Origin of the sequence: Marinobacter similis (assembly GCF_000830985.1) — a bacterium.
Taxonomy (GTDB): domain Bacteria; phylum Pseudomonadota; class Gammaproteobacteria; order Pseudomonadales; family Oleiphilaceae; genus Marinobacter; species Marinobacter similis.
On record NZ_CP007151.1, the window covers coordinates 3101080 to 3216422 of the forward strand.

88 protein-coding genes, 23 pseudogenes and 2 riboswitches (2 of these 113 only partly in view) are annotated in these 115343 nt (G+C 57.0%); of the genes and pseudogenes, 60 read left to right on the forward strand and 51 right to left on the reverse strand.

The window, feature by feature from the left end:
* Positions 1-529: the 3' portion of a glycerophosphodiester phosphodiesterase gene (locus tag AU14_RS14390; RefSeq protein WP_041341876.1), read on the forward strand. It extends 272 nt beyond the left edge of the window; 529 of the gene's 801 nt are visible here — the last part of the coding sequence; its start codon lies beyond the left edge, outside the window; the stop codon is at positions 527-529.
* A 7-nt stretch (positions 530-536) separates the two neighbouring features.
* Here the strand turns inward: AU14_RS14390 and sthA are convergent, their stop codons facing one another.
* From sthA to AU14_RS14440, 11 genes and pseudogenes are all read right to left on the reverse strand, one after another.
* Positions 537-1928 (reverse strand): Si-specific NAD(P)(+) transhydrogenase, encoded by a 1392-nt coding sequence (gene sthA, locus AU14_RS14395; RefSeq protein ID WP_041341878.1) that lies wholly within the window; start codon positions 1926-1928, stop codon positions 537-539.
* Positions 1929-1986: 58 nt separating this feature from the next.
* Complete coding sequence (gene nqrM, locus AU14_RS14400) at positions 1987-2235, reverse strand: (Na+)-NQR maturation NqrM (protein ID WP_041341881.1); 249 nt, start codon at positions 2233-2235, stop codon at positions 1987-1989.
* A gap of 41 nt (positions 2236-2276) precedes the next feature.
* Entirely contained in the window at positions 2277-3092 is an 816-nt protein-coding gene (locus AU14_RS14405) for an FAD:protein FMN transferase (protein ID WP_330217911.1), read from the reverse strand.
* The gene (locus AU14_RS23485) at positions 3053-3313 is read right to left on the reverse strand and encodes a hypothetical protein (protein WP_330217912.1); all 261 of its coding nucleotides are present in this window, start codon (positions 3311-3313) and stop codon (positions 3053-3055) included. Before AU14_RS23485 ends, AU14_RS14405 begins: the two co-directional genes overlap by 40 nt.
* Before the next feature lie 21 nt (positions 3314-3334).
* Positions 3335-4561: an NADH:ubiquinone reductase (Na(+)-transporting) subunit F gene (gene nqrF / locus AU14_RS14410; protein ID WP_041341883.1), complete on the reverse strand. Its 1227-nt coding sequence runs from the start codon at positions 4559-4561 to the stop codon at positions 3335-3337.
* A gap of 37 nt (positions 4562-4598) precedes the next feature.
* Positions 4599-5207: an NADH:ubiquinone reductase (Na(+)-transporting) subunit E gene (gene nqrE, locus AU14_RS14415; RefSeq protein WP_041341886.1), complete on the reverse strand. Its 609-nt coding sequence runs from the start codon at positions 5205-5207 to the stop codon at positions 4599-4601.
* Entirely contained in the window at positions 5207-5872 is a 666-nt protein-coding gene (locus AU14_RS14420) for an NADH:ubiquinone reductase (Na(+)-transporting) subunit D (RefSeq protein WP_041341889.1), read from the reverse strand. The genes nqrE and AU14_RS14420 overlap by 1 nt, the downstream gene beginning before the upstream one ends.
* Positions 5873-5874: 2 nt before the next feature.
* The gene (locus tag AU14_RS14425) at positions 5875-6678 is read right to left on the reverse strand and encodes a Na(+)-translocating NADH-quinone reductase subunit C (RefSeq protein WP_041341891.1); all 804 of its coding nucleotides are present in this window, start codon (positions 6676-6678) and stop codon (positions 5875-5877) included.
* Positions 6671-7876 carry an NADH:ubiquinone reductase (Na(+)-transporting) subunit B gene (locus AU14_RS14430; protein ID WP_041341894.1) on the reverse strand — a complete coding sequence of 402 codons (1206 nt, stop codon included), beginning with the start codon at positions 7874-7876 and terminating at the stop codon, positions 6671-6673. The genes AU14_RS14425 and AU14_RS14430 overlap by 8 nt, the downstream gene beginning before the upstream one ends.
* A 4-nt stretch (positions 7877-7880) precedes the next feature.
* Positions 7881-9227, reverse strand: coding sequence for a Na(+)-translocating NADH-quinone reductase subunit A (locus AU14_RS14435; protein WP_041341897.1), 1347 nt, complete (start codon positions 9225-9227; stop codon positions 7881-7883).
* Positions 9228-9575: 348 nt separating this feature from the next.
* A pseudogene (locus tag AU14_RS14440) lies at positions 9576-10978 on the reverse strand (glyceraldehyde-3-phosphate dehydrogenase).
* Between the two features lie 258 nt (positions 10979-11236).
* On the opposite strand from AU14_RS14440, the pseudogene mfd reads away from it, so the two are divergent.
* Positions 11237-14765, forward strand: a pseudogene (gene mfd / locus AU14_RS14445) (transcription-repair coupling factor).
* A 32-nt stretch (positions 14766-14797) separates the two neighbouring features.
* Positions 14798-15604 carry a CsiV family protein gene (locus AU14_RS14450; RefSeq protein WP_041341900.1) on the forward strand — a complete coding sequence of 269 codons (807 nt, stop codon included), beginning with the start codon at positions 14798-14800 and terminating at the stop codon, positions 15602-15604.
* Here the strand turns inward: AU14_RS14450 and AU14_RS14455 are convergent.
* The 5 genes and pseudogenes from AU14_RS14455 to AU14_RS14475 form a co-directional block, all read right to left on the reverse strand.
* Positions 15579-16367, reverse strand: a complete 789-nt coding sequence (locus AU14_RS14455) for an S-methyl-5'-thioinosine phosphorylase (protein ID WP_041341903.1) — start codon at positions 16365-16367, stop codon at positions 15579-15581. The two genes, AU14_RS14450 and AU14_RS14455, sit on opposite strands and share 26 nt — an antisense overlap.
* Positions 16364-17601 (reverse strand): annotated as a pseudogene (locus AU14_RS14460) (mechanosensitive ion channel family protein). The gene AU14_RS14455 and the pseudogene AU14_RS14460 overlap by 4 nt, the downstream one beginning before the upstream one ends.
* A gap of 23 nt (positions 17602-17624) precedes the next feature.
* A pseudogene (locus tag AU14_RS14465) lies at positions 17625-18124 on the reverse strand (L,D-transpeptidase family protein).
* Positions 18125-18182: 58 nt separating this feature from the next.
* Positions 18183-18860, reverse strand: a complete 678-nt coding sequence (locus AU14_RS14470; protein WP_041341905.1) for a TetR/AcrR family transcriptional regulator — start codon at positions 18858-18860, stop codon at positions 18183-18185.
* A 60-nt stretch (positions 18861-18920) separates the two neighbouring features.
* Positions 18921-19868 carry a hypothetical protein gene (locus tag AU14_RS14475; RefSeq protein WP_041341908.1) on the reverse strand — a complete coding sequence of 316 codons (948 nt, stop codon included), beginning with the start codon at positions 19866-19868 and terminating at the stop codon, positions 18921-18923.
* Between the two features lie 197 nt (positions 19869-20065).
* On the opposite strand from AU14_RS14475, the gene AU14_RS14480 reads away from it, so the two are divergent.
* On the forward strand, positions 20066-20686 hold the full coding sequence (locus AU14_RS14480) for a riboflavin synthase (RefSeq protein WP_041341911.1): 621 nt from the start codon (positions 20066-20068) through the stop codon (positions 20684-20686).
* Between the two features lie 35 nt (positions 20687-20721).
* Here the strand turns inward: AU14_RS14480 and AU14_RS14485 are convergent, their stop codons facing one another.
* The 4 genes and pseudogenes from AU14_RS14485 to AU14_RS14500 form a co-directional block, all read right to left on the reverse strand.
* Positions 20722-21864 (reverse strand): class I SAM-dependent methyltransferase, encoded by a 1143-nt coding sequence (locus tag AU14_RS14485; RefSeq protein WP_041341914.1) that lies wholly within the window; start codon positions 21862-21864, stop codon positions 20722-20724.
* Positions 21865-22049: 185 nt separating this feature from the next.
* On the reverse strand, positions 22050-23096 hold the full coding sequence (locus tag AU14_RS14490) for a methyltransferase (protein WP_041341917.1): 1047 nt from the start codon (positions 23094-23096) through the stop codon (positions 22050-22052).
* A gap of 110 nt (positions 23097-23206) precedes the next feature.
* Positions 23207-23887 carry a carbonate dehydratase gene (gene can / locus AU14_RS14495; RefSeq protein ID WP_041341919.1) on the reverse strand — a complete coding sequence of 227 codons (681 nt, stop codon included), beginning with the start codon at positions 23885-23887 and terminating at the stop codon, positions 23207-23209.
* 66 nt (positions 23888-23953) lie between these two features.
* A pseudogene (locus tag AU14_RS14500) lies at positions 23954-28898 on the reverse strand (NAD-glutamate dehydrogenase).
* A gap of 161 nt (positions 28899-29059) precedes the next feature.
* Between AU14_RS14500 and AU14_RS14505 the strand changes: the two are divergent.
* The 4 genes and pseudogenes from AU14_RS14505 to AU14_RS14515 form a co-directional block, all read left to right on the forward strand.
* Positions 29060-29812, forward strand: a pseudogene (locus AU14_RS14505) (AAA family ATPase); the annotation flags it as partial.
* Positions 29813-29844: 32 nt separating this feature from the next.
* The gene (locus tag AU14_RS19155; RefSeq protein WP_236744105.1) at positions 29845-30084 is read left to right on the forward strand and encodes a hypothetical protein; all 240 of its coding nucleotides are present in this window, start codon (positions 29845-29847) and stop codon (positions 30082-30084) included.
* 270 nt (positions 30085-30354) lie between these two features.
* A complete protein-coding gene (locus AU14_RS14510; RefSeq protein WP_148312758.1) occupies positions 30355-30990 on the forward strand; it encodes a substrate-binding periplasmic protein in 636 nt (211 codons plus the stop codon).
* Between the two features lie 104 nt (positions 30991-31094).
* Positions 31095-31685 (forward strand): DUF2959 domain-containing protein, encoded by a 591-nt coding sequence (locus AU14_RS14515; RefSeq protein WP_158498343.1) that lies wholly within the window; start codon positions 31095-31097, stop codon positions 31683-31685.
* A 59-nt stretch (positions 31686-31744) separates the two neighbouring features.
* Here AU14_RS14515 and thpD read toward each other — a convergent pair whose 3' ends face one another.
* Complete coding sequence (gene thpD, locus AU14_RS14520) at positions 31745-32680, reverse strand: ectoine hydroxylase (protein WP_041341925.1); 936 nt, start codon at positions 32678-32680, stop codon at positions 31745-31747.
* A gap of 156 nt (positions 32681-32836) precedes the next feature.
* Entirely contained in the window at positions 32837-34666 is a 1830-nt protein-coding gene (locus AU14_RS14525) for an acyl-CoA dehydrogenase C-terminal domain-containing protein (protein ID WP_041341928.1), read from the reverse strand.
* Between the two features lie 243 nt (positions 34667-34909).
* On the opposite strand from AU14_RS14525, the gene AU14_RS14530 reads away from it, so the two are divergent.
* From AU14_RS14530 to AU14_RS14540, 3 genes are all read left to right on the forward strand, one after another.
* Positions 34910-35398: a DUF3833 family protein gene (locus AU14_RS14530; RefSeq protein WP_236744106.1), complete on the forward strand. Its 489-nt coding sequence runs from the start codon at positions 34910-34912 to the stop codon at positions 35396-35398.
* Positions 35399-35507: 109 nt separating this feature from the next.
* Complete coding sequence (locus AU14_RS14535; protein WP_041341931.1) at positions 35508-36602, forward strand: efflux RND transporter periplasmic adaptor subunit; 1095 nt, start codon at positions 35508-35510, stop codon at positions 36600-36602.
* A 2-nt stretch (positions 36603-36604) separates the two neighbouring features.
* Positions 36605-39751: an efflux RND transporter permease subunit gene (locus AU14_RS14540; protein WP_041341933.1), complete on the forward strand. Its 3147-nt coding sequence runs from the start codon at positions 36605-36607 to the stop codon at positions 39749-39751.
* 39 nt (positions 39752-39790) lie between these two features.
* Here the strand turns inward: AU14_RS14540 and AU14_RS14545 are convergent, their stop codons facing one another.
* The gene (locus tag AU14_RS14545; RefSeq protein WP_236744635.1) at positions 39791-40657 is read right to left on the reverse strand and encodes a sensor domain-containing phosphodiesterase; all 867 of its coding nucleotides are present in this window, start codon (positions 40655-40657) and stop codon (positions 39791-39793) included.
* Between the two features lie 5 nt (positions 40658-40662).
* Positions 40663-41058 carry an EAL domain-containing protein gene (locus AU14_RS21980; RefSeq protein ID WP_236744107.1) on the reverse strand — a complete coding sequence of 132 codons (396 nt, stop codon included), beginning with the start codon at positions 41056-41058 and terminating at the stop codon, positions 40663-40665.
* Between the two features lie 226 nt (positions 41059-41284).
* Between AU14_RS21980 and AU14_RS21985 the strand changes: the two genes are divergently transcribed.
* The 18 genes and pseudogenes from AU14_RS21985 (at position 41285) to glmS (ending at position 58023) form a co-directional block, all read left to right on the forward strand.
* The gene (locus tag AU14_RS21985) at positions 41285-41641 is read left to right on the forward strand and encodes a hypothetical protein (protein ID WP_236744108.1); all 357 of its coding nucleotides are present in this window, start codon (positions 41285-41287) and stop codon (positions 41639-41641) included.
* Positions 41626-42195 (forward strand): MFS transporter, encoded by a 570-nt coding sequence (locus tag AU14_RS21990; protein WP_236744109.1) that lies wholly within the window; start codon positions 41626-41628, stop codon positions 42193-42195. Before AU14_RS21985 ends, AU14_RS21990 begins: the two co-directional genes overlap by 16 nt.
* Positions 42196-42200: 5 nt before the next feature.
* Positions 42201-42581 (forward strand): hypothetical protein, encoded by a 381-nt coding sequence (locus AU14_RS21995; RefSeq protein ID WP_236744110.1) that lies wholly within the window; start codon positions 42201-42203, stop codon positions 42579-42581.
* Between the two features lie 341 nt (positions 42582-42922).
* Positions 42923-44808 (forward strand): annotated as a pseudogene (mnmG, locus tag AU14_RS14555) (tRNA uridine-5-carboxymethylaminomethyl(34) synthesis enzyme MnmG).
* Between the two features lie 9 nt (positions 44809-44817).
* On the forward strand, positions 44818-45486 hold the full coding sequence (gene rsmG / locus AU14_RS14560; RefSeq protein ID WP_041341936.1) for a 16S rRNA (guanine(527)-N(7))-methyltransferase RsmG: 669 nt from the start codon (positions 44818-44820) through the stop codon (positions 45484-45486).
* 21 nt (positions 45487-45507) lie between these two features.
* Entirely contained in the window at positions 45508-46302 is a 795-nt protein-coding gene (locus AU14_RS14565) for a ParA family protein (RefSeq protein ID WP_041341939.1), read from the forward strand.
* A gap of 60 nt (positions 46303-46362) precedes the next feature.
* Positions 46363-47238, forward strand: a complete 876-nt coding sequence (locus AU14_RS14570) for a ParB/RepB/Spo0J family partition protein (protein ID WP_041344025.1) — start codon at positions 46363-46365, stop codon at positions 47236-47238.
* 270 nt (positions 47239-47508) lie between these two features.
* Positions 47509-47910 (forward strand): F0F1 ATP synthase subunit I, encoded by a 402-nt coding sequence (locus AU14_RS14575; RefSeq protein WP_041341942.1) that lies wholly within the window; start codon positions 47509-47511, stop codon positions 47908-47910.
* Between the two features lie 19 nt (positions 47911-47929).
* On the forward strand, positions 47930-48802 hold the full coding sequence (gene atpB / locus AU14_RS14580) for a F0F1 ATP synthase subunit A (protein WP_041341945.1): 873 nt from the start codon (positions 47930-47932) through the stop codon (positions 48800-48802).
* A gap of 75 nt (positions 48803-48877) precedes the next feature.
* A pseudogene (gene atpE / locus AU14_RS14585) lies at positions 48878-49134 on the forward strand (F0F1 ATP synthase subunit C).
* 67 nt (positions 49135-49201) lie between these two features.
* Positions 49202-49672 (forward strand): F0F1 ATP synthase subunit B, encoded by a 471-nt coding sequence (locus AU14_RS14590; RefSeq protein WP_041341948.1) that lies wholly within the window; start codon positions 49202-49204, stop codon positions 49670-49672.
* Positions 49673-49687: 15 nt separating this feature from the next.
* A pseudogene (locus AU14_RS14595) lies at positions 49688-50223 on the forward strand (F0F1 ATP synthase subunit delta).
* Between the two features lie 28 nt (positions 50224-50251).
* Positions 50252-51795 (forward strand): annotated as a pseudogene (atpA, locus tag AU14_RS14600) (F0F1 ATP synthase subunit alpha).
* Between the two features lie 75 nt (positions 51796-51870).
* Positions 51871-52729 (forward strand): annotated as a pseudogene (atpG, locus tag AU14_RS14605) (F0F1 ATP synthase subunit gamma).
* Positions 52730-52785: 56 nt separating this feature from the next.
* Positions 52786-54178 (forward strand): annotated as a pseudogene (atpD, locus tag AU14_RS14610) (F0F1 ATP synthase subunit beta).
* Between the two features lie 46 nt (positions 54179-54224).
* Entirely contained in the window at positions 54225-54647 is a 423-nt protein-coding gene (locus tag AU14_RS14615) for a F0F1 ATP synthase subunit epsilon (RefSeq protein WP_041341952.1), read from the forward strand.
* Positions 54648-54797: 150 nt separating this feature from the next.
* Positions 54798-56164 (forward strand): annotated as a pseudogene (glmU, locus tag AU14_RS14620) (bifunctional UDP-N-acetylglucosamine diphosphorylase/glucosamine-1-phosphate N-acetyltransferase GlmU).
* A gap of 27 nt (positions 56165-56191) precedes the next feature.
* Positions 56192-58023: pseudogene (gene glmS, locus AU14_RS14625) on the forward strand (glutamine--fructose-6-phosphate transaminase (isomerizing)).
* Between the two features lie 43 nt (positions 58024-58066).
* Here glmS and modC read toward each other — a convergent pair.
* The 4 genes and pseudogenes from modC to AU14_RS14645 form a co-directional block, all read right to left on the reverse strand.
* On the reverse strand, positions 58067-59140 hold the full coding sequence (gene modC / locus AU14_RS14630; protein WP_041341955.1) for a molybdenum ABC transporter ATP-binding protein: 1074 nt from the start codon (positions 59138-59140) through the stop codon (positions 58067-58069).
* A 7-nt stretch (positions 59141-59147) separates the two neighbouring features.
* Positions 59148-59834 (reverse strand): molybdate ABC transporter permease subunit, encoded by a 687-nt coding sequence (modB, locus tag AU14_RS14635; RefSeq protein WP_041341958.1) that lies wholly within the window; start codon positions 59832-59834, stop codon positions 59148-59150.
* Complete coding sequence (modA, locus tag AU14_RS14640) at positions 59792-60625, reverse strand: molybdate ABC transporter substrate-binding protein (RefSeq protein WP_052472068.1); 834 nt, start codon at positions 60623-60625, stop codon at positions 59792-59794. The genes modB and modA overlap by 43 nt, the downstream gene beginning before the upstream one ends.
* Before the next feature lie 69 nt (positions 60626-60694).
* Positions 60695-61995 (reverse strand): annotated as a pseudogene (locus AU14_RS14645) (MFS transporter).
* Positions 61996-62226: 231 nt separating this feature from the next.
* Between AU14_RS14645 and AU14_RS14650 the strand changes: the two are divergent.
* Together AU14_RS14650 and AU14_RS14655 are read left to right on the forward strand one after the other, a co-directional pair.
* The gene (locus AU14_RS14650; RefSeq protein ID WP_041344027.1) at positions 62227-62688 is read left to right on the forward strand and encodes a universal stress protein; all 462 of its coding nucleotides are present in this window, start codon (positions 62227-62229) and stop codon (positions 62686-62688) included.
* A gap of 46 nt (positions 62689-62734) precedes the next feature.
* A complete protein-coding gene (locus AU14_RS14655) occupies positions 62735-64231 on the forward strand; it encodes an MFS transporter (RefSeq protein ID WP_041341961.1) in 1497 nt (498 codons plus the stop codon).
* A gap of 171 nt (positions 64232-64402) precedes the next feature.
* Here the strand turns inward: AU14_RS14655 and AU14_RS14660 are convergent, their stop codons facing one another.
* Both AU14_RS14660 and AU14_RS14665 read right to left on the reverse strand, forming a co-directional pair.
* On the reverse strand, positions 64403-64819 hold the full coding sequence (locus AU14_RS14660; protein WP_041341964.1) for a globin: 417 nt from the start codon (positions 64817-64819) through the stop codon (positions 64403-64405).
* A 96-nt stretch (positions 64820-64915) separates the two neighbouring features.
* On the reverse strand, positions 64916-66553 hold the full coding sequence (locus AU14_RS14665; protein ID WP_052472069.1) for an MFS transporter: 1638 nt from the start codon (positions 66551-66553) through the stop codon (positions 64916-64918).
* A 355-nt stretch (positions 66554-66908) separates the two neighbouring features.
* Here AU14_RS14665 and AU14_RS14670 point away from each other — a divergent pair, with 355 nt between their 5' ends.
* Positions 66909-67472: a Yip1 family protein gene (locus tag AU14_RS14670; protein WP_041341967.1), complete on the forward strand. Its 564-nt coding sequence runs from the start codon at positions 66909-66911 to the stop codon at positions 67470-67472.
* A gap of 206 nt (positions 67473-67678) precedes the next feature.
* Positions 67679-69097 carry an oxygen-independent coproporphyrinogen III oxidase gene (gene hemN, locus AU14_RS14675; protein ID WP_041341970.1) on the forward strand — a complete coding sequence of 473 codons (1419 nt, stop codon included), beginning with the start codon at positions 67679-67681 and terminating at the stop codon, positions 69095-69097.
* A gap of 22 nt (positions 69098-69119) precedes the next feature.
* Here the strand turns inward: hemN and narL are convergent, their stop codons facing one another.
* Together narL and AU14_RS14685 are read right to left on the reverse strand one after the other, a co-directional pair.
* Positions 69120-69779, reverse strand: coding sequence for a two-component system response regulator NarL (gene narL / locus AU14_RS14680; RefSeq protein ID WP_041341972.1), 660 nt, complete (start codon positions 69777-69779; stop codon positions 69120-69122).
* 66 nt (positions 69780-69845) lie between these two features.
* Complete coding sequence (locus AU14_RS14685; protein WP_041341975.1) at positions 69846-71705, reverse strand: histidine kinase; 1860 nt, start codon at positions 71703-71705, stop codon at positions 69846-69848.
* Positions 71706-71870: 165 nt separating this feature from the next.
* Between AU14_RS14685 and AU14_RS14690 the strand changes: the two genes are divergently transcribed.
* The 6 genes and pseudogenes from AU14_RS14690 (at position 71871) to AU14_RS22010 (ending at position 80880) form a co-directional block, all read left to right on the forward strand.
* Entirely contained in the window at positions 71871-73010 is a 1140-nt protein-coding gene (locus AU14_RS14690; RefSeq protein ID WP_236744114.1) for an MFS transporter, read from the forward strand.
* Positions 73011-73279: 269 nt separating this feature from the next.
* A pseudogene (locus tag AU14_RS14695) lies at positions 73280-77019 on the forward strand (nitrate reductase subunit alpha).
* Complete coding sequence (gene narH / locus AU14_RS14700; RefSeq protein WP_041341978.1) at positions 77016-78590, forward strand: nitrate reductase subunit beta; 1575 nt, start codon at positions 77016-77018, stop codon at positions 78588-78590. Before AU14_RS14695 ends, narH begins: the two are co-directional and overlap by 4 nt.
* 10 nt (positions 78591-78600) lie before the next feature.
* A pseudogene (gene narJ, locus AU14_RS14705) lies at positions 78601-79340 on the forward strand (nitrate reductase molybdenum cofactor assembly chaperone).
* A gap of 23 nt (positions 79341-79363) precedes the next feature.
* Positions 79364-80041 (forward strand): respiratory nitrate reductase subunit gamma, encoded by a 678-nt coding sequence (narI, locus tag AU14_RS14710; protein WP_041344029.1) that lies wholly within the window; start codon positions 79364-79366, stop codon positions 80039-80041.
* A 372-nt stretch (positions 80042-80413) separates the two neighbouring features.
* Positions 80414-80880 (forward strand): annotated as a pseudogene (locus tag AU14_RS22010) (peptidylprolyl isomerase).
* Between the two features lie 130 nt (positions 80881-81010).
* Here the strand turns inward: AU14_RS22010 and AU14_RS14720 are convergent.
* The 4 genes and pseudogenes from AU14_RS14720 to AU14_RS22020 form a co-directional block, all read right to left on the reverse strand.
* The gene (locus tag AU14_RS14720; protein WP_201773483.1) at positions 81011-81493 is read right to left on the reverse strand and encodes a hemerythrin domain-containing protein; all 483 of its coding nucleotides are present in this window, start codon (positions 81491-81493) and stop codon (positions 81011-81013) included.
* 154 nt (positions 81494-81647) lie between these two features.
* Complete coding sequence (locus AU14_RS22975; protein ID WP_330217913.1) at positions 81648-82421, reverse strand: cbb3-type cytochrome c oxidase subunit I; 774 nt, start codon at positions 82419-82421, stop codon at positions 81648-81650.
* A 62-nt stretch (positions 82422-82483) separates the two neighbouring features.
* Positions 82484-83278 carry a cbb3-type cytochrome c oxidase subunit I gene (locus AU14_RS22980; RefSeq protein WP_269079060.1) on the reverse strand — a complete coding sequence of 265 codons (795 nt, stop codon included), beginning with the start codon at positions 83276-83278 and terminating at the stop codon, positions 82484-82486.
* Positions 83252-83841: pseudogene (locus tag AU14_RS22020) on the reverse strand (nitric-oxide reductase large subunit); the annotation flags it as partial. The pseudogene AU14_RS22020 and the gene AU14_RS22980, both read right to left, overlap by 27 nt.
* Positions 83842-84303: 462 nt before the next feature.
* On the opposite strand from AU14_RS22020, the gene AU14_RS14735 reads away from it, so the two are divergent.
* The 8 genes from AU14_RS14735 (at position 84304) to AU14_RS14770 (ending at position 89061) form a co-directional block, all read left to right on the forward strand.
* Positions 84304-84657, forward strand: a complete 354-nt coding sequence (locus tag AU14_RS14735) for a YbaN family protein (RefSeq protein WP_236744118.1) — start codon at positions 84304-84306, stop codon at positions 84655-84657.
* Positions 84658-84680: 23 nt separating this feature from the next.
* Positions 84681-85118, forward strand: a complete 438-nt coding sequence (locus AU14_RS14740) for an RrF2 family transcriptional regulator (protein WP_041341987.1) — start codon at positions 84681-84683, stop codon at positions 85116-85118.
* A gap of 78 nt (positions 85119-85196) precedes the next feature.
* Positions 85197-85469, forward strand: coding sequence for a SirB2 family protein (locus AU14_RS14745; RefSeq protein ID WP_330217914.1), 273 nt, complete (start codon positions 85197-85199; stop codon positions 85467-85469).
* Positions 85470-85685: 216 nt separating this feature from the next.
* On the forward strand, positions 85686-86249 hold the full coding sequence (gene moaB, locus AU14_RS14750; RefSeq protein ID WP_041341990.1) for a molybdenum cofactor biosynthesis protein B: 564 nt from the start codon (positions 85686-85688) through the stop codon (positions 86247-86249).
* On the forward strand, positions 86249-87511 hold the full coding sequence (locus AU14_RS14755) for a molybdopterin molybdotransferase MoeA (RefSeq protein ID WP_052472070.1): 1263 nt from the start codon (positions 86249-86251) through the stop codon (positions 87509-87511). Before moaB ends, AU14_RS14755 begins: the two co-directional genes overlap by 1 nt.
* Positions 87492-88226: a Crp/Fnr family transcriptional regulator gene (locus AU14_RS14760; RefSeq protein ID WP_236744119.1), complete on the forward strand. Its 735-nt coding sequence runs from the start codon at positions 87492-87494 to the stop codon at positions 88224-88226. Before AU14_RS14755 ends, AU14_RS14760 begins: the two co-directional genes overlap by 20 nt.
* A gap of 12 nt (positions 88227-88238) precedes the next feature.
* Positions 88239-88667, forward strand: coding sequence for a putative zinc-binding protein (locus tag AU14_RS14765; protein ID WP_041341996.1), 429 nt, complete (start codon positions 88239-88241; stop codon positions 88665-88667).
* Positions 88660-89061, forward strand: coding sequence for a ribonucleotide reductase subunit alpha (locus AU14_RS14770; protein ID WP_179944725.1), 402 nt, complete (start codon positions 88660-88662; stop codon positions 89059-89061). Before AU14_RS14765 ends, AU14_RS14770 begins: the two co-directional genes overlap by 8 nt.
* 34 nt (positions 89062-89095) lie before the next feature.
* On the opposite strand, the gene moaA is transcribed toward AU14_RS14770, so the two are convergent.
* The 4 genes from moaA to AU14_RS14790 all read right to left on the reverse strand — a co-directional run bounded on the left by moaA (position 89096) and on the right by AU14_RS14790 (position 93554).
* Positions 89096-90103 carry a GTP 3',8-cyclase MoaA gene (gene moaA / locus AU14_RS14775; protein ID WP_041342001.1) on the reverse strand — a complete coding sequence of 336 codons (1008 nt, stop codon included), beginning with the start codon at positions 90101-90103 and terminating at the stop codon, positions 89096-89098.
* A 9-nt stretch (positions 90104-90112) separates the two neighbouring features.
* The gene (locus tag AU14_RS14780; RefSeq protein ID WP_041342004.1) at positions 90113-90370 is read right to left on the reverse strand and encodes a MoaD/ThiS family protein; all 258 of its coding nucleotides are present in this window, start codon (positions 90368-90370) and stop codon (positions 90113-90115) included.
* Between the two features lie 114 nt (positions 90371-90484).
* Positions 90485-91660, reverse strand: coding sequence for an NnrS family protein (locus AU14_RS14785; protein WP_052472071.1), 1176 nt, complete (start codon positions 91658-91660; stop codon positions 90485-90487).
* Positions 91661-91883: 223 nt separating this feature from the next.
* On the reverse strand, positions 91884-93554 hold the full coding sequence (locus tag AU14_RS14790) for a methyl-accepting chemotaxis protein (RefSeq protein WP_041342007.1): 1671 nt from the start codon (positions 93552-93554) through the stop codon (positions 91884-91886).
* Between the two features lie 254 nt (positions 93555-93808).
* Positions 93809-93907: riboswitch (glycine riboswitch) on the forward strand.
* A 139-nt stretch (positions 93908-94046) separates the two neighbouring features.
* On the opposite strand from AU14_RS14790, the gene AU14_RS14795 reads away from it, so the two are divergent.
* The gene (locus AU14_RS14795) at positions 94047-95327 is read left to right on the forward strand and encodes a D-amino acid dehydrogenase (RefSeq protein WP_236744120.1); all 1281 of its coding nucleotides are present in this window, start codon (positions 94047-94049) and stop codon (positions 95325-95327) included.
* Positions 95328-95343: 16 nt separating this feature from the next.
* Here the strand turns inward: AU14_RS14795 and AU14_RS14800 are convergent, their stop codons facing one another.
* Positions 95344-96228, reverse strand: a complete 885-nt coding sequence (locus AU14_RS14800) for a LysR family transcriptional regulator (protein WP_041342010.1) — start codon at positions 96226-96228, stop codon at positions 95344-95346.
* Between the two features lie 167 nt (positions 96229-96395).
* Here AU14_RS14800 and AU14_RS14805 point away from each other — a divergent pair.
* Positions 96396-97513 (forward strand): annotated as a pseudogene (locus AU14_RS14805) (S-(hydroxymethyl)glutathione dehydrogenase/class III alcohol dehydrogenase).
* A 34-nt stretch (positions 97514-97547) separates the two neighbouring features.
* Here the strand turns inward: AU14_RS14805 and AU14_RS14810 are convergent.
* From AU14_RS14810 to AU14_RS22990, 7 genes are read right to left on the reverse strand one after another with little or no spacing between them, the layout of a single operon-like run.
* On the reverse strand, positions 97548-98012 hold the full coding sequence (locus tag AU14_RS14810) for a MarR family winged helix-turn-helix transcriptional regulator (protein ID WP_041342013.1): 465 nt from the start codon (positions 98010-98012) through the stop codon (positions 97548-97550).
* Between the two features lie 34 nt (positions 98013-98046).
* Positions 98047-99186, reverse strand: coding sequence for a cyclohexanecarboxyl-CoA dehydrogenase (aliB, locus tag AU14_RS14815; RefSeq protein ID WP_041344033.1), 1140 nt, complete (start codon positions 99184-99186; stop codon positions 98047-98049).
* Positions 99187-99243: 57 nt separating this feature from the next.
* Complete coding sequence (locus AU14_RS14820; protein WP_041342017.1) at positions 99244-100026, reverse strand: enoyl-CoA hydratase-related protein; 783 nt, start codon at positions 100024-100026, stop codon at positions 99244-99246.
* Between the two features lie 32 nt (positions 100027-100058).
* Positions 100059-100826: an SDR family NAD(P)-dependent oxidoreductase gene (locus AU14_RS14825; RefSeq protein WP_041342020.1), complete on the reverse strand. Its 768-nt coding sequence runs from the start codon at positions 100824-100826 to the stop codon at positions 100059-100061.
* 32 nt (positions 100827-100858) lie between these two features.
* On the reverse strand, positions 100859-101194 hold the full coding sequence (locus AU14_RS22025) for an AMP-binding enzyme (RefSeq protein ID WP_236744121.1): 336 nt from the start codon (positions 101192-101194) through the stop codon (positions 100859-100861).
* Positions 101188-101682 (reverse strand): AMP-binding protein, encoded by a 495-nt coding sequence (locus AU14_RS22985; protein ID WP_269079061.1) that lies wholly within the window; start codon positions 101680-101682, stop codon positions 101188-101190. The genes AU14_RS22025 and AU14_RS22985 overlap by 7 nt, the downstream gene beginning before the upstream one ends.
* Complete coding sequence (locus tag AU14_RS22990; RefSeq protein WP_269079062.1) at positions 101679-102521, reverse strand: AMP-binding protein; 843 nt, start codon at positions 102519-102521, stop codon at positions 101679-101681. Before AU14_RS22990 ends, AU14_RS22985 begins: the two co-directional genes overlap by 4 nt.
* A gap of 198 nt (positions 102522-102719) precedes the next feature.
* Here AU14_RS22990 and AU14_RS14835 point away from each other — a divergent pair, with 198 nt between their 5' ends.
* From AU14_RS14835 to AU14_RS14845, 3 genes and pseudogenes are all read left to right on the forward strand, one after another.
* Positions 102720-103496, forward strand: a complete 777-nt coding sequence (locus AU14_RS14835; RefSeq protein WP_041342023.1) for an enoyl-CoA hydratase — start codon at positions 102720-102722, stop codon at positions 103494-103496.
* Between the two features lie 198 nt (positions 103497-103694).
* Positions 103695-105199 (forward strand): annotated as a pseudogene (gene nhaB / locus AU14_RS14840) (sodium/proton antiporter NhaB).
* Positions 105200-105289: 90 nt separating this feature from the next.
* Positions 105290-106120 carry a substrate-binding periplasmic protein gene (locus AU14_RS14845; RefSeq protein WP_041342027.1) on the forward strand — a complete coding sequence of 277 codons (831 nt, stop codon included), beginning with the start codon at positions 105290-105292 and terminating at the stop codon, positions 106118-106120.
* Between the two features lie 12 nt (positions 106121-106132).
* Here AU14_RS14845 and AU14_RS14850 read toward each other — a convergent pair.
* Positions 106133-106680: pseudogene (locus AU14_RS14850) on the reverse strand (DUF3047 domain-containing protein).
* A gap of 281 nt (positions 106681-106961) precedes the next feature.
* Positions 106962-107176, forward strand: a riboswitch (cobalamin riboswitch).
* Positions 107177-107408: 232 nt separating this feature from the next.
* Here AU14_RS14850 and AU14_RS14855 point away from each other — a divergent pair.
* The 4 genes and pseudogenes from AU14_RS14855 to AU14_RS14870 all read left to right on the forward strand — a co-directional run.
* Positions 107409-110132, forward strand: a pseudogene (locus AU14_RS14855) (ribonucleoside-diphosphate reductase subunit alpha); the annotation flags it as partial.
* Positions 110133-110162: 30 nt separating this feature from the next.
* On the forward strand, positions 110163-111227 hold the full coding sequence (locus AU14_RS14860; RefSeq protein ID WP_041342029.1) for a ribonucleotide-diphosphate reductase subunit beta: 1065 nt from the start codon (positions 110163-110165) through the stop codon (positions 111225-111227).
* 312 nt (positions 111228-111539) lie between these two features.
* Entirely contained in the window at positions 111540-112115 is a 576-nt protein-coding gene (locus tag AU14_RS14865) for a DUF4145 domain-containing protein (protein WP_041344034.1), read from the forward strand.
* 97 nt (positions 112116-112212) lie between these two features.
* On the forward strand, positions 112213-112830 hold the full coding sequence (locus AU14_RS14870; protein WP_041342032.1) for a DUF6988 family protein: 618 nt from the start codon (positions 112213-112215) through the stop codon (positions 112828-112830).
* Positions 112831-113001: 171 nt separating this feature from the next.
* Here AU14_RS14870 and AU14_RS19665 read toward each other — a convergent pair whose 3' ends face one another.
* Positions 113002-113142 carry a hypothetical protein gene (locus AU14_RS19665; RefSeq protein ID WP_169745961.1) on the reverse strand — a complete coding sequence of 47 codons (141 nt, stop codon included), beginning with the start codon at positions 113140-113142 and terminating at the stop codon, positions 113002-113004.
* 122 nt (positions 113143-113264) lie between these two features.
* Between AU14_RS19665 and AU14_RS14875 the strand changes: the two genes are divergently transcribed.
* From AU14_RS14875 to AU14_RS14890, 4 genes are all read left to right on the forward strand, one after another.
* A complete protein-coding gene (locus AU14_RS14875) occupies positions 113265-113717 on the forward strand; it encodes a helix-turn-helix transcriptional regulator (protein ID WP_041342035.1) in 453 nt (150 codons plus the stop codon).
* 149 nt (positions 113718-113866) lie between these two features.
* Positions 113867-114364: a GFA family protein gene (locus AU14_RS14880; protein WP_041342038.1), complete on the forward strand. Its 498-nt coding sequence runs from the start codon at positions 113867-113869 to the stop codon at positions 114362-114364.
* Between the two features lie 89 nt (positions 114365-114453).
* Entirely contained in the window at positions 114454-114786 is a 333-nt protein-coding gene (locus tag AU14_RS14885; RefSeq protein WP_041342041.1) for a YnfA family protein, read from the forward strand.
* Positions 114787-114867: 81 nt separating this feature from the next.
* Complete coding sequence (locus tag AU14_RS14890; RefSeq protein ID WP_041344035.1) at positions 114868-115077, forward strand: DUF3565 domain-containing protein; 210 nt, start codon at positions 114868-114870, stop codon at positions 115075-115077.
* A 63-nt stretch (positions 115078-115140) separates the two neighbouring features.
* Here AU14_RS14890 and AU14_RS14895 read toward each other — a convergent pair whose 3' ends face one another.
* Positions 115141-115343 carry the end of a MipA/OmpV family protein gene (locus tag AU14_RS14895; protein ID WP_041342044.1) on the reverse strand. It continues 625 nt past the right edge of the window, so 203 of the gene's 828 nt are visible here — the last part of the coding sequence; the start codon falls outside the window, past its right edge; its stop codon occupies positions 115141-115143.

Consider the following 115343-nt stretch of genomic DNA (forward strand, 5'->3'; position numbering starts at 1 on the left):
GGAAGACCTGCTGGACCAGTTTGACGATCTGGAGCACCTGCAGCTGGAGGTCAAGAAAGATACCCGGCAGCGCCTGAACATTCTGTGCAACCGCCTGACCGAGATCATTCAGCGCCGCAACCTGTACAAGACCGCCACCATTACCTCATCAGACACCTGGTTTCTGAAGGAAATCCGTCGGCGCAACAAGCACATTCAGATTGGCTTAGTGGCAGAGCGCAAGTTCCCACGGCCGTTGAACGTGGCCACGCGGCTTGGCTGTAGCTACCTGTGCTTGAACTGGAAGTTGTGTTCGAAGGAAATCGTGGAGAACGCACACCGCCGGGACATGCACGTGTCTACCTGGACGGTAAACCGCATTCACGACATGTTGCAGCTGGAGGAAATGGGGGTGAACAGCATCATCACCGATTACCCGACCAGCACCCGAATGTTTTTCGACAACCGGGCCAGGGCACTGATGCCCCTGCCCCAATCGCAATCGGAGACTGTGCCGGACACCGATTCAGCGCTGCCCACCGGCGGCTGAAGCCGGATCAGAAGATCCGGTTCAGGCCGTTCAGCGCGGCTACCCGGTAGGCTTCTGCCATGGTCGGGTAGTTAAACGTGGTGTTGATGAAGTAGTTCAGGGAATTGGCTTCCCCTTCCTGGTTCATGATGGCCTGTCCGATGTGGACGATCTCGGCCGCCTGGTCCCCGAAGCAGTGAATGCCCAGAATCTGGCGGCTTTCACGGTGGAACAGGATCTTCAGCATACCCACCGCATCGCCGGTAATCTGGGCACGGGCCAGGTCTTTGAAGAAGGCCTGGCCTACTTCGTATGGCACCTTCGCTTCGGTCAGTTCACGCTCGGTTTTACCGACGGAGCTGATCTCGGGAATGGTGTAGATACCGGTCGGCACATCCGAGACATAGCGGAAGTACTCATCCTTCACGATGTCAGACGACGCCGAACGGCCCTGATCGTATGCAGCACTGGCCAGGCTCGGCCAACCGATCACGTCGCCAGCGGCGTAGACGTTCTCTACTTCCGTGCGGTAGTGCTCATCCACCGACAGCTGGCCGCGGCCATTGGGCACCAGGCCGATGTTGTCGAGACTCAGGGAATCGGTGTTGCCGGTACGGCCGTTGCACCACAGGAATGCGTCTGCACGGATCTTCTTGCCAGATTCCAGCGACAGCACTACGCCATGGTCGTCGCCTTCCACCTTCTCATACTGCTCGTTGTGGCGTACCAGAACCCCGTTGTTGCGCAGGTGGTAACTGAGCGCGTCGGAGATCTCGTCGTCCAGGAACGACAGCAGGCGGCTGGTCGGGTTGATCAGGTCTACCTTCACACCCAGGCCGGCAAAGATCGAAGCATACTCTGAACCAATAACACCGGCGCCGTAGATGATCAGCGTGCGCGGGGTGTGGGACAGGTTCAGGATGGTGTCCGAGTTGTAGATACGGTGATGACGGAAGTCCACATCGGGCGGCAGGTACGGGCGTGAGCCGGTAGCAATGATCGCCTGCTTGAAGTGGATATGCTCAACCGCCTTGCTGCCGCGAATTTCCAGCCGGTTCTTGTCAACGAACGAGGCACGGCCGTTGATCAGGTCTACCCGGTTGCGGGCGTAGAACTGGGTTCTCAGCTTCACCTGCTTGCCAATAACCTTCTGGGCGTTCTGCAGCACCCGGGGAAAGGAGAACCAGCGCGGCTCACCGATATCGCGGAACATCTGGTTGGTGTTGAACGTGATGATCTGCTTCACCGAATGACGCAGCGCCTTGGAGGGAATGGTCCCCCAGTGGGTGCAGTTACCGCCGACGGTGGCCTTGTCTTCGATGATCGCGACACGTTTACCGTGCTTCGTCGCATTCATCGCCGCGCCTTCACCGGAAGGCCCAGCGCCGATAACGACGACGTCGTAATGATGTTCTGCCATGCGCGCAGTGACTCCTTATCTACGTCGTGAAAATTGGATCTTTATTATTGATTGCGTGTCAGTGCTTGTCGGCCTTGGTGGCGTCATAGGTGAGAGCCTCGGCCTGCCCGCTGTCCTGGGCCTGGCGCTCGTTCTCTTCCTCACACTTTTGGGGGCTGCCACCACAGATATCGCAGGACTGGCTGATACCGAGTGCGCCAATGCCGCCACAGGTACCACTGATCGGCTTGCGTCCGAGGATCACGCCGATGGACATGGCCGCTACAAGCAGAACCACGATGAACAAAACCAGAAGAAAGGTACCCATGTTGCCCTCCTTTTATGAGCGCCACTTATGATTGAGCGACGCTACTGAGTAACGTAAGACGAAAACGCCGGCGTCTGATGTGTTTCGAAGCCGTTTTCCGTCCGGATTATAAAATAGGCCGGGATGTTCTCCCGGGTCGCGAGGGCTTGCGCTTTCTCAAAGCCCATCACGTTAAAACCTGTGGCCAGGGCATCCGCCGACATACAATCTTCGGCGATTACCGTTACCGAGGCCAGATTATGCTTGATGGGACGCCCGGTTACAGGGTCTATGGTATGGGAAAACCGGCGCCCTTCCGATTCGTAATAGTTACGATAGTCGCCGGATGTCGCCATAGCGCTGCTTTCCAAGGCCACAATGCGATTCACCTGACGGGCATCGGAGGTGGGTTCCTCAATCGCCAAACGCCAGGCATCTCCCCCGGGTTTGCGCCCATTTACACGGACTTCGCCACCAATCTCTACCAGATACGCCTTAATCCCCTCACTGTCGAGGTATCGGGCAACCGCGTCAACCCCGTAGCCCTTGGCAATAGCAGAGAGATCAATGTACTGGGGCTGTTCAGCCCGCACCGCCGGTGGCTGCTCCCGCAGCTCCAGCTTGTCGTACCCCGTGACAGCAAGTACCTCTGCCAGTTCCTGATCGGACGGCACCTGCTCCGGGCGTGCCTGGGGGCCAAAGCCCCAGAGGTTCACTACCGGGCCGATGGTGACGTCGAAAGCACCGCTGGTCAGCTCTGAGATCGCCTCAGCCCGCCGCAGCACTTCATACAATGGCTCTGACAGCGGCATCCACTGGGACTGGTCACCAGCCTGGTTCAGCTGCGACAGCTCGGAATCCGCGCGCCAGGTGGACATGGACGCATCCACTTTCTCCAGCTCGCCCTCAATTCCGGCCGCCAGGGCTTCCAGCCGGGCTGATCGTCCGGCAGTACCACGTTGATGTGGTACTCGGTACCAAACACCGGCCCGGAGATTTCCCAGACTTTTTCCTCTGGCTCAAACGAACAACCCGCCAGAGCGAGCCCTGCCAGCGCCAACATGGCGCCGACAAAACCCACCCTGACGGGTTGAAGCATGCGGGATGTCATTGGAGCTAATTAACCCCCAAAGTCATCCAGCATGATGTTCTCATCCTCAACACCCAGATCCTTCAGCATCTTGATGCAGGATGCGTTCATGATGGGGGGCCCACACATGTAGAACTCACAGTCTTCCGGAGCCGGATGATCTTTCAGATACTTCTCGTAGAGGACGTTATGGATAAAGCCGGTTTCGCCTTTCCAGTTGTCCTCAGGCAGTGCATCGGACAGTGCCACGTGCCACTCGAAGTTCTCGTTCTCTTCCTGCAGCATGTCGAAGTCTTCCACGTAGAACATTTCGCGGACGCTTCGAGCACCGTACCAGAAGCTGATCTTGCGCTTCGAGTTCAGACGCTTGAGCTGGTCAAAGATGTGCGAACGCATCGGTGCCATGCCAGCACCACCGCCGATGAACACCATTTCGGCTTCGGTCTTCTTGGCGAAGAACTCACCGAACGGCCCCATCACGGTCACCTTGTCACCCGGCTTCATGTTGAACACGTAGCTCGACATGATACCTGGGTTGTGGTCGGTACCTGGAGGCGGAGTCGCGATCCGGATGTTGAACTTCAGGACGCCCTTCTCTTCCGGGTAGTTCGCCATGGAGTACGCACGGATGGTCTCTTCCTTGTTGATCGCCTTGTAGCGCCAGATGTTGTGCTTGTCCCAGTCTTCGTGGAACTCTTCCTCGATATCGAAATCCTTGAAATCGATTTCGTAAGGAGGGCACTCCAGCTGGACGTAGCCACCAGCGCGGAAGTCTACTTCTTCGCCTTCCGGAAGCTTCAGTACCAGTTCTTTGATGAAGGTGGCCACGTTGTGGTTGGACACCACTTCGCATTCCCACTTCTTCACGCCGAAGAACTCTTCAGGTACTTCGATCTTCATGTCCTGCTTCACCGGAACCTGGCAGGACAGGCGCCAGCCTTCCTTTTCTTCCCGGTTGGTGAAGTGGGTCTTCTCGGTCGGCAGCATGGCGCCGCCGCCTTCGAACACCTTACATTTGCACTGGGCACAGGTACCGCCGCCGCCGCACGCGGAGGACAGAAAGATACCCTGGTTCGCCAGGGTGCCCAGCAATTTCCCGCCCGCACCGGTCTTCATGGTGTGTTCGGGATCGTCGTTGATCTCAATTGTCACGTCACCGGTGCTTACCAGCCTGGAGCGGGCCGCAAGAATCACTGCGACCAGAGCCAGAACGATAACGGTGAACATGACCACGCCGAGAATAATTTCTGTATTCATGGTCTCGCCTTTTCGTTAAACCGAATCACCGGGTGAGTTACAGAGAGATGCCGGAGAAGGACATAAAGCCCAGGGACATCAGACCCACAGTGATGAAGGTGATACCCAGGCCACGCAGGCCTTCCGGAACGTCACTGTACTTCAGCTTCTCGCGAATGCCGGCCAGCGCAATGATGGCCAGGGCCCAGCCCACGCCGGCACCGAATCCGTACACCACACTCTCACCGAAGGTGTAGTCCCGCTCAACCATGAACAGTGACGCACCCAGGATGGCGCAGTTCACTGTGATCAGTGGCAGGAACACACCGAGGGCCGCATAGAGCGCTGGAATGTACTTGTCGAGTACCATTTCCATGATCTGTACGATCGCCGCGATTACACCAATGTACGTAAGCAAGCCCAAAAAGCTCAGGTCTACGTTTGGCAGACCGGCCCACTCAAGGGCGCCTTCGCGCAGGATGCTGTTGTACAGCAGGTTGTTCACCGGCACGGTGACGGTCAGAACCACCACTACCGCGATACCCAGACCGGTAGCCGCCTCGATCTTCTTCGAGATCGCCAGGAAGGTACACATACCCAGGAAGAAAGCCAGGGCCATGTTCTCAACGAAAATGGCCTTAACAATCAGGCTGATATAATGTTCCATCAGAAGGCCTCCTTGGCGGTGTGACGAGACATCTTGTAATCCGCCTCTTCAACCTGCTCTGGCTTCCAGACCCGCAGGCCCCAGATTGCCAGACCGATGATGAAGAACGCGCTCGGCGGCAGCAGCAACAGACCGTTCGGGATGTACCAGCCACCCTCGTTGACAGTCGGCAGCAGTGTTACGCCAAACAGTGAGCCCGCGCCCAGCAGTTCCCGGAAGAACGCTACGAACAGCAGCAGCACGGAATAACCGAGACCGTTACCAATACCGTCGAGGAAGCTCAGGTAGGGGCCATTCTTCATGGCGAAGCCTTCGGCACGACCCATCACGATGCAGTTGGTGATGATCAGACCAACGAATACGGACAGCTGCTTGCTGATCTCGTAGGCGTAGGCCTTGAGGATCTGGTCAACCACGATTACCAGGGAGGCAATGATGGTCATCTGCACGATGATACGGATGCTACCCGGAATTTGAGCCCGAACCAGCGATACCGCCAGGTTAGAGAATGCCGTTACCGCGATTACCGCCAGACACATGACGATGGTCACGTTCATGCTGGTGGTTACCGCCAACGCGGAGCAGATACCGAGGATCTGCAGCGCGATCGGGTTGTTGCTAAAAATCGGTTCGAAGAGAACCTGTTTGGCCGATGCATCTGCCATGATCAGACCTCCCCTTCACGCAGTTTTTGTAGGAATGGTGCGTAGCCGCGCTCGCTCATCCAGTAGTTCACCAGTTGCTCGACGCCACGGCTGGTCAGAGTCGCGCCGGACAGGGCATCTACCTTGTGCTCTTTGTCAGCAGCATCGGCACTCACGCCACCTTTAACCAGGCGAATCTTCGGATCAGCGCGCTCGCCGTCGTAGACTTCCTTGCCCACCCACTGCTTTTTCCAGCGCGGGTTGTCGACTTCGCCACCCAGGCCCGGAGTTTCAGCGTGCGCGTAGAAACCGAGACCTTCAACGGTGTTCAGATCCCCTTCCAGGGAAATGAAGCCGTACAGGGTGGACCACAGACCGTAACCGTGAATCGGCAGTACCACGCGGGTAACTTCGCCGTTCTCGCTCATGGTGTAGACCTTGGCAACGTTCGGACGACGCTTGATACCAGCCTTGTCTTCGGACGACGGGATGTTGGTAGACATCTGCGGGTCGGAAGCGGCTTTGTACATGTCGTACTTCATCGGGTCCTGAACACCAACGTCAGACGCTTCAACGTACTGACCGGTGTCCAGATCGACCAGACGAACTTCGAACTGCTCAAACTGCGATTCGATCTCATCGGCGCTGGCGCCCTGCTCAAGCAGGCCGGCAGCGGACAGGATGTTGGTCTTGATGTCCAGATTCTGGTTCTGAATCTGCGCTGGGCGGAGCATTACCGCGGCGCCAGATACCACCACGGAGAACACAATACTCAGGACCAGAGCAACAATCAGCGTTCTGGAGACAGTTTCTTTAGCTTTAGCCACGTGCGAGCCTCCGTTTGATGTTGGCCTGAACCACGTAGTGATCCATCAGCGGCGCGAACAGGTTTGCAAACAGGATGGCCAGCATGATGCCTTCCGGGAACGCCGGGTTGACTACCCGGATCAGCACGGTCATCACACCAACCAGGATACCGAAGCTCCAGCGACCGGTGTCGGTCATGGCGGAGGATACCGGGTCAGTGGCCATGAACATCATGCCGAACGCGAAGCCACCCATCACCAGGTGCCAATGTGCTGGCACGGCGAACATGGGATTGGTCTCGGAGCCGACGATGTTAAACAGCAGCGACGTGGCAATCATGCCGATCAGCACACCCCCGACAATGCGGAAGTTGGCGATCTTCATACCCAGCAGAATGAGACCGCCGATCAGTACCGCCAGCGTGGAGGTCTCACCCATGGAGCCCTGAATGGTGCCCATGAATGCGCTCATCCAGCCAATCTGCGTTTCCAGTGCTTCCAGGCCACCGCTGGCAGCCCAGCTCAGGGCCGTAGCGCCACTGAAACCGTCAACTGCGGTCCAGACGGTGTCACCGGAGATCTGCGCAGGGTAAGCGAAGTACAGGAACGCACGACCGGTCAGGGCCGGGTTCAGGAAGTTCTTGCCAGTACCGCCGAACACTTCCTTACCGATCACCACACCGAAGGTGATACCCAGAGCCACCTGCCACAGCGATGGTGGGCGGCAGATCAGTGCGAACAGTACGGAGGTAACGAAGAAGCCTTCGTTCACTTCGTGACGACGAACGGTGGCGAACAATACTTCCCAGAAACCGCCGACGATGAACGTCACCGCATAGATGGGAATAAAGTAGGCCATGCCGTAGATGAAGTTATCCAGCCAGCCTGCACCGGCACCGGTCACTGCCAGCGCGTTGATGAAGGCTGTGCGCAGGCCGCCGTCGCCGACCATGGCATCCGGAGTGGTTGCGAGGTAGCTGTTGGCCTGGAAGCCGATGTTCCACATACCGAAGAACATGGCCGGGAAGGTACACATCCATACCGTGATCATGATGCGCTTGAGATCAACGCCGTCACGCACGTGGGCCGTGGTAGAGGTTACCTTGCCCGGTGTGTAGAAGATCGTATCGACGGCTTCGTACAGCGAATACCAGCGCTCGTACTTGCCACCTTTTTCAAAGTGATGCTCGATTCCATCGAGAAACTGTCTGATAGCCATCGTTTTAGCCCTCGATCTCGATTCGGGTCAGGTTCTCGCGGAGAATCGGACCGTATTCATATTTACCCGGGCACACGAACGTGCACAGCGCCAGATCTTCTTCATCCAGCTCCAGGGCACCGAGTTTCTGTGCCATCTCAGTGTCGCCAACGATGATGGAACGCAGCAGCTGGGTCGGCAGGATATCCAGCGGCATGATTTGCTCATACGCGCCTACCGGAACCATGGCCCGCTCACTGCCGTTGGTGGTGGTGGTAAAGTTGAACAGCTTGCCACTCGCCAGTTTCGACAGATAGATATTCAGGATGGAGAACTTGTTGGGACCCGGAGACAACCAGCCCATGAACTCGCGCTTGTTGCCTTCTTCCAGCAGCGAAACCTGATTGGCAAAACGGCCGAGGTAGGCACAGGGGCCATCGCCACGACGTCCGCCGAACACCGAACCGGAAATGGCGCGCACTTCTGCATCGTTGCTGACTTCGCCTTCAAGCAGTTCCGGCAGGCTGGCACCGATACGGGTGCGAACCAGACGCGGCTTCAGCGCCTTGGGGCCACCGATCGCTACAATGCGCTCAACCGGCACTTCACCGGTGACGAACAGCTGTGCGATATCGATAACGTCCTGATAATTGATAGACCAGACTGTTTTGCTGTTAGACACCGGATCCAGATGGTGGATGTGGGTGCCAACATTGCCGGCCGGGTGCACGCCGTCGAACTGATGCACTTCAACGGCATCGTTCTTGGGCACAGGCACGTTGGAGCCTGGCTTGCCAGTAACAAATACCTTGCCCTGAGTCAGCTTGGTCAGAATCTCCAGGCCTTTCTCGAACGCTGCGCTGTTCTCGCCGATGATGACAGTCGGGTCAGCGGCCAGCGGGTTGGTATCCATTACAGACACGAAAATGGAATGGGGCGCGCTGTCGATGGTTGGGACTTTGCTGTAGGGGCGGGTTCTAAACGCCGTCCACAGACCGGACTCCACCAGATTGTCGACAACCTGCTGGCGCTCAAGGCCGGCAAGATCCGCGTCGTTGTAACGAGCGTAGGTTTCCGCTTCGTCACCATCGATCTCGATAACGATCGACTGAAAAACGCGACGGTCACCACGGTTGATTTCTTTCACCACGCCCGCGGCGGGTGACGTATAACGAACGCCTTCGGTCTTCTTGTCCGTGAACAGCAGCGTGCCGCGCTTGACGCGGTCCCCTTCTTTCACAGCCATCGTCGGCTTCATGCCGTTGTAGTCAAAACCGATCAACGCCACGTGGCGAACGGGTTTGCCCTCTGTAATGGTCTGTTCGGGAGCGCCGCTGATGGGAAGATCCAGGCCTTTCTTGATCTTGATCATTAGCCTCATCCAGTCATCAGAAACTAGTTTATGGATTATTCACGTCCGGCTTCTGTGGCCCAGGTTTCCTCTCAGGATTACACCAGAAGGTTGCCCCAAGTAGCGAAAGCGGAAGCCGTTCGAATGCGGCTTATCCTCTGACGCTGGAAATGATGAGAAACTGAAAGCCAGACATACCCAAAATCGCGCCAATTATAGAGATTAAGGAAACCTATTTCCACCAGAAAGCAGAACGGCTTTGTGCCTGATCGTAAACCGGGCACGCCACAGATTTGGCAAAGAAAAACCCCGGCAACTTTCGTTACCGGGGTTTTAAGGGTAGTACACAACCGTTACGGCGTGTTTGGATCAGTCCCGGGCACGTTTCGGGAAGATCGGGTAAGTTACCCCTGCCATCTGGTTCACAACACGAACCACCTGGGCGCTGTAGCCGAACTCGTTGTCGTACCACACGTACAGGATCAGACGCTTGCCACCAGCAATAGTGGCCTGAGCGTCAACAACACCTGCGTGGCGTGAGCCAACGAAGTCGGTGGAAACCACTTCCGGTGAGTTCACGAAGTCGATCTGCTTCTGCAGCTCGGAGTGCAGCGCCATATCGCGCAGGTACTCGTTAACACCCTCGACATCCACGTCCTTCTTCAGGTTCAGGTTCAGGATCGCCATGGACACGTTCGGGTCGGTACCCGGATCGCGTTGCCTGTCAGCTTGCCCTTCAGTTCCGGCAGCGCCTTCGCTACGGCTTTGGCAGCACCGGTTTCGGTGATAACCATGTTCAGGGGCGCACTGCGACCACGACGGCTACCTTTGTGGTAGTTGTCGATCAGGTTCTGGTCGTTGGTGTAGGAGTGAACGGTTTCAACGTGACCATCTTCAATGCCGTACTCGTCATCAATCGCCTTCAGAACCGGAGTAATGGCGTTGGTGGTACAGGAGGCGGCTGACAGGATCTTGTCGTCTTCGGTGATCCAGTCGTTGTTGATGCCATAAACGATGTTCTTGATGTCGCCCTTGCCCGGTGCGGTTAGGATAACGCGGCTGACGCCCTTGGACTTCAGGTGCAGACCCAGGCCTTCCTCGTCGCGCCACTTACCAGTGTTGTCCACAACGATGGCGTTGTTGATGCCGTACTCGGTGTAATCCACCTTGTCCGGGCCATCAGAGTAGATCACCTTGATGAAGTTGCCGTTGGCGATCAGGGCGGAGTTCTCTTCATCCACGGTGATGGTGCCGTCGAACGGACCGTGTACGGAGTCACGACGCAGCAGGCTGGCACGCTTTTCCAGGTCGTTTTCAGCACCGCCGTTACGGACAACGATAGCGCGCAGGCGCAGGTTGTTACCGCCGCCGGCTTTCTCGATCATGATCCGGGCCAGCAGTCGGCCGATACGACCGAAGCCGTAAAGTACAACGTCCTTGGTGTCGTTGTTGGCTTCTTCTTCAGACTGAGCAGCGTACTGGCCAACAATCTGGCCGATTTCGCGCGTCAGGAATTCCTTCAGATCACCGCCCGTTTCCTTGAATTTAACGGCCAGCTTGCCGATATCAATGTGGGCGCGGCCCAGTTCCATAGAGTCCATGGCCTGCAGGATCGGCAGTGTGTCATGAACAGACAGTTCGCTGTCTTCCACCTGGCGAACAAACCGGTGGGCACGGATGATGTCGATCACCGATTGGTTGATGATGGCACGGCCGTATACAGACGTAACCACATTGTTCTTGCGGTAGAGACGGCCGATCAGCGGAATCATGGCTTCCGCGGTGGACTCTCTTTCCGTCCAGTTAGACAGGTGCTGATTGATCTGTTCGTGGCTCACAGTTGGGACCTCTGGTTAGCACTGGTAAGAAATTGCGGCGCACATTATCCAATTTAAACGCGCCCACGGCAAATACAGTGAGTTCATGTTTTCGTAAACACCCGGCCATAACCATGACACCCGCAAGTGCGAGCGGTAGAATACGCGCCTCGCCGTCTCCCGGTCACCCACAGCAGGAGAACATGACTGCCCATGAGTAAAGGTGCCTCCACACCCCGAACGTCCCATTCGCTGATCGCCCCGGCCTTTCCGGAAAAAAAGGCTGATCACCGCACCTGGGGCCAACTCCATGGCAGCAGCGATGCCCTGGCTATTTGCGAGAGCGCACGGGCCCACCACGGCCTGACCCTGGTTATCACTCGCAGCACCAGCGACGCCATCCGCCTGGAACAGGCCATGCGCTTTTTCCTGGGGCTGCCGGCGGACGAAGACGGCGCCGCGATTACCGACGACGGCCTGGAGCTGCTGTCGCTGCCAGACTGGGAAACCCTGCCCTACGATCTGTTCTCGCCGCACCAGGACATCACCTCCCGGCGTATTCGCACCCTGCACCGCCTGCCCTCCACCAGCCACGGCGTGCTGGTTGTGCCCGCAAGAACCTTGATGCACCGGTTGCCGCCGGTGGACTACCTGCAGGGCAACACCCTGTTACTGGAAGTGGGCCAGTCGCTGGATATCGACACCTGGCGCATGCAGCTGGATTCAGCCGGTTACCGGCACGCGGAGAATGTGTATGAGCATGGCGAGTACGCGGTACGGGGCGCGATTCTGGATATTTTCCCGATGGGCTCTAACCTGCCCTACCGGATCGACCTGTTTGACGATGAAATAGAAACCCTGCGCACCTTCGATCCGGAAACTCAGCGCTCCATTGACCGGATCGAGAGCATTGAGCTGCTACCGGCGTTCGAATTCCCCTGGCACAAAGAAGCACGCTCCGGTTTCCGCGGCCGCTGGTTCGAGCAGTTCCCGGATGCCGACAAAGACGCGCCTATTTACAAGGACGTCACTCACGCCATTACACCGCCGGGAATCGAGTATTACCTGCCGCTGTTTTTCGATCACACCGCCACCCTGTTCGATTACCTGCCGGGCCAAACCAAGGTATTTACGGCCGAGGGCCTGAACGAGGCGGTCAGCCTGTTCGATTCGGAAACCCGCAATCGTTACGAGGACCGCCGGCACGACCGGCTGCGCCCAATTCTGCCGCCAACCCGGCTGTTCCTGCAGACCGATGAACTCTTTGGCCACCTGAAAGACTTCCCGCGGGTGACTACTCAGGCCGACGAAGCCACCGGTTCCGGAGCGGTAAATTGCCCCGCCGAAAGCCTACCGGACATCGCCATGGACGGCCGCGCCGCCGACCCGGCGGGCCGGCTGAAACGGTTCCTGAATGAATTCACCGGCCGCGTGCTGATTTGTGCCGAATCGTCCGGCCGCCGGGAAGCCCTGATCGAGAACCTGGGTGAACAATCCCTGAAGCTGAAAACCCAGGACGGCTGGCAAGCCTTCCTGGACGATGACAAGTGCACACTCGGTATCACCATCGCACCAATGGAACAGGGCCTGGCCCTGCCAGAGCAACAGATTGCCCTGATTACCGAGACCGCCCTGTTCGGTGAACGGGTTCTGCAGCGCCGGCGCCGCCAGAAGCCGACCGAGACCGATGATGCCGGTTACCGCGACCTTTCCGAACTGCGCATCGGCGCGCCGGTGGTACACATTGACCATGGCGTGGGCCGCTACAAGGGCCTGGAGACCATTGACGCCGGGGGCGAGTCCAACGAGTTCCTGATGCTGGAATACGCCGGCGGGTCCAAACTCTATGTGCCGGTCTCCAGCTACATCTGATCTCACGTTACGCCGGCAACGACAGCGACCACGCGCCCCTGCACAAATTGGGCACCGAGCGCTGGAGCCAGGCCAAGCAGAAAGCGCTGGAGAAAATCCGGGATACTGCGGCCGAGCTGCTGGATGTCTACGCCCGCCGCGAGGCGCGCAAGGGTTTTATCTTCGATAACCCGAAAGAGGCCTACCGATCCTTTGCCGCTGGCTTCCCGTTTGAGGAAACACCGGACCAGGAAGTGGCGATTCAGGCGGTGATCGAAGACATGACCGGCGAGCGCCCGATGGATCGTCTGGTGTGCGGCGATGTCGGCTTCGGCAAAACAGAGGTGGCCATGCGCGCCGCCTTCATGGCGACCTATTCCGGCAAACAGGTGGCGGTACTGGTGCCCACTACCCTGCTGGCACAACAGCACTATGAATCTTTCCGGGACCGGTTCTCGGATACCGCGGTTAACGTGGAACTGCTCAGCCGTTTCCGCAGCGGCAGCCAGACCAGTAAGGCTCTGGATGCCATCGAAACCGGCAAGGCCGACATCGTAATCGGCACCCACAAGCTGCTGCAGGGCGATATCAAGTTCAAGAATCTGGGCCTGGTGATCATCGATGAGGAGCACCGGTTCGGGGTTCAGCAGAAAGAAAAGTTCAAGGCTCTGCGCGCGGAAGTGGACATGCTAACCCTGACCGCCACGCCGATCCCGCGGACTTTGAATATGGCCATGGGCCACCTGCGCGACCTGTCGATCATTGCCACACCACCGGCCCGACGGCTGTCGGTAAAAACCTTCGTGCGCCAGCGCGACAACGCCATGGTGAAAGAAGCGATCCTGCGGGAAATCCTCCGGGGTGGCCAGGTGTACTTCCTGCACAACGACGTGGCCAGTATTGAGAAAGCCGCCGAGGACCTGCGCCAGCTCATTCCCGAGGCCCGGGTGGGTGTTGCTCACGGCCAGATGCGTGAGCGCGAGCTGGAACAGATCATGTCGGACTTCTACCACAAGCGTTTCAACGTGCTGGTATGCAGTACCATCATCGAAACCGGTATCGACATTCCCAGCGCCAACACCATTATTATTGAGCGGGCCGACAAGTTTGGCCTGGCCCAGTTGCACCAGCTGCGCGGACGGGTTGGTCGTTCCCACCACCAGGCGTACGCTTACCTGCTGACACCGCCACCGCGCTCGATCAGCTCAGACGCCAAGAAACGGTTGGACGCCATCTCCGAATCCCAGGATCTGGGAGCCGGCTTCATGCTCGCCACCCACGATCTGGAGATCCGGGGCGCGGGCGAGCTGTTGGGCGAGGAACAGAGCGGACAAATCGAGAGCATCGGTTTCACCCTGTACATGCAGTTGCTTGATGAAGCGGTGGAAGCTATTCGTGAGGGCCGTACGCCCAACGCCGATCTGCCCCTGAGCCACGGCACCGAAATGAACCTGCGGATTCCAGCGCTGATCCCCGACGATTACCTGCCGGATGTTCATAACCGCCTGATGCTGTACAAGCGCATTGCCAGCGTGAGCAGCAAAGCCGAATTAAAAGAACTTCAGGTTGAGATGATCGACCGCTTCGGATTATTACCGGAGCCGGCAAAGAACCTGGTTCGGCAAACCGAACTACGATTGCACGCAGAAGCCCTGGGCATTGTCCAGATCGACGCTGGCAAGGAATGGACCGACTGGAGTTCGGCAGCTCGACACCGGTTGATCCGCTGGTGCTGGTTAAAAAGGTGCAATCCGCGCCAGACCAGTATCGACTCGAGGGTGCCAACAGCTTCCGTTTTCGGCTGAAGGACACGTCGACCGGTGGTAAACTCGACGGCATTTCCAACATGCTGGGCGAACTGGGGCCGGAAAAAGCGACCGCCAGCGCCTGATGAAAGCCCGATTCACACATGGAGTAATACCCTTGCAGATTGACGGTAATCGTGGCGGCCGATGGACGGCACGCACTGTATGGACAGCGCTGCTGCTGACATTGTCACTGACCGCACAGGCCCAGGATTCGGGCACCAATGGCCAGGCCATTCCGGATAACTACTACCGTGCGGAGTTGGTGATTCTTGAGCGCATCATTGAACCCGAAGCGGTCAACGAGCAGATGGCGAATCGGAAGGTTGAACCCACGCAGGAGTCAGGTGAGATCCTGAAGACGGTCGACCGGGGCGGCGTGACGGAAACCACCCTCGATCTAGCTCCGCGCAGCGAACTGCATCTGAACGGCGCGGTACAGCGACTTGAGCGCAGCGGGCGCTATCGGGTGCTGGTAGCTGCAGGCTGGTACGAGGCTTTTCCTCCGGGCTACGAAGGCGCACCTCTGCGGGTTGCCGTAGGCGACTGGCTTTCTGGTGGCGACACCCGTGAAATTGAAGGCAATATTACAATTGACCGCAAGCGCTACCTGCACGTGGACGTGCATCTGAATCACTGGCAGCAAGTGGAAGGCGCGATGGCAGCAGCCGTGCCGGCGGAACAAAGCCAGAGCGAGGCTGCCACTGCCGGCCAGGACAGCGCCGGAAGCCCGGACGCTGAGGCCAATGAGCTCACGGCTCAACCTGCTGGCCTTGAGGCCCAGCAGGCCCCGGCGGCAGCACCGCTGGAGCTACTGACCTGGATTCGTGAAAACCGGAGAATGCGCAGCGAGGAGATTCACTTCCTGGACTCGCCGACGATTGGCGTGCTGGTCTTCTTCAAGAAGATTGAGGCTTCGGAGTAAGACTGCCGAGGCCGGCCATCGACATTTCCAGCATGCCCTTCACTCCGGACATGCCCTTGTCGATGGCCTCGTGGATTTCTTCCATGGAAATGATGTGGTCCGACTTACCCGCAGCCCAGTTCACCACCAGCCCCAGACAGACATAGCGCATGCCCAGCTCAGCGGCCAGAACGGCCTCGGGCATGCCCGTCATCCCCACTAGATCACAACCGTCCCGCTCCATGCGTACGATTTCTGCGGCGGTCTCCAGCCGTGGCCCCTGGGTTGCTCCGTAGACTCCGAAATCGGAACAGGGCGTGCCCTGCGCACGGGCCGCGTCGATCAGGATCTGACGGGCCTCTGCGTCGTACGGCCAGGTGAAGTCGATGTGGGTCACTTCATCCAGCTCACCCTCAAAGAAGGTGCTAGGGCGGCCCCAGGTGTAATCGATGATCTGATCGGGCACGACAATGTGGGCAGGCCCCATCTCTGAATGAATGCCACCCACGGCGTTCACCCCAACGACAGTGCGAACACCGGCGTCGTAAAGCGCGCGCAGATTGGCCCGGTAGTTCACCTCGTGTGGTGGAATCCGGTGCGGGTTGCCGTGGCGGGACAGGAAGACCACTTCCTGCTCACCCAGCTTCCCTTCTACCAGAGGTGCTGATGGCGTACCCCAGGCTGTTTCTACCGCGCGTTCGCCGGTAATCTCAAGGCCTGACAAGGTAGTCAGGCCGGTGCCACCGATGATTCCGACGGGGCAGCGTTCAGCCGTTGCACTCATTCGCCTTCTCCTTCGGCATCGCCGTAGCGGGTCGATTGCCCGGACTGGTTGGATGCGGTTTTCGATTTCCGATTGCCCGCCTCTTCCGACTCTGACTCGTCTGCATCATCGCTCTTGTCGCCCTTGCCATTGGCCAACCGAACACCCTCGGGCAGGTGCAAGGTGCGAGTCGGGAAGGCAACTTCGGCGCCGTAACCCTCAATGATATTGCTGATCTGCAACAGCACGTCTTGCTTCACCTCGTGGAACTCTACCCACTTGGTGGTCTTGGTAAAGGTGTACACCATGATGTCCAGAGAGGAGGCGTTGAAAGCCACGAAGTTCACGATCAGGGTCTGATCGGTATCAATGTCCTCGTGGTTCTCCAGCATGGAGCGGATGTCGCCGACAATGTCGCCCATCTGACTGACATCGGCGTAGCGAATCCCGATAGTTTCACTGATCCGGCGATTACGCATCCGGGACGGGTTCTCAACGGCGATGGTGGTGAATGCCGCATTAGGAACATAAAGCGGGCGAAGATCAAAGGTTCTCAAAGTGGTCAGGCGCCAGCCGATGTGCTCAACCACACCCTCAATATTGCGATCGGGTGAACGCACCCAGTCACCGACCTTGAAGGGTCGATCCAGGTGAATGATGAAACCACCGAAGAAGTTGGCCAGAAGATCCTTGGCGGCAAAACCGACGGCGATACCACCGACACCACCAAACGCCAGCACACCGGAAATGCTGTAGCCGAGCGACTGCATGGCAATCAGCACAGCGGTAATAATCACCACCGCCCGGGAGAGCTTACTCACCGCATTCACGGTGGTGTAGTCCATGGGCGTCTTCATCTTCATGGGCGAGACTAGAATCTTCTCGCTCTGCTTGATCAGGCGCAGCAGCGACCACACCAGAATCCAGATAAAGCCCATCTTCAGGACCGTCTCATTGGCCTCGAAGATCGTCGCGTCGGAATATTTGTGAGCTACTTCCGCCGCCCAATACACACCTTGCAGCCAGACAAAGCCAACGAGTGGCTTGCGGGCCGCATGCAAAAGCGCGTCGTCCCAGAGGTTCCGGGTTTTGCTAAATTTACGCTCGAGCGCGCCAATGATGTAGCTGGCAAGGTAAGCCACCGTCGCGGTGCCGAATACCAGGGCAAAGACCACGACACCTATCGCCACTCCTGGGGCAGCAAATCAAACGTTTCGATCCAGCCATCCACCATGGCAGTTGCTTTTTCGATCATCGATTTCCTCGGACCAATCGGAGTTAGTAGACAGAGACGGCGATACCGGTGCTGACCCGGTTGAACAGGTCAATCACATCCTCGTTGCGCATACGAACGCAGCCATGGGAAAGCGGCACGCCCATAGGCTCGGTATCAGGTGTGCCGTGAATGTATATGAAGCGGCGAAAAGTATCGACCCCGGGCCCCGGTTTTTGCCGGTCTCGCGGCCACAAAGCCAGAGAATGCGGGTTAATATCCAATCGCGCGCGGGGTGCTGGGCGGCAAGTTCGGGGGAATAGATTTCGCCGGTGGGCCGGCGACCTCGGTAGACGGTGTACATGGGCTGGCCATCGCCGATCATGGCACGGACATAATGACTGCCCTGCGGGGTACAGCCGCTGCCGTCCTGCTCTCCGGGGCCATTAAGGGCGGTGGAAACCGGGTATTCGGTCAGTATCGAGCCATTGCCATCAACCAGTGTCAGGCGCTGGCGCTCAAGGCTGATGTGGATGCTCTGGTCAAAACTGCTGTCGTTACTCAAGCCGGTTAAGCTCCCCTGGGGCTGGTGCCAAAAAGAAGCCTAACCGAGAGCGCTAAGCTCAGGCAACCGGGGCGTGGCTGTCAGAGATCGGGATCAGCATCTTGTCTTCCGCCTGCATTCCGGCAGCCAGGAAGGGCACCAGGCGCGCAGCGATTTCCTGGATGGTGGTCTCAACACCCAGTTTGTTCTGAAGAATATCGCGCAGGGCATCGCTACTGGACATGGTGAACGCAGTCGCCCCCAGCATGAACTGAATGCGCCAATAACGGTCAACCGAGGACAACTGTGGGGTCGCTTCCTTGAGCAGGCGCATAAACCGGCTGAACGGATCGCCGTATTCCTGCTCCAGGAACTTACGCAAGTGGCCCTGGGATTGGGTGTAGGCCAGGCCCAGCAGACGCATGAAGATGGAAATACCCTTCTCGTTACGCTGGGGCATACGTACGGCGCTTTCTGTCAGAGCCCAGAGGGTTTGATTAAGAGTAGGCGGCTTGCCATCACAGCGCTCTTCCAATTCATCGAAGGCAGTTTCCAGTGTGGCGGAGAACGGCGTAAGGAATCGGGCGAACACGGCGTGGATCAGCGCATTCTTAGAACCAAAGTGGTAATTGACAGCGGCCAGATTTACTTTAGCCTTACTGGTAATCATTCGGAGCGAGGTTTCCGAAAAACCACGGTCTGCAAACAGCTCCTCAGCTGCATCAAGAATCCGATCTACCGTATCAGACTGCGCCATTTTATTTCCAAAGCCTCTAGCAAACGTCTGTTTGAAACATACGTTTGAAGCCCTGATCTGTCAAGCTCTTGGCTCTGGTTCCGCTGCTACGCCCTGCCAACCCTGATCAATAGCCCGCCGATTACCCTCAAAGAAAGCTGCCTGCACCCGAGCATAGGCTTTCTCAGCTTCCAGCAGATAAATCAGGTACAACCGGACGTGCTCGCGACGAGTCAGATGGCGAGGCAGTATCCGCCGCTCTGACAGCCTGAGCAGCGAACTAAAGCGGGTGTTCTTCAAGGCAACATTAAAGTCGGCCATTCGCGCGCACTGCCAGATCAACCCCTCGTTGCCCTCAAGATGGGCGGCGTAAGCGCGAGCCTCGCGCAGCAGGCGCTGGCGTTTCATTATGACATCCAGATAGGAAGGGCTGGAGGTGTAGATGCGCCGGACCGCCGGAATTCCCAGCATCAGAATGATCATGAACGCGCCAAAACCGGTACCCGCCACCCAGGCCGGTACAAACCCGGTCAGGCCGCTGACAAACACCACGGCAGCAGCAAAGGCGCCGAACAGCCAGAGGTCACGATTTCGACGCGCGGTCGCCAGGGTGTAGTCGTCTGGCCAGTCGCCCATGGCCAGGCGATTGAAATCCAGCAGCAGAACCCGGTCGCATTGGCGCAAGATCAGCCGAAGCTCGCGTTGCTTGAATTGCGCTTTCACCTGTTCGGACTCGCTCGGGACTGGCTCTTGCTCTTCCGCTTGTTCTTCCTCTTTTTCAACAGCGGGCGCCGAGTCGACGGCCTCGGCTGAGTCCGACGGCATCACCGGCGCCCTCGGGTTACCCGCAGCTTCCGCGCCCGGCGCGGATGCTGGAGCAGAAGCAGTAGACGGAGGAGTAGAAGTTTCAGTTGGCCCAGGCTGAGGTTGCGCCACCGACGGCAGTGGGTCAGCGGCACGCCCCTGGCGCAACACGGCACCTTGGGTCGGATCGGTGGTTGGCGACGCTGTCCGCTGATTTTCAGCCATGTTTAAAGTTCCGGAACGGGCAGTGAATCGATATTAATCAGGCTACGTAATACATGTATCGACCGGGTAGCGACTATCTTGAGCCCGAGCCATGAAAGCTTGCGCGACCACCGGGCCAACTTGGCATCGGCCGGCTCCACCGCTATCCTTGGCGCCCTGCCGCAACTGCATTCGAGTCTTTTCCAAGAGGTCTGGCTATGTTCACAGGTATTGTTCAAGGCATTGCAACTGTCGAAAAGGTAACCGCAGCACCCGGGTTAAGCACCCTGGTCATTCGCCTGCCTGACAACAAGGCGGCCGGCATCACCATCGGCGCCTCGGTGGCCATCAATGGCACCTGCCTGACCGTCACCCGCCAGGACAACAATGACCTGTACTTTGATGCTATGCAGGAGACGCTGCAGTGCACCACACTTGGCGACCTTCAGGCCGGACACGAGATCAACTTTGAGCGGGCGGCGCGAATTGGCGACGAGATTGGCGGGCATTTGCTGTCTGGCCATATTCACACTACGGCCACCATCGCCGAGATCGTGAAAACCGAAAACAATGTGACGCTTTGGTTTGAAGTGCCAGCGGCCTGGACCAAGTACATCTTCACCAAAGGCTATATCGCCATCAACGGCGCCAGCTTGACCATTGGTGAGGTGGAGGGCAATCGTTTCAACGTGCACCTTATTCCGGAAACCCTGAGGGCAACCACCTTTGGCACCGCCAGCGAGGGCCAGCGCGTTAACATCGAGATCGACAGCCAGACTCAGACCATCGTGGATACCCTGGCCCGGCTCGGCTACGACCAGCCGCCTACGGCCCGATAACCTAGCACCACTGCCCTACTCTGAAGGCTCGTGGCTCAACGTTGGCCAGCCTCAAGGACTACGAACTTGGGGTTGGCGTCGAGCTGACGAACAGCGGGGAAGAATTTCCGCAGGCTGCGGTGGTAGCCGAGGTGACGATTGCCAACGATCAGCAGCGAACCGCCTGGCGCCAGGTGCTGCGCCGCGGCCTTGAACAGACGAAGGGCGATGTGATCGCCGACCACCCCGCCTTCATGAAACGGCGGATTAAGCAGAATCAGATCAAACTGCCCAGCCGAACCGTCGATGCCATCGGCGTGATCAAAGCGGGCCTGACTTTTCGGAAACAGCTGAGACACATTTTCCCGGGCGCTGGACACCGCTTGGCTGGAGACATCCGCAAAGGTCACATCCAGATCCGGCCGTTGCTCCAGCGCCACAAGCCCAACCACACCATTGCCACAGGCCAGATCCAGAACCCGGGCATTTGCCGCCAGTGCAGATACCGCGGTTTTCACATGGGGCAAAAACAAGCGGGTGCCAATATCCAATTTTTCCCGGGCAAACACGGCAGGCAAGGCGCTTGCCTGCACCTTGCTCCCGTCTACCGTGTAGCTTTTCCAGCTACCGGGCCAGCTGTCGAGAGCGGCAGTACCGCGACGGCAAACCACTACCCGTGCTTTCTTGCGAGCAGGCAGAACAGCTTCTGTGGGCACGGCCTGAGCAAAAACCTCAACACCACGATCGGGCAGATGCTTGATCATCCCACCCGTCAGCAACACGCCGTCTTCAGCCAGCACACCATTAATCCAGCGCAGCTGCCAGGCCAGGTATTCAGCCTGGCGCGGTACTCTCAAAATAACGACGTCGTACTCGCCCTGCGGCGGGTTCAGCCAACTGAATACCGTTGACGGTGCGTCGACGGCGGAATTCAGACCAGCATTGTGCACCACCGCCGCGGGCAAGGTTGCACTGTCGGCAACCAAGTCCGGATTGAAGGCGCGCAACCCCAGCGTCAACGCTCCGAACTGGTCATCAATAATGAGCACGCGGGGAGACGGCAGCATGGCCAGGCGCTGATGCGCCTCAGCCAGCAGCAACTCGTCGGCTGCATCCCACGCTCGCAGCGAGGCGTCGCCGCCACCCGGACGGGATAAAGTCAGGGCGCCGTCCGGCGTGTCCATCACTGCAGTGGTCATATTGGGCATCCAAGAGGGGGATTCATCACAAAAGCATTATTTTAGGCTGTTTATTCTAGAAATTAAGCCTAAATTATGGGGTGTTCACGCATTATCCTTTTTCTGGTTGGCTCCGTTGTTGTGGACGCAAACCCTTTGCCCCTCACCCCAGGGGCTTTTTTTTGTCTGGCATTTCGCTTTGACACTTAACGACGCGTGGCGCGGTACACCGTGAAACGGCGATCTTCGGTCAGGCGCTCCACCGGTCCCACGAAACGTTTAATCAGGTTTTCGTACGGCAGGAAAGTGTTGGCAACCAGCCTCAGTTCACCCCGGGTCTTGAGATGACGCGCCACCGACCGCAGGAAATCCTCGGTCATGGAAATGTCGGTGCGCACACCCGCATGGAATGGTGGGTTGGTCACGATAGCCGGCCAGACACCCTCAACATCGGCCAGGCCATCTGACGCAATGATCTCGCCGGATGCCCCTGCCCGCTCGTAGGTTGCTCGGGCACACATTACCGCCTGGGATTGAACGTCTACCCCATCCACCGGCGCCACCGGCCGGCCTTGGTCCCGCTGCCAAGCCTGGTGCCAGGAACCGATAACGCCTGCGCCACAAGCGAAATCGAGAACCCGATTGGCTTTCAGTGGCGTACTGACCAGGCTGTCCAGCAACATAGACGTACCCACATCCAGCTCGCCCTGGCTGAAGATACCAGGCAAGCCACAGACCTCCACCGTGCTGCCAGCATTGGTTATCGAGTGCCATTCCATCCAGTCCGCCACGTCAAAGTGCGCCAACGGCGCTAGGCCAATGGCTACCCAAACCTGGCAATGCCGCGCGCTATCAACCTTGGCCGCATCCGGATCGATGGTCTTGAGTTGCTTCACTGCACCGGCGATGCCTTCCTTCTTCTCACCAATCAGGATCAGAGCGGCGTCCGGTGCCGCTATCCAGCGCGCCAGCGCCAGCCTCAGATCAAGCTCGGCACGGGCCTTGGGCAGGAACACCACCACTGTGTCGAAGCTGGAGGCCGTGAGTGCAGGATTGTCGTAACCAAAACACACCTGCCAGTTTGGCGGCCCGGCCAGCTCCTCGGCGTAGCCCGCGTGCTCGCTCATTGCCAAACCACCGGAAGGAAGCTCTGGCAGCAATGCGCCGGAACTTGCTCCCAGCAAGGCCACACGACCTTTCAGCAGAGAACGATTTCGAAGCAGGGCTTCATGGGATTTTGGCAATTCGGACATCGGCAGGGGGACCCCGTTACTGGTTCTGGAAACGGGCTACTCTAACTGGAATCGGCCCGCAAGTCCCGCCAGAACTGGCGTACCTTACGGGCCGATGCGACTACTTGGCGTCAGGCCTTATCCTTGCGACCCGACCGAACCGGCCTCGCCGCCAGCTCTTCGATAGCCCGACTCTTAACCGATTCACGCTCGTCGTTACCGGAAATGGAAAGTCCCATATCCCGCAGAACGCCATCATGAAGTGCGTAAACAAAGCCATGCACCGTCAGAGGCTGACCGCGCTTCCAGGCATCCTGAACAATGCTGTTCTGGGTCACATGGTCAACCTGTTCAACCACGTTGAGCTCGCACAGCCGGTCCACACGATCCTGAACGTCTGTGACCTTATCAAGGATAGGCTGATGGAGGTCACGCACGTCCTGGATATGACGCAGCCAGTTTGTGATCAGACCAGAACCTTCGTTCAGCAGCGCCGCACGCACACCGCCACAGCCATAATGGCCGACCACCATGATGTGCTTGACCTTCAGCACCTCGACCGCAAACTGTAGCACCGACAAGCAGTTGAAATCGGTGTGCACCACCACGTTGGCAACGTTCCGGTGCACAAACAATTCCCCTGGCATCAGATCAACAATCTGGTTCGCCGGCACTCGGCTGTCTGCACAGCCAATCCAAAGGTACTCCGGCGCCTGCTGGCTGGATAGGCGGTCGAAAAACTTCGGATCTTCCGCTTTGATCCCAGCCGCCCAGGCCTGGTTTTTCTCAAGTAGACGGTCAAGCTGACCCATCGACACACTCCCTCTTAAGCTATTGACCCTTCAAATTGAAAGGCATCTGTTTGTCCAAAGCAATACTCAAGTGGTCGCATTCGCTGTTGCGCTCTCAGCCTCAGCTTGTACCCCGTTCACGCTGCCACTCTCAGTCTCATTGTCGGCCTCAAGCTGACCAGAATGCATGGTGCTCTGGGCGAGATCCAGTAGCTCTCGCAGGGCCACGGAGAACATGGCGTATTCCGGCTCACGGACGCTCTTCAGCTCCGCCAGCATGGACTTCCAGCGCTTGATCATTCCCACATGACGCTGAAGCCAGGCATCGACACAGGCCGGTACGTCCTCCGACTTACCCGCCAACCGGAGCACGCCGGTTGTGAGTGCTCTCTGCTGCCACTCCAGATCCTCCCGGAAGCTCTCCCGGGCAAGGGCCTGCCAGTGCGATGCGGGTGCCAATGAAGCAATGGCCCGGGCAAACCAGTTCAGATCCAGCTTGTCGCCCAGCTCATAGTACAGATTCGCGACCGTTTTCAGCGGCATACCAGACGCTTCCTGGGCCTCAATGATACCCAGTGACGAGTACAGGTAGTCAGTACCCGACACCACCGAGGCCAGCTCTGCGGGCAGTCCGGCATCGACCAGCCCCTGATGCCGTTTCTGCCAGGCGTTTCGGGCATGGTCACCGAGGTAGTCCGGCAAGCTGGCGGTGATAGCCCAGACACTGTCGGCGAAGCGCTCGATGTGGTTCTGGATACTGAGTTCCGCCCGACGATTGCGGAGCAACCACCGTACCGAGCGACGCATCAGCCGCATCAGATCCTGCATCAGCTCCATTTGCAACTGGGCCGGCACGTTGAAGTCCTGATGCTCGATCTTGTCCCACCAGTTATCGATGCGGAACACATCGCGGGCAATGATCCAGGCCAGGGCGATGGACGCCGCGTCAGCACCGGTGGACTGATTTAGCCGTTCGACAAAGGTGATCCCCATGTGATTGACCATGTCGTTGGCAATCTGGGTAGCGATAATTTCACGCCGCAGCTGGTGCTCGCCCAACTCCTTGGAGAACTTCTGGGTTAGCCCGCGCGGGAACACCTTGTACATTTCACCGGCCAGCAACGGCTCATCCGGCAGCGTGCTATTGATGAGCGTTTGCTTCAGATCGCCTTTCACGTAGGAAATCAGCACCGACAGTTCCGGCCGGGTCAGGCCTTTCTTGTCGAGCTTGCGCTCCGACAGGGTTTCGTCGTCGGGCAGGAATTCCAGCGACCGGTTGAGCTTGCTTCATTTTCAAAGGTATTCATCAGCCGGCGGTATTCCTCCAGCCGGACGGCCGCATCCTCACTGGCAATACTGATGGCCTGGGTCTGCCGGTAGTTGTTCTTCAACACCAGGGCAGCGACGTCATCGGTCATTTCTTCCAGCATAACGTTGCGCTGCTTGCCGGTCAGATCGCCCACGGCAACGGCCTGATTCAGCAGGATTTTCATATTCACTTCGTGGTCCGAACAGTCGACGCCACCAGAGTTGTCGATGAAGTCGGTGTTCATACGTCCGCCGCGAAGTGCGAACTCAATCCGGCCGAGCTGGGTAAGACCGAGGTTACCGCCCTCGCCCACGACCTTGCAGCGCAGCTCGGCACCGTTTACCCGCAGACCATCGTTGGCCTTGTCGCCAACGTCGCTATGGGACTCGCCCGCGGATTTCACATAGGTGCCAATGCCGCCAACCCAGAGCAGGTCTACCTGGGCCTTGAGGATGTGGGAGATCAGCATGTTCGGAGGTACCCGATCAGACTTGATGCCCAGCAGCTTCTTCATTTCCGCACTGACCGGGATGGACTTGGCGTTGCGACTGAACACGCCACCACCCTTGGAAATCAGCTTGGTGTCGTAATCGGTCCAGGCCGAACGGGGCATTTCGAACAGCCGCTTGCGTTCCTTGAAGCTCTTTTCCGGATCCGGGGTCGGATCGATAAAAATATGAATATGGTTGAAGGCTGCCACCAGCTTGGTCTTCTCGGAACAGAGCATGCCGTTGCCAAAGACATCGCCGCCCATGTCGCCGATGCCGATGGCAGTGAACTCATCCAGGGCCGGGTTGATGCCCATTTCCCGGAAGTGACGTTCCACGGATACCCAGGCACCGCGGGCGGTAATACCCATCTTCTTGTGGTCGTAACCGTTGCTGCCACCGGAGGCAAAGGCATCGCCCATCCAGAAGCCGTAGTCGGCAGACAGACCGTTGGCGATGTCCGAGAAGGTTGCGGTGCCCTTGTCAGCCGCTACAACCAGGTAGTGATCGTCTTCGTCGTGGCGCACCACTCGCTCGGGGGGCTGAATGCCAGCATCCACCAGGTTATCCGTGATATCCAGCAGGCCGCGAATGAAGGTCTTGTAGGCTTCAATGCCCTCGGCCTGGAAGGCCTCACGGTCTGACGGATCGGGCAGGCGCTTGGCGACAAAACCGCCCTTGGCACCCACCGGCACGATAACCGCGTTCTTGACCTGTTGCGCCTTCACCAGGCCCAGGATCTCGGTCCGGTAATCCTCGAACCGGTCCGACCAGCGCAGGCCGCCACGGGCAACCTTGCCACCGCGCAGGTGCACACCTTCCACCCGCGGCGAGTAGACAAAGATCTCGAACATGGGCAGCGGCAACGGCACATCCGGAATGCTTGACGGATCAAACTTAACGCTGATGTACGGCTTGGGGCCGCCATTTTCATCGTGCTGATAAAAGTTGGTGCGCAGAGTCGCCTGCATTAACTCCATGTACAGCCGCAACACCCTGTCTTCACTGAGGTTATCGACCCCGTCCAGACCGGCGTTGAACTCGATTTCCAGTTTCTGCTGAGCCGCCTTGCTCTGGCCGTCACTCTGGAAACGGTCCGGGTTGAAGCGTACCTCGAAGTACTCGAGCAGCAGCCTGGCCAGATCCATATGGTTGACCAGGGTGTTCGAGATGAAAGTCTGACTGTTGGAGAAGCGGATCTGGCGCATGTACCGCGCGAAGGTCCGCAACAGCGCAATCTCGCGCCAGCTCATGTACGACGTCAGCAGCATCCGGTTGAAGGCGTCGTTTTCGGCGTCGCCGTGCCAGACCCGACGGAACAGATCCTCGAAGATCGGGCGGATGCGATGGATATCCACAACGCGGCCGGTGTGGGCCTGCAGCGTGAAGTCGTGAATCCACACCGACTTGCCATGACGGTCGATGACTTCAAACGGATGCTCACCCAGTACCCGGAAGCCCAGGTTATCGAAGATCGGCATCACGTCGGACAACGGCAGCGGCTGATCCGGATAAAAGAGTTTGAAATGCAGGGTGCTTTCATCCTCTTCCAGGGCCCGGTAGAAGCTCATGGCCAGGTCACTGCACTTGGCAGCGCTGGAGATGTGCTCCAGATCGATTGCGGCCCGGCGCGGCGAGAACATGTCGGTGTAGCTGGCCGGGAAGCCGCCGGACCACAACCGCGACAGCTCGTTGCCCTGCTCTTCGCCGTAAGCTTCGCTCAGGGCTCGTAGAGGCCATCGCGCCAGGACTGCGCCATCTCGATGACTTTTTCACGAATCTCGGCAATCGGTATCTGCCGGTTCTCAACCTGGGGTACACGGATGGTGAACTGAACCCGGGCCAGCACCGATTCGGAGAAGTGGGTAACAAATTCGATGTCTTCCGCTTCCAGTCTGTCCAGCAGCACCTGCTCGACCTTTTGTCGCAGCTCGGTGTTGTAGATATCGCGGGGGAAGAACGCCAGGCAGGTGACAAACTGGCCGTATACGTCTTCGCGCATGAACAGCTCAATGCGGCGGCGCTCCTGGATGTACAGGATGTTCTTGGCCACCTTCAACAGATCTTTGCTTTCGATCTGGAACAGTTCGTCCCGGGGATAAACGGTAAGGATCTGGTCCAGTTCTTTGCCCGCGTAGTCGTCCCGCAGGAACCCGGAGCGCTTGATCACGTTCTGGAACTTCCGGCGCAGCAGCGGGATCTCGTCCGGGCGTTCGTTGTAAACACGGGAGGTGTACAGGCCCAGGAAGCGACGCTCACCGACCACTTCGCCCTTGCTGTTAAACTTCTTGACCGCGATGTAGTCCGGGTAGGCCGGACGATGCACCCGCGAGCGCTGGGCGGATTTGGCAAAAATAAAGATATCGTCAGTGCGCGTCATTTCATGGCGCGTGCGCTGGGGCAGCTCGTTTAGCCGAACCCGATCCGGACGCTCGTTGTTGACTCGCAGGATGCCCAGCTCCGAGTTCTCGACCCGGCGCACCACCATGCCACTTTTATCCTTGGCAAAATCGTACTCGTCGTAACCCAGAAACGTGAAGTGATCCTGAACCAGCCAGTTCAGGAAGGCTCTTGCCTCCTCTTTCTGTTCATCATCGATTCCGGCGGCGGTGGTATCCAGTTCATCCAGGATTTCACACACTTTGTCGGTCACAATTGGAAAATCGGAAACGGCGATGCGCACTTCGTGCAGCACTTTCTGTAGCGCTTCTTCGAGCTCGCTCAGGTCGGCTGGATCGCTGTGTCGGTCGATTTCCAGCACGATGAAAGCTTCAAACTGGGAGTTCTTGTTAGCGCGCTTGTTAGGCAGCAGTTTGCTCAGCTTGCCGTCTTCGGTCCGCTCAACCTGGAGTATGGAATGCTGAATGGAGTGGGTGCCGATCTCGCGCTGATTGATGGCAATGCGCAGGGAGTCGATCAAAAAGGGAATATTCGGGTGCAGTATGAAAATGACCGTGTGGGTCGACTGCCAGCCATCGCTTTCGAGGTCAGGGTTGAACACCGATACAGGGGTTTCGTCGGCGGACCGTTTCTGAAGAAACTGCCAGGCCGCAAGAACTGCACCATAGGTGTCCGAAAATCGTCGACTGACCAGCTCCTCAAGAGGAATGTGGGCATAATGCTGCTTCGCGAATTCGCAGATCTTTTTTGCCTCTGTTTTGGCAATTTTCTGAGCGAACGCATCAGCCAGTTGTTCAAAAAACTGATCCTTGCTGGCTACTGTCAGCGCATTCATGATCGACCTCGGTTAGTGTGAAGTAAACGTAATCGTCTTATTGTCACATAAGCATAGTCAAACCCTTGATTTTTGCCGGGCAGACACCAAAACTGCGGCAACTACTTACGCATCAAAGACGTTCTAAGATAAACCCTAGAGAATCGGAGCAGTTCCTTTCAATGTCGCTACAGCATACGTTCGGTGAACTCAGATCACAGTTGGCAAAAAGGATAATCGGACAGGCTAAATTGGTGGACCGATTACTCATTGCCCTCCTCGCCGATGGCCACCTGCTGGTTGAGGGTGCTCCCGGTCTGGCCAAGACTACGGCGATCAAGGCTCTGGCCGATCACCTGGACGGCGATTTCCACCGAATTCAGTTCACTCCCGACCTTCTGCCCTCGGACGTCACCGGCAGTGAAATCTACCGGGCTGAAACCGGTACCTTCGAATTCCAGCGCGGTCCTATTTTCCACAACCTGGTGCTGGCCGATGAAATCAACCGGGCGCCGGCCAAGGTCCAGTCCGCCCTGCTCGAAGCCATGGGCGAGCGCCAGGTCAGTGTTGGCCTGCGAACCTTCCCGCTCGATCGCCTGTTCATGGTGATGGCAACCCAGAACCCCATTGAGCAGGAAGGCACCTATCCCCTGCCCGAAGCCCAGCTCGATCGTTTCCTGATGCACGTGGTGATTGATTACCCCTCCGCCGAGGCCGAGAAAGCCATCCTGCATCTGGCGCGCAATGACTATCGCCAGGGCCAGGCCGAAGCCAGTGTTCGTGTGACTGCAGAACAGGTCTTTGAGGCCCGCAACGAGGTTGCCGATATCTACATGGCAGAGCCCGTGGAGCAGTACCTGCTGGCGCTGGTGCTGGCCAGCCGGGACGCCGGCAGCCTGGATCCGGAGCTGGCACGCTGGACCGCCTTTGGCGCCTGGAAGTGCTGCGGGATCACCTCAAGCAATGCATGGGCTTTGCCAGCACTACCGAAGGCGGCTTCCTGGCCCGGCGCCGGCACCTGGATGCTCTGGAGCGGGCGCGCGCAAACCTGTTGCAGGGCCAGGGCCAGCTGGAGGGTTACGGCGCCGGCGAACTGCTCGCCGAGGATTTGCGGGCGGCCCAGGACGCCCTGGGCGAAATCACCGGGCATCTGAGTCCGGATGAACTGCTGGGCAAGATCTTCTCCAGTTTCTGTATCGGAAAGTAATGTCAGATTGCCGGCATGCCGGCGGTCAGCCTGGTTTTTGTTTCAGCTCCGTTACCAATTGATACGTTTTTATCCCCCAATCCGTGAACGCTGGGCGTTAATCTTGCGTTCTAATCAGGGAATTTACTTATTGAGAGCAATGGGGAGTACAGGCGTGATCAAATTACTGACAGGATTTGCCACCGTGGCACTGACGTTGATGCGTCGGCGACCACGGTCCAGGCGCAAGAACGGCTCTATCTCTACACTGAAAATTTTCCTCCTTATAACATGAGTGCCTCCGGACGAGCGTTCGAGCATGGCAAGGAGGACATCGACGGGTTGTGCACCGAATTGGTCGTGGCTGCCCTGAAACAGACCAATCTCGATTACCGCATCAAGCTCCGCAACTGGGACTATGGTTACAACCGTGCCCTGCGCAAGGAAAACCACGGCATTTTCTGTACCACCTACACCGAAGAACGGGCGCCACTGTTCAAGTGGGTGGGGCCTCTGACTGACAACCTGTGGACAGTTTTCGCACCACCGGGATCGGATTTCGAGATGGACGGGCTTTCGGACGCCAAGGGCATGGTGTTTGGTGGTTACCGTAATGACGTGAAATCGGAATACCTGATCAAGAAGGGTTATGAAGTATCGGCGCTGGACAGTGATGACCTGAACCCGAAGCGACTGGAACTGGGCCAGATCGATCTCTGGCTGGCCGACCGTCTGGGTGGCCCTTACGTGGCGTCACAGCAAAATGTTGAAGGCCTGGTACCGGTGTTTTCGTTCAACGATACCCAGCTGTTCCTGGCTTTGAACCTGGAGACATCGGACGAGGTAGTCGCCGAACTGCAAAGTGGCCTGGCAGCCATCCGTGAATCTGGTATGTTTGAGGCCATTGAAACCAAGTACGGACTCTAATCAGGACGCCCAGTATGCAGCTTGCCGTTATCACCCGAAGCCTTCGCTCTCTCCCAACGGTGGGTGGACTGCTGCTGTGTCTGATGCTGGCTGGTTGCAGTTCCATGTACTACAGCGCCATGGAAAAGCTGGGCATTGAAAAACGCGAAATTCTGGTCGATCGGGTCGAAGACGCCCGCGATGCCCAGACCGATGCGCAGGAAACCTTTCGTTCTTCGCTAGAGCGGTTCCAGAGTGTGGTCGAGACACCGGACACGCCTTTGCAGGAGAAATACGACACCATCCGCACAGCGTTCGAAGACAGTCAGGACGCCGCCGAGGCAGTGCGTGACCGGATTGATGCGGTGGAGGATGTGTCTGAGGCGCTGTTCGACGAGTGGGAGGACGAGCTCGACCTCTATGAAAGCGCGTCCCTGCGTCGCACCAGCGAACGTCAGCTGCAGGAAACCCGCGGTCAGTACAATACCCTGATTGACCGTATGCATCGTGCCGAAGCCAAGATGGCTCCGGTCCTGGAGGCGTTTGAGGATCAGGTGTTGTTCCTGAAACATAACCTGAACGCCCAGGCCATCGGTGCCCTGGAGCAGGAACTCAGCCAGATTCGAGCCGATGTGGATCGTCTGATCCAGGATATGGAAGATTCGATTGCCGAATCTGAGGCCTTTATCGAGCAATTTAAAACGACCAATCAGTAACCCAGACTGATTGATGTGCCCAAGGGAAGCCACTGTGGCTTCCCTTTTTTGTTTTTGCCTTAACCAGTTTTTTGCAGGTCGCCGGTGTTCACGGGTTGCAACGCCTTGGTTGCACTTCGATTGCCGAGAAAGTCGGGCCGTGGCTTGTTGCCACAGAACGGCTGGTCCAGCTGGTTTTCCACGCTGTTGTAGACGAAGAACAGGTTGCTACGTGGCCAGGGTGACATGTTGGCATTGGAGGCGTGCAGGGTATTGCACTCAAAAATAATCAGGGAGCCGGCCGGACCGGTTGGCGCCTTGATCCCCTGCTGGTCGACGATGCGCCCGAGGTCCCGATCATTGGGCACGCCCAGTTCCTGCTTCTTGAGCGAGGACTGGTAATTGTCTTCCGGGGTGCGACCGACGCAGGGAACAAAGGTTTTGTGGGAGCCAGGTACCAGCATCAGCGGCCCGTTAAATGGCGTGTTGTCGGTCAGGGCGATGGAAAAGCTGACGGCGCGCATGCGTGGCATGCCATCCTCGGCGTGCCAGGTCTCGAAGTCAGAGTGCCAGTCAAAGCCCTTGCCGTGGAAACCGGGTTTGAAATTGATGCGGGACTGGTGGATATACGCGTCGCTGCCCAGCAACTGATGCACTATGGCCAAAATCTTCGGATCCCGGGTCAACTGGTCGAAGCGCTCCGAAAGCTCGTGTATACCGAAGATCGACCGGATTTCCTGTTTGCCCGGCTCAGTGATGGTGCCCTCCGAGCGCAGCACACTGTGGTCGTTTTCGTAAGCGCGCAGATCCTCCCGGAAGCGACGTACTGTCTCGGGATCCAGGAAGTTGTTGAACACCAGAAAGCCATCACGATCGTATTGAGCCAGCTCCGTTTCGCTCAACGGGCCTTGGCTGCGGTCAGTGCCGGTGCTGTGGATAACCGGGTCGAGGCGCCCAAAGGCTTCGCTCGGTCGTTCCAGGCGGGTAGGATAAAAGTCGTCAGAACGAGTCTCCATATTCGAACCTCCTTCTTTTATGCGGTTGTCTGTATTTGCTTACCTCGTGGTTAAAACGGTATTGAATACAAAGGCCTGAAAAACTTATGGACGGTGTAGCGTTAATTCAAGGGCCGAAAAAGCCCGGGTGTTCCCGGGCTCTGTTCACTATTGCCGTTAGCCAGTGAAAGCCATGTGCTCGTCTTCCAGCTGCATCAATGAGGCGGTGGGACTGAGCATGCTGGTGGCGTGACTCTGTGCCCTCGGTAGCAGTCGCTCGTAGTAGAACTCGGCGGTCGCCAGTTTGGCCTGGTAGAACGCCTCGGACTCCTCGCCGCCGTTGGATAACTTATCCACAGCAACTGCCGATTGCCGGAGCCACATGTAAGCCATAGTGACGTAGCCGCTGTACATCAGGAAATCGTACGCGGCAGCACTGACCACATCGCGATCCTTCCGGGCGGCCAGCATTACCCGCACCGTCAGTAGGTTCCACTGCGCAGTCAGTTTCAGCAACTCCACCGCGAACGGCCGTAGTCGCTTGTCAGTCAGTTGCTTGCGGGCAAAGTTGGCAACCTTAAGGGTAAACTCCCGAACCGCGCCGCCCTGCGTCATCAGCAAGACTTTGCGACCCAGAAGATCCAGGGCCTGGATGCCGGTAGTGCCCTCGTAAAGAGTCGCAATCCGGGTATCGCGCACGATTTGTTCCATGCCGTGCTCGCGGATGTAACCGTGGCCGCCGAACACTTGCATGCCCAGGTTAGCGGCCTCGCAGCCCATCTCGGTGAGGAAGCCCTTCAGGATCGGCGTCAGGAAGCCGAGCTTATCGTCGTATCGTTCCGCTTTCTCCAGATCGCCCTCGCTATGGCCTTCCACCATGTGGTCGGCCAGTCGGGCCGCGTAATACAGCATGGCCCGGCCGCCCTCGGCGATGGCCTTCTGGGTCAGCAGCATGCGCCGGACATCACCATGGTGGATCAGCGCGTCGGCGACCTGATCCGGCTCCTTCTTGCCGGACAGTGCGCGCATGGAGCGGCGTTCGCGGGCATAGTCCAGTGCCCATTGATAGGACAGCTCGGCCGGTCCGACGCCCTGGATGGCGGTTCCAATGCGGGCGGTGTTCATGAAGGTGAACATGCAGTTCAGGCCTTCGTTTTCCGGGCCGATCAGGAATCCGGTGGCGCCGTCGAAGTTTATGACGCAGGTGGCCGAGGCCTTGATCCCCATCTTCTTTTCCAGGCTGCCGCAGCTCACGCCATTGCGTGCTCCTACCCCACTGCCGTTCGCCCCATCTGCGGGCATGAACTTGGGTACGATGAACAGACTGATGCCACGGGTACCCTTGGGCGCATCGGGCAGCCGCGCCAGCACGATGTGGACAATGTTTTCGGTCAGATCGTGATCGCCGGAAGAGATGAAAATCTTGGTGCCGGTGAGTTTGTAGCTGCCGTCGGCCTGGGGTTCGGCCTTGGTTTTTACCTGGCCCAGGTCTGTGCCGCATTGCGGTTCGGTCAGGCACATGGTGCCGGCCCAGCGGCCCTCAGTCAGGGGTGTCAGGTAGGTGTGCTTCTGGTCGTCGCTGCCGTGCAGAAATATGGTGTTCATGGCGCCCAGGGACAGGCCCGGGTACATGGAGAAGGACCAGTTGGCGGTGCCCATCATTTCCTGTTTCAACAAGCCCATGGAGGCCGGCAGGCCCTGACCGCCGAATTCCTCGGGCGCAGACAGCCCCTGCCAACCGCCTTCAGCGTACTGCTGGTAGGCGGCTTTGTAGCCGTCGGGTGTGGTCACTTCACCATCGGTCAGGGTGCAGCCCTGCTCATCGCCGCTCTGGTACAGCGGGCTCAGGACTTCCTCACAGAACCGGCCGCATTCGGTGAGAATAGCGTCCACAATATCGGGGCTGGCGTTGGCACCGCTGGCGAGACGCTGGTAATGCCCGGGATAGTCAAACACTTCATTGAGCAGGAATTTCATGTCGCGCAATGGCGCTTTATAAACCGGCATAACGGTTCCTCGTAATCCTTGGCTGTGGATAAGTCATTGTTGGGCTGAGCCCTTGTCTACTGTTGTACGGTATTCCCCCGGCGCTGCCATTGACGAAAACCACCCCCGGTCCTGTCAGAAAAGACAATTGGCCGAAATGACGGGGTTTTCCACAGGCCCCTGATAGTTGATCGGGCGTAACCAACAGCGCGTATCTTGTATACAGATTCCTTATCCACCTTTTTGTCTGCGAGTGTAAAAATCATGCAAAGCCCCTCTGGAAGCGCCGTTGTTACTGGCCCCATTCGTTCACTCTGGTTATTGTTTGCGGTGTGGTTACTGGCAGGTTGCGCCGGAGCTTCTCTGGACGATTACGCCGACCGTGAGCCGGAGCTGATCCCGGCCCAGTTTTTTACCGGTGAACTCTCGGCCCGGGGTGTGGTCAAGGACTACGCCGGTACGGTCATTCGCACCTTCGATGCGGACATCAGCGCCTCCTGGGATAACGACGGTACTGGCACCCTGGACGAGGTCTTCCGCTTCGACGATGGTGAAGTGCAGACCCGGACCTGGACCCTGACCCCGGTGGACGACGGCTATCGGGCCACCGCCGGCGATGTGGTCGAGCCGGGCCTGATGCAGTGGCGTGGCAATGCTATCCACATGAATTACGTGCTGAGACTGGCGTACGGGGACGGGACCCTGGATGTGCGCATGGACGATTGGATGTACCTGGTGACCCCGGATACCTGATCAACGAAACCACCCTGAGCAAATGGGGTATCGATGTCGGGGAAATTGTACTGGTGATCCAGAAACGATAACCGAACCCGACGACGTTCACTGATTTTGGAAACTGTGTATGTGGAAGCAATGGCTGGTGGCACTGGGCTTTGTGGTTGTAGCCGCCGGGGCTGCGGTGGGCTATCTGAATCTGGGGTCCGGTGAGCAGGCTCAGAGTGGCCGTGAACGTCCGCCATCGGCTGTCAACACCCGGCTACCCGAGCGGGATACCGTGCGAGATGTCGTCAAGTCGGTGGGTAACCTTGAGGCCCTGAACTCGGTCGAAGTGACCAGCGAGGTCAGTGGTCGGGTGGTGTCCCTGCAGCTGCAGAGTGGCGCCCGGGTCGAACAAGGCACGGTCCTGCTGCAACTGGATGATCGCCAGGCCCGGGCCGACCTCCAGGTAATCGAATCCCAGCTCGCCGATGCCCGCCGTCAGTTTCAGCGCGCCCAGCAATTGCGTTCCAACAGCAGTGTGTCCCAGGCGGAAGTGGATGCCTTGCGCACCGCGGTCAGTGTGGCCGAAGCCCAGCGTGAGGCGGCCCGGGTCCGGCTGGAAAACCATCGGATTGAAGCGCCCTTTGCCGGAGTGCTCGGGCTCAGTGACATCGACATTGGCGCCTATGTGAGCGCCGGGACCCCCATCGCCACTCTGGACGCCACCGACCGGATGGAACTGAATTTTGCCGTTCCCGAACGCTTCCTGGGCGCCGTTAGCCTGGGCCAGAGCGTGGCTGGCCTGTCTCCGGCCTACCCAGAGGACCGTTTTACCGGCGAACTGGTAGAACTCGGTACCCGCATCAACCCGCTCAGCCGGACCCTGCTTGTACGGGCTTTGATCGATAACTCGGACGGCAAGCTGCGGCCCGGCCAATTCATGTCCGCCACCCTGACTCTCAGGGAGCGGGTGGCTCTGGTGATTCCCGAACAGGCGGTAATGATCCGCGGCGATGAGCAGTATGTCTTTGTCGCCGAGGATGGCGTGGCCCGCCGGACCCCTGTGACCCTGGGCTCCAGAATGCCGGGCCGGGTTGAAGTGTCTGAAGGCCTGACCCTGGAGGATGCGGTGATCGTTACCGGTCAGGACCGGATCAGCAATGGCGACCGGATTCGGGTCCAGGACGCTGACAATGCGATTCCGGAGAATCGCTTCGTTCAGTCCATGGAGTCCTGAGCGTGATCCTGTCCGATGTCTCCATCAAACGACCGGTATTTGCCACCGTCATCAGTCTGCTGATCGTGGTCTTTGGCCTGGCTGCGTTGCTGGGTCTGCCAGTGCGGGAGTATCCCGATATCGATCCACCGGAGGTCTCTATCTCCACCGACTACACCGGCGCCGCCGCCGAGGTGGTGGACACCCAGATCACCCAGGTGATCGAGGGTGCGATCAGCGGCATTGAAGGCATCCGCTCAATTGAATCGTCAACCGAACAGGGCGAGTCCCGTACCAGCATCGAGTTTTCCACAGACCGGGATGTGGATATCGCCGCCAACGACGTCCGGGACGCGGTGTCCCGGGTTGCTAACCAGCTGCCCGAGGAAGCCGATCCGTCAGTGGTGCGTAAAGCCGATTCTGATGCCCGGCCGATGATGTGGGTCACCCTGCGCAGTGACGTCTGGGACAGTGCCGAACTCAGCGATTTTGCTGACCGGGCCTTGGCCGACCGGTTGTCGGTGCTAGATGGTGTGGCCGATGTCTTCATCGGTGGTGAACGCCGTTACGCCATCCGGGTCTGGCTCGACCGGGAACGGCTGGCAGCGCGGGATATCACCGTGGCGGAAGTGGAAGCGGCGCTGCGGGCCAACAATGTGGAACTGCCGGCCGGCTCGGTGGACTCTTCTACCCGCAACTTTGCGGTTCGGGCCGAGGGCCGGGTATCGACGGTGGAGGAATTTCAGCGCCTGGTGATTCGGCGCGACGGCAATGACCTGCTGCGGCTGGGCGAGGTTGCCAATGTCGAGATGGGCGTGGAATCCGACGTCGGTCGTTTGCGCGCCAACGGTCAGACCGCCATTGGCATGGGCATTATTCGCCAGTCCAAGGCCAATACCGTGGCGGTGTCTGATGCTGTTCAGGCCGAACTCGAGAATATTCGGGAAACCCTGCCCCCGGAAGTCACCATCGCCGAGAGCTACGACGAATCGATCTTTATCCGCGCCTCCATCAAGGAGGTGGTGATCACCCTGGCCATTGCCGTCTCCCTGGTGATCCTGGTGATTTTCCTGTTCTTGCGCTCCTGGAGGGCCACCCTGATCCCGGCGGTGACCATTCCGGTGGCAGTGATTGGCGCCTTTATCGGCCTCGGTTTCCTGGGCTTTTCCATTAATGTGCTGACCCTGCTGGCGGTGATCCTCGCCATCGGTCTGGTGGTGGATGATGCCATCGTCATGCTCGAGAACATCCAGCGCCGCATCGATAACGGTGAGCCGCCGTTGCTGGCGTCTTATCGGGGCGCCAAGCAGGTGGCCTTTGCCGTCATCGCCACCACCCTCACGTTAGTCGCGGTGTTTGTGCCCATCTCGTTCATGGGCGGCAACGTCGGTCGACTCTTTGCCGAGTTTGGTTTCACCCTGGCGGCTGCCGTCGTGGTGTCCAGCGTGGTGGCGCTGACCTTGGCACCGATGCTTTGTTCCAAGTGGCTGCGCCATAGCCCGGAAACCGCCGAGGGTCATCGCTTGTGGGCAGCCAGCGAGAAAGTGCTCGATGGCCTGACCCACGGCTACCAGCGCCTGTTGCGGTTCTCCCTGAACCAGCCGGGGCTGTTGCTGGGATTGGGATTGGCCGGAATGATCCTGGCTGCTGTGGTGTACCCGCAGTTGCCCCAGGAACTGGCGCCGACCGAGGACCGGGGCATCATCATCATGCCGACCAGCGCACCCAGAGGATCGACGGTGGAATTCACCGATCACTATGTACGCCAAGCCGAGGCCGAGCTGTTGCCCTACCTGGAAACCGGTGTGGCTGACCGCTTGTTGTCGATCGTTGGCTTTCGGGATGAGGAAGACAACGCCTTCATGATCATGGGCCTGGCGCCTTGGGAAGAACGAAGCACCAAGCAGCAACAGATCACCAGTGAGTTGCGGGGCAAGCTGAGCCAGATCTCGGGTATTCGGACGGTGGCAGTGAACCCACCGGGACTGGGTCAACGGGGCTTCAACCAGGAGGTTCAGTTTGTAGTGGCCGGTCCGGATTACGAATCGGTCCAGGCCTGGAGCGACGAGTTGGTGGAGCGGGCCAAGGACAACCCCAACTTGCTGAACCTGGATACCGATTTTGAACTGACCCGTCCGGAATTGCGGGTGTCGATTGATCGAGAGCGCGCCGCCGACTTGGACATTACCATCGAGGATGTCGGTCTGACCCTGCAGACCATGCTGGCGTCACGGCAGGTCACCACCTATCTGGATCGCGGTCGCGAGTACGACGTGATTGTGCAGGCCGCAGATGCCGACCGGGCGACACCGGCGGACCTGGGACAGATTTTCCTGCGACCCCGCGAGGGCGGCGCTCTGATTCCGATGCAGGCTCTGGTGTCGATCAAGGAAACCGGCGCCAATCCGGATCTGCGCCGCATTGACCGGCTGCCGGCGGTGGTGATCAGTGCGTCGCTGGCCGATGGCTACGATCTGGGCTCGGCCCTGAACTACCTGAATAACCTGGCTGTGGATAACTTGCCCCCGGAGGCGCGGGTTAGCTACCAGGGCCTGTCCCGGGAATTCCAGGAATCGTCCGCCGCCATCTATCTGACCTTCGGGCTGGCCTTCGTGATTGTGTTCCTGGTACTGGCTGCCCAGTTCGAAAGCTGGATCCACCCGCTGATCATTATGCTGTCGGTCCCGCTGGCGGTGACCGGTGCTCTACTGGCGCTCTGGTGGTCGGGCATCAGCCTGAATATCTACAGTCAGATTGGCATCATCATGCTGCTCGGCCTCATGGCCAAGAACGGCATCCTGATTGTGGAATTCGCCAATCAGTTACGGGACCGGGGCTACGCCGTTAAAGACGCCATTCTTGAAGGGGCCAGCCTGCGCTTCCGGCCAGTACTGATGACCACCATTTCCACCGTGTTCGGTGCCGTGCCCCTGGTCATTGCCACCGGAGCCGGTGCCGAGAGCCGTGCCGCAATCGGTGTGGTGATCCTGGGTGGGTTGGTGTTCGCGACAACGCTGACCCTGTTCATCATCCCGGTGCTGTACAACCTGCTGGCGCGCTTTGCCAAATCGGCCAATGCGGTGGAGAAGGAGTTGGAACGTCAGGCCGGTGGACCTGCCGGGGGTGCCGTTACCTCAGCTGCTCCGCAAAAGCGGGCCGACGATTTCTGACGTAAGCCGCGAGTTCTGTGGTCGATCCAGCCTGCAGAGTCACAGGGTCGATGGGAATGACATCTGGCCCGAGAGAACTTCGTCGGGGTGGATGTCCACGCAGAAGACCTGGGCCCTGGCTCCGGTATACAGGCTTGTAGATAAGGTGATGGTGCGTTTGGCGTCGGGTAGCCCGACGTACGGCCGCGAGCTACTGATGTGTTGAGGCCGCTCGAGGGCATTGCGAAAATACTCCCGATGCTCCCAGCGAGCGCCGGCGGAATGGTACAGAGGGTTGAACCGGCCGCGATTCCTGTCACTGTCGGTGTGAGCAAGGTTGCCTAGCTGGACGCCATTGGCGTCCAGGAGAAAGCAACGTTTTACACCGCTTTGCTCTAACAGGCGCTGGCAGGCTTCCCGGAAATCGTTGCCGCGAGCCAGTCCATGGCAGGCATCCATGATCTCGAATCGCAACAGCCGGAGGTAGCTCTCCTGGTTCTGATGGTCCTGCAGGGACCATTCGTCGGAGTCGACCAGGACATGATGGAGCCGGGCTTCAGACTTATCCACAATGTTTGGGGTGATACTCTCAGGCTTGCCGAGCAGAAATCCCTGTAACAGATCGGCTTCGGTTGCCAGTGCAATTCTGGCCTGGGCTGTGTTCTCGATACCTTCCAGCAGCACCAGACTACCGCTTTCCCGGATCATCCGGACCAGACTTTCCAACAACAATCGGGCCCGGTTGTTCTTTTCGGCATTGACCAGCAGGCTGCGATCCAGTTTTACGATCAGGGGATTTATTTGCCACAGCCGCTCGAAGTTCGAGTCCCCCATCCCGAAGTCATCAATCGCGATCTGAAAACCCAACGTCTTGGCCTTGTGGATAAACACCATCAGGGCTTCGGGGTTGTCCGAGGCAGTCTCCACCAACTCTAGGACCACCCTGTCCGGTTCGATTCCGGCGCTTGGCAGTGTGAAGCCAGTCGTTCCAGCGAGGCGTCGGGATGCACGCAGGTGTCAGGGTTGATGTTCAGGAATAACCAGACCGGACTTTCACCGGCGGCGAAGTTCGCCAGATGCAGATGCAGCAGGTGCCGATCCAGCGTCGGGGTCTGGCCCAAAGTGGCGGCCTGCTCGAACAGGCTAAGGGGAGAAACCGGCTGATCGTGTTTACTGACCCGGACCAGTGCTTCAAAGCCCACCAGCTTCTGATGGGTCGGACTCAGGATCGGTTGATACACCGATCTGAAATCGTAGCTGCGGATAATGTCGGGCTCGGTGAGAGCACGGGCATGGCTTCGGCGGGAAAGTCGGACTACGCTGCTCATTCAGCAACCTCGAACCTTGCTGTCGTTGTAGCCGTCCTGGCCGTGGATTGAACGCATTAAAATACACCTAACATGCGGATTTCGTGCCAAAATTAACGAATGACAGCCGAGCCTGCAGCGACTGGCAGGTAACCGGATGTACCACAAATCAACTCGACGGATTTGCACGACCTCGGTGCGCCCCGGGGGGTCATTGACCGCGTTGTGCACTAAAACAGGATGATTCATGGAGCCACACAGCCAGTTTCGATTGCTGGGACAACAGCGGTTTTTGCCGTTCTACCTGACCCAGTTCTCCGGCGCCTTTAACGACAATCTCTACAAGAACGCCCTGTTGTTGTTGATCACCTTCAGCGCCGGTGGCCTGATGGGCTTGTCGGTCAATGTCGTGGTTAATCTGGCGGCGTTCCTGTTCATCTTGCCGTTTTTCCTGTTCTCCGGGATTGCCGGGCAACTGGCGGACAACTACGAAAAGGCGCGGATCATTCGCACCGTCAAACTTGCGGAAATTGTCATCATGCGCTGGCGGCCATCGGCCTGTGGTTTGGCTGGTATGAGCTGCTGCTGGTGTTGCTGTTCCTGATGGGTACCCAATCCACCTTCTTCGGGCCGGTGAAGTACGCGATCCTGCCCCAGGTGCTGGCGGATGAGGAACTGGTCGGCGGCAATGGTCTGGTCAGCATGGGCACCTTCGTAGCTATCCTGCTTGGCACCATCGTCGCCGGGCTGCTGATGGGTTATGACCTGGCGGCAAAACTGACTGCCGTGGCGGTGCTGGTGATGGCGGTACTGGGTTACGTGGCCGCACGCCAGGTGCCGCCGACGGGAGACCGAAGCGAGGCGCGGGCGGTCCCGTTGCGACCGGTGCAGGAGACCTGGCAGTTGATGGTCATTGCCGCCGAGCGACCCCGGGTGTTGCTGGCGGTGCTGGCCATTTCCTGGTTCTGGTTCCTCGGCGCCGCCTACCTGACCCAGTTTCCGAATTTTGCCCGCACCAGTCTGCTTGGGGATGAAACCGTGGTCACCCTGTTGCTGTCGACGTTCATTGTCGGGATATCAGCCGGTGCCATGCTGTGCGAACGCCTGACTCGGCACCAAATTTCGCTGGTACCGGTGCCTGGGGCGCCCTGGGACTGACCCTGTTGGGCGTGGATCTGTTCTTTGCAGTGCCGGAATCGCCGATGCAATCGACCTGGCTAACCCTGCTGATGGACCCGGTGTATCTGCGGGTGCTGTTTGATCTGGTGGGCATTGGCGTCTGCGGTGGGCTGTTCATTGTGCCGTTGTACGCCTTCATTCAGCATGAGACTCCGGATCATAAGCGCGCCCGCATCATTGCCGCCCTCAATGTCATTAATGCTCTGTTCATGGTGGTCAGTGCCCTGGTGGGGATTCTCGTGCTCGGAGTGCTGGAAGTGACTATTCCCGGATTTTTCCTGTTGTTATCACTGCTTAACGCTGCGGTCTGGCTGGTGGTGTGGCGCCTGCGGCGTTCAGAACCGGCGAAATCTGTGGATAATTAATTGAATAACCGTCGGAAAACCTTTGGACGAATTTTTTTAAGAATAATAAAAACAGTAGTTTAGGTGCTATTTTAGGGCGGTTAACCCTTGCTCAAAAATGTGGATAACTGTCTTAAAAACTTTTCTAAGAAGAGCTGTACAAGCGTTTGAAAAGCCAATGTATTTCGGTTATCCACTACCGTCATCCACAGGAAAAGGGCGGGTTTTTCCGATGCCCGATGCCTTGTCGGCTTTCAACACCGCTTGGCTCTGGTTAAAATTTGCACATTCAAACTGCAATTCGGTGGCCGAGGCGTTATACTCGCCGCCCTGTTTTTATCCCCCGATTTCCGAGGTGAACTGTGGATTTTCCAACCCGTTTCGATGTCATTGTCATTGGTGGTGGCCATGCCGGCACTGAAGCCGCGCTGGCCGCGGCGCGCATGGCTCGCAGACCCTGCTGCTGACCCACAACATCGAGACCCTGGGCCAGATGTCCTGCAACCCGGCCATCGGCGGTATCGGAAAAAGCCACCTGGTCAAGGAAATCGATGCCCTCGGCGGTGCCATGGCCACTGCGACTGATCGGGCCGGTATCCAGTTCCGGGTTCTGAACAGTCGCAAGGGGCCGGCCGTGCGCGCGACCCGCGCCCAGGCTGACCGCGTGTTGTACAAGGCGGCAATCCGGGAAGTATTGGAAAGTCAGCCCAATCTGACCCTGTTCCAGCAGGCTGCCGATGATCTGATTGTGGAAAACGATCAGGTCACCGGGGTGGTGAGCCAGACCGGAATACGGTTCAACGCCAAGACTGTGGTCCTGACCACCGGCACCTTCCTGGGCGGAGTTATCCACATCGGCATGCAGCATCATTCCGGCGGCCGTGCTGGTGATGCCCCGGCCAACGCCCTGGCCCAACGCCTGCGGGAACTGCCGTTCAACGTGGGCCGATTGAAAACTGGTACGCCGCCGCGGATCGACGCCCGCAGCGTGGACTTCTCGGTCATGGAACAGCAATGGGGCGACAATCCCGCTCCGGTGATGTCGTTCACCGGCAGCCGTGACCAGCACCCGGAGCAGATCTGCTGTTACGTGACCCGGACCACCGAGCGCACCCACGACATCATCCGTAGCGGTTTTGACCGTTCGCCGATGTTCGCCGGCAGCATCGAAGGTGTCGGGCCGCGTTATTGCCCGTCCATCGAGGACAAGGTCAACCGCTTCGCCGATAAGGATTCGCACCAGATCTTTGTCGAGCCCGAAGGTCTGACCACCAACGAGCTCTACCCCAACGGCATCTCCACCAGCCTGCCTTTTGATATCCAGTTGCAGGCGGTACGGTCGATTCCGGGTTTTGAAAATGCCCACATTACCCGCCCGGGCTATGCCATCGAGTACGATTACCTGAACCCACAGGATCTGCGCCACACCCTGGAAACCAAGTTTATCCAGGGCCTGTACTTTGCCGGCCAGATCAACGGCACCACCGGGTACGAGGAAGCTGGTGCCCAGGGACTGCTGGCGGGCATCAACGCCGCCTTGCGGGCCCAGGACAAAGATTCGTGGTATCCGCGCCGGGATGAAGCCTACCTGGGTGTGCTGGTGGACGATCTGATCACCATGGGTACCAGTGAGCCCTACCGCATGTTCACCAGCCGGGCTGAATACCGGTTGATCCTGCGCGAGGACAACGCCGATCTGCGCCTGACCGAAACCGGCCGCAAGCTGGGCCTGGTGGACGATCATCGCTGGCAGGTCTTTAACGACAAACGCGAGGGCATTACCCAGGAGCGCCGTCGGCTGGAAACCACCCGGATTCACCCGAATACTGACGCCGGGGAGCGGGCCAACGGTTTCCTCAAGCAGCCGATGACCCGGGACCAGTCCCTGGCCGAGCTGCTGCGCCGGCCAGAGATCGCCTACAGCCACATTGCCGAAATCGGTGCCGACAGCGCCGAAGATCCGAACGTGTCCGATCAGGTAGAGATCGAGATCAAGTACGAGGGCTACATCTCCCGTCAGGCGGATGAGATTGAACGTCTGCGCCGCAATGAGAACACCGAATTGCCGGTGGATCTGGATTACGACGTCATTGGTGGTCTGTCCAATGAAATCAAGCAGAAGCTCAAGGAAGTGCGTCCGGAAACCGTGGCCCAGGCGTCCCGGGTCCAGGGCGTGACCCCGGCCGCGGTCAGCCAGATCCTGGTGCACCTGAAAAAGCGCGACTTGCTGCGCAAGCAGAGTGCCTGATCTGATTCCATGACTAATTCACTTTCTAATTCGCTCTCCAGTCCACTCTGGCAACGCCAGCTCCGGGACGGGCTGGTGGCGATGGATGTGTCCCTGAGCGAGGCCCAGCAACAGCAGTTGCTGGCCTTCCTGAACCTGCTCAACAAATGGAACCGGGCCTACAACCTGACCGCAGTGCGCGACGAGCGCGAGATGGTGTCCCGGCAATTGCTCGACAGCCTCAGCATTCTGCCCCATGTGCACACCGAGCATCTGCTGGATGTTGGTGCCGGTGGTGGACTGCCTGGCATCCCCCTGGCCATTGCCCTGCCGGAGCGCCGGTTCACCCTGCTCGACAGCAATGGTAAGAAAACCCGGTTCCTGAATCAGTGTGTGCTCGAGCTTGGGCTTGGCAACGTTGATGTTATCCACGGCCGGGCCGAAGCCTGTACGCCGGAGCAGCCGTTCACCCAGATCAGTAGCCGGGCTTTCACTGCGCTCGAGAACCTGGTCAGCTGGTGCGGCGATTTGCTGGCAAATGGCGGCGAGTTCCTTGCCATGAAAGGCCAGTTTCCGGATGATGAGGTGGCTGCGCTTCCGGCCGGCTGGCAGGTAAAATCCAGCCATTCCCTGGAAGTCCCCGGAGCCGATGGCGACCGTCACCTGCTGGTGGTCACCCGGGCAGATCATTCCCAGTAACCCGCAAACAGGAGGCGAGACATGGCGCGCGTGATTGCAGTGACCAATCAAAAAGGCGGTGTGGGGAAAACCACCACCTGCGTCAACCTTGCTGCGTCGCTGGCCGCCACCAAGCGCCGGGTTCTGCTGGTGGATATGGATCCCCAGGGCAACGCCACCATGGGTAGTGGTGTGGATAAAAACGCCCTGGAGCTGTCTGGCTACGATTTGCTGACCAAGCGCGCCACAGCCGCTGAAGTCATCTTCCTGGCGGAATCGTCCGGTTTCGATATTCTGCCGGCCAACGGTGACCTGACCGCGGCGGAAGTGGAACTGATGAACGAGATCGGCCGTGAGCATCGGCTGCGCCTGGCCCTGAACACTGTTCGCGACAACTACGATTACATCCTGATCGATTGCCCGCCCTCGCTCAGTCTGCTCACCGTCAATGCACTGTCTTCAGCCGATTCCGTGCTGATTCCCATGCAGTGCGAGTATTACGCGCTGGAAGGCCTGGCGGCGTTGATGAACACGGTTGAACAGATCCAGGAGACGGTGAATCCGAATCTGCAGTTGGAAGGCATACTGCGTACCATGTACGACCCGCGTAACAGCCTGACCCTGGACGTATCCGGCCAGCTCAGTGAGTATTTTGGCGACAAAGTTTACCGGGCGGTGATTCCCCGCAACGTTCGCCTTGCCGAAGCGCCGAGTTACGGGATGCCGGCCCTCAAATACGACCGTGCTTCCAAGGGTGCGGTGGCGTACCTGGCCCTGGCCGGTGAAATGGTGCGGCGCCATGGCTCTACAAAGACATCCGCGCCGGTGGCGGTGTAACATACCGCCCTGTCACTCAATAACGCATAACGAATTTCAACGGGAAGAATGACTGACACCATGGCGGCGAAGAAACGAGGATTGGGCGAGCGAGGACTGGGAGCGCTGTTGGCGGGCTCCAAGGTCAATCTCGACCAGGAACTGAAGGATCACGATGGGGAGCTGCGCGAGGTTCCCATCGACCTCATCCAGCGTGGCCGCTTCCAGCCACGCCGGGACATGGACCCGGCGGCGCTGCAGGAACTGGCAGATTCAATCCGTCAGCAAGGTGTGATGCAGCCGGTGGTGGTGCGTCCCATTGCCGAAGGCCGCTACGAGCTGATTGCCGGTGAGCGCCGCTGGCGCGCCACCCAGATGGCTGAGCTCGACAGCATTCCTGCCATTATCCGAGATGTACCCGATGAAGCCGCCATTGCCATGGCGCTCATCGAAAACATCCAGCGTGAAAATCTTAATCCCATCGAAGAAGCCTTCGCACTGCAACGCCTGCAGGACGAGTTTGGTCTGACCCAGGCTCAGGTCGCCGAGGCTGTGGGTAAGTCCCGGACTACCATCACCAACCTGCTGCGCCTGATTGGCCTGACCGAAGACGTTCGCCTGATGCTCGAGCACGGCGACCTGGAAATGGGCCATGGCCGTGCCATGTTGACCCTGCCGCCGGAACAGCAGATGCAGGTGGCCAAACAGGTGGTCGCCAAATCCCTGTCTGTGCGCCAGACCGAGGCGCTGGTGCGCCGGGTCCAGCAGGAAAAGCCGGACCAGAAATCCGGCCGTGAGGCCGCGGTCGATCCCAACATTCGCGCGCTGCAGGATGACCTGGCGGAGCGCCTCGGAGCCCGAGTCTCCATTGCCCACGGTCAACGTGGCAAGGGCAAGCTGGTGATCGAATACAGTTCCCTGGACGAGCTCGATGGAATTCTTGGCCATATCAAGTAATTTGGCCTGATTTTCCGGCTCTTTCGGAGTGCTACGAAAGTCCGTGTTTGTTCATTTACACAACATGTAGTGGTACGAAGTTAACCGGTCGCCTATTTGTGTGCCAACGCCGGCGACACCCTCAGCTAGGCCCTTATTGACGGGGACTTGCGGAATTCGGTTTTGTTGATTCGTGCACATTGAACACCTATAATCTGCGGCGCTCGTATTGGTGCATTTGCTTACTTTTTAAACTGCATCGACGAAAAGCACCGTACTCTCGGGAAAAAAATGACGAAGACAACGCCGAGCGGGATACGACGCCCGCCCATTGCACGATGGTTTGTCATAGAAAGTGTGGTACTTGTCTTGGTCAGCCTGGCGTTTCTCGCGTTACGCGGTCAGGTTTCTGGTTATTCAGCGCTGCTGGGCGGTCTCATTTTTTTACTGCCCCATGGTTATTTTGCGCTCAAGGCATTCCGCTTCTCCGGCGCGCGGTCTGCCAAACAGATCATGAGTTCTTTTTACCAGGGTGAGGCCGGAAAGCTCATCCTGTGCGCCATCTTCTTCACGATGGTGTTCAAATGGATTCAGCCGCTTGATATAGCGGCACTTTTTTTAACATTTGCGATCATGCTGGTCACCAACTGGTTGACACCGCTTCTCGCGGGCAGCAATACGCAGCAAAGCTAACTGGACCTGGGAAACCGTTATGGCAGGAAGTGCATCCGAGTATATTCAGCATCACCTCCAGAACCTCACCTACGGTAAGCTGCCGGCAGGCTATGAGCGTGCCGACGGAACCGTAGTCGAACAAGCAGGCTGGACCCTGGCGCAGAATGCCACCGAGGCATCTGACATGGGCTTTATGGCCTTGCACATTGACTCCCTCGGGTGGTCAGTCGCGCTTGGCGTTCTGTTCCTCTTTTTCTTCCGCATGGCGGCAAAGCGTGCCACCTCCGGCCAGCCCGGTGGTCTGCAGAATTTCGTTGAAGTGATGATCGAGTTCGTCGACCAGAGCGTCAAGGAAACCTTCCACGGCAAGAACAAGGTTATCGCCCCGCTGGCGCTAACCATCTTCTGCTGGGTATTCCTGATGAACCTGATGGACCTGGTGCCGGTAGATTTCCTGCCGCAGCTGTTCCACTTGATGGGTCTTGAGTACATGAAGGTGGTACCGACCACTGACGTCAACATTACTCTGGGTATGTCTCTGTCGGTGTTCTTCCTGATCATCTACTACAGCCTGAAGGTGAAGGGCGTGGGCGGCTTCCTGGGCGAGCTGACCCTGCACCCCTTCTCCTCGGACAACCTGGTTCTGAAGATCCTGTTGGTTCCGGTGAACCTGTTGCTGGAAGGCGTGAGCCTGATCGCCAAGCCGATCTCACTGGCTCTGCGTCTGTTCGGTAACCTGTACGCTGGCGAACTGATCTTCATCCTGATTGCGCTGCTGCCCCTGTGGGCTCAGTGGACGCTGTCTGTACCCTGGGCGATCTTCCACATTCTGGTTATCACCCTGCAGGCATTCATCTTTATGATGTTGACGATCGTGTACCTGAGCATGGCTCACGAAGACAGTCACTGATCGGACTTCATTTAGTCGTAGTTTTTAAACCCTTAACGTTAACCTGAAAACCTAAACTGAAAACTGGGAGTTATCATGGAAACTGTAGTTGGAATGACCGCGATTGCCGTTGCACTGCTGATTGGTCTGGGTGCCTGGGTACCGCGATTGGCTTTGGTATCCTCGGTGGCAAATTCCTGGAAGGCGCTGCGCGTCAGCCGGAAATGACTCCGATGCTGCAGGTTAAAATGTTCATCGTTGCTGGTCTGCTGGACGCCGTGACCATGATCGGTGTTGGTATCGCACTGTTCTTCACCTTCGCCAACCCGTTTGTCGGCCAGATCGCCGGTTAATCGAGTCGCCAGCCGGGGGTTCACCCCGGTCAGATGATTCTTAACAAAACAGGCGAGAGGTGAAGACGTGAACATTAATTTGACGATGATTGGTCAAGCCATCGCGTTCTTTATCTTTGTCGTGTTCTGCATGAAGTATGTGTGGCCGCCGATTATGGCCGCACTGCAGGAACGTCAAAAGAAGATCGCTGACGGACTGGCTGCCTCAGACCGCGCGGCGCGCGATCTGGAACTGGCTCAGGAAAAGTCAGCTCAGGAACTGCGTGAAGCCAAGCAGCAAGCCGCTGGTCTTATTGAACAGGCCAACAAGCGCGCAGCCTCCATTGTGGAAGCATCGAAAGATGACGCCCGCAAAGAAGGCGAAAAGCTGATTGAGCAGGCCAAGGCCGAAATTGAACAGGAACGTAATCAGGCCCGTGACGCGCTGCGTGCAGAAATTGCCGCCATTGCCGTTGCCGGTGCTGAGAAGATCCTGGAAACCTCTGTCGATGCCTCCAAGCACAACGAGATGTTGGAAAAACTGGCGGCAGAACTTTAAACGACGAGGTTCATCATGGCAGAACTGAGAACGCTGGCCCGTCCCTACGCGAAAGCAGCATTCAAGGCCGCCCAGGAGCATGAGCAACTGGCACAGTGGTCACAGGTGCTGACGATCGCAGGACAGGTCACCGCGAACGAAGACATTCGACAGCTTCTCGCGAATCCGGGTCTGGAAGAGCAGAAGAAAGCCGAGCTGACTCTCGAAGTCGCCGAAGACGGCGTCACCGAGCAGGTTCGTAATTTCTTCGCTGTACTGGCGGAAAATCGCCGGCTGACTCTTCTTCCTGAGATTTCAGCGCTCTTCAACACGTACCGGCTGATCTGGAGCGCACTGTTGATATCGAAGTGACCGCGGCTTACGAGCTGACGGACGAACAGCAACAGAAGCTCGCCCAGGCACTCTCGACAAAACTCGAGCGGAAAGTGTCACTCGCAGCGTCGTCGGACAAGTCCCTGATTGGCGGTGCAATCATTCGCACCGGCGATCTGGTTATCGACGCTTCTGTACGCGGAAAGCTGACCAAGCTGGCCGACGCTCTGGGCTCCTGATTTCAGCATAAGGTTTGAGGATATTGGCATGCAGCAACTGAATCCATCCGAGATCAGTGACATCATCAAGAAGAGAATCGAGAAGCTCGATATCTCTTCCGAAGCAAAGAACGAAGGTACGATCCTGTCTGTCTCTGACGGTATCGTGCTGATCCACGGTCTGGCCGACGTTATGTACGGCGAGATGATTGAATTCGCCAACGGCGTCTTCGGTATGGCTCTGAACCTGGAGCGTGATTCCGTTGGTGCGGTTGTTCTGGGTGATTACGAAGGCCTGGCAGAGGGTCAGAAGGTACGTTGTACCGGTCGTATCCTGGAAGTTCCGGTCGGACCAGAGTTGATGGGCCGCGTTGTGGACTCACTGGGTAACCCGATCGACGGTAAAGGCGAACTGGCACTGACCTGACTTCTCCGATTGAGAAGGTTGCGCCGGGCGTTATCGAACGTCAGTCCGTTGATGAGCCGGTTCAGACGGGTCTGAAGGCGATTGACACCATGGTGCCAATCGGTCGCGGCCAGCGTGAGCTGATCATCGGTGACCGTCAGATTGGTAAGACCGCTGTCGCCATCGACGCGATCATCAACCAGAAGAACACTGGCATTAAGTGTATCTACGTTGCCGTAGGCCAGAAGCAGTCTTCCATTGCCGCTGTTGTGCGCAAACTGGAAGAGCACGGTGCCATGGATCACACCATCGTGGTTGCCGCTGGCGCCGCCGATCCGGCCGCTACCCAGTTCCTGGCTCCGTACGCCGGTACTTCCATGGGTGAATACTTCCGTGACCGCGGTGAAGACGCGCTGATCATTTATGATGATCTGTCCAAGCAGGCTGTGGCGTATCGCCAGATCTCCCTGCTGCTGCGTCGTCCGCCGGGCCGTGAAGCTTACCCGGGTGACGTGTTCTACCTGCACTCCCGTCTGCTGGAGCGTGCGTCCCGCGTTAACGCCGACTACGTTGAGAAGTTCACCAACGGTGAAGTGAAAGGCAAGACCGGTTCCCTGACCGCCCTGCCGATCATCGAAACCCAGGCCGGTGACGTATCTGCGTTCGTACCGACCAACGTGATCTCAATCACTGACGGCCAGATCTTCCTGGAAACCAACCTGTTCAACTCGGGTATCCGTCCGGCAATGAACGCCGGTGTCTCGGTATCGCGGGTAGGTGGTTCAGCCCAGACCAAGATCATGAAGAAGCTTGGCGGTAACATCCGTCTGGCTCTGGCCCAGTTCCGTGAATTGGCCGCTTTCGCCCAGTTTGCTTCCGACCTTGACGAAGCAACCCGTAAGCAGCTGGAGCACGGTCAGCGTGTAACGGAACTCATGAAGCAGAACCAGTACAGCCCGATGTCTGTGGCTGAAATGGGTACGGTTCTGTTTGCAGCCAACGAAGGCTTCCTGGACGACGTTGATGTCGATAAGGTTGTTAAGTTCGAAGCGCAGTTGCTTGACTGGATGCGCGCCGAACAGAAAGACCTGCTCGCCAAGATCAACGAGAAAGGTGATTTCAACGACGAAATCGCTTCCGGCCTGAAAGCTGCACTTGAGAAATTCAAGACCACTCAGAGCTGGTAAGAAATTGGGCCTGCGACCTGTGTCGCGGGCCGATTTTCGTGGCAACGAGTGTCTAACTTGAGAAGGCAGTGAGTTATGGCCGTCGGCAAAGAAATACGTAACCAGATTTCAAGCATCAAGAGCACGCAAAAGATTACCAGCGCCATGGAAATGGTCGCTGCGAGTAAGATGCGTAAAGCTCAGGAGCGCATGCAGGCCACTCGCCCGTATGCCGAAAAGATGCGTCAGATGATCGGGCACATTGCCAAGGCGAACGCTCAGTATAAGCATCCGTTTATGGTTGACCGTGAAGTTAAGCGGGTCGGCTATATTGTGGTGTCCACTGACCGGGGCCTTTGCGGTGGTCTGAATGGCAACCTGTTTAAAGCGCTTGTCCGTGAAATGCGAGCGTGGAAGGACAAAGGAGTAGAAGCTGATCTGTGCGCGATTGGGCAGAAAGGCGCTTCCTTTTTCCGGAGCTACGGCGGCAATGTCGTTGCGGCATTGACGCACCTGGGTGATAACCCGAGCTCTGAAAAACTCATCGGCAACGTCAAGGTCATGTTGGATGCGTACTCGGAAGGCAAGATTGATCGCCTGTACGTGGTAAGCAACGAGTTCGTTAACACCATGACCCAAAGCCCGAAGGTGGAGCAGCTGCTGCCCCTGCCTGAGAGCGAAGACGAAGAGATCAAGAACCAGTGGGATTATCTCTACGAGCGATGCCAGGCAGATCCTCGATGGTCTTCTGCCACGTTTTATTGAATCCCAGGTATACCAGGGTGTGGTAGAAAATCTGGCATGTGAACAGGCAGCCCGGATGATCGCCATGAAGAGCGCAACTGATAACGCCGGTGACATTATGGACGAGCTTCAGTTGGCCTATAACAAGGCGCGTCAGGCAGCCATCACCCAAGAGATTTCGGAGATTGTTAGCGGCGCGGCTTCGGTCTGATCCCGCAAACAGTCCTACTGGTTTTATTGACTACTTAAGATAACGAGGAACCGAGCATGAGTAGCGGACAAATCGTTCAGATCATTGGCGCGGTTATCGACGTGGAATTCCCACGTGACTCCGTACCCAACGTATATGACGCACTGCTGCTTGAAGGTGGCGACACAACTCTGGAAGTCCAGCAGCAGCTGGGTGACGGCATTGTTCGTACCATCGCCATGGGCAGCACCGAAGGCCTGAAGCGTGGCCTGAAAGCAGAAAACACTGGCAAGGCAATCTCGGTACCGGTTGGTACCAAGACCCTGGGCCGTATCATGGACGTTCTGGGTCGCCCCATCGACGAAGCCGGCGAGATCGGCGAAGACGAGCGCTGGGCTATCCACCGCAAGGCACCGGGCTATGCCGATCAGGCAGCGTCTGCCGACCTGCTGGAAACCGGCATCAAGGTTATCGACCTGATCTGCCCATTCGCCAAGGGTGGTAAGGTTGGCCTGTTCGGTGGTGCCGGTGTAGGCAAGACCGTAAACATGATGGAGCTGATCAACAACATCGCGAAAGAGCACTCCGGTCTCTCCGTATTCGCAGGTGTTGGTGAGCGTACTCGTGAAGGTAACGACTTCTACTACGAAATGAAGGACTCCAACGTCCTTGATAAAGTAGCGATGGTCTACGGCCAGATGAACGAGCCTCCCGGAAACCGTCTGCGTGTGGCCCTGACTGGTCTCACCATGGCAGAGAAGTTCCGTGACGAAGGTCGTGACGTACTGTTGTTCGTTGACAACATCTACCGTTACACCTGGCGGGCACCGAGGTATCTGCACTGTTGGGCCGTATGCCTTCAGCGGTAGGTTACCAGCCGACACTGGCCGAAGAGATGGGCCAGCTGCAGGAGCGGATCACCTCCACCAAGAACGGTTCCATCACGTCTATCCAGGCGGTATACGTACCGGCGGATGACTTGACCGACCCGTCACCAGCGACCACCTTCTCGCACCTTGATGCGACCGTGGTACTGAGCCGAGACATCGCTCCAAGGGTATCTACCCGGCGATCGATCCGCTTGACTCCACCTCGCGTCAGCTGGATCCGCTGGTCATTGGTCACGAGCACTATGAAGTGGCCCGTGGCGTGCAGACTAACCTGCAGCGCTACAAGGAACTGAAAGACATCATCGCGATCCTGGGTATGGATGAGCTGTCTGAAGAAGACAAGCTGGTTGTATCCCGTGCCCGTAAGATCGAGCGTTTTCTGTCCCAGCCGTTCCACGTTGCTGAAGTATTCACCGGTTCACCCGGTAAGTACGTGTCCCTGAAGGAGACTATCAGCAGCTTTAAGGGCATCCTCAACGGTGACTATGACGATATGCCTGAGCAGGCGTTCTACATGGTTGGTACCATTGAGGAAGCGGTCGAGAAAGCGAAGGAAATGAAGAACAAGGCCAAGAAGTAATTGAGCCGAAGCTCTTGTTTCCGGATCGATCAAAGAGGCAACTGACATGGGTATAACCGTGCATTGTGATGTGGTAAGTGCCGAAACAAAGATCTATTCCGGATTGGTTGAAATGCTGATCGCAGCGGGCTCTGAAGGTGACCTGGGTATCGCCCCGGGTCACACCCCGCTGCTGACCGAGCTGAAGCCGGGTCCTATTCGGATCATCAAGCAGGGCGGTGAAGAAGAGATTCTTTACGTGTCCGGCGGATATCTGGAGGTCCAGCCCAATCTGGTGACTTTGCTGGCTGACACCGCGGTTCGCGCCAAGGATGTGGACGAAGCCGCTGCTCTTGAGGCACAGAAAGAAGCCGAGAAAGCACTTGCCAACAAGACCGGTGAATTCGAGTACTCCCGTGCCGCTGCAGAACTGGCCGAGGCTGCTGCTCAGCTTCGTACTATCCAGCAGCTGCGCAACAAAATGCGCTAAGCATTTTCGTTTCGGGTTTGCCGAACACCAAAGCCGCATCCTGCGCGGCTGGAAATCCAACGCACTGCGTTGGGCTCCGGCCCCCCGGGTTGCGGCTTTTTTTTGTTTATCGATACACCAATCTAGACACTCCGGGGGTCTGATTTGTCCATGAGCCCGCTACACGTTGTGATTCTGGCCGCAGGCCAGGGTTCCAGAATGAAATCCGCTCTGCCCAAGGTTCTGCATGCGGTGGCCGGTCGGCCAATGCTGCACCATGTCATCGCAACGGCCAAGCAGCTTGGTGCGGAAACGATTCACACCGTGATTGGTCATGGTGCCGATCAGGTTAAGGCTGTCACCCCGGAGACCTCAGTGAACTGGGTGGTGCAGAGCGAGCAGCTTGGCACGGGCCACGCGGTGGCTCAGGCGCTGCCGGATCTTCCAGACGACGCCCGGGTTCTGGTGCTTTATGGTGATGTGCCACTGACGCGGGTGGAAACCCTGGAAGCCATGGTGGCGGACCTGGATGAACAGACCCTGGGACTGCTCACGGTGACTCTGGACGACCCCTCGGGGTATGGTCGTATCGTTCGCAACAGCGACGATCAGGTGACCTCCATCGTGGAGCAAAAAGACGCTTCCGAGAGCCAGCTCGCTATACAGGAGGTCAACACCGGCATTTTGGCGGTGTCAGCCAAGCACCTGAAAAGCTGGCTGCCAACGCTGTCCAACGCGAATGCCCAGGGTGAATACTACCTGACCGATATTATCGCCATGGCGGTGGACCAGGGTTTGTCGATTTCCGTCGCTCAGCCGGGTGATGCGTTTGAAGTTCAAGGCGTCAATAACCGGCTACAGCTCGCCGAGCTGGAGCGCTGGTACCAGCGCCGGGAAGCTGACCGGCTGATGACCGAAGGCGCCACCCTGGCCGACCCGGCCCGAATCGATGTCCGGGGTGACCTGACCATCGGTAACGACATTCTGATTGACGTCAACGTGGTCTTTGAAGGCAAGGTATCGATTGGCAGTGGCGTGTCCATCGGCCCGGGCTGCGTGATCAAGGATGCGCGGATTGCCGACGGTGCCAGATCCACGCCCATAGCGTGATCGAGGGTGCCAGTGTTGGCGCCAATGCCCAGATCGGGCCCTTTGCCCGTCTGCGCCCGGGCACCGAACTGGCCGCCGACACCAAGGTTGGCAACTTTGTGGAAACCAAGAAGGCAGTAGTCGGCCAGGGCAGCAAGATCAATCACCTCAGTTACGTGGGTGACGCCTCACTAGGCCGTAATGTGAATGTGGGTGCAGGCACCATCACCTGCAATTATGATGGGGTGAACAAGTTCAGGACCGACATTGGCGACAACGTCTTTGTCGGTTCCAACACCTCACTGGTTGCTCCCGTCAGCATCTCTGCAGACGCCACCATCGGTGCCGGGTCGACCATTACCCGGAATGTCGCAGACAGTGAGCTGGCCGTGGCGCGCGGGCGCCAACGCAACGTTTCCGGCTGGGAACGGCCGAAGAAATCTGATTAATAGTTTTACAGGACAGGTGATAGCAGCATGTGTGGCATTGTAGGTGCGGTTTCGGAACGGGACGTTCAGGGCATTCTTCTGGAGGGCCTGCGCCGTCTGGAATACCGGGGGTATGATTCCGCCGGTATGGCAGTCATTGATGGCGGCAGTGTTACCCATCGCGCCCGCGAGGTTGGCAAGGTGGCGTCACTGGCTGAGGCGATTGAAGCCAACCCGCTGACAGGTCATCTGGGTATTGCCCACACCCGCTGGGCTACCCATGGGGAGCCATCCCAGATCAATGCCCATCCCCACATGTCCGGGGATCGTCTGGCCATTGTCCACAACGGCATTATCGAGAATTATCAGGAACTGCGGGACGAGCTGAAGACCGATGGCTTCGAGTTCACCTCCCAGACCGACACCGAAGTGGTTGCCCACCTCATCGAGCAGTATTACCGAAAGCACAACAACCTGTACGACGCTGTGAAAGCCGCCATCGCCCGTCTGCGCGGCGCCTACGCGCTGGCCGTGGTGCATGCGGATGAGCCGGATCACCTGGTGGTGTGCCGGGAAGGTAGCCCGCTGGTGATTGGTGTGGGTATCGGTGAGAACTTCATTGCTTCCGACCAGCTGGCGCTGCTGCCGGTGACCGATCGCTTTATGTTTCTCGAAGAAGGCGATATCGCGACATCCGTCGGGACGCGGTGACCATCCATGATCGCGAAGGCACTCCGGTCGAGCGCAAGATCATCCGTTTCGAGCACGGTTCCGATTCCGCCGACAAGGGCGAATACCGGCACTTTATGCTCAAGGAAATCTACGAGCAGCCGAGGGTGATCAAAGCCACCATGGAAGGCCGGATTACCGATAACCGGGTTCTGGAGCAGGCGCTGGGCACCGATGCGGCCAACCTGCTGCAGGACGTCAATCACGTCCAGATCATTGCCTGCGGCACCAGTTACCACGCCGGTATGGTTGCCCGTTACTGGATCGAGGAGCTGGCTGGCGTTGCCTGCTCGGTCGAGGTCGCCTCGGAATTCCGTTACCGCAAACACGTGATCCAGCGTGACACCCTGTTCCTGTGCATTTCCCAGTCTGGCGAAACCGCCGATACCCTGGCTGCACTGCGACAGGCCAAACAGGCCGGTTTCCGGGCCGCCCTGGCCATCTGCAACGTGCCGGGCAGCTCGCTGGTTCGTGAATCCGACCTGGTGATCATGACCCAGGCCGGACCCGAGATTGGTGTAGCCTCCACCAAGGCCTTCACCACCCAGCTGACGGCGCTGCTGATCTTCACTCTGGCTCTGGCCCGTCACAATGGCCTCACTGAGGAGCGGGAAGCGGAAATCGTCAAGGCTATCCACCAGTTGCCGGGTCAGGTTGACCAGGTGCTGGCACTGGATGCCGACATCGCCGAGATGTCCAAGGCCTTCATGGATAAAAATCACAGCTTGTTTCTGGGCCGGGGCTCGCAGTTCCCGGTGGCACTGGAAGGTGCTCTCAAGCTCAAGGAAATTTCCTACATCCACGCCGAAGCCTATCCCGCGGGTGAGCTGAAGCATGGCCCGCTGGCGCTGGTCGACAGTGAGATGCCGGTAGTCACCGTAGCACCCAACAACACCCTGGTGGAAAAGCTCAAGTCCAACCTGGAGGAAGTCCGGGCCCGGGGCGGCGAGCTGTTTGTCTTCGCCGACAGCGCCGCGGGCGTGAAAGCGGAAGAGGGCATTCACGTGATGCCGTTGCCCTCAGTGCACGAGATTACCGCACCCATCGTGTACACGGTGCCGCTACAGCTGCTCTCGTATCACGTAGCCGTGCTCAAAGGCACGGACGTGGATCAGCCGCGGAACCTGGCCAAGAGTGTGACTGTGGAGTGACCACGGCACTTTTTTCGGGGATAAGGAAATGCGGATCAGAGTGTTACGGTAACAGGGCTCCAGATTTGATCAGCGCGAACACAGATTGACCTGGTTCCAGCTGAAGTTGATGTACCGCCCTGGACGTTATTTCCGCCAAGAGCAACTGATCATCGTTCGTTCGGCAGGCAACAACCGCTCTATGTACTGTCGATGCATCAATGCGTTCTACCGTAACCGGAAGGTGGTTCTGAATGCTGGTCTGAGTTGGTTCTATCAGCGACAGGCTCACGTCTCTTGCCTGTATCGTCAGCCTGGTTGAACTGGATTCATCAGAATGGTCTAGTGAAGATACCCAGAGTCGCGCCTCCGGTGGGCCGAACGGACGAAATCCGTCGCTGTTGGTTGGCCCCAATGCTCCTTCCAAGATAAACGCAGCGCCCGAGTCATTGAACAGAGGAGAATCGGGCTTAGCCAAGGCTTCTTTCAGTGGCTCGACAGCCTCTATCCGCCCATCCCTCATAAAGACCACCCAGTCTGCCAAACGCTCGATTTCACTGGGTGAGTGGCTGACCATGATGATGGGAATTTCAAATTCTGCTGCAATGCGGCTCAGGAACGGCATCAAATCTCGTTTGGCCTGTTCGTCCAGCGCCGCCATGGGCTCGTCCAGCAGTAGAAGTTGGGGGCTGATCATAAGCGCGCGACCTAACGATACCCGCTGTCGTTGGCCGCCGGACAGTTGGTCAATCCTGCGATCCAGCAAAGCGTCAATTCCCAGCATGGCCGCCACGTTGTTGGGGTGCATTCGTCTCAATTTAGAGGGTGTGCGGCGATAACCGTAAAGCAGGTTGTCTCGCACCGACAGGTGCGGCAGTAGGCTGTGTTCCTGAAAAACCAGGCCAATGCGTCGTCGATGCAATGGCTGAAAGTGGCCATCGTATTGCCATACCTGATCGCGGAACCGAATCTCGGCTTCTTTAACCCGCTCCAGACCCGCTATCAGGCGAAGGAGCGACGTCTTGCCACAACCGGAGCGACCAAACAGGGCTATCACGCCAGACAGCGGGAATGTGTGGTTGACGTTCAGCTCGAAATTGCTGCTGAGGCGCAGCTTGGCGCGAATGCGAAGGCTCATGCCGGCGTCATATCCTGGCCACTATGAAGCGGCGATTCACGCTGTACACCAGCCACAGGGTGACAAAGGCGAAAACCAGAATCAGCAATGACAGGCTGTGTGCGGCCTCGTAGTTCATGGCTTCGGCGTGGTCGTAGATAAGAACCGACAGAACACGGGTTTCACCGGGAATGCTGCCACCGAGCATCAATATGACCCCGAACTCGCCTAAAGTGTGGGCGAAGGTGAGTGTGGCGGCGACGAGGTAACCGCCACGGCTCAGGGGGAAAATTACGGTGCGGAACCGGTCTAGCGCGTTTGCGCCCAGACTGCTGGCCACTTCCACCGGGCGCCGCCCAATGTTTCGGAATGCTTCCGTCAGAGGCTGCACCGCGAACGGCAGGGAATAGATCACTGAGGCAATCAGAATGCCTTCAAAGGAAAAAGCGAGGTGGTTTAACCCCATTTGTTCCAGCGAGCCACCGATTAGTCCCCGGGGACCAAGGGTGATCAGAAGGTAAAATCCCAGCACCGTGGGAGGTAACACCAAGGGCAGGGATACCACTGACTGCACTACTCCCTTGAGGCGTGAGCGACCATTGGCCAGCCACCAGGCGATCGGGGTGGCTAACATCATCAGCACAACCGACGTATACAGGCACAGCCTGAGGGTCACGTTGATGGCTTGCCATTCTTCGGGTCCAAGTGCGCCCATGAAGCTTCCTTTCCTTCGGACCTGGTTTCATTTGGCAGCACGAAACCGTACCGGGTCATGATGTTGAGGGCCTGTGTCGTGGCCATAAAGCTGACAAATGCTTGCGCCGAGGCTTTGTCTCTGGCCCTTTTGGTTACCACAAAGCCCTGAGTCAGAGGTTGATGCAGGCGATGGTCAATCAGATGATGATTGTGTTCGGCCAACTCCGGAAACCGCGCCAGTGAAAGGGCGATAATGCCCGCATCAGCGGCCCCTGAGCGGGTCATCTGGGCCGCGTGCGCAATGTTTTCTCCGAACACTAGTTTGTGCTGGATCGCCTCCCATACTCCGGCGGATTTCAGGGCTTCCCGAGCCCGCATACCGTAGGGTGCATGAGCGGGTTGGGCGATGGCAATCCGGGACACCTGCTCTGACGCCAGGTCGGCCAGTGTCAGGCTGCCGGCATCCAGAGTGTCGCTCCAGAGTACGATGCGTCCGATGGCGTAGACCGTTGGTTCGGTTGCAGTCAGGCCCTCCCGTGCAAGCTTTTGGGGATACCGAATGTCTGCGGAGAAAAACACGTCGTAAGAGGCGCCATTGGCGATCTGCGTGGTCATTTTCCCCGAGGAACCGTAAATAACGTCAACCGAGGCCTCGGGATTTGCCTCCCGGTAGGCCTGGACAATGTCATCCAGCGCGAAACGCAGGTCAGATGCAGCGGCGATCCGCAAGGATTGTTCTGCCGATGCAACGCTGGGGCCGGTGAGCAGGAAGGTCACTGTCAGAAGTCGGCAAAGTGAGAAAAAATTCATGGTGATGTCTTCACTGTATTGTCGCTACCCCCAAAGTAGCAGTGTCAGTTGACCTCAGAGCCAACGGCGTTAATTTAAGGGTGTTCGTGAGGCCAGTTCCGGCAAATCTGTTCGCTCTTCGTTGGCAGCCCATTCTTCTCGTTCAGCCCTGCGAATGGTGAAGTGCATCCACATTAACGCCAAAGCCACGATGCAAAAACTCAACATGAAACAGCTTTGCCAGATGCCGGTCAGATCATTGAGCACACCAAATGTCAGCGGCAGGACAAACCCTCCAAGACCACCAATCATTCCGACCACGCCGCCCACCGCACCAACGTGCTGTGGGTAGTAGACCGGGACATGTTTATAGACTGCTGCCTTGCCCAGTGACATGAAAAAACCCAGTACGAAGATGAGCAAAATGAACACTGGCAGGCTGGTTTCAATGGTGAAGCGAATATCGCCATCTATTCCATGCACTACGTAATCGGTGGGTGGGTAACTCAGCAGAAAGGTGCAAGCAACGGACGCAATGAAGGTCCAATACATAATCCGTCGAGCGCCGAAACGATCAGACATCCATCCCCCAGTATGCGAAACAGTGAGGCAGGAATAGTATACAGAGCGGCAATGATCCCCGCGGTTTTGATATCGAGACCGTAAACACCGATCAAATAATGCGGAAGCCATAGTGCCAATGCCACAAAGGCACCAAACACGAAGAAGTAGTACAGCGCAAAGCGCCATACCCGAAGCTCACGCAATGGAGCCATTTGTTCCAGGAACGATTTAGCTTTGATGCTTGCCCGTTCCTGCGCCATTGGATCGTTTTTCGCAAACAACAGGAAGAGAACGCCCATGACTGCCAGCACCGTGGCGTAGATAGTTGCTGTGCGCTCCCAGCCGAATGCAACGAGAAGAAACGGTGCGCCAAAGTTAGTCACGGCTGCGCCAACGTTACCCGCCCCGAATATACCGAGAGCAGTCCCTTGACGCTCAGGTTCAAACCAGGCCGCGGTGTAGGCCACGCCTACAATAAACGCGCCGCCGGCAAGCCCCACCCCAAGGGCACCTACCAGCAACATCAGATAGCTGGTCGCAAAGGTAAGCAGGTAAACACAGACCGATGTGGTCAGCATCAAGATGCCGAACACCCAGCGGCCACCGTAGCGGTCGGTCCAGATCCCGAGAAACAGTCGACTGACTGATCCTGTCAGGATGGGTGTTGCCATCAACAGTCCAAGTTGAGTGTTCGACAGAGCCAATTCCTCCGCGATCTGAATACCGATGATCGAGAAGATCGTCCAGACCGCGAAGCACAGAGTGAACGCGAGGGTAGATATACCCAGCGCTTGATATTGCTCTGGTTTGGTCGGATTCCCAGCCATAGCCCACCTCTTCCTGATACTCAAAATATCCGTTGCGAACGGTCTATTTACGGTAGCAAAAACAGGCTTTCCCGGTGCGGGGCATTAGAGGTACCCCCTGCAGGGTGAAGTGAGTAGAGGAGTCTTCTCTTACGGGGTAAGCCGTGAGGTTTTTGATTTTCGTCAATTATCGATAGGCACAGCTTATGGCTAATGCTGCCAAAGATCATCGACCTTCAGGAGAATCCGGTCATGAAAATCATGATTGCCTACGACGGTTCGCGCAACGCAAAGATGGCGTTGGTGCAAACGATCACCATGTTTCGCGATCTAGACCTCGAACTTGCTCTGGTCGCCGTCGCGGAAAACCCGCGAGACATTACGTCAGGAAATGAAGAGCTTTTCCAGGAGGAGGTCGAGCACCTGAAACAGCACCTGCTTGACGCCAGAGAGGTCTGCGAGAAGGAGGGGATTTCCCACCAGACCCTGCTACTGGAGGGGGATGCTCGGAAGATGCTGCTTTATGCCGCGGAAAACAAAGTCCATCCCAACATGTTGGTCATTGCCCGCCACAGTCACGAGCCTGACGGCGGTTTTATTGCTCGGTCGCTGACCCATTTCGTTGATGAGCTGGACTACATGACCTTCGGGAGCGTCAGTTCGTTTTTGGCCCGCCGCATCCAGTGCCCACTGTTGATCTTGCCTGCCCGTTGAGTGAGGGCATCCCAGTTTCCATATCTGATAGCCCAGGGAGGCTGACATGAAAGTCGCAGACGTTTTTCGCGTCAAGAATCCTGAGATCAGGGCGCTGCACCTGACCTGGATTGCATTCTTCATTACCTTTTACGTTTGGTTCAACATGGCGCCGTTGGCATCCAGCATGCTCAAAAGCGTCGACTGGCTAACCGCGGATGATCTTCGCCTGTTCGCGATCTGTAACGTTGCCCTGACCATACCGGCCAGGATTATTGTTGGCATGGCCCTCGATCGTTTCGGACCACGCAGGGTTTTTTCCGTGCTGATGATTCTGATGGCGATCCCGGCTCTGGCATTTGCCTTTGGTAATACCATGACTCAACTGTTAGTGAGCCGATTGGTGCTCAGCTCCATCGGCGCCAGCTTCGTGGTTGGAATCCATATGACTGCTATGTGGTTTAAGCCCAAAGACATCGGATTCGCCGAGGGTTTTTACGCGGGCTGGGGGAATTTCGGTTCTGCTGCAGCAGCAATCACCCTCCCAACAATCGCCCTGCAAATGTACGGAGGGGAGGATGGATGGCGCTGGGCCATTGCGCAAAGTGCTGTTGTGATGGCGGCCTATGGCGTCTTCTATTGGTTCGCTCTCACTGACGGCCCCGCTGGTACCGTCCATCGCAAGCCGCGAAAAGCTGTTGCCCTGGAGGTCAGTACCTGGGGTGACATGGTCAAGCTTATTCTCTGGACCATCCCGCTGGTTGGGGTTCTGGGTATTCTCGTTTGGCGCATCGAGAACATGGGCTACCTGAGCGCCACAGGCGCGACGATCTGCTACGCAGTTATCTTTGCCATTGTCAGCTACCAGATAGTCCAGATTCTGCGGGTGAATGTGCCCATCCTGAGCAAAGGTGTTCCTGAAGATGATAAATACCCATTTAACAGCGTAGCGGCATTAAACAGCACCTATTTTGCCAACTTCGGCGCAGAACTCGCCGTGGTTTCCATGTTGCCGATGTTCTTCGAACAAACCTGGAGCCTGAGCGCCACCGCAGCCGGCCTGATCGCCGCCTCGTTTGCCTTCGTCAACCTGGTTGCGCGGCCCATGGGTGGTTTGGTCTCCGATCGGATGGGTAACCGCCGCTTCGTGATGCTTAGCTATATGTTTGGTATTTCGGTCGGATTTGGTCTGATGGGTCTGATGAATTCTACCTGGCCTTTAATCGTTGCCGTCGGTATTACTGTTTTCACGTCGTTTTTTGTTCAGGGTGCCGAAGGCGCTACCTTCGGAATCATCCCCTCAATCAAGCGTCGTTTAACTGGCCAGATTTCTGGTATGGCGGGTGCTTACGGAAATGTCGGAGCTGTGGTCTATCTCACCATATATACCTTTGTGACGCCTACCCAGTTCTTTTACATCATCGCCTGTGGAGCTTTTGTGAGCTGGGTGTTATGCATCATGTGGCTTAAAGAGCCGGAATCCGGATTCGCGGATGAGTACCAGGTTTCCTCTGTGGATCTTGAAATCGAAAACGAGCAGCGTCAGGCATCTGCCGGTAATTGAACGTCCGTAGGAGCACTTCTTTGATCGGCCGCATCATTTGATGAGGCCGATTTTTTTGCACTTTCTATCAATAACTTTTGGTCCCGCCCCGCTCCTTTGCCTCTCCCCATGTGGTCTCTGCCAGACCCAATCCTTCCAAACGTATAGGGAGGGCTGTTGCTCGGGAGCGCGTTAAAAGTGATCGTACCCGAACTTCATATAAGTGATTCCGGAACTTAGGATCAGCCGCCAGGCCAGCTCCACGTCGTCGCTGAATAGGGGGTCGAACTCTCTTACTGTGTCGATCAAGCATTCGAGCCACAAGTCGTACAGGTGGGGCTGGATATTGAGCTGGCGCGCACTGTGCGTCTGGGCTGTCTTATGCAATACATCGTCAACAGTACCGCTGGCGTAAAAAGAGACCAGGCTGAAAAACGATTTCTTGAGCATTCGCCTCTGGACGGCCATATCCGTGTTGCGAAACAGAATCCGGACTTCGGGGGAGGACATCAGGAAATGGCGATAAAAGGCTTCGAAGAAACTCACACGGCTACCGCATGGCATCTGCACACGGTCGAAGCTTGCATCAAAGATGTCATCGAAAGACATGAGCTTCTCCCAATTGCCAGAGGGTTCTTCTGGTCAACTCTCAAAGAATAGCACCGACCTCAAAACTGAGGTCGGTGCTCGTTCTTTACCTTGGGATCATGGGTTTTTGATGTAGGCATTTTTGCGCAGGTAGAACCACCAGTTAACCACCAGGCATAGCGCATAAAACACTGCGAATCCGTACATGGCGACTTCTGGGGTACCAGCCTGAATCTCCTGTCCCATTACGCGTGGAGCGATGAATGCGCCATAGGCGGCAACCGCTGAAGTCCACCCCAGAACGGGCCCCTTCTGCTGCGGGTCAAAGATAAAACCAATGCTGCGGAAAGTGGAACCGTTACCGATACCGCTGGCCGCAAACATGACAATGAACAGAATCAGGAATGCCAAAAAGTAGGCATTTGGATCGGTGGAGTTATAGGCCAGCATCATCACATAGCCAGTTGCCACGGACGCGCCGACCATTACCACTGAGATGATCTGGGTAACAATGGAACCTCCCACCTTATCGGAAATCCACCCACCTACCGGGCGTATCAAAGCGCCAACAAACGGACCCATCCACGCCCAGGTCAGAGCACTCGGCGCGTCCGGGTTGACGACTCTAGTCATGGTGCCGTCAGCCGCAACCTCCATCATGTTTCCAAAAATGACAGAGATAGACAGAGGCAGTGCCGCTGAAAATCCAATAAATGATCCGAAAGTCAGGATGTACAGCACGGTCATCGACCAAGTGTGCTTGTTACTGAAAATGGCGAACTGAGCCTGGATATTGGGTTTGATGTCGCCCGGAATAAGGCGCAGCAATACCAGCGTCAGCACGATAGTCAGTGGCAGTGCCAGCCACATACTTAGTAAATCCAACGCCCAGATACCAGCGATCGAAGCGAAAATCCCAACGCCATAGAGCCCCAGGATTTTTCCGAAAGCCGACAGTGGCTGACCGGGATTCGGTGTGACCACTTTCAGATTGTTCATGCCGAACCAGCCTGCAAAGGCCAGAGGAATCAAAAAGACGAGCCAGATAAATCCAGCGTTCTGAATCCAGGTGTCGGTGCCCGCCTCAATACGGCCGATCAGTGTGCCACTGGGGCTCTGCAGTTGCAGTGGGTCCCCGGCAAGTGCTCCGAAAATGCCCACGGTCATCACCAAGGGGATCAACACCTGCATGGTTGTGACACCAAAATTGCCAAGACCTGCGTTCATCCCCAGGCCATACCCCTGTTTGCTTTTAGGGTAGAAGCTGCTGATATTGCTCATGGAGCAGGCGAAGTTACCGCCACCAATACCGGACAGCAGCGCCAGTGCCTGAAACACAATGAACGGGGTGTCTGGATTCATCAGCGCAAAACCGGTGCCGGCTGCCGGAATCATCAGTAGTGCCGTGGTCAGAAACACGGTGTTGCGGCCGCCTGCAATCTTGATCATGAACGACGCGGGGATCCGCAAGGTGGCGCCCGATAAGCCGGCAATGGCAGACAGGGTAAACAGTTGTTCAATACTGAAGGCGAAGCCCAGGTTTTTCATCTGGGTGGTGATCATCCCCCACATCAGCCACACCGCAAAACCCATCAATAAGCTGGGAATGGATATCCACAGGTTGCGGGAGGCGATTCGCTTTCCTTTTTGCTCCCAAAACTCGGCACTTTCGACATCCCAGTGTTCGATGTCTGCATTGGTTTTGTCCCGGGACTCGACTCCCCAGTTATCGATATGAGCATTGGTCTTGGTCATGTTTGTGACTCCCTGGTTTACACGCCACTGGCCGCTCGGAGAGCGACAGCCGGGCTTCTTGTTATCATTGTGCAAATCAGATGAGCCTGCATTATTGATATATCTCAAGGTCTTGCCCGGGGCATTAAGCTCATTAAATGAACATTTTTCCAGCCCCAAAAACGCTAATAAAATTCATAAATTTCAGATGCTTGCGTTGGATGTATCTCGGTGTAGGTAGATAGTTTTAAGGCCAGAGCAGAGGAGGTAGCCATTCGTTTCCAGCCTCGACTTGCTTTAGATCAAGACCAATAGTTGACCTGTGACTTCGACGACGCTATCTGTTTAATGAGGGGATTATTCGGGAGGATGCGTCATGACGGTATCTCATTTTTTGCGTTTACCATTGCCTGGAAACGATGGCTGGCAGGCACTGAAACGAAAGAATTTCTCCATACCGTTCCTGGCGTGGGTGGTGGTTTTGCCAATGTCGCTTCTACCACCCGTGCTTTTGTATTTTGCGGGAGTCCATTATGGCGATGACTTCATGCCCGGTTTCGCTGATAAAGAATGGCGATTCATCACCACTATTCTGTTTCTGGCAGAATTGCTGACGTTCTTCATCATGGGATGGCTGATCCACTCGGTCATGAACAGTGACAAAATGGAGATCAGTTATCACGACGCCTACCTGCTTGCCGCCATTGCCCCGATCCCCCTGTGGCTTTCTTCTCTCGCGCTATTGGTGCCGGTGCTTGCAATAAGCGTGGTAAGTGTTCTGGTGGGCCTGTGCTTTTCGAGTCTACTGATTTACCAGGGAATAAAGTCTCTGTGCCAGCGATCAGATGACGATGTCGTTGCAATGTCTGCTACCTATACGGTGATGGCAGCATCCCTGTTGGCATGGGGTATATTGATGGCGACTGTTTGGGCCTTCTGACTTTTGCCCAGGGCTTCCTTATTGGGGTCTCTCACAGCTCCAGCACAAATACTGCTGATTTGGTCTGGCATCGTCTGAACCAACCGACATTCCCCATAGGGGGTAAGCGAAACTACGCCAAGAGCGCAAGGGCGAGCTCCGGGATCGCTTGATACTATACCGTCAGTCGCTTATTCAAATTTATCCCCTGAGTCAGAGAGTCTTTTATGGTAGGTCGTTCAGGTCATTCAGTGTCGGAGCTGTCCCTGCCCAGTTTTCTGTGGGATGAGTCATTGATTCAGCGTTACGATCTGAGCGGCCCGCGTTATACCTCCTACCCGACTGCAGTGGAGTTCGATCAGAACTACCAAGAGCGCGACATGGAAGCGGCAGCCGCTCGCAGTAGAGCCAGTGACCGCCCGTTGTCGCTCTATACCCACCTGCCATTCTGTGCCCATCTCTGCTACTACTGCGCCTGCAACAAGGTCATTACCAAAAAGCGCGACAAGGCAATGCCCTACGTAGAACGACTGCTTAAAGAGGCGGCTATCCAGGCCTCACTGTTCGGACCAGACCGACCGGTAAACCAGCTGCATTGGGGAGGCGGTACGCCTACCTTCCTGCCGAATGACGTGATGGAAACGCTAATGCAGGGCTATGGCGAATTGTTTAACCTGCAAAACCATAGCGATCGGGACTACAGCATTGAAATTGACCCTCGGGAGGTCGATCAGAACACCTTGCCCACTCTGTGGAAGCTGGGCTTTAACCGCATCAGTCTGGGTGTTCAGGACGTAAATCCGAACGTGCAAAAGGCAGTCAACCGAATTCAGCCACGGGAGCTGACCGAATCCATTTTGCAGGAAGCAAGACGAATAGGTTTCCGCTCGATCAATCTGGACTTGATCTATGGCTTGCCCCATCAGACTCCCGAGAGCTTTGCAGAGACATTGGAAGCAGTTATCGATTTGTCACCTGACCGGCTCTCGGTGTTCAGTTACGCGCACCTGCCCGACCGCTTTTACCCGCAAACGCGGATCAAAACCGAGACTTTGCCAAGCCCTCAACAGAAACTCATCATCCTTCACAACACCATTAACCGGTTGTTGGATGCTGGCTACCAATACATCGGCATGGATCATTTCGCGAAACCTGATGATAGCCTCGCCGTGGCGCAGCGTGAGAGCCGTCTGCGTCGGAATTTCCAGGGCTACACCACCCATTCGGAGTGCGACCTGGTGTCATTGGGAGTATCCGCCATCGGGCAGACAGAGGATGCCTATTTTCAGAACAACCACAACCTACCTGCGTGGGAATCCGCGATCGACTCTGGCAAGCTGGCCATCACCAAAGGCGTTAACCTCAGTCGTGATGACCGGATTCGCCGTTGGGTGATCGGGCAGTTAATTTGTCAGTTCCGGCTTGAGCGTCAGCAGTTCTCGGACGCCTGGGATGAAGAATTTAACAACTACTTCGCCGACGAGCTGCGCCAGCTCGAGCCGATGATCAAGGATAGACTCATTGCTGATAACGGCAACGCTCTCCAGGTACAGCCAGCCGGCCGATTGCTGATTCGGGCCATCTGCCAGGTTTTCGATGCCTATCGGAAGGAAGGAGCAAGCCAGAGATTCTCACGAATCATATAGGGTGTAGAGGTGCAAACACCTTTCAGCTCTTGTGCAAACCCTCTTCAACCGCCCAGACAGCAGCTTCAACCCGTGAACGTAAATTGAGCTTTTTCAGCAAATGCTTGACGTGAACTTTGACCGTACCGTCGCTAATGTCCAGCTTGCGGCCGATCATCTTGTTCGAGAGACCCTCGGCAATGAGACGCAGAATGTCCTTTTCTCGGGGTGTCAGGCTGTCATAATCCGGGCGCGACGCCTGCTGCGACTTGTTGGAGCGAAGCGCCTGCGCTAGCAGAGTGGTTAACCGTTCACTGATCACCATTTTGCCAACCGCGGCCTGACGTAATTGACGAATCATATCCTCGGGCTCCATGTCCTTGAGAAGGTAGCCGTCAGCACCCGCCCGCAAGGCGGCAACAACGTCGTCTTCGTAATCTGACACGGTGAACATGATGATGCGCGAGCTGATGTTATGTTCTCGCAGCGATTCGAGGGCTTCGATGCCGTTCATCTCCGGCATATTGAGATCCATCAGAATCAGATCAGGCTCAATGTCCTTAGCCAGGAGAATGCCATCGGCCGCGTTGCTGGCTTCACCCGCTACCTCCATATCATCTTCCATTTCAATTAACTGCTTGATGCCCTGACGCAGCAGTGGGTGATCATCAATCAGTAGAATGCTTGCGGGTGTTTCAGACATTATTATTCCGCCTTCCTTGTTTTGCGTTTCGGCACGTTCAATGGCGGCCCGTTAGTAGTGGCCAGCTCAGACGTCTGCGGTTTCCGTGGAGATAAGATTGCGACTTTTGGGCACGAAAGACAATGACACCTCGACACCACCCTCATCTCGATTGCTTACCCTTACCTGTCCACCGAGCGTTCTCGCGCGGTCTTGCATGATAATAAGGCCGTAATGGCTAACGGGCTGGCCTTCCTCTGGAAGGCCTTTGCCATTATCCCGGACGAGAACTCTGACTCTCGGTGATTCAAAGACAACATCAACAGCAACCTCACTGGCATCCGCATGTTTGATCGCGTTGGCCAATCCCTCGCGGACAATCTGCAAGGTATGGATTTCCTCATTTGGCGATAACATATTGGGAGGCAGGTTGTATGTCAGCGACACCGGCTTATCCAAGCGTTCTGAAAACTCTCGGGCAGTGTGCCCAAGCGCCGTAAAGAGATCCGGCGTGTCCAGTTTAAGACGAAAGGTTGTTAGTAGTTCACGGAGTTGTCTGTAGGCGCTATTCAGCCCCGTGCTGAGTTCGTCCAGAATCGCGTCATGAGTCGCCTGTTTCTCCCCATCAATGTTGAGCCTTCGCAGACGGGCCACCTGCATTTTCAGATAGGAAAGCGACTGAGCCAAGGAATCGTGCAGTTCACGTGCGATGACCGTCCGCTCCTCAGCCAGGGTTAATTGCTGTTCTTCGTTATTCTGTTGTTCCAGATAGATCGCAGTGGCCAGCTGATCGCTCAGTGTCTCTAACAAGCGACGCGAGGTTTCAGATAGTGATTTTTCAGCGGGATACCAGACTTCCAGCGTCCCTAGCAGTTGTCCCGGAGTACCTATCGGTAGCAACAAACGCCGGCCATCGTTGTCTTCGGCCGGGAGCTCGTCGTATTGCTCTGACTTCACCAGGCAGGCATTACAATGATGATCCTTGCAGTAAAACGGACGTTCCCGAGTCGCCGTGGTCACTGCTCTCACGGGCTCGGGAGAGGTCTTGTCATGCAGGAAAATCTGAATGGGGCCAATGCCAAGCAGTTGCTCCAGTTGCTGAAGCATAGGCACTGCGCCATCGCATAGGTCATGGTTGGTAAACAGACTTCTGCTAGAGATATGAAGGAGCTGCAACGCCGCGTGGCTTTTTTCCAGCTCTTCTGTCTTGGTTAAAACCCGCTTTTCCAGGTCATGGTAGGAGTGCGCCAGCTCACGGGCCATGCTGTCAAACGCATCGCCGAGCTGAGCGAGTTCATCGCTTCCCTTGAGGTTAGCCCGCCGCGAAAAGTCCCGCTGCTGGATAGCTCCGGCGATCTCAACCAGTTTTCGAAGTGGGCGAAGCACCCGGCTCTTGAGGTCGAAAAACAAAGCAAAGACGATCACTATCGTAAAGGCAAGGCTGACTAACTGAATCAGGTGCAAGAGATCAATCCGCGCTTCAGTTCTTTCCTCCAACATGGCGACAAAACGATCTACTTCCCGGACATAGTCTTCGATAGTGAGGATTAGATCAGTGTTTAGCGGCTCCCCCGGTTCACGCGTTTCCAGGTAAGGCCTGACGCTTTCATTCCATACGCCGAGGAGGACCTGATGCTGAACCGATAATGGGTGGTCCTGAGTGTCAGGAATCGCCTGAGTGATGCCCAAGCTCGTCAGACTCTCAGTGTAAGACGCAATCAGTTCATCAAGCGCGATAGCATCAATCTCGCTGTCTGAAGCACTCGCGGCTCGTGACAATAGCTGGAAGGCGCCCATTCGAAGCGCGCCAGACTGGTTAATCGCCGTGGCATTTCCCTCAATGCTTTTCGACACGAAAAGCGTGGCAGTCATACTCACCAAAGCGGTTAGCACGATAGCGCCAACTACGACTGTCAGCCGATTTACGAGCGAGGTTCTGGATTTCATCTCTAGGAATCTTGTCGGTTGTGGACTTTCGCCCATCGCTTTTGGCGTCAAGCTATCCCCAGTAGGTTAAACGCTTACCACCAAAGGTAGTCTCCCATCATAGTCTTTGACCGTTTGCACGGCAAAAGATGACACTGAAGTACCGGATTTTCAGGAAGAGCTGCCATGGTGAGCGACTCAGTAGAAGGAGAAGATCAGCCTACTGGTCTGGCCATAGTTCTCCCGTTGGCACTGGCTGGTTTTGTCATTGCTTCAGGCTGTTGGACTTTGTTTGCCGTTGCCGGCGCGCACGTGCGCATGGAGTTGTCGCTGGGGAGCCTTGAATTTGGTCTCTTGCTGGCGATGCCTATGGCCGTGAGTGCGGTGCTGGCGATCCCCGCCGGCCTGACGGCGCAACGCATCGGTGCTCGAACGGTCATGCTTGCTTGTTTGGCTGGTTTAGCGATTTGCATGTGCGTCCTGTTGGTGGCTACGAGTTATTCAGCATACCTATTTGCAGCTGGAGGGCTCGGCCTCGCTGGTGGGTTTTACTGCGCCGGACTTCAGTTTGTGACCAGCCATTGCCAGCCCCGAAGGCTCGGGCTGGTACTGGGTGTTTTTGGTAGCGCTGTTACCGGAACCGGGCTCAACTACTACTTGGTCCCCCTTATTCATGAAGCATACGTCTGGAAAGGCGTGGCTCTGGCATACCTGGTTGTACTGGTTCTAGTACTCTTGCTGATGCTTTTACTGACATCCGCGGAGGATGCCGAACCCGAGTCAACAAAGCCGACCCGCACGGCTCTGCTTTTTCGCCGCGCGTGGTCAAACCAGAGCTGGCGCCTTTGCGCGTTTTTTGGTGTGGTTGCCGGTAGTTTCTTTTCCCTTGCACTCTGGTTGCCAGATTATCTGACCTCTCAGTTTCACCTAACGGCTCAGGCCGGCGCTCAGCTGGCTCAATGGTTTGTCATCCCCGGAGCCCTGGCTCAGATCGTCGGCGGCGCTCTTTCCGATCGTTCTGGAAGTACTCGGGTAACAAGCCGAGCGTTGGTCATTGGTTTGGTTCCACTTTTTGTACTGTCATATCCGCCCATGACACTTTTTATTCAAGGCATAGATACCATGCTCCAAGTGGAATTCGCCGTGCCCTTGCTCCTGGCTGTTTGTTTGGTAGTGACTCTGGCGTCGCCCTTGGATGCGCCATGGGAAGTCTGCAACGTCTGGTTATTTTGGAAGACCCTCAACTGGCAGCGTTTTTTGCTGGCTTATTGCTGGTCAGTGCCTGCACGGTTGCCTTTCTGCTTCCAGTACTTTTCAGTGCCGTGACTGACGGACTAGGAATTCCCAGTGCCGCGTTCATGATCCTTTTTGGGCTACTTACAGCATGTCTCTGGCTTTTCATGAAGGCCCGGCGTGAACATGAGCGTAGATCCCTTCTCCAACGGGGTGTTAGCACCACCTACCACCAGTGAGGTAGAGCCGGGTTATGAGGTAGTAACCACGCAGATTTCGCGGTTTTTCTCACACACAATGGTCTCAAATCGGAGCCGAATCGGAACTGCGATCCGGCAGACGGGCAGATGGAGAGCGAGACCATGAGTCATTTGATCGACAAGCTGAGTTATTTCAGGAAAAAGCGTGAGCCGTTTGCCAACGGCCATGGCGAAACCCACGAAGTCAGTCGCGAGTGGGAAGACAGCTACCGCCAGCGCTGGCAGCACGACAAGATCGTGCGTTCCACCCACGGCGTAAACTGCACCGGCTCCTGCAGCTGGAAAATTTACGTCAAGAACGGCCTGGTTACCTGGGAAACCCAGCAAACCGATTACCCCCGTACCCGCCCGGATCTGCCCAACCATGAGCCCGTGGTTGCCCCCGCGGCGCCAGCTACTCCTGGTACATGTACAGCGCCAACCGCCTGAAGTACCCGCTGATGCGCAAACATCTGATGAGGCTGTGGCGCGCGGCAAGAGTTGAGCACAAGGATCCGGTGGATGCCTGGGCCTCCATTGTTGAAGACCCCAGCAAAACGGCGGAATACAAGCCTCGCCGGGGTATGGGCGGGTTCGTGCGTTCCAGCTGGGACGAAGTCAACGAGCTGATTGGCGCCTCCAACGTCTACACCGCCAAAAAGCATGGCCCGGACCGCATCATCGGCTTCTCGCCCATTCCTGCCATGTCCATGGTCTCCTACGCAGCCGGCAGCCGTTACCTGTCCATGATCGGCGGCGTGTGCATGAGCTTCTATGACTGGTACTGTGACCTGCCGCCTGCCTCCCCGCAAACCTGGGGTGAGCAGACCGACGTGCCGGAATCCGCCGACTGGTACAACTCCGGGTACATCATTGCCTGGGGTTCCAACGTACCCCAGACCCGTACCCCGGATGCCCACTTCTTCACGGAAGTTCGCTACAAGGGTACCAAGACCGTCGCCATTACTCCGGATTACGCCGAAGTCTCCAAGCTGTCCGACGAGTGGATGAACCCCAAGCAGGGTACCGATGCTGCTCTGGGTATGGCCATGGGTCACGTGATCCTGAAAGAGTTCCACGTCGACAACCCCAGTGAGTACTTCACTGATTACGTCCGTCGGTACACCGACATGCCCTATCTGTCATGCTGGACGAAAAGGACGATGGCAGCTTCGTGCCGGGCCGCTTCCTGCGCGCCAGCGATCTGGTGGATGGCCTGGGTGAAGAAAACAATCCCGAGTGGAAAACCATCGCCATTGATGAAGCCTCCGGTGAACTGACGGCTCCCAATGGTTCCATTGGTTACCGCTGGGGTCAGAAGGGCAAGTGGAATCTGAAGCAGACTGCCAAGGGCTCCGACGTTAATCTGCAGCTGTCCATGGTCGAGAAGCACGATGATGTTGTAGACGTTGCCTTCCCGTATTTCGGTGGCATCGAGCACGACCACTTCAAGCACGTGGAAATCAAGGACGTCCTCAAGCACAAGCTGGGTACCCGCAAGGTGCAGCTGGCCGATGGTTCCGAAGGGCGCGTGGTTACCGTCTATGACCTGATGGTGGCCAACTACGGCATCAGCCGCGGCCTGGGCGAGGATGACGGCGCCACCTCCTATGACGAAGTGAAGCCTTACACCCCGGCCTGGCAGGAAAAGATCACCGGCGTCCCCGCCGAGAAAGTGATCCGCATTGCCCGTGAGTTTGCCGATAACGCCGACAAGACCAAGGGTCGTTCCATGGTCATCGTGGGTGCCGGTATGAACCACTGGTACCACATGGATATGAACTACCGCGGCCTGATCAACATGCTGATCATGTGTGGTTGTATTGGCCAGAGCGGTGGCGGCTGGGCGCACTATGTTGGCCAGGAAAAGCTGCGGCCGCAGACTGGCTGGCAGCCGCTGGCCTTTGGCCTGGATTGGCAGCGTCCACCCCGGCACATGAACTCCACCTCCTTTTTTTACGCCCACTCCGGTCAGTGGCGCTACGAGAAGCTGGGTGTCGATGAAATACTGTCGCCGCTGGCGGACAAGTCCAAATTCGGTGGCAGCCTGATCGATTACAACGTCCGTGCCGAGCGCATGGGCTGGCTTCCGTCCGCGCCGCAGCTTAACCGCAACCCTCTGGGTATTGCTGCCGAGGCCGAACAGGCAGGCATGGAAGTGGCTGACTACGTCGCCCAGTCCATGAAAGACGGTTCCCTGGCCTTTGCCAGTGAAGATCCGGAAGCGCCTCAAAACCACCCGCGCAATATGTTCATCTGGCGTTCGAATCTGCTGGGTTCCTCCGGCAAGGGCCACGAGTACATGCTGAAGTACCTGCTGGGCACCAAGAGCGGTCTGCAGGGCAAGGATCTGGGCCACGAAGGTGGCGCCAAGCCCAAAGAGGTCAAATGGCATGACGAGGCGCCGGAAGGCAAGCTCGACCTGCTGGTGACCCTGGATTTCCGCATGTCCACCACCTGTCTGTACTCGGACATTGTTCTGCCCACGGCCACCTGGTACGAGAAGAACGATCTGAACACGTCCGACATGCATCCGTTCATCCACGCTGACCGCCGCCACCGATCCGGCCTGGGAAGCGCGCAGTGACTGGGAAATATACAAGGGCATCGCCAAGTCGTTCAGCAAGGCCGCCGAAGGTCATCTGGGGGTCGAAAAAGACGTGGTTACCCTGCCGCTGCTGCACGACGCGCCAGCTGAGCTGGGCCAGCCGTTCGACGTGAAGGACTGGAAGCACGGCGAGTGTGACCTGATCCCGGGCAAAACCGCGCCCAACTTCATCACCGTAGAGCGGGATTACCCGAACACCTACGCACGGTTTACCTCTCTCGGCCCCTTGATGGACAAGCTGGGTAACGGTGGCAAGGGCATCAGCTGGAATACCGAAAAGGAAGTGAACTTCCTCAAGGAGCTGAACTACACCCACATCGACGGCGCCAACGCCGGTCGGCCAAAAATCGAAAGCGCCATCGATGCCGCAGAAGTGATTCTGACCCTGGCACCGGAAACCAACGGCCAGGTGGCGGTAAAGGCCTGGGCAGCGTTGTCAGAAATGACCGGCCTGGACCACACCCACCTGGCGAAAAACAAGGAAGAGGAGAAAATCCGCTTCCGGGATGTGGTGGCGCAACCTCGCAAGATCATTTCCAGCCCCACCTGGTCTGGCCTGGAAGATGAGCACGTGTCTTACAACGCCGGCTACACCAACGTCCACGAGCTGATCCCCTGGCGCACCCTGACCGGACGCCAACAGTTCTACCAGGACCATGAGTGGATGCGGGCCTTTGGTGAGAGCTTGCTGGTGTACCGTCCGCCGATCAACACCAAGGCCGCTGCGCCGATGTTGGGCGCCAAGCCCAACGGCAATCCGGAGAAGGCGCTGAACTGGATCACCCCGCACCAGAAGTGGGGCATCCACAGTACCTACAGCGACAACCTCTTGATGCTGACGCTGTCCCGCGGTGGCCCGATTGTCTGGCTGAGTGAAGACGACGCCCGCGAGATTGGTGTTGAAGACAACGACTGGATCGAGCTGTTCAACGCCAACGGTGCCATCGCCGCCCGCGCGGTAGTCAGCCAGCGTGTCATGCCCGGCATGGTGATGATGTACCACGCCCAGGAGCGGATCGTGAACATTCCCGGCTCCGAAGTGACCGGAACGCGAGGTGGTATTCACAACTCGGTGACCCGGGTGTGTCCGAAGCCAACCCACATGATCGGTGGTTACGCCCAGTATTCCTACGGCTTCAACTACTACGGCACCGTAGGATCCAACCGCGACGAATTCGTGGTGGTGCGCAAGATGCACAACGTCGACTGGCTCGACGGTGAAGGCAACGACGATGTCCAGGAGGCAGTGAAATGAAAATCCGTTCCCAAGTCGGCATGGTGCTGAACCTCGACAAGTGCATTGGTTGCCACACCTGTTCAGTGACTTGCAAAAACGTGTGGACCAGCCGGGAAGGCATGGAATACGCCTGGTTCAACAACGTCGAGACCAAGCCCGGTATCGGCTATCCCAAAGAGTGGGAGAACCAGGACAAGTGGAAGGGCGGCTGGATGCGTGACAGCTCCGGCAAGATCCGCCCGAAAATCGGGGGCCGTTTCCGGGTCCTGGCGAACATTTTCGCCAACCCGGACCTGCCGGAAATTGACGACTACTACGAGCCGTTCGACTTCGATTACCAGCACCTGCATACCGCCGGTGACAGTAAGCATCAACCAGTTGCACGGCCGCGCTCGCTGATTTCCGGCGAGCGCATGAAGAAGATCGAGTGGGGCCCGAACTGGGAAGAGATCCTCGGTACCGAGTTCGCCAAGCGCCGTAAGGACAAGAACTTTGACCAGGTGCAGGCGGATATATACGGACAGTTCGAAAACACCTTCATGATGTACCTGCCGCGCTTGTGCGAGCACTGCCTGAATCCTGCATGTGTTGCCAGCTGCCCGAGCGGTGCCATTTATAAGCGTGAGGAAGACGGCATCGTCCTGATCGATCAGGACAAGTGTCGTGGCTGGCGGATGTGTGTCTCGGGCTGCCCGTACAAGAAGATCTACTTCAACTGGAAAACCGGCAAGTCCGAAAAGTGCATTTTCTGCTACCCGCGTATTGAAGCTGGCATGCCGACCGTGTGCTCCGAGACTTGCGTTGGTCGGATTCGCTACTTGGGTGTGCTGCTCTACGACGCCGACCGTATCGAGGAAGTGGCCAGCGCTCCGGGCGAGCATGAGCTCTACGAAAAGCAGCTGGAAATTTTCCTGGACCCATTCGATCCGAAAGTGATCGAGCAGGCGAAAAAAGACGGCATTCCGATGAATGTCATCGAAGCAGCCCAGCAGAGCCCGGTTTACAAGATGGCGGTGGATTGGAAACTGGCCCTGCCGCTGCACCCTGAATACCGCACCCTGCCTATGGTCTGGTACGTGCCACCCTTGAGCCCGATTCAGTCTGCAGCGGAAGCCGGAAAGGTCGAATTTGACGGCGTTCTGCCCAAGATCGAAAGCTTGCGAATCCCGGTGAAGTACCTGGCCAACCTGCTCACCGCCGGTGACGAGAAGCCGGTGGTTCTGGCCCTGAAGCGGATCATGGCCATGCGTCTGTACAAGCGTGCCGAAACCGTTGATGGCAAGGAAGACCTGCGAGCGTTGGAGGAAGCCGGGCTGACTAAGGCCCAGGCGGACGAGATGTACCGCTACCTGGCCATCGCCAACTACGAAGATCGCTTTGTGATCCCGACGAGCCATCGCGAACTGGCCAAAGAGGCTTTCCCGGATGCCACTGCCTATACCGAGCGTAATGGTTGCGGCTTTAGCTTTGGCGACGGCTGCAACGGCGACAGCGAATTCAACATGTTCGGTGGTCGCAAGCAGACCACAAGCATGGTGCAAAAGCTGGCGACCGTGAAGCAGGTTGACCCGAAACAGCTGCAGGAATAAGGAGGCCAAAATGCAACTTTTAAAAGTACTGGCACGAGTTCTGGAGTACCCCACAGAAGAACTCCAGGCCTCCCAGGACGCTCTGGTGGCTGCTGTTCTTGAGGACAGCAGACTACCGAGGCAGAACAAGGAGCAGCTGCTTCGTTGTGTGGAAAAGCTGTGTGACGGAGATCTGTTGGATCTTCAGGAAGCCTATGTAGCACCTTCGATAAGGGCCGGGCGACGTCCCTGCTGCTGTTCGAACACGTGCACGGCGAATCCCGCGACCGTGGCCAGGCCATGGTGGACCTGATGGAGCAGTACCGCACCAATGGGCTGGAGATAGATGCGAGGGAGCTGCCGGACTACCTGCCACTGTTCCTGGAGTATCTGTCCACACGCCCCTGGGACGAGATCCGCAACTGGCTGGAGGATATTCACCACATCCTCGGATTGCTCGGGGAGCGCCTATACCAGCGGGAAAGCTTTTATCACGTGGTGATGGATTCCCTGCTGATGCTGTCTGGCCGAACGGCCGATCGCCAGGAGCTGGCCCAGATCGTGGCTTCGGAAGAGCGCGACGACACCCCGGAGGCTTTGGACAAAGTCTGGGAAGAGGAAATGGTGAAATTTGTCGATGATCAGGGCAGCTCCTGCAGTACCGGTAGCGTTGTAGGTCAGCGCCGTCGTGAACTGGAACAGACCCAGACCATTCACCTGAGCGATCAGCTGATCACGGATGCAACGCCCCGTCAGGCAGGGCGCGCCTGAGGGCGCAGGAGGAAACGAAAATGATGTCTTATATGAACACACTACTATTCGGGGTTTACCCCTATATAGCCATTACCATCCTGGTGCTCGGCACCTGGGCCCGCTATGACCAGGGGCAGTTCACCTGGAAAGCGCATTCCAGCCAAATGCTGCGCAAGAAAAACATGGTCATGGCGAGCGTCCTGTTCCACGTTGGCGTACTGGTAATCTTCTTCGGTCACCTTGTAGGTCTGCTGACACCGCACGCGTTGTATGAGCCATTCATGACCCCCGGTACCAAGCAGGTCATGGCCATTGTAGTAGGCGGCATTGCCGGTGCTATGGCGTTGGTGGGCGGCATCATGCTGGCCTGGCGGCGCCTGACCGATCCAAGAGTGCAGGCAAGCAGCAGCTTCGCTGACAATCTGGTGATTCTGATTCTCGTGGCACAGCTGGGCCTGGGGATGGCCACCATATTGCCAACTCTGGACCACCTGGATGGCAGCACTATGTTGAAATTCTCCGCCTGGGCTCAGGGGATCTTCACGCTACAAGGCGGAGTTGCCGGCTATATCGAAGACGTGCACTGGATCTACAAGACTCATATCTTCCTGGGCCTCACGATCTTTGCACTTTTCCCGTTCACCCGTCTGGTACACATGCTGAGCGTGCCTGTGGAGTACTTCGGTCGGAAATACCAGGTCGTACGTAAGCGGGCATAAGGCGCGGACGAGGCGCATTAAAGGAGAATAGTCATGCAACTGATTCCTGTAGGCGATGCAGAAAAGCCTAGAAACCAGTTCCCGCCGGTTTACGTCGGTGACACCCTGATTGACGCAGACGCGATCGCCCGGGAAATGCAGCATCATCCTGCGGAAGAGGCTGTCGAGGCTTGGCATGAGGCGGCAAAAAGTCTGGCGATTCGTGAAATCCTCCTGCAGCAGGCCGCCCGCCTGGGGCTTGAGAGCATGGCCGATGAAGAGGACCGTATTGCGGCGTTGTTGGAGCGGGAGCTGGATGTTCCCGACCTGACCGAGCAGGATTGCGAGCGCTTTTATCGGGCCAATCCGGGACGGTTCTGCAGCCCGACGTTGATGGCCGTCAGTCACATTCTGTTGGCGGCGGCGCCGGACGATGTCGAAGAGCGTCTTCGCCAGGAAGAAGCGAGCCGTCAACTGTTGTCATCGCTGCTGGATGGCCGCGCGCAATTCGGCGCGCTGGCCAAGCAGTATTCAGCCTGCGAATCCCGCCACCAGGCGGGCAGTCTTGGCAGATCAGCAAAGGCCAGACCGTCGACGAGTTCGAGCGCCCGGTGCTGTCACTCCAGGAAGGATTGCATCCGGAACTGATCGAAACCCGGTATGGCTGGCACATTGTCTACGTTGATCAACGAATTGAAGGGAAACAGCTGCCTTACGAGCACGTCAAACCCCAGATACGGCAGTATCTGAGTGAGAGTGTGACTCGCCGCGCTTTCCGCCAGTACTTGCAAGTATTGGCGGCGGAAACCGGGGTGACAGGGGTCGACCTGGAGCTGCCGGACTCGCCCTTAATGCAGTAATGGACCGATCCAAGACGGCAGTGGTCGGCGGACGAAACTCTTCTTCCGCCGACCGCTATCCCTAAGGCTGTTTTGCACCACCTTTCGCCCTTAGCATCAATTTGCGAAGTTTGGCTTGGGACACGTTCTCTCAACACCTGCCGTCGATGCGGCTGAACAACAGTTCGTTCTCTGTCTGTATGTGGGCTTTCAGGTCGTCACGAAATGCCGAGAGCCCCTGGTAGAGACGCTGCCAACTCCCGCACGCGCCTTCAGGCAGGGTCAGACCATTCGTGAGGCGTTCCAGTTCCTCCAGCGCGGCGCCGTGGTCATCGTGTTCATGTCGCATCACGGATACAGGCCCGCCAGCCATGGCAATCATGCCACGTGTAATCATCGGGAACAGGATCTTCTCCTCCTTGGCCATATGGTTCTCCAATTCATCGGCCATTTGGGTCAGGTGGGCTGACAGCCCCGCCGGGCAGTCGGTATGACCACCGTGAACCCGTTCCACCCGTTCGGAAAGCTGGATCAGTTCTGGTAACTGCTCTCGGTGGGTGTCGTGGTAACGAGTAAGGATATGTTCGATCAGCTCTTCATTGGATGCCTGGGTCATAGATTCAGTCATTGTCATGACAGTGCTCCTTGGTGGGTGTTGCAGAGAGGGGCCGTCCCTGGCCCGTTCTCCGCTGAATCAAGCGTTCAGCTCACTGACTGCGCCTTGCTCGTCTGTTTCGAAGGAGGCCGGCTTCAGATCCTGGAAGAACACCCCCTTCACCACCTGCCAGTCACCGCCAGGCGCCGACAATAAACACCACGTCGCCGACGGTTCTGACCCAGCGCAGGGTTTGCAGGATATCGCTCTGCATAAAGGCTTCGCTGCGCGCGTACCACAAGCCCTCGCTAGCGCTGGCGACAAACTGGATGATCCCGACAGGCAGCAGGCTGGTGAACAGCATCAGAACCAGGCCAATGTTCAGCCACCAGAAGCCGACCTTCATCAGGCGCTCGTCGAAGACAATGCGGGGGCGGATGTAGCGCAGGATCATCAGCGCGAAGCCCAGGGCCAGGAAGCCATAGACACCGAACAGGGCTGCGTGGGCATGGGTGGGTGTGGTGTTCAGGCCCTGGATGTAATACAGGGCGATTGGTGGGTTAATCATGAACCCGAGCACGCCCGCACCCAGCATGTTCCAGAAGGCAACCGCCACGAAGAAAGTCAGCGGCCAGCGAATGTTTTCCATCCAGGGTGCGCGGGACTTCAGGCGCCAGTTTTCCCATGCTTCGTAACCGAGAACGACCAGCGGTACCACTTCCAGAGCGCTGAAGGTTGCACCCACCGCCATCACCGGAGTGGTGGTGCCGGAGAAATACAGGTGATGGAAAGTGCCCGGCACACCGCCGAGCATGAACAGACTGGCGGATGCCAGGCTGGCTGAAGTCGCCACGGTGCGGGAAACCAGGCCCATACTGCAGAAAATGAATGCGAGGGCAGCGGTGGCGAACACCTCGAAAAACCCTTCCACCCAAAGGTGAACAATCCACCAGCGCCAGTATTCCATGATGGAAATGTGGGTGCGCTCGCCATAGAAGAAGCCCGCGCCATAGAAAAGACCGATGGCGACTACCGAGCCGTCAGGAGAGCCAGCAGGTTTTTGTCACCGGGCTGGCGCAGGGCAGGAACAATGCCGCGCAGCATCAGCACCAGCCAGAACACGATGCCCAGGAATTTGCCAATCTGCCAGAGGCGGCCTAGGTCTACGTACTCGTATCCTTGATGACCCAGCATGAAGCTCAGGTTCGCGGGCATGATTTGCGCGATTGCCAGGAAGTTGCCGATGAACGAACCAGCGACGACAGCCACTAACGCCCAGAACAAAACATCGACGCCCAGTTTCTGGAATTTCGGATCCTTTCCACCATTGATGATGGGGGCAAGGAACAGGCCAGCGGCCAAGAAGCCGGTGGCGATCCAGAACATGGCGGCCTGAATATGCCAGGTGCGCAGTAGTGAGTAGGGGAACCACTCAGAAGTGTTGATGCCGTAAAAGCTCTGGCCTTCCACCGTGTAGTGAGCGGTGGCGCCACCAAGCATAACCTGAACGGTGAACAGGCCGACTACCAACAGCAGGTATTTCCCCAGTGCTTTCTGGGAAGGCGTGAGTCCAACGGCACCGAGTGGGTCCTTGAGCGGTGCTTCCGGCTCCTCGTCCTCTTTGCGCAGGAAGGCCCAGGCCCAGATCAGACCACCCACCCCGGCGATTAGCAGGACCACACTGATTAACGACCAGACCACGTTCTCCGCGCTCGGTTTGTTGTCGATCAATGGCTCATGGGGCCAGTTATTGGTGTAAGTAACGTCGCTGTCAGGGCGCTCGGTGGCGGCAGCCCAGGCAGTCCAGAAGAAGAACTCAGTCATCTGCCGCGGCGCACGGCGCTGGGAAGAGTGTTCTCCTTCATGGCGTAGTTTTCGCGGGTAGACTGCAGTTCTGGCGCATCGCTGAACAGCCGACTGTAGTAATCAGCTGTTTGGGCAATGGCCGCCGCTCTGCGCTCGGATAGATGCAGGGTTCCGGTGGCCGCCTCGTAGGTATTGTTGCGGTACTCAGTTTTCAGGTCGTATTGCAGGGCATTTTGTTGCTGGCCGCTGAGGCTGTGCCAGTCCTGCCCGTATTCCTCCTGTGCAGCAAGCTCCAGCCAGGATTGCAGTTCCCGGTGCAGCCAGTCAGCGGTCCAATCCGGCGCCTGGTAAGCCCCGTGCCCCCAAATGGAGCCAAGCTGCATGCCACCGACGGATTGCCAGGCCGTCTGGCCGTCAAGAATGCTTTCTTCCGTCATAAGCAGGCTGCCATCGGCAGTTACTACCCTGTCCGGAATTGGCGGTGCTTCGCGGTAAACCTCTGCACCAAAATATCCTAGCAATGTGAAGGTAATCCCCACGATGCCGATTAGTAGAAACCATAGGCGTCGGTATTTGGCCATAGCCAGCTCTCCATCGTTTAAAGATGTATTAATAGTACTTCTTAAATTTGGAGAGAGTAAAGTGGAAATGAAGCAAAAAACCTTAGGTCTTTCTATTTCTAGTTCTATGAGAATTTGAACTTGACGGGTGTTCTTCCTAGCTTTACCTTAAAGATCTATTACAAATAAATGTTCTGAGATTTTCATGGAAAAATTCCTTGCTTATGCGAATTCGGTTTTGTTTTTATCGGTTATGGGGCTATTGGCTACGGCGTTACTGGCTTACCCTTTCGCTGACCAACTGAACTTAGGCTGGCTGGTTCTTGCTCACATTGGGACATTGCTATTTGCGATTAGTATCAAAATTTCCTACGTGGCCCGACTGGTTTTTCTTGGCCGACTGGGTAGGCCGATGCACTGAGGAAGGAAAGCAACGATGCGGCCATCGCCTGTTTTAAGATGGACTTTGGGGAGATCATTTGGGTGAGAATTGTATTTATTGCTCTGGCCTATCTTTCCGTGATCATCGCTGCGGCAGGAGTGATATTGCCGCTATTGCCGACCACGCCTTTTGTCTTGCTGGCTGCATTTTTTGCCAGCAAAGGGTCGCCCGGGTTCGCTCAATGGCTTGAACACCACCCAAAGTTTGGTCCGATGATTGAGCGGTGGCGCACAGGAAGAGCCGTACCAACCCACGCCAAAGTGCTGGCATGCATCACCATGGTGATCAGCTGGGCCATTTTGATGGTGTTAGGGATGTCTGTCGCAGTCTTGGCGATTACAGGTTTGTTGTTCGCAGGCATTGCATCTTACCTGGTCACCCGGCCAGCCTTGTGACTTCGTGAATGACTGGAGTATGAATGCACATCACTCGTTATACGGATTTCTCTCTCCGCGTACTGATCTACCTTGCGGTTCAGGGTGATCGACTGTCTACAATCAAGGAAATTGCGGAGAGTTATGATATCTCGAAGAACCATCTGATGAAGATCGTTCACCAGCTCAATCGAAAGGGCTACATTGAGACCGTCAGGGGGAAAAACGGGGGTATGCGTTTGCAGATGGCGCCTCGCGACATCAATATTGGGATTCTGGTCCGGGAAACGGAAGAAGATCTGAACATCGTGGAGTGCTTTGCAACAAAGGATGCCTGCAAGATATCCCCGGTCTGTGGTCTGCGCGGCATGTTTGGCGAAGCGATGGACGCGTTTCTTAAAACTCTGGACCAGTACACCCTTGAGGATGTCATTCCCCGTGCCCATCGCACTCAGCTGCTGCGGATACTGCAGATTTCATAGTGTGTGAGCGATCAGTCGGTAGTTTCGTCATTGTGAATCGACTGAGTCGGAATCAGTCATAATTTGGAAGATTCGTTCATGAGCAGTTACCTGGTTCTGAAAAGTGTGCACATGACAGCTGCCTACTTAACAGTGGCTCTGTTTTCCCTACGGCTTTTGCTGGATGCAGTGGGCAAGCCCCGCTGGCGCACGACGCCACTGCGCTGGATTCCCCATGCCAATGATACGGTGTTGTTGGTCGCGGCCATCAGCCTGCTAGTCGTGACCCCCTGGATGCCCTTTGTGCACGGATGGCTGACGGCGAAGATTCTACTTTTGGTTGGCTACATTGTGCTGGCGCCTTCGCCATAAAGGAAACCTGCAGCCTGCAGGTAAGGCTGATTGCCTCGGTCCTGGCGCTGGTGCAGATCATGGCGATTTTTCATCTGGCGATTCATAAACCTTTCTAGCCTGCCCCGGTAATACCCCTTTCCATCCAGCCGAATACCCCCTCTGGGGGAGCGATCAGCGCTCCTACTCCTCGTAAAATCGACATCAGTAAAAACCTGTTTCCGCGAGGATTTACCCATGTCACACGCCTCGGCCGACGCGCCTTTCCAGCCCCTGGATATTGCAGTACTGACCGTATCCGACACCCGATCATTGGACAACGATCAGTCAGGTGACACTCTTCAGCAGCGTCTCATCGGGGCCGGGCATCAATTAAGCGAGCGGGTGCTGGTGAAAGACAACGTCTACGCCATTCGCGCCGTGGTGTCCCGTTGGATCGCCAGCGCTCAGGTGCCGGTGATCCTGGTTACCGGTGGCACGGGCTTTTCCAGTCGCGACAGCACGCCCGAAGCCTTGATGCCTTTGTTTGATAAAACCGTTGAAGGTTACGGCGAGCTCTTTCGCCATCTGTCGTTGGCTAGCATCGGCACGTCGACCATTCAGTCGCGCGCGGTCGCCGGTCTGGCCAACCGCACACTGATTTGCGCCATGCCCGGAGCGCCCAGAGCCTGTGCGCTAGCCTGGGACGAAATCATCGGGCCCCAGTTGGACATTCGTCATCGGCCCTGCAATTTCGTTGATCAGCTTATCACTGTGCCTGATGCGGCCTGCTCCACCCGGACACTGTCAGGAGTCGCGTAATGAGTGAGTGTATCTGTGATATCGAGCGTCCACGACAGGCAAGCGAAAAGGTAAAGCAGTTGATGTCGGTGGAAGACGCAAAGAGTGCGCTGGCTGACATGGCCAGAATCCTGGTGGGCCGGCAGCAGGTCCTGTTGGCCCATTGCCAGGGGCGTATCCTGGCTCGCGACCTCTACGCAGCTCAGACTGTCCCTCCCCATGACAACAGCGCCATGGACGGATATGGATTAAGTCTTGAGGACTTGCCGGAAAATCGAGTTCTTTCAGTCGCTCAGCGAGTGCCAGCTGGCGTCTTTCCCGCAGCCCATGAAAAGCGAACGGCGGTAAGGATTTTTACCGGCGCGCCAATCCCCGCAGGTGTGGATACGGTTATTCCGCAGGAACAGGTGAATCTGTTAGCCGATGGTCGGATCGAATTACAGGTGGTCCCGAAACTGGGTCAAAACATCCGGCGTGCCGGCGAGGACATCCAGGCGGGCACTCTGCTACTGGCGGCCGGTACTCGCCTTGAGGCCGCTGAAATTGGTCTTCTGGCAAGCCAGGGCATTCCAAAAGTAGAAACGTTTGTGCCGTTACGTGTAGCTGTTGTTACTACCGGCGATGAACTGGCGAAACCTGGCCAGCCCCTCGGCCCTGGCCAGATCTATGACATCAATTCATTTGCATTGCGTGGTGCCTTGGAGCGCTTGGGTTGTCAGGTGACCCAGATCGGTTTGGTTGCGGATACGCTGAGTGCTACGCGTGAGGCACTTGCCCAAGCGGCCGAGTCGCATGACCTTGTGATTACCACTGGTGGCGTCTCCGTTGGCGATGAGGATCATGTTCGGGCAGCGGTTGAGGTGTTGGGAAGTCTTCATCTCTGGGGCATTGCCATAAAACCCGGGAAGCCGTTTGCGTTCGGGCGCATTGGTCAGACTCCTTTTTTGGGCTTGCCGGGCAATCCAGCAGCTGCACTGGTGACGTTTGAGGTTTTGGCGGCGGACTTTGTTCGCCAGTTGATGGGTGGGAGAAACCGACAGGTCCAGCCGCTGCATGTGCCAGCGGGCTTCAGCCGCGCCCGAACCAACCCGCGACAGGAATATCTTCGGGTGGTGCTCAGGAACGGTGAAGGATCTCTCAAGGCTGACCTGGCGGGTTCCCAGAGTTCCGGCGTGTTGAGCGTGGCAAGCAGGGCCGATGGCTACCTGATAATTCCACCACATCAACCCATTACTGAGGGCCTGGACTATGGCTTTGTCCATCGTGACCAGTTCTATTACTGATGGTATCCCGCAGTTTGCGGATCCAGAGATCGATGACGGGCCTGCGTGGCTTTCCAGCCTACGCCATCATCCCTTGTTCAGTGAGCTCAGCAGCGACGATTTCCGTGCGCTGTGCCAGCGAATTCGGCGGATCGACATGGACAACCATGAGTTGCTCTACCGCCAGGATACCGAAGCCCAGCATTTCTATTTTGTGGTGTCAGGTCGATTAAGACTTTACCGGCTGGACTACTCAGGTCTCGAGCGGACGCTTGACAGTGTGGCTGCCGGGGATTGCGTCGCCGAAGTCATGATCTATGCCAATCCTGCTCGGTACGCCTGTTATGCAGAATCACTGAAAAGAAGCGTGATTTTAAGTATTCCGATTCAGGCCTACCGAGCATTGATCAAGGCTCATCCGGATTATGCCGAAAAAGCACTTGCGCATTACGCCGCCCGCGCGGTCTCACGGTTCCACGATCTGGAAATCATGACGGTTCAAAGTGCCCGCGATCGACTCATCCGCTACCTCCTTGATCTGTTACCCGAGGGCGCCCAGGGCGACACCGAGATCGAACTGCCATTGCCGAAATGCCTCATTGCTTCACGCCTGGCCATGCAACCAGAGACCTTCTCGCGGCAACTGAATGAGCTCAAAAACAATGGACTGGTTCGTGTTACCGGTGCTCGCCTGAGAGTACCTGATGTCTATCGACTCAAGCAGTTTGGCTGCTAGAGGTCCACAGCAATGGAAAATACGAACGTCACCCGTAAAAACCTGCCTCTGATTTACGCCTGCTCAGGTTGTTCCGATGTCGCTCAACTGGCAAATAACGCGGCAGTGAAGCTTGATCATGCCGGTTGTTTTGAGATGTCCTGCATCTCCGGAGTAGGCGGAAAAATCAAACCCCTGGTCAAGACGGCTCAATCCGGTCGGCCTATCACCGTTATTGACGGATGTCCCCTGCAATGTGCCAGAGCGTGTCTGGAAAATATCGGTGTGCGGCCCCGACGCCATATTCGCTTGTACGACTACGGATTCAAGAAGCATTACGGTCAAAGCTACGATGCCGAAACAGTTGACGCCGTTTGTCAGCTTGTTCTGAGGGGCCAGCTCTCAGACGACGTTGAACAGAAGTCCGTAGCGCCCATTAAAGAGAGAACGCATGATGATTGAGAGTTATCGAGACCTAGTTGAAGCTGCTGATACCCAATCGGAACCTCAGCGGTTTCTGTTTGTGTTCTGCGAGGCCGAATTACCCGATGATGCTTCGAGCGAGGAAAAACAACGCTTTGAAAGCGGCGTGGGCGGCGCGTTAACACCTGTTGTGTGCGTCGACAAGCTGGTTGATGAGGCACGGTCGTTTGACAGCCTGGTAGAAGAATCACAGTCAACTGGTCATCACTGGGATGTTGTATTTGTGGCGGCGCTGTCAGGACGTGCTGGGCAGTCACCAACGGCCGATGAAGCCCAGCAACCAATGCAGATGATGGTAGAGACCATTCGTCTGGGAAAGGTGGCGAACTATCTGCCGTTTTCCCGCACCGGTGAGCTATTGATGATTGGCTGAAAGCTGGTAACAAATGTGGGGCGAGACAGCGGTCTTAGCCCCCGGTCATATTCATAAAGCGCAAAATCTGCACATCACCTTGAGTATCAAAGTAATGGCGCTCCGGCTTCAGCTCCATGGCTTTAATGATGGTCTCACGGAGTTTGTCATTACTCTCTGGATAAGCTCGAAGCACCCGCCTCAGGTCTACTGAGTGCTCATTGCCGAGACACAGAAGCAGACGCCCCTCGACAGTGACGCGGACGCGATTGCAGGTGGCACAAAAATTATGTGAATGCGGTGAGATAAAGCCGACACGGATCGGGCTATCGGACATTCGGAAATAGCGTGCGGGTCCGCCCGAGTTGTCCATGGTTGGGAAGAGATCGTGGCGAGACGTTATCTGCTCACGAACCCTGTCACTGCTGAAAAAGCTTTCGCTGCGATCGTGCTCGGTGATCGTACCTAGCGGCATTTCCTCAATAAAACTGATGTCCACCTGTTTGCGACGGGCAAATTCAACCAGATCCAGAATCTCGTCATCGTTGCGGCCTCTCATGATGACGACGTTCAGCTTGATACCCTCAAAGCCTGCTTCGCTCGCCGCATCGATTCCTGCCAGCACATTTTTGAGGTGCCCTGTGCGGGTAATTTGCTTGAACCGCTGACTATCCAGAGTGTCCAGGCTGATATTGAGCCGCTTGAGACCAGCCCTACGCAGGGGGTCGGCCAGGGTGGATAACTGGTTGCCATTGGTGGTTATGCCAAAGTCCCGTAAACCCATGCTGCCTATCTCCTCGACCAGTTCGAGGATGTCTCTGCGCACCAGCGGTTCTCCGCCAGTGAGGCGAATTTTCTGGGTTCCCAGGCTCTGGAAAGTCCTCGCCAGGCGGGCAATTTCCTCAAGCGTTAACACCTGCTGGCGCGGTAGAAATGTCATGTCTTCGGCCATGCAGTAAACGCAACGAAAATCACATCGATCGGTCACCGATAAACGGACATAGTCGATGGTACGGCCAAACCGGTCTCTAAGAGGCTGAACGGAAGTGGAGTAGTGGGACATTAGATCTCCTTAACCACCAGTGACCGGAGGGAATAAAGCAAGCTCATCGCCCGGTACGACTCGATGGCCTTCACGTACCATTGAGTGGTTGACGGCCATCATCAGACGAACGTCGTCGAAAACCCGCCAAAGCTCTGGCCGTGAGCGCAGAGTTGAGAGCACTTCGGAAATCAGGACACCATCGGCGGGCACGTCGTAGGCAAGCACTTCCGTGCCGGAAAGCTCCCTTAACTGGGCGAAGAATCGAATAGTAATTGAGTGGTTCATAGCGGAATCAATTGTGAAAAGAGGCAGGGTCCATTGTTGCAAGCGATGAGCACTGGGCCGATACCCCCGTTGGGGTACCAGCGTGGTTATTTGGTGAAGGTTGTTGATAACTCGTCACCGCAAACCATCGACTCTCGGCCGCATCAAAATGCCTGCATAACGAAACAGAAAGAGGGCAAATGCCAACACCCACAAGGCAGCAGCCAACCGCAGGCCAACCGTCCAATCGATGAGGCCGAACGTGGCGGATACCCGGGTGATCGCGGCCAGGTGCACGCAAGCGAATGCGAGCACCATGCCGACCGGCAACAACAGCGCCCGGCCGGTATGCCCCAGTGCTACTCGGGAGATGACTCCGAGCACAAGACCGCCGATGACCCCGAGGCCGGCCGCATGCAACCAGGCACCAGCGGGCCAGTCGAGCAGCAAGTGGCCAGATAATAAAGCCAGGGCAACTGGTATCCACAAAAGAGAAAGGTGAAGGATCCACAACAGCGGATTGCTGGCTACCAACCAGCCTTTCCAGCCGATGATTCGGACGAGCATTAGGATGGCCGCCAGCATTGACAGTAGGCCGCTCAGCGTCTCGTAGCGGGTAAACAAGAAGGCCAAGAGAGCCAGCATGCTCACCAGACTGAGTGTGTCTAGAATGGGAACAATGCGCACAGCTGAACTGTTACGTCCTGTTTGCTTGAGCCAGCTCCGGGAAAATGCCGGAGTGATTCGCCCCCCAATAATTCCGGACAATGCCATCGCTATCACCAGTCCGCCGACGATGAACATCCGCCCATTGGTGAGAAGAAACCCTAGTTGCATGGACCACAATAATGCGAGAACGGCGAGTATTACCCATTGTCGGTGCTGACGCGCTGTCCAAATACGCCGGCCCGCGTCGAACATGACCAGAGGTATAAAAGCGAGGTTAACAACGGTTACAAGCCAATCAGGCAGATTCGCACCAGTCGCCAACATCAGTCTGCCAACGAGCCAGACTGACCAGAGTCCGAGTAACTGGGCACCGTGTAACCGTTCGGTATTGGTCCAGACGCAGACGGCCGTCAATAGAAAGCCCGCAATCGCGGCCGACAATAAGCCGAATAGCATCTCATGTTGATGCCAGAACAAGCCCGGGAGTGCGAGCGGAAGATCAATCGCGCCTGTGACAACGCCAACCCATAAGGGCACCTCGACGACAGCCATAATCGCCAGCGAAAAAAAGAAGATCCGGAAGGGATAATCAAATAACTGAGCAAAAGACAGGTCAGGAAGGACGTCGGCGTTTGAGTGCATGGAAGGGCTCCAGAATGCTAAGCGGTCGAACTAAGCTAGCCCTTATATGAAGTAAAGAAAATATATCTTTTTGAGTATTCTCTCGGCTCAAATCGATGGCGATACTTGGAGCCCAATGCCACGATCTTAAAGAGGTTGAGATGAGCTGGCTTGCTCTCAACAAGCCAGCAATGTGAGGCCCAACTTGCTTCAGTCATACTCGCGACTGCGTTGAGTGGCCGGATTAGGGGTGGGTCTTGAAACGTCCTACCAACTGCGCCAAAGCATCGGCATTGGACAGCAGAGTCTGGGCAGAAACATTACTTTCCCTGCCTTTTTCGGCGGTCTGGGCGGACTTGTCCGAGATGGTCACCAGGCGTTGGGTGATGTCTTCACAGACACTGCTTTGCTCTTCGGACGCCGACGCTACCTGCTCGTTCATTTCGTTGATTTCTCCGATCGCGGCAACAATGCGCTCAATCGACTCAACTGCCTGGGTATTGGCTTGAAGTGCTCGGTCACTGCGTTGGCTTGAGGTCCGAATGGATTCAACCGCGGCGGCTGCCTTCTTTTTGAGGCCGGTAATCATCTTGTCAATTTCTTCGGTGCTGTGGGTGGTCTTCTGCGCCAGATTTCGCACTTCGTCTGCTACTACTGAGAAGCCACGTCCGTGTTCGCCCGCCCGGGCAGCCTCGATTGCCGCATTAAGGGCAAGCAGGTTGGTTTGCTCGGCAATAGCATTGATCACTTCAAGCACGGAGTTGATGTTGTCGACGCCTTTGCCCAGTTCTTCTACTTCGTAGGCCGAAGCTCCAATGTCATTGTTTAGAGCATTCATCTCAGCGGCCGCATTGGCGACGATTTCTTTAGACTTGGCCGTGTCGCGATTGGCTTCCACTGCTGAGCTGGCCGCACCGGCCGCGCTCTGACTGATCTGATTGGCGGCTGTGGTCATCTCGGTGACCGCGGTCGCAACCTGCTCGGTTTCCGCTCCCTGTTCGTTGACCAGGGCAGAGAGATGACTTGTGTGCTGATTAATCGACTCCGCATTCTCATGGGTGCGTTTGGCATTGGCTTTGGTGTCGCGGACCAGATCAGAGAGGGTGCCGATGAAGGTGTTTATGTGATCCGCCAATTTACCCAGCTCAAAGCGGTCATTTACTTCCACTCTGGCCGTCAGGTCGGCCTCGCCGGCAGACAGGTTTTCCACTGATTTCGAAATCCGGTCGATGGGGCGGCTGATGGTGAGGCTGATGCTGTACCCGATGATGCCGGCGAGCAGGACCGCAATAGCGGCAATACCGGCAAACACGGCCTGGCTGGCGTCGAGTTCCTGTGCGCCAGCGCCTTCCAGCTTTGCCAACACGGTGCCGACGTCATCGAAGTAGAATCCTGTGCCTAGCATTATGTCCCAACGATCCAGATAGATCGCATAACCCTGCTTCGGGGAGGGTTCGGTCTCACCCGGCCTCGGGAACCAGTAGGTGTAGTAGCCCTCGCCGCTTTTGCCGGCGCGGATCAGGCCGCGAACCAGGTATTCGCCTTTTTTGTCTTTCAGGTTCCAGAAATTCTCGCCCAAGCCTTTTTCGGACTGGCCCAGGAGTACGCGATCACCCCGTTCGGTATAACCGAAAATATACCCATCTTCGCCGTACTTGAGGTTTTTCAGAATCGGCAACGCCTCTTCGAAGGAGCCTCCGTTTTCATAGATGTGCTGGATCGAGGTGTAGGCCATGTCCATGTAGTGTTTGAGCTCGTCCTTTTTAATGCCGTTGACGCTCTCCTCAACAGTTGTCATCTGGTTATCCACCAGATCCGAGGTTTGGGTGGTGAACGTCAGAAACAGCGCGCCGGCTAGCAGTAGGACAGGAACAAGCGCCAGAATGAGAAGCCGGTTACGAATGGAAATGGGCATTACTACCTCGATACGAGAAATCAGATTGAGTTATTAGCGAGTGGGGAGCGTCCATCGCCCTGGGTTGGGCTGGTTTAAGGTGGGTACCGCAGCAGACCACTGTTAGCTCTATGTGATCGACCGAAACCGCCGGACCTTTAATGCCTAAAATGTTTTTGATTGTAACTGTTCTGCTGGTCTTTGCTGACTTAGAGGTTTTGTAAAACTCGGATATTTGCTATTTTGCAAACCAGATTGGCGATAATCGCCGATCTGACATGCTAGCGGGAGAGACCGCGCTACACTCTGGTGTGGCCGGCGCCGAAGGAGCAACTGCCCCGGAAACTCTCAGGCAAACGGACCGCTAGCATGAATACTTTCCGAAGAGCTGCCGACGACTGCGTCCGTTGGCACACCGAAGGAGCAAGCCGCTGATTTCAAGGAATTGGCGCGTGAATCTCTCAGGTACCGTGACGGAAGGGGTGCTTTCTACCATGCTGTACACAGAATCCTGTGTTAACAGGCTGTGGGGAAAGGGAACCCTGGACGCCTCTTGGAGAGTTCTATGAAGCGAATTGCAGTTATCGGCGGTGGTATCACCGGTATTACCACGGCTTACACCCTGGCCAAGCGCGGCTGGATGTCACCGTTTACGAAAAGCACCGCTATGCCGCGATGGAAACGTCCTTCGCCAACGGCGGCCAGTTGTCGGCGTCCAACGCTGAGGTCTGGAACAACTGGCAGACCATCATCAAGGGCATGAAGTGGATGATGCACAGCGATGCCCCGTTGCTGGTCAATCCCAAGCCGTCCTGGCACAAATTAAGCTGGTTTGCCGAGTTCATGGCGGCAATTCCCCAGTACGAAAAGAACACCACTGAAACCGCCCGCCTGGCCATTGCCGCCCGTGAACACCTGTTCCAGTGGGCGCAGGACGAAGGCATCGATTTCGATCTGAAGAAGCAGGGCATCCTGCACATTTACCGCGACAAGGCTGGTTTTGACCACGCCTCGAACGTGTCCAAGCTGCTGGCAGCGGGTGGCCTCGAGCGCCGGCCGGTGACTCCTGAGGAAATGAAATCGATCGAGCCCACGCTGGCCGGTACTTACTACGGTGGTTTCTACACCGAGAGCGATTCCACCGGAGATATCCACAAGTTCACCAACGGCCTGGCTGACGCGATCCAGCGCCGCGGCGTTAAGACCAACTACGGCCACACCGTTACAGAACTGAGCGCAGATGCCTCCAGCGCCTGGGTTACCTCCTTTGACGGCAAAGAACAGACCCGTGAAACCTACGACGGCGTGGTGATCTGTGCCGGTGTTGGCAGCCGCGCTCTGGCGGCCAAGCTGGGTGATCGGGTCAACATCTATCCGGTTAAAGGCTATTCCATCACCGTGGAGCTGGACGACGAGGCCTCTCAGCAAGCGGCGCCGACCGTCAGCCTGCTGGATGATGCCACCAAGCTGGTCACCAGTCGTCTGGGTGATGACCGTTTCCGGGTTGCCGGTACTGCCGAGTTCAACGGCTACAATCGCAACATCCGCGACGACCGCATCAAGCCGCTGACACGTTGGGTTGAGGAATGCTTCCCCGGGGTCAGCACTCGTCGCGTGGTGCCTTGGGCTGGTCTGCGTCCCATGTTGCCGAACATGATGCCGCGCGTCGGCCCCGGCCGCCTGCCTACGGTGTTCTACAACACCGGTCACGGCCACCTGGCTGGACGCTCTCCGCCATCACAGCCGAGTTGCTGGCGGATGCGGTTGATACGGCGCCCTCAGGCGCGACCGTGAGCACGGCTCGCTAGGCTCAATCAGAACCTGACGTTCCAAGCGATTCGACAAGGAAGTCGAGCAGCATCCGGACTTTCGGAGACAGGTGACGGGTTTGGGGATAAACCGCCCAGATACCGTCATCATCCTCCCGGTAGTTTGTCAGCAGCGGCAGCAACTGCCCCGTATCCAGTGCTGTTTGCACGTAATAGTCCGGTAACTGGACGATACCAATCCCCTTCAATGCTGCATCCAGCAACGCCCTGCCACTGTCGCACCGGATGTTTCCGCTGATTCGGACATTGCGAGGTTGGCCCTGTTCCTGAAAACGCCAGTAATCCAGGTTGCCCTGCAGACAGTTGTGTTGCGCCAGTTCGGCGAGCTCTTGGGGCGCGCCGTGGGCCGAGAGGTACTGGGGCGATGCACATACATACAGGGTCCGGGATGCCAGGCGCCGGGCCATCATGCTGGAGTCCTCCAGCTTGCCGAGCCTTACGGCCAAATCATAACCCTCGCCCACCAGGTCCAGTTTCTGGTTGGTCAGGTTCATTTCGACGTCCAGTTCCGGATACTTCACCACAAACTCGTTCACCAGGGGCGCAATCCTCTTCTCACCGTATGTAATGGGTGCGGTCAGCCTGAGCTTGCCCCTTGGGGATAACTGCAGGTTGGTGATGGAGCGCTCGGCATCGTCCAGCGCATCCAGGACCTGCCGGCATTGCTGGTAGTAAATTCGGCCTGCCTCCGTAACCGATACCCGCCGCGTTGTCCGGTAGAAGAGCCGGGTGGCCAGCCGGGTTTCCAGCGCACTGACCTGCCGGCTCACCTGAGCGGTCGAGACGCCGAGTCTCCGGGCGGCCTGGGTAAAGCTCTCGGTTTCGGCGACGGCAACAAACTCGTTCACGCCTTCCCAGCGATACATGCCTGTTCTCTCCACGTCTGCTAAATCTGATGATTGTTACAGCACAGTAAAAGTAATTTGATGAGCAGGGTCATTATCAATTGATTGTGGATAAATACAATGGATGCACAAATCAGATGGCGCTAATCGCCGTCCACAAGCTACCAGCGGAGAGCGTTATGGCTGAAATCATCAAATCAAAAGCAGCAATTGCCTGGGGACCGGGCCAACCTCTGTCAGTGGAAGAGGTGGACGTCATGCCCCCAAAGGCAGGGGAAGTCAGGGTGCGTGTTGTCGCCACCGGCGTTTGCCATACCGATGCGTTTACCCTTTCTGGCGAGGATCCGGAGGGCAACTTTCCGGCTATTCTCGGCCATGAAGGCGGCGGCATCGTTGAGTCGATTGGTGAGGGTGTCACCAGTGTGCAGGTGGGTGACCACGTTATTCCGCTCTACACCCCGGAATGTGGCGAGTGCAAATTCTGCCTGTCGGGCAAGACTAATCTATGCCAGAAAATCCGCGAAACCCAGGGTAAGGGCTGATGCCCGATGGCACCTCGCGCTTTTATAAAGATGGCGAACCCATCTTCCATTACATGGGCTGCTCGACTTTCTCTGAGTACACCGTGTTGCCGGAAATTGCCTTGGCCAAGGTCAGCAAAGAGGCGCCGCTGGAAGAGGTCTGTTTGTTGGGCTGCGGCGTGACCACCGGCATGGGCGCGGTGATGAACACCGCCAAGGTAGAAGAGGGCGCCACCGTCGCCATTTTCGGTCTGGGTGGCATTGGTCTGTCTGCCATCATTGGTGCCGTCATGGCGAAAGCCAGCCGAATCATTGCCATCGACATCAACGAGAGCAAGTTCGACCTGGCCCTCCAGTTGGGCGCAACCGACTGCGTCAATCCGAAGGATTATGACAAGCCGATTCAGGAAGTCATTGTTGAGCTGACCGATGGCGGCGTGGATTATTCCTTCGAGTGCATCGGAAACGTGGATGTCATGCGGTCTGCCCTGGAATGCTGTCACAAAGGCTGGGGCGAGTCGGTGGTCATCGGTGTGGCCGGGGCCGGCCAGGAAATCTCAACCCGTCCGTTCCAGCTGGTCACCGGCCGGGTCTGGAAAGGCTCAGCGTTTGGCGGTGTCAAAGGCCGCTCTGAGCTACCGGGCATGGTTGAACGTTACCTGCAGGGCGAATTCAAGCTGAACGATTTCATTACCCACACCATGGCGCTGGATACTATCAACGACGCCTTTGAGCTGATGCATGAAGGTAAAAGCATTCGGACTGTTATCCACTTCGATCAGTGAATAGAGTGGCCGCCTGTCCTGATGGTCAGGCGGCCTATTCGTTCTCTGAGGTCAGCGAGACCTGAACAAGTTCGTGCTGCAGTTTCTTGAGAAGGTGCAGCAGGCTGACCCCGTCATCGAAACTCAAACCCTGCAGCGCCTGCTGGTAGAACTCGGTGATGGTGTCCTGCAGCTGATTCCAGAACTTCTGCCCACTGTCAGTCAGTTTCACCAGCCGGGCGCGACGGTCCTGTGGGTCCGTTATTCGAACCACATGGCCATCCCGCTCCATTCGTTTCAGAACCCCATCAAGATTCTGCCGGCTCACGTACAGGTATTCTTTCAGCTGGTTGAACGAGGTGCCATCCTCAAAACCTTCCCGTGACAACGCACCCAGCACTGCCCACTGCACCGCACTGATTCCCATCTCATTCTGAACCTGCCGCTGCAGGATGTTGCCAGTCTGGAACAGGCGAAAAAACAGCCGGTTCGGAATGCCGCCGGATTCGTTGACGATCATCTGAGCTCCTGTGTGTCCCCGGGGCTGGGATGCCTTACGTGGGTAGGTATTCGCGGGCAATAATATTCTTCATGATCTGCGCGGTGCCGTCACCTATTTGCAGACCCAGAACGTCCCGCAGACGCTGGGCAAAGGGCAGATCCTCGCCCCAGCCAGTATGGCCATGGGCCAGCAAACACTGTTTCACCACATCAAACGCCAGCTTTGGTCCCCACCACTTGTTCATGGCAGCCTCGGCGTTGTGGGGCAGGTGGCTGTCCTTCAACCAGAGCGCATGGTAGCACTGCAGGCGGGCGGCATGAACGTAAGTCTGGTATTCCGCCAGTGGGTGGGTCAGGCCCTGGAACGCCGACAGGTTCTGGCCGAAGGCGGTGCGCTCGGTCAGCCACTGCCAGGTTTCGTCCAGAGACTGCTGGGCTACCGCCAGGCACTGCAGGCCGATCAGAGCACGGCTGTAGTCAAAGCCCTGCATCACCTGTTTGAAGCCCTTTCCCTCATCACCCATCATGTGGCTGGCAGGTACCTCCACGTTGTCGAAAAAGATGGAGCCGCGGCCGATGGCGCGTTGGCCGTTGTCCTCGAATCGGGTGGTGGTGATACCCGGTGTGTCCATGGGCACTAAAAATGCGCTGATCCCGGAGGCTCTTTGTTCTACCGTTCCGGTGCGGGCAAACACCACCGCCACATCAGCCTGATCGGCCATGGAGATGGAGGTTTTTTCGCCGTTGAGCACATAGACGTCGGCCTTTTTCTCCGCTTTCAGGCGCAGGTTTGCGGCGTCGGAACCGCCGTGGGGTTCTGTCAGGGCAATGCAGGCGACTTTTTGGCCAGAAGTGATGCCGTGCAGCCACTCTTGGGCCAGATCCGGCGCCGCATGACTGGCAATAATCTGGCCGTTCAATGAAGCCAGCAGCGGAATGTAGCCGACGTTGAAATCCCCTTTGGCGATCTCTTCTATGATCAGGCCACTGGTGACACAGTCCATACCGCTGCCACCGAACTCCTCCGGCAGCTCGCCACCCAGCAGACCCATCTCACCGAGCTGGCGGATGACATCCTTTTCGATCACCCCTTCCTTGTCCCGCTTGCGGTAGCCCGGAGCCAGCACCTCGGCGCTGAAGCGGGCCACGACCTCGCGGATTGCGTTCTGTTCTTCGTTAAATCCGAAATTCATGGTGTTCTCCAGGCTTTGTCTGTGACCCGGCCGCATACAGCCACCGGGTCGGTCTGCTTACTTGTAGAATTTCCGGAAGTCCGGCTTGCGCTTTTCCTTGAATGCGTTGACGCCTTCCCTGGACTCGTCGGTGTTGTAGTACAGGCTCAGGGCCTGCATGCCGAGTGCGCCAATGCCGGCAATGTTGTCGCTGTCCGCGTTAAAGGAACGTTTGGCGATGGAGAGGGCGGTCGGGCTCTTCTCGAGGATTTCGTCACACCATTGGCGTACTTCTTCGTCTAGCTGATCTGCTGGTACCACCGCGTTCACCAGCCCCCACTCCAGGGCCTGCTCTGCCGAATACTTGCGGCACAGGTACCAGATTTCACGGGCCCGTTTTTCACCGACCACCCGCGCCAGATAGGCGGTGCCGAACCCGGGGTCGACCGAACCAACTTTCGGGCCGACCTGGCCGAATATGGCGGATTCCGAGGCAATGCTGAGATCGCAGATCACATGGAGGACATGGCCGCCGCCAATGGCGAAGCCGTTGACCCGGGCGATGACCGGCTTGGGCACCTCCCGGATCAGGCGCTGCAATTCCTCCACGGGCAAGCCGATCAGGCCTCGGCCGTCGTACTGGCCTTCGTGGGCTCCTTGGTCACCGCCAGTACAAAAGGCTTTCTCACCGGCTCCGGTAAAGACGATGACGCCGATGTCCTTGTTCCAGCCGGCCCGGTTGAAGGCATCGATCAGTTCCATGCAGGTCTGGCCGCGGAAGGCGTTGTAACGCTCCGGCCGGTTAATGGTAATAGTGGCGACGCCGTCGCTTTCGTCGTAAAGAATATCTTCGTAGGTCATGATGCAGTCTCCTGATTCGTGTAACTGGGCGCTTAGCCGGCCATGGTCAGGCCGCCGGACACGCTGATAACCTGGCCGGTGATGAAGTTGGCATCGTCACTGGCAAGCAGGGCGATAACGCCGGGGTAGTCTTCCGGTTGCGCCAGCCGCTTCATGGGTACCGCGTTGCGGAAGGCTTCCAGCAGTTTCTCCGGGTTGGGCGCGCTCTCGGCCACACCTTTAAGCAGGGCAGTGTCCGTGGGACCAGGACAAACCACGTTCAGGCACACATTTTTGGTAGCCAATTCCCGGGCCACGGTCTTGCTGAACCCCACCAGGCCAGCCTTGCAGGCGGCGTAGACGGATTCGCCGGAAGAGCCGACGCGAGCGGCATCGGAGGCGATATTGATGACCTTGCCACCGCCGGCGGCGACCATCTTCGGCAATACCACATGGTGCATGTTCAGGGCGCCAGTAAGGTTCACCGCAATCAGCTGTTCCCAGAGCTTCGGCTCGGTTTTCAGAAAGGGCATGAAGCGGTCGAAACCGGCGTTGTTCACCAGCACGGTCGGTACGCCCAGTTCGTTTTCGATAGCGGCTACAGTGTCAGTAATCGCGGCGTAATCGGTGATGTCGGCGGCGTAGGCGCGGGCCTTACCACCCGTCTCGGTGATCAGGTCTGCCGTGGCCTGGGCCGCGTTCTCATCACGGTCGAGCACGGCCACCAGGCTGCCTTCCTTGGCAAAGCGTTGGCATACGGCGCGGCCGATGCCACCACCGCCACCGGTGACGATGACTGTTTTTCCTTTCAGGCCTCTCATGATGGTTCCTCCTGTTGTTTTCGATGAGCGAATCAGCTGCGTTTGGCTGGGTCCAGGCGTACTTCTTTTGCCTGCTCGCGCAGTTTGAATTTCTGAATCTTGCCGGAGGCGGTGCGGGGCATAGCCTCAATGACCTCGAGATACTCCGGTAGGTAGCTTTTGGAGAGTTTTTCTTCGATGAGGTAATTCTTCACGTCATCCAGAGAAAGGTCGGTGGCGTTCTCGTCGAGGGTGACGTAGGCGCAAACGCGCTCACCTAGTCGCTCATCCGGGCAGCCCACCAGGGCAACATCAACGATCCCCGGGTATTTGTAGAGCAGGTTCTCCACCTCAACGACGGGGATGTTTTCGCCGCCACGGATCACCACGTCTTGGTGCGACCGGTGATGCGGATGTAGCCATCTTTATCCATGCGGGCCAGGTCGCCGGTGCTGAACCAACCCTCCTGATCCACGCCATAGAGCTCCGGGCGCTTGAGGTAGCCAACAAACAGGCTCGCGCCGCGAACCAAAAGGTTGCCCTCCTCCCCTACCGGCGCTGCGTTGCCCTTGAAGTCGGTGACTTTGATTTCCATCCAGGGCAGCACTTTGCCGTCAGACTGGCTGGCGCGTTCGGCCGGGTCTTCCGGGCAGGTCATGGTCACTGCGCCGTTTTCAGTCATGCCCCAGGCCGAGACGATTTTGGCTTGCAGTGTGTTGCTGGCCTGTTCGACCACGGCGGTTGGAATGGGGGCGCCGGCTGAGACAAAGATGCGCAATGAGTCGAGCTCGCCCTCATGCTTGGGCGCGGTTTTCACCAGGTCTGCGAGGAAGGGCGTGGACGCCATGGTGAAAGCGGGCTTTTCAGCGGCGATCACCTTGCAGACATAGTCGGCATCCCAGATATCCTGAAGGATGGCTGTGGTGCCAGGTAAACCGGCATCATCACGCCATAAAGGAAGCCGGTCTGGTGGGCCAGGGGTGAGGCCATCAGGATCTTATCGTCGGATGTCAGGTGCAGCCGTTCAGCATAAGGACGCACGTTGGAGAACAGGGTGTTGGAGGTATGCATAACGCCCTTGGGTTCGCCAGTAGTGCCGGAGGTATACAGAATCTGGATCACCTCATCGGCGCCGGGCTTACGCTCGGCAAAAAGCGCCGCAGTGTCCGTTTTTTCTTCCCATGGCGTCTCCAGAAGACGCTGTTCAAAGCTGCGGTCACCCTCGCCGCCAATCACCAGCAAGGTTTCCAGTTTCGGCAGCTCGGAGCGGATGCCATCAACCATGGCTTCGTAATCAAAGTTGCGGAAGATCTTGGGAGTGACCAACAGTCTGGCTTCGCCGTGGCCGAGCATGAAACGCAGTTCCCGCTCCCGGAAGATTGGCATCAGAGGGTTGAGAATGGCGCCGATGCGCATGCAGGCAAGGTGTAGCGCGGTGGTCTGCCACCAGTTCGGTAGCTGGCATGCCACGACATCGCCCTTATTGATGCCCATTGCGGCCAGGCCCGCGGCCATCCGCGCGACGGCATGGTTGAGCTCCTGGTAGGTGAGCGCTGTGCGGGTATCACCGGTAACCTGGAAGCCAACAATGGCATTGCGATCCGGGGTGCGGATTACTGCTTCGTCCAGGTAATCGGTAATGAGCTTGTCGTTCCATGCGCCATTACGAATCATGGCGGTGCGACGTTCCGATTGTGGGGTGATGCCAGTTTCCATGTGATTCACCTCTATTGTCGGGATTTATTGTTGTTGGCGGTTCCGTTAGCGCCAATCGCTGTTGATGTTAAAAAATACGCCTATCTCAAATAATATGTCAACATGTTGCTTTATATTTTGTGAGGGCATGAGTTTCGAGGTATCTTGCTCGCTAGGCGATTTAAAGGACCCATACCCTGAAATTATTTGGAGGCGGTAATGACTTACAACAATATCTTGCTAGAGCGCCATGACCCGGTCGCGTTGATTCGACTCAATCGTCCTAAGGTTCTCAATGCCCTGAACAGCGCTCTGATGTCGGAGCTTTCTGATCTGCTCAAAGAGCTGGAGCAGGACGACGAGGTCAGGGCAATCGTCATCACCGGTAACGAAAAGGCGTTCGCCGCCGGCGCAGACATCTCCGAGATGCAGGCGTTGGATTTTTCCCGGGCCTATCGGGAGCAATTCATTTCCTCGAACTGGGAGCAGGTCACGCGGTGCCGGAAACCGGTCATTGCCGCGGTCGCCGGTGTTGCCTTGGGTGGCGGCTGTGAACTGGCGATGATGTGTGATGTGATCATTGCCGCCGATTCGGCCCGCTTTGGTCAGCCGGAAGTGAAGCTGGGCATTCTGCCCGGGGCCGGTGGAACCCAGCGCCTTACCCGGGCCATCGGCAAGGCCAAGGCGATGGATCTGTGCCTGACTGGACGCATGATGGATGCCGAGGAGGCTGAGCGTAGTGGCCTGGTCTGTCGCATTGTGCCGGCGGCAACGCTGGTAGACGATGCCATCGCCATGGCCGGTGAGATTGCCCAAAACTCCCTGATGGCCACGATGTTCAATAAAGAGGCCGTTAACCAGGCGTTTGAGACGTCATTGGGGACGGGTGTGGATTACGAGCGTCGTCTGTTCTGGGCGAGTCTGGACACCGAAGATCGCAAGGAAGGCATGGCGGCTTTCCTGGAGAAGCGCAGCCCCCGCTGGAAGCATCGATAAGATGATTTTGTAATATTTTTTCACCAAGTGCCCGCATTGCCCGAGAAATCGGGTAAAATGCGGTCACTTAATCTGCAAAATTAAGTAATAATACGAAAATAATTAGCTTTTTCGACGCATTGACCCCTGTCGATTGCGATTAGCTACGAATAACTACGCAATAATTCCAATAAACCGTGCTTTCAGAAGACTTTCGCCATGCCCAATACCGTTATTTCCGGCTTTACCCATAATTTTCTTGGTAAGGCTCCGGTCTGGTACAAGCAGGTCATCCTGCTGTTCCTGCTTGTTAATCCCATTGTTATGTATCTGTTGGGGCCGGGCACGGCGGGCTGGCTGTTGATTGCCGAGTTTATCTTTACCCTGGCCATGGCCCTGAAGTGCTACCCGTTGTTGCCCGGCGGGCTGCTGGCGGTGGAAGCCCTGTTGATTGGCCTCACCACGCCCGATGCCGTCTATCTGGAAGTGTTGACCAACTTCCCGGTGATCCTGCTGCTGATGTTCATGGTGGCCGGGATCTACTTCATGAAAGAGCTGTTGCTGGTCACCTTCACCCAGATTTTGGTGGGCGTGCGTTCCAAGTCCGCACTGTCACTGCTGTTTTGCGGTGCCGCCGCCGTGTTGTCGGCGTTTCTGGACGCCCTGACGGTAACCGCGGTAATCATCAGTGTCGCAGTCGGCTTCTACTCGGTGTATCACAAGGTTGCCTCCGGCAAGGGCTATCATCACAACGATCACAACGCCGGCAGTGACGACGAGGTGGTGGAGCTGCACCGGGAAGATCTGGAAAATTTCCGCGCCTTCATGCGCAGCCTGCTGATGCACGGCGCCATCGGCACCGCCCTGGGTGGGGTTGCTACCATGGTGGGTGAGCCGCAAAACCTGTTGATCGCCAAAGTAGTGGGCTGGGATTTTGCCGATTTCTTCCTGACCATGGCGCCGGTAAGCATCCCGGTATTGTTTGCTGGTTTGTTCACCTGCTGGGCGCTGGAGAAGCTGCGCTGGTTTGGCTACGGCGGGCGCCTGCCCAAGCCAGTGCGCCGGGTGTTGGAAGAGTTCGCTGAAAACGAGCGTTCCAAACGCACCAAAGCCGACCAGGCCGCCCTCTGGATTCAGGCTTTCGCCGCCGCCATTCTGGTGATTGGTCTGGCGTTCCATCTGGCGGAAGTCGGCTTGATCGGTCTACTGGTGATTATCCTGATCACCTCGTTTACCGGCATCACCGATGAGCACCAGATTGGCAAGGCGTTCCAGGAGTCGCTGCCGTTCACCTCACTGCTGGTGGTGTTTTTCGCGGTGGTCGCGGTGATCCACGAGCAGCACCTGTTCAAGCCGATTATTGATCTGGTGCTGAGTCTGCCGGAAAGCAGCCAGCCGGCTGGTTCTTCGTTGCTAACGGTATCCTGTCGATGATCAGCGACAACGTATTCGTAGCCACGGTTTACATCAGCGAGGTCAAGCAGGCGTTGGACGCCGGTAGCATCAGTTACCCTCATTTCCAGGCACTCGCTGTGGCCATCAACACCGGTACCAACCTGCCGAGTGTGGCGACTCCCAATGGCCAGGCGGCGTTCCTGTTCCTACTCACCTCAGCCATTGCGCCGCTGGTTCGGCTTTCTTATGGGCGCATGGTGATTATGGCCTTCCCCTACACCCTGGTGATGGGTGGCGTTGGTCTGTACATGGTGATTAACCACATTTGATAAACGGTTCGAAAAATATCAAAACCAGTCAGTGAAGTTTGCTGCGGGTCTGTTAAGCTCTAGCGAAAATTGATTATAAAAAAATCATCGATGAACCATCGCAGTAACCCGCACACTCGCAATGATTGGTCCCGCGCCGTGGTCCACGGCTTTTGGCTGTTGTTGTTTGCCTTGTTGGCGGTCACCCCTGCCGTAGGCGAAGAACCGACCGCCAAGACGTTGCGCATCGCCTACGTGGAATTCCCACCGATTACTTTTCGTAATGACAAAGGCAACGCCGACGGCGAGCTGATCGACATCACTCGGAAGGTTGTTCGGGAGGCCGGTTATGTTCCCCATTTCGTTCATTTGCCGATCAACCGGGTGTTCCTATACCTGAAAAACGGCCAGATCGATGTCTGGCCTGGCCTGACCAATATCCCGATTCTCAACGGTGAAGTGCTGGAAAGCTGGGTCAGCCCGATGCCGGTTCAGCTGAGTGTCTGGTATCACAAGGACAGAGGCCGTCCGCTCGAGCATTTCGACCAGCTAAGTGGTAAGAGGGTTATTGTGATTGCCGGCTATACCTACGCTGGCCTGATCGACTGGCTGAACCAGGCCGAGGACATCCGTATTACCGAGGCCCCTAATCACCGCGCGGCCGTCGATATGCTCAAGCGCAATCGCGGTGATTATGTGCTCGACTACCTTCAACCTATCGAGCAGATCTTGACCGAGCCGTCTGATCAAAATGTGATTGAGTCGGAAGCACGCACTCGCAATGCCGCCTGGCTGTTTTCTCTGGCGCATCCGCGGGCCGCGATTCTGCGAGAAGAATTCGACGATGCCTACCTGCGGCTGGTCGAGGCTGGAGAGGTCCCGCCGGTACGCGACCTCTCCCCAGGTTTTGTTATTCCCGGGTTCCCCGAGCAATACCGCTAACGCCTTGCCCATTTAAGGTGACAGGCTAATATCGCCGTACCAGGCAGTGGCAGATTCGCCGGTGTTGTCGGAATCCGACATGATGGCAATGCCCACCAGCGGTGGTGGCGCCTCGCCAAAGGCCTGGCGGTAATCCGCGACAATATCCCGTTCCACTGTGACCCATTCACCGGCCTGTGCGTTGCCAGAATTAACCGCCACCATCATGGTGCTGTCGGTATAGGGGTTGGGCACAATGTCACCCACGGGTACCTCATTGGCCCAGATGTAATTCAGGCATTGCCGGGCAGAGACTCACCAAACACCACTTCCACCGCCTTGCGCTTGGCTCGCTCGAAGAATCCGGCCTTGTCTGGCTGGAACTTGAACGCCACATAGATCCGGGCCGGGTAGTCGTCGCCGGACTTCTCCCGGGCATTACCTTTCTCAAACACGTTCGACACCTTCCAGCGCCAGCGAAGAATCAGCGAGTCGGTCGGTTTCAAGTCGAGTCGGGCAATCAGACCCGAGGCGCCGCCGTTGGTCTGTGCCTTCACTACCTGGGTGCCGTTGTCAGTCACCAATTCATACTGGGAGTGCTGGTCAATTTTCGGAAATTCCAGCGGCTCCCAACCTCGGTGAGCGCTGATATCTGGGAGAACGGCTGCAGTAGCGGTTCGGCGGCGAAAAGCTTGCCCGATGTCAGGGCCAGAGCCATCAGCATCAATGGCAGGGTAAGTCGGGGAACGTGCTGCATGCGGTACCTCGCAGTGTTTTTGGAAAGGGTAGTTGACTGGATCGCGACTGAGTCAGTGACCGGAAAAATCCACGGAAGTGCCTTGTTCCTCTGAAATTCTCTGTATATAGTGTTCGAATCCTTGGTCAAATACCATATGTTGATTTTTTTGAGCATCGTGGTATCGGGAATCCGGTGAGAATCCGGAACTGACGCGCAGCGGTATTGGAGAACGAGCGTGGCATAAAGACACTGGTGAAAACCGGGAAGTCGCCACGCGAGGCCGAATCACACGATTCACGCTCCTGAGTCCGAAGACCTGCCAGGGAGGTGCTGTTGTCCACCACATTGGAGAACAGCGCGACTGCACCTTCGCGACTCAGGCGCCTGCATACGGCCCGATTAAGGTGAGCAGCAAACGGACAGGGAAGTTCCGCCAGGTTCTGGCGAGCGCCCCCGCTCCGTCCTGCGTACGCGAAGGTTATGGAATTCAACGCGTATTCAGGAGAACACAGCATGTCCACCTCAGCTCTGGCCGAACCCCAGCCCTCGGCCCCGGCCAACACCGAATCCCTTCAGGTTATTAAACGCAACGGCACCCTCGTTGGCTTCAACCCGTCCAAGATCAGTGTCGCCGTGACCAAGGCCTTCCTCGCCGTGGAAGGGGATCAGGCCGCTGGTTCTGCCCACATTAACGACGCCGTGCACCGGGTCACCGAACAGGTGGCTCATGCCATTGGCCGGCGCCTGAAAGCTGGCGGCAAGGTGCATATCGAGGATATTCAGGACCAGGTGGAACTTGCGCTGATGCGCGCCGAAGAGCAGCGGGTGGCCCGGGCCTATGTTCTGTACCGGGAAGAACACGCCCGCGAACGGGCCCTTCATGCGCCGGTGGAAGCCCATCCACACCTGACCGTGAAAAAAGTGAGTGGCGAGACCGCACCTCTGGACTTGGGTCTGATGAAACTGCAGGTGGAGCAGGCCGCCGCCGGCCTGGAAGGCATCGATGGCGACACGCTGGTCGAGGATGCCCTGACCAATCTGTACGACGGCATTGCCGAGGCAGACGTGCTCTCGGCCCTGGTGATGACCGCCCGCAGCCGCATTGAACGGGAGCCGGACTACAGCGCCGTCACCGCTCGCCTGCTGCTGGAGCAACTGCGCCTGGAAACCGTGTCGGCGCTGGAGTTATCCACAGAGGTGCCGCTGGCGGAAATTTATCCACAAGCCTGAGTGCCTTCATTCATGCCGGTATCCGTTTTGAGCTGCTGGACGAAGCCCTGGCCGCGTTTGATCTGGAACGCCTGGGCGCGGCCCTGAAGCCAGAGCGCGACAGGCAGTTTGGCTTCCTCGGCCTGCAAACCCTGTACGACCGCTACTTCCTGCACTGGAACAAGGCCCGCCTGGAGCTGCCCCAGGTGTTTTTCATGCGCGTGGCCATGGGCCTGGCCCTGCGGGAGGACGACCCCAACGCCCGTGCCATCGAGTTCTATGAGCTGTTGTCCAGCTTCGACTACATGGCCTCCACGCCAACCCTGTTCAACAGCGGCACCCGCCATTCCCAGCTGTCGTCCTGCTACCTGACCACCGTGGGCGACGATCTGGAAGACATCTACGGCGCCATCCGCGACAACGCCATGCTCTCGAAATGGGCCGGTGGCCTGGGCAACGACTGGACCCCGGTTCGTTCATTGGGCGCGCACATCAAGGGTACCAACGGCCAGAGCCAGGGCGTGGTACCGTTCCTGAAAGTGGTGAACGACACCGCCGTGGCGGTCAACCAGGGCGGCAAGCGCAAGGGCGCGGTGTGTGCCTATCTGGAAAGCTGGCACCTGGACATCGAAGAGTTTCTGGAACTGCGCAAGAACACCGGCGACGAGCGCCGCCGCACCCACGACATGAACACCGCCAACTGGGTGCCGGATCTGCTCATCGAACGCATGCGCGAAGACCGGGACTGGACCCTGTTCTCGCCCAGCGATGCGCCGGACCTGCACGACCTGTACGGCAACGAATTCCGCACCCGCTACGAGCACTACGAAGCGCTGGCGGAGCAGGGCAAGATTGCCCTGTTCAAGAAGATTCCCGCCAAGCAGCTGTGGCGCAAGATGCTGACCGTGCTGTTCGAGACCGGCCACCCCTGGATCACCTTCAAGGACCCGTGCAACCTGCGCTCGCCCCAGCAGCATCGCGGCGTGGTGCACAGCTCCAACCTGTGCACGGAAATCACCCTGAACACCAACGCCGATGAGATCGCCGTGTGCAACCTGGCTCGGTGAACCTGGCGGCCCACATTGCCGACGGCGAGCTGGACGTACAGCGCCTGGAGCGAACCATTAACACCGCCGCGCGCATGCTCGACAACGTTATCGATATCAACTTCTATGCCGTGCCACAGGCCCGCAATTCAAATCTTCAGCACCGCCCGGTTGGCCTGGGCTGATGGGCTTCCAGGATGCGCTGTACCAACTCGGCCTGCCCTACGCCAGCGCCGAGGCGGTGGAGTTCGCGGACCTGGCTATGGAACAGCTCAGCTACTTAGCTATTCGCGCCTCCGCCACTTTGGCCGGTGAACGCGGTGCCTACGACACCTACGATGGCTCGCTGTGGCAACAGGGCATCCTGCCTATCGATTCCATCAGCCTGCTGGAAAAGGCACGTCGGGAAGGGGACTTCTCCGTGAACACCGAGGCCCGCCTGGACTGGACTCCAATCCGCGAGCTGATCGCCGAACACGGCATGCGCAACAGCAACGTCATGGCAATCGCGCCCACGGCCACCATCTCCAACATCGTGGGCGTGTCCCAATCCATCGAGCCGGCGTACCAGAACCTGTTCGTGAAATCGAACCTGTCCGGCGAGTTCACGGTAGTGAATCCCTCGCTGGTGCGGGACCTGAAGGCAGAAGGCCTGTGGGACAACGTGATGGTCAACGACCTGAAATACTTCGACGGCTCGGTGCAGCAGATTGATCGCATTCCCAGCGAGCTCAAGGCCCGCTACGCCACCGCCTTCGAGATTGACGCCCGCTGGCTGGTGGAAGCCGCGGCGCGCCGGCAAAAGTGGCTGGACCAGGCCCAGAGCCTGAACCTGTACATGGCCGAGCCCAGCGGCAAGAAGCTGGATGCCCTGTATCAGCTGGCCTGGGAACGGGGCCTGAAGACCACCTATTACCTGCGCTCGCTCGGGGCTACCGGGGCAGAAAAGACTGCATCGGCGGCCACACCGGCACCTGAGATGGCGCCGCAGCCCCAGGTATGCAGCATTGACGACCCAGACTGCGAAGCCTGTCAGTAACCACTTACTTATTTTTCAGGAGGCATCACCATGCTCGACTGGGACGACGAACCCAAAACCCAGGCCACAACCAGCGCCGGAAATACCACCGGACCGGCCCCGGTGAACGTGGACGACAAACGCGTGATCAACGGCGACACCGATGTTAACCAGCTGGCGCCATTCAAGTACCCCTGGGCCTGGGAGTACTTCATGAACGCCAACAAGAACCATTGGACCCCGCTGGACGTGAACATGGCTCAGGACGTTCACGACTACCATCACCGGCTGACGGCCCCGGAAAAGCACGTGTACGAGAACGTGCTGGCCTACCTCACCACCTCCGACATCCTGGCCATGCGCAACATCGGCCTGGCGGTGATGGAGAAGATGAGCGCGCCGGAACTGCAGATCTACCAGGCCCGCCAGGTGTACGAGGAAGCCATGCACACCTGGGCCTACCAGCACTGCATCGAAACCCTGAACCTGGACCAGAGCGAGATCTACAACCGCTACCGGGTGGTGCCGGCGATCAACGGCAAGATCCAGATTGCCAACCGCCGGCTGGACGCCGCCATGCGCCCGGGCATGAACCTGCGGAACCGCGACGACCTGCAGGAATTCATCATGTCCTACCTGTTCTTCGCGGCGGTGTTCGAGGGCACCTGGTTCTACAACGGCTTCAGCCCCATCTTCGCGCTCCAGCGCCGCGGCCTGATGCGCGGCACCGGCGAGCAGCTGCAGTACATCCTGCGGGACGAAGCCATGCACTTCTCCTTCGGCCTGAAGGTGGTGAACCAGATCGTGGAGGAGGAAAACATCACCTTCGACCCGAAAGCAGTGCGCGACATGTGGGACGAATCGGAAGCCGCCGAAAGCGCCTACGCCAAGTACATCCTGCGCGATCCCATCCTCGGCTACTCCGCGGAGTACCACAGCGAACAGTTCCGCTTCGTGGCCAACCGAAGAGCGAGAACCGTGGGCCTGGACGAACCCTTCCCGGGCGCCAGGAACGTCTCGCCCTGGCTGGATGAGCAGGCCACCATGCGCAAGGAGAAGAACTTCTTCGAAACCCGGGTGATTGAGTATCAGACTGGGGCGCAGTTGGAGTGGTGATTACCCATAATCGGCCGGAGTTATACGAACCCATTCGCAAATCTCCGGCCGGCTCCCGCGCAAAGCCTATAACTCTCTGATATGTTTAGGGTAGTGAATGTGGCGTTCTGGAGTTATACGCCCAGTCAGCGCACAGTTTGGAGAGCTGGGTAGGGCGTATAACTCCGGCGGTAGCCGTTGGGGTTCGTGGTAACTTTCTGGTTTTGGCTGTTTTTCGGAAGGCAGAGAAGGGACTGGAACTGGAATTATACGAATGCGTGTTATACGAACGCGTTCGTTGAATACGCTGTTAGGGATAATAAGGAGAATAGAGTGGCAGGTTACGCTTGGGACAAAATCCAGAATATAGAAAGTAAGCAATACGTTTGCGGTCATTGTGGGCACAAGGTCGCACAAGACCGAGGCTTCTTTGGTCAAGCTAAAACCGGTCACATGTGTTTCATTTATCCTTGCCCGTCGTGTACCAAGCCCACTTTTTTTGCATCAAATGGTAAGCAAACGCCGGCAGTACGAATGGGTCGGGAGGTCAACGGTATAGATAACGAGGCCGTGAGTGAGCTATATCGAGAAGCTCGTGACTCCACTTCCGTTTCGGCTTTCACCGGCACGATTTTAATCTGCAGAAAAATACTGATGAATATCGCGGTCCAGCATGGAGCTGAGCCCGGGAAGCGTTTTGTTTCCTACATCGACTACTTGGAGGGTCAGGGTTTTGTTCCTCCGAACGGAAAACAATGGGTTGATGAAATCCGGAAAAAAGGAAATGAAGCAACGCATGAGGTTCCTGCACCCAGTCAGGTAGACGCCGATCAGATTCTAAACTTTGTGGAAATGCTCCTAAGGTTCACCTATGAATTCCCAGCAATGGTGCAAGGTTCGAATCCCTAACCAGTGTAGGCACGGCGACGCCCACTACATTGCGCCTTCAGCTTCATTTTATGGGCGCGCATGCTGCAAACGTTAAATACAAGGAACCACCCCAACAATGGAACTGAGTCGAGCTGAGGACCTCTTTGGAGAGCTTTCGAAGATTGTGGATTATCCACTGTTTGAGGAATCACCACGCATTGTGCTTAGTGCAACGCTATCGGGAAGTTCAATGCATTTTGCTGCATCAGTTCGGGTTCTGTGCGCGCAAGGTCTTTTGCTCGGAGCTAGCGCTACTCTTCGTTCTCAATTTGAATCAGTTGTTCGGAGCGTTTGGGCAATGCATCGTGCAACCGACGGCCAGGTCCAAAAACTCTCCACTGAGTTAAACCAAGAGTCTCAACAGGCGAGCAAGAATATTCCCCAGGTTAACGTCATGATGACGGACCTAGAAAAAATACCGCAACTCATCAATCTCTTGGTTACGTTAAAAGAGTTCAAGGAAAGCTCTTGGTTACCTCTGAATTCATTCGTGCATTCTGGGATACATGCAATTCATTGGACGAAGAATGATGCACCGCCAAAGTTACTAGACCAGGTTTTTCGAGCGAGTAATGGGCTTGCGCTTTTGGCATTTCAAAATCTCGGTATCCTAACTGGGCGCCCTGGAATTCAATCGGAGATCATCAGAGCAACAGCCTGTTACTCAAGTTGTTTGCCAAAGCGCCGTGAGTGAATTTAACAAGACCATCAAATTCGTTACGGCCACGAAGGATGTGGCTTTCACCTGACTGCCTACGCGTCGCTTCGGCAGCCGTTTATGGCGGCGTCATGAATCGTTCGCCCAAGCATCGGAGATGAGGTGTGTGCCCCAATGCGAGAAGACTAGCATTGGGGCACATTGTGATTAATCTTCCTCTTCGTCGTCGCCTCGATATTCAGGATGGTTTGGGTTCAGCTGGTTAGAGTGGTTGTCCAGACTATCCCAATAAGCCTCGTTATTAGGGTTCATGCTGTCGCTTCGATCGTCATTAGGGTCGCGGCTCATAATGCCTCCTTTGGCAAAGTTGTTTGTTGAGCCTTCAGATTGGGAGTGTGCAGAGGGAAACGAAAGTTAATTTGCATAAACAACGCGTTATTTTTCATTAACCATAAATAAAACAATGATTTATGATTCTTCAGTTTTTTAAAAATTTTTCACGGGATTCCGCATACGACCACCGTAAACTGGTGAATGGCGAAGAAATGATCTGTGTGGCTAAAAATCTGGGCTACACCCAGGCCCAAATTGCGGAGATGTGCGACGTTTCCACGACTATGATTTCGCATTGGGCTAATCAACAGAAGCCCGAAAGACCAACATTCCGTCAGCTTAAACCGATGTTCGATAGGTGCGGCAGAGGAAGATTTAAATATGAAATGGAGCCACTTCCACCATCAGCAATCGAGTACCCACCGATCAAGGTTTTTTTAGCAACATTGTTCCTTGCTATGGCTGTGGGAGGCGCAATCTGGTTTAGCACGCTGAAACCGTGCTTGGATCAATGGGATGAGTGTAAAGAATTAAAATGGTACCAAATGGGGTCCTTCCAATGGATACAAGTTGGGGACTCGGCTAAGTGATATAGATGATAGAAGAGGTTTGAAGTCGGACCTTTCGGCTCTGATTGATTACTTCGCCGCCTTTCATAACAAGTCGCGTCACTCGGACGGCCCTACCAAGCGGACGGTGCGCTTTGCGTTATGCACTCACAAAACTCGGAGGGTAAACAATGCAGCTGGAAGGTTCATGTCATTGTGGCAGCGTCCACTTCACCGTGCATTCTGCCCACCCCTATCCATTCAACAAATGTTACTGCTCGATCTGCCGGAAAACTGCGGGCGGTGGTGGTTATGCTATTAATCTGGGTGGTGATTACAAAACACTATCAGTTGAGGGGGAGAAAAATGTCAGTATCTACCAGGCAATAATAAAAGACCCCGAAACCGGAGAAACTCAGGAGAGTCCTGGCCAACGGCATTTTTGTAGGAAGTGCGGAAGTGCTCTCTGGCAATGGGATCCAAGATGGCCTGAGTTGGTGCATCCATTTGCCTCTGCAATCGATACCGATCTGCCTGTACCCCCGGAGCGAACGCATATGATGTTGGACTATAAGGCACCTTGGGTCGAAGTTCATGCCGCACCAAACGACAAGTTGTTTAAGGAGTATCCGCAAGAATCGCTCGCTGAATGGCACCTGCGACTAGGGATCGAGGATGGAGGTGTATAACAAGCGTATGCAGTCGGACCAGCAAACCGCTAACGCTTTGCTAACCCCTGATGCGAAGCGTTACGTGTACTACCAAGGAGTAGGTTCTTTTGCCTGAGTTGAAAACCGTTGGCCTATTCCTCGTTACCGCTTTAGCGGAGATTGTCGGCTGTTATTTGCCCTACCTCTGGCTTCGCGAAGGTAAAACTATCTGGCTTCTGGTGCCAGGGGCGCTGAGCCTTGCGGCATTCGCTTGGCTTCTGTCATTGCATCCGACCGCTGCGGGTAGAGTCTATGCGGCGTATGGTGGCGTTTATATTTTCATGGCAATACTCTGGCTGTGGGCCGTGGACGGCATCCGTCCGACGGTCTGGGACTTAGTTGGCTCAGCCGTCGCTTTAGTGGGTATGGCAATCATCATGTTTGCGCCGCGCACCACATAGGCAGTGCATTAAATTCGTTCCGGCCCGAGGGCCTTCCTCGGACGCCCTTGTCACGCAGCTAAACAAAAGCCTTAGGTGACCATGAACCAACCAATGACAGGATTCCACAAAGATGAGTTCGACGACTGGGTCGCGGAGCTGTCGTGTGGGCATTTTCAGCATGTCAGGCACAATCCGCCCTGGCAGAATCGACCTTGGGTGGAGAAATTAGAAACACGGAATGAAATGCTCGGACATCTTCTTAACTGTAAGAAGTGCGACGAAGGCGCTCCGCCAGATCAGAAAGTTTAAATCAGGCCGCAGCGAGTCATTTCCGCCTGACAAAGGTCGCCCCTGCGGCTGACGTTACCTTTTCTAGAATACGTAAATGAATCCGACGCCTATTTCAGCTTCATAGTCGTTGCGGGTGATTGGGCTATCCGCAATGTCGCTGCTATATCGCTCATATACCGCCTCGCCGAAAATCTGCCAATTCTCGTTAAACGAATGACGATAATTGTAATTGAACCCAACCGAGCGAAAGCCTCCACTCAGGTCGGTCTCATTCAGTCCCGATG

What these genes read in the sequence shown, in the direction of transcription:
- AU14_RS14880 (WP_041342038.1), top strand. Translation starts at nt 113,867, where the DNA reads ATGCAGCTGGAAGGTTCATGTCATTGTGGCAGCGTCCACTTCACCGTG.
- AU14_RS19155 (WP_236744105.1), top strand. Translation starts at nt 29,845, where the DNA reads ATGGGCTTTGCCAGCACTACCGAAGGCGGCTTCCTGGCCCGGCGCCGG.
- AU14_RS14690 (WP_236744114.1), top strand. Translation starts at nt 71,871, where the DNA reads ATGGTGAGCGACTCAGTAGAAGGAGAAGATCAGCCTACTGGTCTGGCC.
- AU14_RS14565 (WP_041341939.1), top strand. Translation starts at nt 45,508, where the DNA reads ATGGCGCGCGTGATTGCAGTGACCAATCAAAAAGGCGGTGTGGGGAAA.
- AU14_RS21985 (WP_236744108.1), top strand. Translation starts at nt 41,285, where the DNA reads ATGGAGCCACACAGCCAGTTTCGATTGCTGGGACAACAGCGGTTTTTG.
- modC (WP_041341955.1), bottom strand. Translation starts at nt 59,140, where the DNA reads ATGAGCCTTCGCATTCGCGCCAAGCTGCGCCTCAGCAGCAATTTCGAG.
- AU14_RS22990 (WP_269079062.1), bottom strand. Translation starts at nt 102,521, where the DNA reads ATGGAAACTGGCATCACCCCACAATCGGAACGTCGCACCGCCATGATT.
- AU14_RS14890 (WP_041344035.1), top strand. Translation starts at nt 114,868, where the DNA reads ATGAACCAACCAATGACAGGATTCCACAAAGATGAGTTCGACGACTGG.
- AU14_RS14475 (WP_041341908.1), bottom strand. Translation starts at nt 19,868, where the DNA reads ATGGCTGAAAATCAGCGGACAGCGTCGCCAACCACCGATCCGACCCAA.
- AU14_RS14670 (WP_041341967.1), top strand. Translation starts at nt 66,909, where the DNA reads ATGACGGTATCTCATTTTTTGCGTTTACCATTGCCTGGAAACGATGGC.
- atpB (WP_041341945.1), top strand. Translation starts at nt 47,930, where the DNA reads ATGGCAGGAAGTGCATCCGAGTATATTCAGCATCACCTCCAGAACCTC.
- AU14_RS14575 (WP_041341942.1), top strand. Translation starts at nt 47,509, where the DNA reads ATGACGAAGACAACGCCGAGCGGGATACGACGCCCGCCCATTGCACGA.
- AU14_RS14430 (WP_041341894.1), bottom strand. Translation starts at nt 7,876, where the DNA reads ATGGCTATCAGACAGTTTCTCGATGGAATCGAGCATCACTTTGAAAAA.
- AU14_RS14745 (WP_330217914.1), top strand. Translation starts at nt 85,197, where the DNA reads ATGAGCAGTTACCTGGTTCTGAAAAGTGTGCACATGACAGCTGCCTAC.
- nqrE (WP_041341886.1), bottom strand. Translation starts at nt 5,207, where the DNA reads ATGGAACATTATATCAGCCTGATTGTTAAGGCCATTTTCGTTGAGAAC.
- AU14_RS14615 (WP_041341952.1), top strand. Translation starts at nt 54,225, where the DNA reads ATGGGTATAACCGTGCATTGTGATGTGGTAAGTGCCGAAACAAAGATC.
- AU14_RS23485 (WP_330217912.1), bottom strand. Translation starts at nt 3,313, where the DNA reads ATGCTTCAACCCGTCAGGGTGGGTTTTGTCGGCGCCATGTTGGCGCTG.
- AU14_RS14655 (WP_041341961.1), top strand. Translation starts at nt 62,735, where the DNA reads ATGAAAGTCGCAGACGTTTTTCGCGTCAAGAATCCTGAGATCAGGGCG.
- AU14_RS14480 (WP_041341911.1), top strand. Translation starts at nt 20,066, where the DNA reads ATGTTCACAGGTATTGTTCAAGGCATTGCAACTGTCGAAAAGGTAACC.
- nqrM (WP_041341881.1), bottom strand. Translation starts at nt 2,235, where the DNA reads ATGGGTACCTTTCTTCTGGTTTTGTTCATCGTGGTTCTGCTTGTAGCG.
- AU14_RS14525 (WP_041341928.1), bottom strand. Translation starts at nt 34,666, where the DNA reads ATGCCGGTTTATAAAGCGCCATTGCGCGACATGAAATTCCTGCTCAAT.
- AU14_RS14860 (WP_041342029.1), top strand. Translation starts at nt 110,163, where the DNA reads ATGCTCGACTGGGACGACGAACCCAAAACCCAGGCCACAACCAGCGCC.
- AU14_RS21980 (WP_236744107.1), bottom strand. Translation starts at nt 41,058, where the DNA reads ATGAGCAGCGTAGTCCGACTTTCCCGCCGAAGCCATGCCCGTGCTCTC.
- AU14_RS14420 (WP_041341889.1), bottom strand. Translation starts at nt 5,872, where the DNA reads ATGGCAGATGCATCGGCCAAACAGGTTCTCTTCGAACCGATTTTTAGC.
- AU14_RS14740 (WP_041341987.1), top strand. Translation starts at nt 84,681, where the DNA reads ATGCACATCACTCGTTATACGGATTTCTCTCTCCGCGTACTGATCTAC.
- AU14_RS14780 (WP_041342004.1), bottom strand. Translation starts at nt 90,370, where the DNA reads ATGAACCACTCAATTACTATTCGATTCTTCGCCCAGTTAAGGGAGCTT.
- AU14_RS14485 (WP_041341914.1), bottom strand. Translation starts at nt 21,864, where the DNA reads ATGACCACTGCAGTGATGGACACGCCGGACGGCGCCCTGACTTTATCC.
- AU14_RS14835 (WP_041342023.1), top strand. Translation starts at nt 102,720, where the DNA reads ATGACTTACAACAATATCTTGCTAGAGCGCCATGACCCGGTCGCGTTG.
- AU14_RS14810 (WP_041342013.1), bottom strand. Translation starts at nt 98,012, where the DNA reads ATGATCGTCAACGAATCCGGCGGCATTCCGAACCGGCTGTTTTTTCGC.
- AU14_RS19665 (WP_169745961.1), bottom strand. Translation starts at nt 113,142, where the DNA reads ATGAGCCGCGACCCTAATGACGATCGAAGCGACAGCATGAACCCTAAT.
- AU14_RS14490 (WP_041341917.1), bottom strand. Translation starts at nt 23,096, where the DNA reads ATGTCCGAATTGCCAAAATCCCATGAAGCCCTGCTTCGAAATCGTTCT.
- nqrF (WP_041341883.1), bottom strand. Translation starts at nt 4,561, where the DNA reads ATGAATACAGAAATTATTCTCGGCGTGGTCATGTTCACCGTTATCGTT.
- AU14_RS14685 (WP_041341975.1), bottom strand. Translation starts at nt 71,705, where the DNA reads ATGAAATCCAGAACCTCGCTCGTAAATCGGCTGACAGTCGTAGTTGGC.
- AU14_RS22980 (WP_269079060.1), bottom strand. Translation starts at nt 83,278, where the DNA reads ATGACTGAGTTCTTCTTCTGGACTGCCTGGGCTGCCGCCACCGAGCGC.
- moaA (WP_041342001.1), bottom strand. Translation starts at nt 90,103, where the DNA reads ATGTCCCACTACTCCACTTCCGTTCAGCCTCTTAGAGACCGGTTTGGC.
- AU14_RS14800 (WP_041342010.1), bottom strand. Translation starts at nt 96,228, where the DNA reads ATGTATCGCTGGGAAGGCGTGAACGAGTTTGTTGCCGTCGCCGAAACC.
- AU14_RS14755 (WP_052472070.1), top strand. Translation starts at nt 86,249, where the DNA reads ATGAGTGAGTGTATCTGTGATATCGAGCGTCCACGACAGGCAAGCGAA.
- AU14_RS14790 (WP_041342007.1), bottom strand. Translation starts at nt 93,554, where the DNA reads ATGCCCATTTCCATTCGTAACCGGCTTCTCATTCTGGCGCTTGTTCCT.
- can (WP_041341919.1), bottom strand. Translation starts at nt 23,887, where the DNA reads ATGGGTCAGCTTGACCGTCTACTTGAGAAAAACCAGGCCTGGGCGGCT.
- AU14_RS14770 (WP_179944725.1), top strand. Translation starts at nt 88,660, where the DNA reads ATGATTGAGAGTTATCGAGACCTAGTTGAAGCTGCTGATACCCAATCG.
- AU14_RS14570 (WP_041344025.1), top strand. Translation starts at nt 46,363, where the DNA reads ATGGCGGCGAAGAAACGAGGATTGGGCGAGCGAGGACTGGGAGCGCTG.
- AU14_RS14875 (WP_041342035.1), top strand. Translation starts at nt 113,265, where the DNA reads ATGATTCTTCAGTTTTTTAAAAATTTTTCACGGGATTCCGCATACGAC.
- AU14_RS14720 (WP_201773483.1), bottom strand. Translation starts at nt 81,493, where the DNA reads ATGACAATGACTGAATCTATGACCCAGGCATCCAATGAAGAGCTGATC.
- AU14_RS14820 (WP_041342017.1), bottom strand. Translation starts at nt 100,026, where the DNA reads ATGACCTACGAAGATATTCTTTACGACGAAAGCGACGGCGTCGCCACT.
- AU14_RS14530 (WP_236744106.1), top strand. Translation starts at nt 34,910, where the DNA reads ATGCAAAGCCCCTCTGGAAGCGCCGTTGTTACTGGCCCCATTCGTTCA.
- AU14_RS14470 (WP_041341905.1), bottom strand. Translation starts at nt 18,860, where the DNA reads ATGGCGCAGTCTGATACGGTAGATCGGATTCTTGATGCAGCTGAGGAG.
- AU14_RS14515 (WP_158498343.1), top strand. Translation starts at nt 31,095, where the DNA reads ATGTACTACAGCGCCATGGAAAAGCTGGGCATTGAAAAACGCGAAATT.
- AU14_RS14660 (WP_041341964.1), bottom strand. Translation starts at nt 64,819, where the DNA reads ATGTCTTTCGATGACATCTTTGATGCAAGCTTCGACCGTGTGCAGATG.
- AU14_RS14785 (WP_052472071.1), bottom strand. Translation starts at nt 91,660, where the DNA reads ATGCACTCAAACGCCGACGTCCTTCCTGACCTGTCTTTTGCTCAGTTA.
- AU14_RS14510 (WP_148312758.1), top strand. Translation starts at nt 30,355, where the DNA reads ATGAGTGCCTCCGGACGAGCGTTCGAGCATGGCAAGGAGGACATCGAC.
- thpD (WP_041341925.1), bottom strand. Translation starts at nt 32,680, where the DNA reads ATGGAGACTCGTTCTGACGACTTTTATCCTACCCGCCTGGAACGACCG.
- AU14_RS14650 (WP_041344027.1), top strand. Translation starts at nt 62,227, where the DNA reads ATGAAAATCATGATTGCCTACGACGGTTCGCGCAACGCAAAGATGGCG.
- narH (WP_041341978.1), top strand. Translation starts at nt 77,016, where the DNA reads ATGAAAATCCGTTCCCAAGTCGGCATGGTGCTGAACCTCGACAAGTGC.
- narL (WP_041341972.1), bottom strand. Translation starts at nt 69,779, where the DNA reads ATGTCTGAAACACCCGCAAGCATTCTACTGATTGATGATCACCCACTG.
- AU14_RS14435 (WP_041341897.1), bottom strand. Translation starts at nt 9,227, where the DNA reads ATGATCAAGATCAAGAAAGGCCTGGATCTTCCCATCAGCGGCGCTCCC.
- AU14_RS14825 (WP_041342020.1), bottom strand. Translation starts at nt 100,826, where the DNA reads ATGAGAGGCCTGAAAGGAAAAACAGTCATCGTCACCGGTGGCGGTGGT.
- AU14_RS14535 (WP_041341931.1), top strand. Translation starts at nt 35,508, where the DNA reads ATGTGGAAGCAATGGCTGGTGGCACTGGGCTTTGTGGTTGTAGCCGCC.
- rsmG (WP_041341936.1), top strand. Translation starts at nt 44,818, where the DNA reads ATGACTAATTCACTTTCTAATTCGCTCTCCAGTCCACTCTGGCAACGC.
- modB (WP_041341958.1), bottom strand. Translation starts at nt 59,834, where the DNA reads ATGGGCGCACTTGGACCCGAAGAATGGCAAGCCATCAACGTGACCCTC.
- sthA (WP_041341878.1), bottom strand. Translation starts at nt 1,928, where the DNA reads ATGGCAGAACATCATTACGACGTCGTCGTTATCGGCGCTGGGCCTTCC.
- AU14_RS14455 (WP_041341903.1), bottom strand. Translation starts at nt 16,367, where the DNA reads ATGAGTGCAACGGCTGAACGCTGCCCCGTCGGAATCATCGGTGGCACC.
- narI (WP_041344029.1), top strand. Translation starts at nt 79,364, where the DNA reads ATGTCTTATATGAACACACTACTATTCGGGGTTTACCCCTATATAGCC.
- AU14_RS14870 (WP_041342032.1), top strand. Translation starts at nt 112,213, where the DNA reads ATGGAACTGAGTCGAGCTGAGGACCTCTTTGGAGAGCTTTCGAAGATT.
- modA (WP_052472068.1), bottom strand. Translation starts at nt 60,625, where the DNA reads ATGAATTTTTTCTCACTTTGCCGACTTCTGACAGTGACCTTCCTGCTC.
- AU14_RS14845 (WP_041342027.1), top strand. Translation starts at nt 105,290, where the DNA reads ATGAACCATCGCAGTAACCCGCACACTCGCAATGATTGGTCCCGCGCC.
- moaB (WP_041341990.1), top strand. Translation starts at nt 85,686, where the DNA reads ATGTCACACGCCTCGGCCGACGCGCCTTTCCAGCCCCTGGATATTGCA.
- aliB (WP_041344033.1), bottom strand. Translation starts at nt 99,186, where the DNA reads ATGAATTTCGGATTTAACGAAGAACAGAACGCAATCCGCGAGGTCGTG.
- AU14_RS14405 (WP_330217911.1), bottom strand. Translation starts at nt 3,092, where the DNA reads ATGTCCACCTGGCGCGCGGATTCCGAGCTGTCGCAGCTGAACCAGGCT.
- AU14_RS14665 (WP_052472069.1), bottom strand. Translation starts at nt 66,553, where the DNA reads ATGACCAAGACCAATGCTCATATCGATAACTGGGGAGTCGAGTCCCGG.
- AU14_RS22975 (WP_330217913.1), bottom strand. Translation starts at nt 82,421, where the DNA reads ATGGAATACTGGCGCTGGTGGATTGTTCACCTTTGGGTGGAAGGGTTT.
- hemN (WP_041341970.1), top strand. Translation starts at nt 67,679, where the DNA reads ATGGTAGGTCGTTCAGGTCATTCAGTGTCGGAGCTGTCCCTGCCCAGT.
- AU14_RS14765 (WP_041341996.1), top strand. Translation starts at nt 88,239, where the DNA reads ATGGAAAATACGAACGTCACCCGTAAAAACCTGCCTCTGATTTACGCC.